Annotated in this window: 105 protein-coding genes and 28 pseudogenes (2 of these 133 running past the window's edge); 82 read left to right on the top strand and 51 right to left on the bottom strand. The window is 61.9% G+C overall.

Translation table 11 applies throughout. The features are described from left to right. The 4 genes and pseudogenes from L0A91_RS07170 to L0A91_RS07155 all read left to right on the top strand — a co-directional run. Positions 1-1354, top strand: partial view of an ABC transporter ATP-binding protein gene (locus L0A91_RS07170; RefSeq protein WP_235246394.1) — the 3' portion only. Its footprint begins 236 nt before the window's first position; 1354 of the gene's 1590 nt are visible here — the last part of the coding sequence; its start codon lies beyond the left edge, outside the window; it ends in the stop codon at positions 1352-1354. A gap of 56 nt (positions 1355-1410) precedes the next feature. Next, entirely contained in the window at positions 1411-2607 is a 1197-nt protein-coding gene (locus tag L0A91_RS07165) for an ABC transporter permease (protein ID WP_220123096.1), read from the top strand. Further along, positions 2604-3901 (top strand): annotated as a pseudogene (locus tag L0A91_RS07160) (ABC transporter permease). Before L0A91_RS07165 ends, L0A91_RS07160 begins: the two are co-directional and overlap by 4 nt. 72 nt (positions 3902-3973) lie before the next feature. Next, positions 3974-4366, top strand: a complete 393-nt coding sequence (locus L0A91_RS07155) for a cytidine deaminase (protein ID WP_235246393.1) — start codon at positions 3974-3976, stop codon at positions 4364-4366. Here the strand turns inward: L0A91_RS07155 and L0A91_RS07150 are convergent. Then, the gene (locus L0A91_RS07150) at positions 4363-4638 is read right to left on the bottom strand and encodes a hypothetical protein (RefSeq protein WP_235246392.1); all 276 of its coding nucleotides are present in this window, start codon (positions 4636-4638) and stop codon (positions 4363-4365) included. The two genes, L0A91_RS07155 and L0A91_RS07150, sit on opposite strands and share 4 nt — an antisense overlap. Next, on the bottom strand, positions 4635-5012 hold the full coding sequence (locus L0A91_RS07145) for a hypothetical protein (RefSeq protein WP_235246391.1): 378 nt from the start codon (positions 5010-5012) through the stop codon (positions 4635-4637). Before L0A91_RS07145 ends, L0A91_RS07150 begins: the two co-directional genes overlap by 4 nt. Before the next feature lie 37 nt (positions 5013-5049). Here L0A91_RS07145 and L0A91_RS07140 point away from each other — a divergent pair. Both L0A91_RS07140 and L0A91_RS07135 read left to right on the top strand, forming a co-directional pair. Then, a pseudogene (locus L0A91_RS07140) lies at positions 5050-6333 on the top strand (thymidine phosphorylase). A 29-nt stretch (positions 6334-6362) separates the two neighbouring features. Continuing rightward, positions 6363-6749 carry an SdpI family protein gene (locus L0A91_RS07135; protein WP_235246390.1) on the top strand — a complete coding sequence of 129 codons (387 nt, stop codon included), beginning with the start codon at positions 6363-6365 and terminating at the stop codon, positions 6747-6749. A 75-nt stretch (positions 6750-6824) separates the two neighbouring features. On the opposite strand, the gene deoC is transcribed toward L0A91_RS07135, so the two are convergent. Beyond that, on the bottom strand, positions 6825-7382 hold the full coding sequence (gene deoC / locus L0A91_RS07130; RefSeq protein WP_311198088.1) for a deoxyribose-phosphate aldolase: 558 nt from the start codon (positions 7380-7382) through the stop codon (positions 6825-6827). A gap of 285 nt (positions 7383-7667) precedes the next feature. On the opposite strand from deoC, the pseudogene L0A91_RS07125 reads away from it, so the two are divergent. Next, positions 7668-8796 (top strand): annotated as a pseudogene (locus tag L0A91_RS07125) (adenosine deaminase). Here the strand turns inward: L0A91_RS07125 and L0A91_RS07120 are convergent. Both L0A91_RS07120 and L0A91_RS07115 read right to left on the bottom strand, forming a co-directional pair. After that, a complete protein-coding gene (locus tag L0A91_RS07120; protein WP_235246388.1) occupies positions 8793-9029 on the bottom strand; it encodes a hypothetical protein in 237 nt (78 codons plus the stop codon). The pseudogene L0A91_RS07125 and the gene L0A91_RS07120 sit on opposite strands and share 4 nt — an antisense overlap. Then, positions 9020-9667, bottom strand: a complete 648-nt coding sequence (locus L0A91_RS07115; RefSeq protein ID WP_235246387.1) for an RDD family protein — start codon at positions 9665-9667, stop codon at positions 9020-9022. The genes L0A91_RS07120 and L0A91_RS07115 overlap by 10 nt, the downstream gene beginning before the upstream one ends. A 573-nt stretch (positions 9668-10240) precedes the next feature. Between L0A91_RS07115 and L0A91_RS07110 the strand changes: the two are divergent. Then, positions 10241-10758, top strand: a pseudogene (locus L0A91_RS07110) (stage II sporulation protein M). A gap of 79 nt (positions 10759-10837) precedes the next feature. Here the strand turns inward: L0A91_RS07110 and L0A91_RS07105 are convergent. From L0A91_RS07105 to L0A91_RS07080, 6 genes and pseudogenes are all read right to left on the bottom strand, one after another. Beyond that, complete coding sequence (locus L0A91_RS07105) at positions 10838-12100, bottom strand: DUF58 domain-containing protein (RefSeq protein ID WP_311198087.1); 1263 nt, start codon at positions 12098-12100, stop codon at positions 10838-10840. A 7-nt stretch (positions 12101-12107) separates the two neighbouring features. Then, a pseudogene (locus L0A91_RS07100) lies at positions 12108-13091 on the bottom strand (AAA family ATPase). Next, the gene (locus L0A91_RS07095; RefSeq protein WP_235246386.1) at positions 13088-14191 is read right to left on the bottom strand and encodes a DUF4350 domain-containing protein; all 1104 of its coding nucleotides are present in this window, start codon (positions 14189-14191) and stop codon (positions 13088-13090) included. Before L0A91_RS07095 ends, L0A91_RS07100 begins: the two are co-directional and overlap by 4 nt. A gap of 98 nt (positions 14192-14289) precedes the next feature. Continuing rightward, a complete protein-coding gene (locus tag L0A91_RS07090; RefSeq protein ID WP_235246385.1) occupies positions 14290-14697 on the bottom strand; it encodes a DUF4129 domain-containing protein in 408 nt (135 codons plus the stop codon). Between the two features lie 241 nt (positions 14698-14938). Beyond that, a complete protein-coding gene (locus tag L0A91_RS07085; protein WP_235246384.1) occupies positions 14939-15889 on the bottom strand; it encodes a glycerophosphoryl diester phosphodiesterase membrane domain-containing protein in 951 nt (316 codons plus the stop codon). A 197-nt stretch (positions 15890-16086) separates the two neighbouring features. Continuing rightward, positions 16087-16722, bottom strand: a complete 636-nt coding sequence (locus tag L0A91_RS07080) for a uridine kinase (protein WP_235246383.1) — start codon at positions 16720-16722, stop codon at positions 16087-16089. A 38-nt stretch (positions 16723-16760) separates the two neighbouring features. Between L0A91_RS07080 and L0A91_RS07075 the strand changes: the two genes are divergently transcribed. Together L0A91_RS07075 and L0A91_RS07070 are read left to right on the top strand one after the other, a co-directional pair. Next, positions 16761-17216: a hypothetical protein gene (locus L0A91_RS07075; RefSeq protein WP_235246381.1), complete on the top strand. Its 456-nt coding sequence runs from the start codon at positions 16761-16763 to the stop codon at positions 17214-17216. Then, positions 17213-17386 (top strand): hypothetical protein, encoded by a 174-nt coding sequence (locus L0A91_RS07070; RefSeq protein WP_235246380.1) that lies wholly within the window; start codon positions 17213-17215, stop codon positions 17384-17386. Before L0A91_RS07075 ends, L0A91_RS07070 begins: the two co-directional genes overlap by 4 nt. A 17-nt stretch (positions 17387-17403) precedes the next feature. On the opposite strand, the pseudogene L0A91_RS19760 reads toward L0A91_RS07070, so the two are convergent. Together L0A91_RS19760 and L0A91_RS07060 are read right to left on the bottom strand one after the other, a co-directional pair. Continuing rightward, a pseudogene (locus L0A91_RS19760) lies at positions 17404-19076 on the bottom strand (phospho-sugar mutase). A gap of 29 nt (positions 19077-19105) precedes the next feature. Next, positions 19106-19941 (bottom strand): annotated as a pseudogene (locus L0A91_RS07060) (purine-nucleoside phosphorylase). A gap of 106 nt (positions 19942-20047) precedes the next feature. On the opposite strand from L0A91_RS07060, the pseudogene L0A91_RS07055 reads away from it, so the two are divergent. Continuing rightward, a pseudogene (locus L0A91_RS07055) lies at positions 20048-21382 on the top strand (NAD(P)H-quinone dehydrogenase); the annotation flags it as partial. 74 nt (positions 21383-21456) lie between these two features. On the opposite strand, the pseudogene L0A91_RS07050 reads toward L0A91_RS07055, so the two are convergent. Continuing rightward, positions 21457-23229, bottom strand: a pseudogene (locus L0A91_RS07050) (biotin carboxylase N-terminal domain-containing protein). Positions 23230-23272: 43 nt separating this feature from the next. Continuing rightward, positions 23273-23614 (bottom strand): MerR family DNA-binding transcriptional regulator, encoded by a 342-nt coding sequence (locus L0A91_RS07045; RefSeq protein ID WP_235246378.1) that lies wholly within the window; start codon positions 23612-23614, stop codon positions 23273-23275. Positions 23615-23826: 212 nt separating this feature from the next. Here L0A91_RS07045 and L0A91_RS07040 point away from each other — a divergent pair. Then, positions 23827-24039 (top strand): annotated as a pseudogene (locus tag L0A91_RS07040) (transposase); the annotation flags it as partial. A gap of 41 nt (positions 24040-24080) precedes the next feature. After that, positions 24081-24308 (top strand): helix-turn-helix domain-containing protein, encoded by a 228-nt coding sequence (locus tag L0A91_RS19755; protein ID WP_397333862.1) that lies wholly within the window; start codon positions 24081-24083, stop codon positions 24306-24308. 314 nt (positions 24309-24622) lie between these two features. Here L0A91_RS19755 and L0A91_RS07030 read toward each other — a convergent pair whose 3' ends face one another. After that, on the bottom strand, positions 24623-25318 hold the full coding sequence (locus L0A91_RS07030; protein WP_235246375.1) for a hypothetical protein: 696 nt from the start codon (positions 25316-25318) through the stop codon (positions 24623-24625). 324 nt (positions 25319-25642) lie between these two features. On the opposite strand from L0A91_RS07030, the gene L0A91_RS07025 reads away from it, so the two are divergent. Together L0A91_RS07025 and L0A91_RS07020 are read left to right on the top strand one after the other, a co-directional pair. Continuing rightward, positions 25643-26824 carry an acyl-CoA dehydrogenase family protein gene (locus tag L0A91_RS07025; RefSeq protein WP_235246374.1) on the top strand — a complete coding sequence of 394 codons (1182 nt, stop codon included), beginning with the start codon at positions 25643-25645 and terminating at the stop codon, positions 26822-26824. Continuing rightward, positions 26821-28394 (top strand): annotated as a pseudogene (locus L0A91_RS07020) (acyl-CoA carboxylase subunit beta). Before L0A91_RS07025 ends, L0A91_RS07020 begins: the two are co-directional and overlap by 4 nt. Here L0A91_RS07020 and L0A91_RS07015 read toward each other — a convergent pair. The 3 genes and pseudogenes from L0A91_RS07015 to L0A91_RS07005 form a co-directional block, all read right to left on the bottom strand. Beyond that, the gene (locus tag L0A91_RS07015) at positions 28395-29051 is read right to left on the bottom strand and encodes a nucleoside triphosphate pyrophosphatase (RefSeq protein ID WP_235246373.1); all 657 of its coding nucleotides are present in this window, start codon (positions 29049-29051) and stop codon (positions 28395-28397) included. Then, complete coding sequence (locus L0A91_RS07010) at positions 29048-31093, bottom strand: Na+/H+ antiporter (RefSeq protein ID WP_235246372.1); 2046 nt, start codon at positions 31091-31093, stop codon at positions 29048-29050. Before L0A91_RS07010 ends, L0A91_RS07015 begins: the two co-directional genes overlap by 4 nt. Then, positions 30975-32514: pseudogene (locus L0A91_RS07005) on the bottom strand (DUF885 domain-containing protein). The gene L0A91_RS07010 and the pseudogene L0A91_RS07005 overlap by 119 nt, the downstream one beginning before the upstream one ends. A gap of 170 nt (positions 32515-32684) precedes the next feature. On the opposite strand from L0A91_RS07005, the gene L0A91_RS07000 reads away from it, so the two are divergent. After that, a complete protein-coding gene (locus L0A91_RS07000; protein WP_235246371.1) occupies positions 32685-33344 on the top strand; it encodes an MOSC domain-containing protein in 660 nt (219 codons plus the stop codon). Here L0A91_RS07000 and L0A91_RS06995 read toward each other — a convergent pair. Both L0A91_RS06995 and L0A91_RS06990 read right to left on the bottom strand, forming a co-directional pair. After that, positions 33341-33583: an acyl-CoA carboxylase subunit epsilon gene (locus tag L0A91_RS06995; protein ID WP_235246370.1), complete on the bottom strand. Its 243-nt coding sequence runs from the start codon at positions 33581-33583 to the stop codon at positions 33341-33343. The two genes, L0A91_RS07000 and L0A91_RS06995, sit on opposite strands and share 4 nt — an antisense overlap. Continuing rightward, positions 33580-35183 (bottom strand): annotated as a pseudogene (locus tag L0A91_RS06990) (acyl-CoA carboxylase subunit beta). The gene L0A91_RS06995 and the pseudogene L0A91_RS06990 overlap by 4 nt, the downstream one beginning before the upstream one ends. 90 nt (positions 35184-35273) lie before the next feature. On the opposite strand from L0A91_RS06990, the gene L0A91_RS06985 reads away from it, so the two are divergent. The 6 genes from L0A91_RS06985 to L0A91_RS06965 all read left to right on the top strand — a co-directional run bounded on the left by L0A91_RS06985 (position 35274) and on the right by L0A91_RS06965 (position 38567). Then, positions 35274-35897, top strand: a complete 624-nt coding sequence (locus tag L0A91_RS06985; protein ID WP_235246368.1) for a biotin--[acetyl-CoA-carboxylase] ligase — start codon at positions 35274-35276, stop codon at positions 35895-35897. Further along, positions 35842-35982 carry a hypothetical protein gene (locus L0A91_RS19750; protein ID WP_397333829.1) on the top strand — a complete coding sequence of 47 codons (141 nt, stop codon included), beginning with the start codon at positions 35842-35844 and terminating at the stop codon, positions 35980-35982. The genes L0A91_RS06985 and L0A91_RS19750 overlap by 56 nt, the downstream gene beginning before the upstream one ends. Positions 35983-35991: 9 nt before the next feature. Next, positions 35992-36834, top strand: coding sequence for an enoyl-CoA hydratase/isomerase family protein (locus L0A91_RS06980; RefSeq protein WP_235246366.1), 843 nt, complete (start codon positions 35992-35994; stop codon positions 36832-36834). Continuing rightward, the gene (locus tag L0A91_RS06975) at positions 36812-37498 is read left to right on the top strand and encodes a response regulator transcription factor (RefSeq protein WP_235246365.1); all 687 of its coding nucleotides are present in this window, start codon (positions 36812-36814) and stop codon (positions 37496-37498) included. Before L0A91_RS06980 ends, L0A91_RS06975 begins: the two co-directional genes overlap by 23 nt. Before the next feature lie 3 nt (positions 37499-37501). After that, positions 37502-37720 (top strand): hypothetical protein, encoded by a 219-nt coding sequence (locus tag L0A91_RS06970; protein ID WP_235246364.1) that lies wholly within the window; start codon positions 37502-37504, stop codon positions 37718-37720. A 259-nt stretch (positions 37721-37979) separates the two neighbouring features. Further along, on the top strand, positions 37980-38567 hold the full coding sequence (locus L0A91_RS06965) for a sensor histidine kinase KdpD (protein ID WP_235246363.1): 588 nt from the start codon (positions 37980-37982) through the stop codon (positions 38565-38567). Here L0A91_RS06965 and L0A91_RS06960 read toward each other — a convergent pair. Then, positions 38540-39052, bottom strand: coding sequence for a GtrA family protein (locus L0A91_RS06960; RefSeq protein ID WP_235246362.1), 513 nt, complete (start codon positions 39050-39052; stop codon positions 38540-38542). The genes L0A91_RS06965 and L0A91_RS06960 overlap by 28 nt on opposite strands. A 105-nt stretch (positions 39053-39157) precedes the next feature. On the opposite strand from L0A91_RS06960, the pseudogene L0A91_RS06955 reads away from it, so the two are divergent. From L0A91_RS06955 to L0A91_RS06945, 3 genes and pseudogenes are all read left to right on the top strand, one after another. Continuing rightward, positions 39158-40356, top strand: a pseudogene (locus L0A91_RS06955) (5-(carboxyamino)imidazole ribonucleotide synthase). Beyond that, a pseudogene (gene purE, locus L0A91_RS06950) lies at positions 40349-40864 on the top strand (5-(carboxyamino)imidazole ribonucleotide mutase); the annotation flags it as partial. The pseudogenes L0A91_RS06955 and purE, both read left to right, overlap by 8 nt. 141 nt (positions 40865-41005) lie before the next feature. Continuing rightward, entirely contained in the window at positions 41006-41401 is a 396-nt protein-coding gene (locus L0A91_RS06945; RefSeq protein WP_235246567.1) for a GNAT family N-acetyltransferase, read from the top strand. On the opposite strand, the gene L0A91_RS06940 is transcribed toward L0A91_RS06945, so the two are convergent. Further along, on the bottom strand, positions 41398-41832 hold the full coding sequence (locus L0A91_RS06940) for a CoA-binding protein (RefSeq protein WP_235246361.1): 435 nt from the start codon (positions 41830-41832) through the stop codon (positions 41398-41400). The two genes, L0A91_RS06945 and L0A91_RS06940, sit on opposite strands and share 4 nt — an antisense overlap. A 107-nt stretch (positions 41833-41939) precedes the next feature. Between L0A91_RS06940 and L0A91_RS06935 the strand changes: the two are divergent. Continuing rightward, positions 41940-43099, top strand: a pseudogene (locus L0A91_RS06935) (acyl-CoA dehydrogenase family protein). Here the strand turns inward: L0A91_RS06935 and L0A91_RS17365 are convergent. The 4 genes and pseudogenes from L0A91_RS17365 to L0A91_RS06915 form a co-directional block, all read right to left on the bottom strand. Then, on the bottom strand, positions 43089-43826 hold the full coding sequence (locus tag L0A91_RS17365) for a DMT family transporter (RefSeq protein WP_260115319.1): 738 nt from the start codon (positions 43824-43826) through the stop codon (positions 43089-43091). The pseudogene L0A91_RS06935 and the gene L0A91_RS17365 overlap by 11 nt on opposite strands. Further along, complete coding sequence (locus tag L0A91_RS19745; RefSeq protein WP_397333861.1) at positions 43724-43993, bottom strand: hypothetical protein; 270 nt, start codon at positions 43991-43993, stop codon at positions 43724-43726. The genes L0A91_RS17365 and L0A91_RS19745 overlap by 103 nt, the downstream gene beginning before the upstream one ends. A 23-nt stretch (positions 43994-44016) precedes the next feature. Then, the gene (locus L0A91_RS06920; RefSeq protein WP_235246360.1) at positions 44017-44607 is read right to left on the bottom strand and encodes a TetR/AcrR family transcriptional regulator; all 591 of its coding nucleotides are present in this window, start codon (positions 44605-44607) and stop codon (positions 44017-44019) included. 99 nt (positions 44608-44706) lie between these two features. Then, a pseudogene (locus tag L0A91_RS06915) lies at positions 44707-46828 on the bottom strand (heavy metal translocating P-type ATPase). A gap of 135 nt (positions 46829-46963) precedes the next feature. Between L0A91_RS06915 and L0A91_RS06910 the strand changes: the two are divergent. The 3 genes from L0A91_RS06910 (at position 46964) to L0A91_RS06900 (ending at position 48760) form a co-directional block, all read left to right on the top strand. Continuing rightward, on the top strand, positions 46964-47299 hold the full coding sequence (locus L0A91_RS06910) for a hypothetical protein (RefSeq protein ID WP_235246359.1): 336 nt from the start codon (positions 46964-46966) through the stop codon (positions 47297-47299). Positions 47300-47508: 209 nt separating this feature from the next. After that, entirely contained in the window at positions 47509-48096 is a 588-nt protein-coding gene (locus L0A91_RS06905) for a DUF305 domain-containing protein (RefSeq protein ID WP_235246357.1), read from the top strand. Positions 48097-48448: 352 nt separating this feature from the next. After that, positions 48449-48760, top strand: a complete 312-nt coding sequence (locus L0A91_RS06900; protein WP_235246356.1) for a hypothetical protein — start codon at positions 48449-48451, stop codon at positions 48758-48760. 75 nt (positions 48761-48835) lie between these two features. Here L0A91_RS06900 and L0A91_RS06895 read toward each other — a convergent pair whose 3' ends face one another. Next, entirely contained in the window at positions 48836-50116 is a 1281-nt protein-coding gene (locus L0A91_RS06895; RefSeq protein ID WP_235246355.1) for an LCP family protein, read from the bottom strand. Between the two features lie 76 nt (positions 50117-50192). On the opposite strand from L0A91_RS06895, the gene L0A91_RS06890 reads away from it, so the two are divergent. Beyond that, positions 50193-51137 (top strand): glycosyltransferase, encoded by a 945-nt coding sequence (locus tag L0A91_RS06890; protein ID WP_235246354.1) that lies wholly within the window; start codon positions 50193-50195, stop codon positions 51135-51137. 34 nt (positions 51138-51171) lie between these two features. Here L0A91_RS06890 and L0A91_RS06885 read toward each other — a convergent pair. The 3 genes and pseudogenes from L0A91_RS06885 to L0A91_RS06875 all read right to left on the bottom strand — a co-directional run bounded on the left by L0A91_RS06885 (position 51172) and on the right by L0A91_RS06875 (position 53355). Continuing rightward, positions 51172-51806, bottom strand: a pseudogene (locus L0A91_RS06885) (3-oxoacid CoA-transferase subunit B). Positions 51807-51809: 3 nt separating this feature from the next. Then, positions 51810-52601 carry a CoA transferase subunit A gene (locus L0A91_RS06880; RefSeq protein WP_235246353.1) on the bottom strand — a complete coding sequence of 264 codons (792 nt, stop codon included), beginning with the start codon at positions 52599-52601 and terminating at the stop codon, positions 51810-51812. Continuing rightward, positions 52573-53355, bottom strand: coding sequence for a TIGR03089 family protein (locus tag L0A91_RS06875; RefSeq protein ID WP_235246352.1), 783 nt, complete (start codon positions 53353-53355; stop codon positions 52573-52575). Before L0A91_RS06875 ends, L0A91_RS06880 begins: the two co-directional genes overlap by 29 nt. 251 nt (positions 53356-53606) lie before the next feature. On the opposite strand from L0A91_RS06875, the gene L0A91_RS06870 reads away from it, so the two are divergent. Continuing rightward, the gene (locus L0A91_RS06870; RefSeq protein WP_235246350.1) at positions 53607-53882 is read left to right on the top strand and encodes a hypothetical protein; all 276 of its coding nucleotides are present in this window, start codon (positions 53607-53609) and stop codon (positions 53880-53882) included. A gap of 29 nt (positions 53883-53911) precedes the next feature. Continuing rightward, positions 53912-54340: a DNA-3-methyladenine glycosylase gene (locus L0A91_RS06865; protein WP_235246349.1), complete on the top strand. Its 429-nt coding sequence runs from the start codon at positions 53912-53914 to the stop codon at positions 54338-54340. Here the strand turns inward: L0A91_RS06865 and L0A91_RS06860 are convergent. The 3 genes from L0A91_RS06860 to L0A91_RS18705 form a co-directional block, all read right to left on the bottom strand. Further along, positions 54318-55271 carry a coenzyme F420-0:L-glutamate ligase gene (locus L0A91_RS06860; protein WP_235246348.1) on the bottom strand — a complete coding sequence of 318 codons (954 nt, stop codon included), beginning with the start codon at positions 55269-55271 and terminating at the stop codon, positions 54318-54320. The genes L0A91_RS06865 and L0A91_RS06860 overlap by 23 nt on opposite strands. Positions 55272-55442: 171 nt before the next feature. Further along, positions 55443-56063 carry a 2-phospho-L-lactate transferase CofD family protein gene (locus tag L0A91_RS18710; protein WP_311198082.1) on the bottom strand — a complete coding sequence of 207 codons (621 nt, stop codon included), beginning with the start codon at positions 56061-56063 and terminating at the stop codon, positions 55443-55445. Next, the gene (locus L0A91_RS18705; RefSeq protein WP_311198081.1) at positions 56012-56365 is read right to left on the bottom strand and encodes a 2-phospho-L-lactate transferase CofD family protein; all 354 of its coding nucleotides are present in this window, start codon (positions 56363-56365) and stop codon (positions 56012-56014) included. Before L0A91_RS18705 ends, L0A91_RS18710 begins: the two co-directional genes overlap by 52 nt. Before the next feature lie 224 nt (positions 56366-56589). On the opposite strand from L0A91_RS18705, the gene L0A91_RS06850 reads away from it, so the two are divergent. From L0A91_RS06850 to L0A91_RS06815, 8 genes are all read left to right on the top strand, one after another. After that, complete coding sequence (locus tag L0A91_RS06850; protein ID WP_235246347.1) at positions 56590-56889, top strand: WhiB family transcriptional regulator; 300 nt, start codon at positions 56590-56592, stop codon at positions 56887-56889. 23 nt (positions 56890-56912) lie between these two features. After that, the gene (locus L0A91_RS06845; protein WP_235246346.1) at positions 56913-57935 is read left to right on the top strand and encodes a glycosyltransferase family 2 protein; all 1023 of its coding nucleotides are present in this window, start codon (positions 56913-56915) and stop codon (positions 57933-57935) included. Beyond that, entirely contained in the window at positions 57914-58942 is a 1029-nt protein-coding gene (locus L0A91_RS06840; protein WP_235246345.1) for a hypothetical protein, read from the top strand. Before L0A91_RS06845 ends, L0A91_RS06840 begins: the two co-directional genes overlap by 22 nt. Positions 58943-58974: 32 nt before the next feature. Continuing rightward, the gene (locus L0A91_RS06835; RefSeq protein WP_235246344.1) at positions 58975-59172 is read left to right on the top strand and encodes a hypothetical protein; all 198 of its coding nucleotides are present in this window, start codon (positions 58975-58977) and stop codon (positions 59170-59172) included. Between the two features lie 187 nt (positions 59173-59359). After that, positions 59360-60034, top strand: coding sequence for a hypothetical protein (locus L0A91_RS06830; RefSeq protein WP_235246342.1), 675 nt, complete (start codon positions 59360-59362; stop codon positions 60032-60034). After that, positions 60031-60570 carry a hypothetical protein gene (locus L0A91_RS06825; RefSeq protein WP_235246341.1) on the top strand — a complete coding sequence of 180 codons (540 nt, stop codon included), beginning with the start codon at positions 60031-60033 and terminating at the stop codon, positions 60568-60570. Before L0A91_RS06830 ends, L0A91_RS06825 begins: the two co-directional genes overlap by 4 nt. 64 nt (positions 60571-60634) lie before the next feature. After that, a complete protein-coding gene (locus L0A91_RS06820) occupies positions 60635-61180 on the top strand; it encodes a DUF5719 family protein (RefSeq protein WP_235246340.1) in 546 nt (181 codons plus the stop codon). Further along, positions 61168-61539: a cupredoxin domain-containing protein gene (locus L0A91_RS06815; protein ID WP_235246339.1), complete on the top strand. Its 372-nt coding sequence runs from the start codon at positions 61168-61170 to the stop codon at positions 61537-61539. The genes L0A91_RS06820 and L0A91_RS06815 overlap by 13 nt, the downstream gene beginning before the upstream one ends. A 16-nt stretch (positions 61540-61555) precedes the next feature. Here L0A91_RS06815 and L0A91_RS06810 read toward each other — a convergent pair whose 3' ends face one another. After that, complete coding sequence (locus L0A91_RS06810) at positions 61556-61876, bottom strand: metallopeptidase family protein (RefSeq protein ID WP_220122883.1); 321 nt, start codon at positions 61874-61876, stop codon at positions 61556-61558. 139 nt (positions 61877-62015) lie between these two features. On the opposite strand from L0A91_RS06810, the pseudogene L0A91_RS06805 reads away from it, so the two are divergent. The 21 genes and pseudogenes from L0A91_RS06805 (at position 62016) to secA (ending at position 82046) form a co-directional block, all read left to right on the top strand. Then, positions 62016-62368, top strand: a pseudogene (locus tag L0A91_RS06805) (DUF3499 domain-containing protein). A 10-nt stretch (positions 62369-62378) separates the two neighbouring features. Continuing rightward, entirely contained in the window at positions 62379-62984 is a 606-nt protein-coding gene (locus L0A91_RS19740; RefSeq protein ID WP_397333828.1) for a hypothetical protein, read from the top strand. Continuing rightward, on the top strand, positions 62896-63810 hold the full coding sequence (locus tag L0A91_RS19735; RefSeq protein WP_397333860.1) for a hypothetical protein: 915 nt from the start codon (positions 62896-62898) through the stop codon (positions 63808-63810). The genes L0A91_RS19740 and L0A91_RS19735 overlap by 89 nt, the downstream gene beginning before the upstream one ends. Beyond that, a complete protein-coding gene (locus tag L0A91_RS06795) occupies positions 63807-64013 on the top strand; it encodes a Trm112 family protein (RefSeq protein ID WP_235246338.1) in 207 nt (68 codons plus the stop codon). Before L0A91_RS19735 ends, L0A91_RS06795 begins: the two co-directional genes overlap by 4 nt. Before the next feature lie 9 nt (positions 64014-64022). After that, on the top strand, positions 64023-64334 hold the full coding sequence (locus tag L0A91_RS18700; RefSeq protein WP_311198080.1) for a hypothetical protein: 312 nt from the start codon (positions 64023-64025) through the stop codon (positions 64332-64334). Then, positions 64310-64792, top strand: a complete 483-nt coding sequence (locus L0A91_RS18695) for a hypothetical protein (RefSeq protein ID WP_311198079.1) — start codon at positions 64310-64312, stop codon at positions 64790-64792. Before L0A91_RS18700 ends, L0A91_RS18695 begins: the two co-directional genes overlap by 25 nt. A gap of 252 nt (positions 64793-65044) precedes the next feature. After that, positions 65045-65302, top strand: a complete 258-nt coding sequence (locus tag L0A91_RS18685; protein ID WP_311198077.1) for an SIS domain-containing protein — start codon at positions 65045-65047, stop codon at positions 65300-65302. A gap of 47 nt (positions 65303-65349) precedes the next feature. After that, entirely contained in the window at positions 65350-66738 is a 1389-nt protein-coding gene (mtr, locus tag L0A91_RS06785; RefSeq protein ID WP_311198076.1) for a mycothione reductase, read from the top strand. 43 nt (positions 66739-66781) lie between these two features. Further along, positions 66782-68237: pseudogene (gene ahcY, locus L0A91_RS06780) on the top strand (adenosylhomocysteinase). A 29-nt stretch (positions 68238-68266) separates the two neighbouring features. Next, on the top strand, positions 68267-68944 hold the full coding sequence (gene mtrA, locus L0A91_RS06775) for an MtrAB system response regulator MtrA (RefSeq protein ID WP_397333859.1): 678 nt from the start codon (positions 68267-68269) through the stop codon (positions 68942-68944). Next, a complete protein-coding gene (locus L0A91_RS06770) occupies positions 68934-69581 on the top strand; it encodes a hypothetical protein (protein ID WP_235246336.1) in 648 nt (215 codons plus the stop codon). Before mtrA ends, L0A91_RS06770 begins: the two co-directional genes overlap by 11 nt. Continuing rightward, on the top strand, positions 69533-70570 hold the full coding sequence (mtrB, locus tag L0A91_RS06765) for an MtrAB system histidine kinase MtrB (RefSeq protein WP_235246334.1): 1038 nt from the start codon (positions 69533-69535) through the stop codon (positions 70568-70570). Before L0A91_RS06770 ends, mtrB begins: the two co-directional genes overlap by 49 nt. A gap of 27 nt (positions 70571-70597) precedes the next feature. Next, a complete protein-coding gene (locus L0A91_RS06760) occupies positions 70598-72343 on the top strand; it encodes an LpqB family beta-propeller domain-containing protein (RefSeq protein ID WP_235246564.1) in 1746 nt (581 codons plus the stop codon). Positions 72344-72437: 94 nt separating this feature from the next. Further along, a complete protein-coding gene (locus L0A91_RS06755; protein WP_235246333.1) occupies positions 72438-72905 on the top strand; it encodes a ComF family protein in 468 nt (155 codons plus the stop codon). 11 nt (positions 72906-72916) lie between these two features. Then, positions 72917-73195, top strand: coding sequence for a ComF family protein (locus L0A91_RS06750; RefSeq protein WP_235246332.1), 279 nt, complete (start codon positions 72917-72919; stop codon positions 73193-73195). A 130-nt stretch (positions 73196-73325) separates the two neighbouring features. Then, positions 73326-74003: a ribosome hibernation-promoting factor, HPF/YfiA family gene (gene hpf, locus L0A91_RS06745; RefSeq protein ID WP_235246331.1), complete on the top strand. Its 678-nt coding sequence runs from the start codon at positions 73326-73328 to the stop codon at positions 74001-74003. Positions 74004-74243: 240 nt separating this feature from the next. Beyond that, positions 74244-74543, top strand: a complete 300-nt coding sequence (locus L0A91_RS06740) for a DNA glycosylase AlkZ-like family protein (RefSeq protein ID WP_235246330.1) — start codon at positions 74244-74246, stop codon at positions 74541-74543. Then, a complete protein-coding gene (locus tag L0A91_RS06735; protein WP_235246329.1) occupies positions 74500-75183 on the top strand; it encodes a DNA glycosylase AlkZ-like family protein in 684 nt (227 codons plus the stop codon). Before L0A91_RS06740 ends, L0A91_RS06735 begins: the two co-directional genes overlap by 44 nt. Positions 75184-75343: 160 nt before the next feature. Beyond that, positions 75344-75748 carry a hypothetical protein gene (locus L0A91_RS06730; protein WP_235246328.1) on the top strand — a complete coding sequence of 135 codons (405 nt, stop codon included), beginning with the start codon at positions 75344-75346 and terminating at the stop codon, positions 75746-75748. Then, the gene (locus L0A91_RS06725; RefSeq protein ID WP_235246327.1) at positions 75745-79170 is read left to right on the top strand and encodes an ExeM/NucH family extracellular endonuclease; all 3426 of its coding nucleotides are present in this window, start codon (positions 75745-75747) and stop codon (positions 79168-79170) included. The genes L0A91_RS06730 and L0A91_RS06725 overlap by 4 nt, the downstream gene beginning before the upstream one ends. Before the next feature lie 168 nt (positions 79171-79338). After that, positions 79339-82046, top strand: a pseudogene (secA, locus tag L0A91_RS06720) (preprotein translocase subunit SecA). A 66-nt stretch (positions 82047-82112) separates the two neighbouring features. On the opposite strand, the gene L0A91_RS19730 reads toward secA, so the two are convergent. Together L0A91_RS19730 and L0A91_RS06715 are read right to left on the bottom strand one after the other, a co-directional pair. Further along, complete coding sequence (locus L0A91_RS19730; protein ID WP_397333858.1) at positions 82113-82382, bottom strand: Rv3235 family protein; 270 nt, start codon at positions 82380-82382, stop codon at positions 82113-82115. Positions 82383-82642: 260 nt separating this feature from the next. Beyond that, complete coding sequence (locus L0A91_RS06715; RefSeq protein ID WP_235246326.1) at positions 82643-83365, bottom strand: LysM peptidoglycan-binding domain-containing protein; 723 nt, start codon at positions 83363-83365, stop codon at positions 82643-82645. 270 nt (positions 83366-83635) lie between these two features. Between L0A91_RS06715 and L0A91_RS06710 the strand changes: the two genes are divergently transcribed. Next, complete coding sequence (locus tag L0A91_RS06710; RefSeq protein ID WP_235246325.1) at positions 83636-84199, top strand: hypothetical protein; 564 nt, start codon at positions 83636-83638, stop codon at positions 84197-84199. Between the two features lie 32 nt (positions 84200-84231). Here the strand turns inward: L0A91_RS06710 and L0A91_RS06705 are convergent, their stop codons facing one another. Further along, positions 84232-84459, bottom strand: a complete 228-nt coding sequence (locus tag L0A91_RS06705) for a helix-turn-helix domain-containing protein (RefSeq protein WP_235246563.1) — start codon at positions 84457-84459, stop codon at positions 84232-84234. A gap of 199 nt (positions 84460-84658) precedes the next feature. Here L0A91_RS06705 and L0A91_RS06700 point away from each other — a divergent pair, with 199 nt between their 5' ends. The 5 genes from L0A91_RS06700 to pruA all read left to right on the top strand — a co-directional run bounded on the left by L0A91_RS06700 (position 84659) and on the right by pruA (position 88791). Next, positions 84659-85228, top strand: coding sequence for a flagellar biosynthesis protein FlgA (locus L0A91_RS06700; protein WP_235246324.1), 570 nt, complete (start codon positions 84659-84661; stop codon positions 85226-85228). A 109-nt stretch (positions 85229-85337) separates the two neighbouring features. After that, complete coding sequence (locus tag L0A91_RS06695) at positions 85338-85838, top strand: hypothetical protein (RefSeq protein ID WP_235246323.1); 501 nt, start codon at positions 85338-85340, stop codon at positions 85836-85838. Between the two features lie 198 nt (positions 85839-86036). After that, a complete protein-coding gene (locus tag L0A91_RS06690) occupies positions 86037-86600 on the top strand; it encodes a hypothetical protein (protein ID WP_235246322.1) in 564 nt (187 codons plus the stop codon). Positions 86601-86734: 134 nt separating this feature from the next. Then, positions 86735-87145: a hypothetical protein gene (locus L0A91_RS06685; RefSeq protein WP_235246321.1), complete on the top strand. Its 411-nt coding sequence runs from the start codon at positions 86735-86737 to the stop codon at positions 87143-87145. 17 nt (positions 87146-87162) lie between these two features. Beyond that, complete coding sequence (pruA, locus tag L0A91_RS06680; protein WP_235246562.1) at positions 87163-88791, top strand: L-glutamate gamma-semialdehyde dehydrogenase; 1629 nt, start codon at positions 87163-87165, stop codon at positions 88789-88791. An 84-nt stretch (positions 88792-88875) separates the two neighbouring features. On the opposite strand, the gene L0A91_RS06675 is transcribed toward pruA, so the two are convergent. Both L0A91_RS06675 and L0A91_RS06670 read right to left on the bottom strand, forming a co-directional pair. Beyond that, positions 88876-89376 (bottom strand): DUF2505 domain-containing protein, encoded by a 501-nt coding sequence (locus L0A91_RS06675; RefSeq protein WP_235246320.1) that lies wholly within the window; start codon positions 89374-89376, stop codon positions 88876-88878. Beyond that, entirely contained in the window at positions 89373-89840 is a 468-nt protein-coding gene (locus tag L0A91_RS06670; protein WP_235246319.1) for a hypothetical protein, read from the bottom strand. Before L0A91_RS06670 ends, L0A91_RS06675 begins: the two co-directional genes overlap by 4 nt. A 146-nt stretch (positions 89841-89986) precedes the next feature. Between L0A91_RS06670 and L0A91_RS06665 the strand changes: the two genes are divergently transcribed. From L0A91_RS06665 to L0A91_RS06645, 4 genes and pseudogenes are all read left to right on the top strand, one after another. After that, positions 89987-90733 (top strand): NAD-glutamate dehydrogenase domain-containing protein, encoded by a 747-nt coding sequence (locus tag L0A91_RS06665; protein ID WP_235246318.1) that lies wholly within the window; start codon positions 89987-89989, stop codon positions 90731-90733. 98 nt (positions 90734-90831) lie between these two features. Then, positions 90832-93241: pseudogene (locus tag L0A91_RS19725) on the top strand (NAD-glutamate dehydrogenase domain-containing protein). Next, positions 93190-94770, top strand: coding sequence for an NAD-glutamate dehydrogenase (locus L0A91_RS06650; protein WP_260115318.1), 1581 nt, complete (start codon positions 93190-93192; stop codon positions 94768-94770). The pseudogene L0A91_RS19725 and the gene L0A91_RS06650 overlap by 52 nt, the downstream one beginning before the upstream one ends. Before the next feature lie 17 nt (positions 94771-94787). Then, on the top strand, positions 94788-96266 hold the full coding sequence (locus tag L0A91_RS06645; protein ID WP_235246316.1) for a sensor histidine kinase: 1479 nt from the start codon (positions 94788-94790) through the stop codon (positions 96264-96266). A gap of 29 nt (positions 96267-96295) precedes the next feature. Here the strand turns inward: L0A91_RS06645 and L0A91_RS06640 are convergent, their stop codons facing one another. Continuing rightward, positions 96296-96544: a WhiB family transcriptional regulator gene (locus tag L0A91_RS06640; protein ID WP_220122857.1), complete on the bottom strand. Its 249-nt coding sequence runs from the start codon at positions 96542-96544 to the stop codon at positions 96296-96298. 455 nt (positions 96545-96999) lie between these two features. Between L0A91_RS06640 and L0A91_RS06635 the strand changes: the two are divergent. After that, positions 97000-98183: pseudogene (locus tag L0A91_RS06635) on the top strand (amidohydrolase). Between the two features lie 9 nt (positions 98184-98192). Here L0A91_RS06635 and ppdK read toward each other — a convergent pair. The 4 genes and pseudogenes from ppdK to L0A91_RS06620 form a co-directional block, all read right to left on the bottom strand. Next, positions 98193-100853, bottom strand: a pseudogene (gene ppdK / locus L0A91_RS19720) (pyruvate, phosphate dikinase). A gap of 49 nt (positions 100854-100902) precedes the next feature. Continuing rightward, positions 100903-101097, bottom strand: coding sequence for a kinase/pyrophosphorylase (locus tag L0A91_RS17355; protein ID WP_260115317.1), 195 nt, complete (start codon positions 101095-101097; stop codon positions 100903-100905). Beyond that, on the bottom strand, positions 101042-101482 hold the full coding sequence (locus L0A91_RS06625) for a kinase/pyrophosphorylase (RefSeq protein ID WP_260115316.1): 441 nt from the start codon (positions 101480-101482) through the stop codon (positions 101042-101044). Before L0A91_RS06625 ends, L0A91_RS17355 begins: the two co-directional genes overlap by 56 nt. A 258-nt stretch (positions 101483-101740) precedes the next feature. Next, positions 101741-102073 carry a DUF4282 domain-containing protein gene (locus tag L0A91_RS06620; RefSeq protein ID WP_235246314.1) on the bottom strand — a complete coding sequence of 111 codons (333 nt, stop codon included), beginning with the start codon at positions 102071-102073 and terminating at the stop codon, positions 101741-101743. 47 nt (positions 102074-102120) lie between these two features. Between L0A91_RS06620 and miaA the strand changes: the two are divergent. Beyond that, a pseudogene (gene miaA / locus L0A91_RS06615) lies at positions 102121-103109 on the top strand (tRNA (adenosine(37)-N6)-dimethylallyltransferase MiaA). On the opposite strand, the gene L0A91_RS06610 reads toward miaA, so the two are convergent. Both L0A91_RS06610 and L0A91_RS06605 read right to left on the bottom strand, forming a co-directional pair. Beyond that, positions 103077-103541, bottom strand: coding sequence for a helix-turn-helix domain-containing protein (locus L0A91_RS06610; RefSeq protein WP_235246313.1), 465 nt, complete (start codon positions 103539-103541; stop codon positions 103077-103079). The pseudogene miaA and the gene L0A91_RS06610 overlap by 33 nt on opposite strands. Beyond that, positions 103499-104566 (bottom strand): PucR family transcriptional regulator ligand-binding domain-containing protein, encoded by a 1068-nt coding sequence (locus tag L0A91_RS06605; RefSeq protein ID WP_235246312.1) that lies wholly within the window; start codon positions 104564-104566, stop codon positions 103499-103501. Before L0A91_RS06605 ends, L0A91_RS06610 begins: the two co-directional genes overlap by 43 nt. A 138-nt stretch (positions 104567-104704) precedes the next feature. Between L0A91_RS06605 and gabT the strand changes: the two are divergent. Together gabT and L0A91_RS06595 are read left to right on the top strand one after the other, a co-directional pair. Next, positions 104705-106047, top strand: a pseudogene (gene gabT / locus L0A91_RS06600) (4-aminobutyrate--2-oxoglutarate transaminase). 64 nt (positions 106048-106111) lie between these two features. Continuing rightward, positions 106112-107575, top strand: coding sequence for an NAD-dependent succinate-semialdehyde dehydrogenase (locus tag L0A91_RS06595; protein WP_397333857.1), 1464 nt, complete (start codon positions 106112-106114; stop codon positions 107573-107575). Here L0A91_RS06595 and L0A91_RS19715 read toward each other — a convergent pair. Together L0A91_RS19715 and L0A91_RS19710 are read right to left on the bottom strand one after the other, a co-directional pair. Next, positions 107541-107951, bottom strand: coding sequence for a methyltransferase (locus L0A91_RS19715; protein WP_397333825.1), 411 nt, complete (start codon positions 107949-107951; stop codon positions 107541-107543). The genes L0A91_RS06595 and L0A91_RS19715 overlap by 35 nt on opposite strands. Further along, positions 107920-108192, bottom strand: a complete 273-nt coding sequence (locus tag L0A91_RS19710) for a hypothetical protein (protein WP_397333824.1) — start codon at positions 108190-108192, stop codon at positions 107920-107922. Before L0A91_RS19710 ends, L0A91_RS19715 begins: the two co-directional genes overlap by 32 nt. Positions 108193-108307: 115 nt before the next feature. Between L0A91_RS19710 and hflX the strand changes: the two genes are divergently transcribed. The 6 genes from hflX to L0A91_RS06565 all read left to right on the top strand — a co-directional run bounded on the left by hflX (position 108308) and on the right by L0A91_RS06565 (position 112975). Next, complete coding sequence (gene hflX, locus L0A91_RS06585) at positions 108308-109792, top strand: GTPase HflX (protein WP_235246311.1); 1485 nt, start codon at positions 108308-108310, stop codon at positions 109790-109792. Positions 109793-110180: 388 nt separating this feature from the next. Continuing rightward, entirely contained in the window at positions 110181-110684 is a 504-nt protein-coding gene (locus L0A91_RS06580; RefSeq protein WP_235246310.1) for a hypothetical protein, read from the top strand. A gap of 20 nt (positions 110685-110704) precedes the next feature. Further along, entirely contained in the window at positions 110705-111238 is a 534-nt protein-coding gene (locus L0A91_RS19705) for a hypothetical protein (protein WP_397333823.1), read from the top strand. Next, the gene (locus tag L0A91_RS06575; RefSeq protein ID WP_397333856.1) at positions 111130-112266 is read left to right on the top strand and encodes an MGH1-like glycoside hydrolase domain-containing protein; all 1137 of its coding nucleotides are present in this window, start codon (positions 111130-111132) and stop codon (positions 112264-112266) included. The genes L0A91_RS19705 and L0A91_RS06575 overlap by 109 nt, the downstream gene beginning before the upstream one ends. Continuing rightward, entirely contained in the window at positions 112260-112511 is a 252-nt protein-coding gene (locus L0A91_RS06570; protein ID WP_235246307.1) for a hypothetical protein, read from the top strand. The genes L0A91_RS06575 and L0A91_RS06570 overlap by 7 nt, the downstream gene beginning before the upstream one ends. Positions 112512-112672: 161 nt before the next feature. Then, positions 112673-112975 carry a hypothetical protein gene (locus L0A91_RS06565; RefSeq protein WP_235246306.1) on the top strand — a complete coding sequence of 101 codons (303 nt, stop codon included), beginning with the start codon at positions 112673-112675 and terminating at the stop codon, positions 112973-112975. Positions 112976-113040: 65 nt separating this feature from the next. On the opposite strand, the pseudogene argG reads toward L0A91_RS06565, so the two are convergent. Together argG and L0A91_RS06555 are read right to left on the bottom strand one after the other, a co-directional pair. Continuing rightward, positions 113041-114485 (bottom strand): annotated as a pseudogene (gene argG, locus L0A91_RS06560) (argininosuccinate synthase). 42 nt (positions 114486-114527) lie between these two features. Continuing rightward, positions 114528-114872: a hypothetical protein gene (locus tag L0A91_RS06555; protein WP_235246305.1), complete on the bottom strand. Its 345-nt coding sequence runs from the start codon at positions 114870-114872 to the stop codon at positions 114528-114530. Positions 114873-115080: 208 nt separating this feature from the next. On the opposite strand from L0A91_RS06555, the pseudogene L0A91_RS06545 reads away from it, so the two are divergent. After that, positions 115081-115343, top strand: a pseudogene (locus tag L0A91_RS06545) (ATP-dependent DNA helicase); it runs 1918 nt beyond the window's last position.

Below are 115343 nucleotides of genomic sequence, written 5' to 3'. Positions count from 1 at the left end.
CGGCATGGTCCACCAACACTTCATGTTGGTGCCCGTCTTTACCGTTGCTGAGTCGGTGGCCCTGGGCTACGAGCCAGCAGGCCCGGCAGGCGTGCTTGAGATGGCCAAGGCCCGTCAGCACGTGCTGGAGATTAGCGAGCGCTTTGGCTTTGAGATCGACCCCGACGCCAAGATTGAAGACCTCCCCGTGGGTGTTCAGCAGCGGGTCGAGATCATCAAGGCGCTTTCTCGTGACGCGAAGGTCTTGATTCTGGATGAGCCCACTGCGGTGCTTACCCCTCAGGAGACCGACGAGCTGATCAACATCATGGGTGAGCTCAAGGAGAGCGGCACCTCGATCGTCTTCATCACCCACAAACTGCGCGAAGTGCGCGCGATCGCTGACCGGATCACCGTGATTCGTCGCGGCAAGGTGGTCGGGGAAGCCAGCCCAACCTCGACCGAGACTGAGTTGGCCAGCCTGATGGTTGGCCGCTCGGTGAGCTTGGCCGTGGACAAGGAGCCGGCTGAGCCTGGTGATGTTGCCTTCGAGCTCGACAAACTGACCGTGCTTGGCCCGACCGGCACGCCGGTTGTCGACAAGGTCAAACTCAAAGTTGCTGCCGGCGAGATCGTCTGTCTGGCCGGAGTGCAGGGCAATGGGCAGTCTGAGTTGGCTGAAGCCATCCTTGGACTGGCCGACACCGACGGCGGTGCGATCCGTCTGGATGGCGAAGACCTCGCAGGCAAGAGTGTGCGTGATCGGCTGCTGGCTGGCATTGGTTTTGTGCCCGAAGACCGCTCCACCGACGGTGCGATTGCGGACTTCTCGATTGCTGAAAACCTGGTGCTCGACCTTTACAACACCGACGAGTTTTCTCGCGGTGTGAGTTTGAGCCCGAGCAAGGTCGCTGCTAACGCGGATGTCCGCACCGAAGAGTTCGACGTTCGGTTCACCGACATCCACGACAAGATCTCCACCCTTTCCGGTGGAAACGCGCAGAAGGTCGTGCTGGCTCGCGAAATGTCGCGGCCGCTGCGACTCTTTGTGGCTTCACAGCCGACCCGTGGACTTGATGTCGGCTCGATTGAGTTTGTGCACAAGCGCATCGTGGCTGAGCGGGACAAGGGCACGCCCGTGATCATTGTGTCGACCGAGTTGGACGAGGTTGTCTCCCTCGCTGACCGGATCGCCGTGATGTACCGCGGAAAGATTGTCGGCATCGTCGATGTCGCCAAGGCCGGCCCCGAAGGCGTGAACCGTGATGTTCTCGGCCTGATGATGGCAGGCGTTTCGTTGGCTGACGCTGAAGCGCAGATCGCCAAGGATGCCAGCGCAACTACCCCTAAGAATGACGAAGAGGTGCCCTCGTGAGTGACACGACGAACCCGCCGGTCAAGACCGAGGAAGAGCCTCCCGCAGGCGACTCGATGATGCAGCGAATTGTCGCTGGCAACGCACTCATCTCCGTGCTTGCTGTGGTGATTGCTCTGGTTATCGGTGGCTTCTTGATCGCCTTTGCCAATGAAGATGTTCGCGAAGCAGCGACCTACTTCTTCTCACGTCCGATGGACACCATCTCGGCTGCGTGGACGGCCGTGAGTGATGCCTACATCGCACTGTTCCGCGGCTCAATCTTCAACTGGGAAGCCACCACATTTGCTGGTGCGATCAAGCCGCTGACTGAGTCGATTGTCTTTGCCGTGCCGCTGATCCTTGCTGGTCTCGGTATTGCCGTTGGCTTCCGCGCTGGACTGTTCAACATTGGTGCGCAGGGCCAGATCATTGTCGGTGCGATCTTCGCTTCCTACATTGGTTTCGCTTGGGACCTCCCGGTCGGCCTGCACCTGTTGCTGGCGATGATCGGTGGTGCCGTTGGTGGCGCAGTCTGGGGAGCTATCCCCGGTGTGCTGAAGGCCAAATCTGGTGCTAACGAAGTCATCGTTACGATCATGTTGAACTACGTGGCGGTCTATCTGATTAGCTACACGCTGAAGCAGCCAGTGTTTAACCCGGGACGTTCTGGGCAAAAGAGCCCTGCGGTCGCAGAGTCGGCGAGCTATCCTCCGCTGATTCCAGACTGGTTGGTGCCCGGCAACTCCTTCCGCCTGCACTGGGGTGTCATTGTCGCCATTCTGGCCACGATGGCCGTCTGGTGGCTGATGGAGCGATCTACGATCGGGTTTGAGTTGCGCGCCGCTGGTGCCAACCCCAACGCCGCTCGCACTGCCGGTATGTCGGTGGGCCGGATCACCGTGATCACCATGGTGATCGCTGGTGGCCTTGCTGGCTTGGCTTCAACCGCTCAAGTGCTCGGAACAGAAGGGGCGCTGACCGCTGGTGTAGCGGCCTCATATGGGTTTGATGCCATCACAGTGGCCCTATTGGGACGATCTAAACCTTGGGGTGTGTTCTTTGCTGGACTGCTCTTTGGTGCGCTGAAGGCTGGTGGCTTCTTGATGCAGTCGCTGACGCAGACCCCCATCGACATCGTCTTGGTGGTTCAGTCAGTGATCGTGTTGCTGATCGCCGCACCGCCGTTGGTTCGCGCCATCTTTAGACTCCCTGACCCTGACCGCCCACGACGCAGTGCGCGGACCGCAAAGAAGCAGGAGGTTGCAGCATGAGTACCTCGACTGTGACTGAGCCGGTGCCGGACACCGAAGTTGACGAGGCCGTTGTTGGCAAGATCAACTACCGAGCGCCCATCGTTAATGCTTTGGCCGCCCTGATCACCCTGCTGGTTTTTGGCATGGGGCCAACCGCGGACGCTGACACGGCGTTCCAGGTCAGCTCGGGATCAACGATGTTCTCGATCCCGAACATCTCGCTTCCATCCTTGATCACGATCCTGGTGTTGGGCTTTGTCCAACTGGGAGCAGCCGCATACGCCCTGATGTTGGTGCGTGCTCGCCGCACGGTGCCGGTGTGGCTGCACATCATCGTTGGCCTTGCCTTCGTCATCTCCTTCCTGGTGTATGCCGGTGCTGGCCGCTCCTCGGTCATCCCGGTCACCACGTTGCTGGCTGGTGCTTTGGCATTGTCTGTCCCGCTGATCTTTGGCGCGATGTCCGGTGTCGTGTGTGAGCGCTCTGGTGTCATCAACATCGCCATTGAGGGCCAGTTGCTGATCGGTGCATTCGCCGCAGCAGCTATCGCTTCACGATTCGCCTCCAGCTATGCCGGGCTCGTCGCGGCTCCCATTGCGGGCGCCATGGTGGGTGCACTGCTGGCCTGGTTTGCGGTGAGATTCCAGGTCAACCAGATCATCGTGGGTGTTGTGCTTAACACCCTGGTGATCGGTCTGACTGGCTTCCTGTTCTCGACTGTGATGTCGGACGACGCTGCGTTGTGGAACGCTCGTCAGCCGCTGTCGACGATCAAGATCCCGTTGCTGTCCGAGATCCCGATCATCGGGCCGGTGCTGTTCCAGCAGACGATCCTCGTCTACCTGATGTACGTCATCGTCATCGTGCTGCAGTTCATGCTGTTCCGCAGCCGCTGGGGCTTGCGCACCCGGGCCGTGGGTGAATACCCCAAGGCCGCCGACACGGTGGGCATCAAGGTCAACACGCGGCGCGTCTGGAACGTCATCATGGCTGGTGCCATCGCTGGCTTGGGCGGTGCCTTCTTCTCGATCGGTTCCGGTCTGGCCTTTGGTCGCGAGATGTCTGCCGGACAGGGCTATATCGCTCTGGCCGCGATGATCTTGGGCAAGTGGAACCCCAGTTGGCCGTGGTGGCTGCCTTGCTGTTCGGCTTCTCCCGCAACTTGGGCAACGTGTTGAGCTCGATTGGCAGCTCGGTGCCCTCGGAGTTGCTGTTGATGCTTCCGTACATCATCACGATCCTGGCTGTCGCCGGTTTTGTGGGCAAGGTGCGCGGTCCGGCAGCGGCTGGAACTCCCTACACCAAGAGCTAACCGATAACGCTACGGTGGCGGTGCGGGCGACTCTGCGCTTGCGCCGCCACCGCTGTCACTACAGGAGGATTCATGGCAGAACAGATCGAGTGGGAGCCGCTGCAGGCTCGCGCTGTTGAATTGATGAACCGGGCCTATGCGCCTTATTCAAACTTCCCGGTGGGCGCCGCAGGTTTGGCTGATGATGGCCGCATCGTGTCCGGCTGCAACGTCGAGAATGCGGGCTATGGCGTTGCGCTGTGCGCCGAGTGCGGGATGATCTCTGACCTGGTCGGCTCCGGCGGCGGCAAGCTCGTTGCCGTGGTGTGTGTCGACCGCACGGGCGAAGCCATCATGCCGTGCGGCCGCTGCCGTCAGATCATCTCTGAGCATGGCGGAGATGAGTGCCGTTTGCTCACCCCAGAAGGTGATCTCAGTATGGGCGAAGTCTTGCCGCAGGCCTTTGGACCAGCCAACCTGGCTTAGCCGCTGGTGCCGAGGAGGACTTCGGGCGGTAAGCCGTGCGCCAGCATACGAGCGCCATGCTCGTCGTCGGCGGCCAAAAAGAGCACGGTGCCGCCGATGCCCCGGACGGTGCGGTGCACTGATGCTGCAGTGCCAGCGTCAATCGCTAGTCGGCCCTCCTCGGGGCTGATGAACGCGGGCTCCTCAGGCGACGTGCCGTCGTCGTTCTTCATGCCGACCCGGCCGGCATCCAAGACGTTATGCGACATTGCGCGAGCCAGCTCATCCATCACGGACCGATCCTCCGGCTTGCCCTTTTCGGGGTGCCGAAGGTGATGTCTTGGCCCTCTTGCGTGTAGCCCTGCACGGTGAAGCCAGCCTGCTTGTCGCGGGTCATGCTCGTGTAGGCAATCCCCTGTGAGCCATCCTCCAAGTTCACCTGGGCGGCCAGCGCGAGCACATCGGGGGCTAACCCAACAGCCAAGGTATGCGCCGCAGACAGCGTGATCGCGAGTCGAGGAGTCATCACCACGGCCAAGACTCGGTCGTCGCGCAGCGCAACCAGAGTGGGGAACATCGTGTGTTCGCCATCACTGCGAGTCGCGGCCGAACGCTTAAGGTCATTGACGGGTGGCACGATAAGGGCCATAGCCTGGGCAAGATTCACCCCCGCAGGATGTCATACAGACAAGGAAGTGACGAGGATGTCGCAGCAATTCGACGCAGTCGACGTGATTGGGACCAAGCGAGACCGTGGTGCCCTGAGCACGGCACAGATCCGCTGGGTGATCGAGGCATTCACCGATGGGCGAGTTGCCGAGGAGCAAATGTCGGCCCTGCTGATGGCTATCTTGCTGAACGGGATGGAGCGCCGCGAAATCGCCGACTGGACAAAGGCAATGATCGACAGTGGCGAACGCCTGGACTTCTCGTCCCTGGATCGCCCCACGGCAGATAAGCACTCCACCGGCGGTGTTGGCGACAAGATCACCCTGCCGTTGGCTCCCTTGGTGGCAGCCTGCGGCGTGGCGGTGCCGCAACTCTCTGGGCGCGGTCTTGGCCACACCGGCGGGACGCTGGACAAGCTGGAGTCGATCCCCGGCTGGCAGGCCGAGTTGAGCAATGAAGCGATGATGCAGCAACTCAATGAGGTCGGAGCAGTCGTTTGTGCTGCCGGCGCGGGCCTCGCGGTGGCGGACAAGAAGCTCTACCATTGCGTGATGTGACCGGAACGGTGCAGGCCATCCCGCTGATCGCGTCGTCGATCATGAGCAAAAAGATCGCAGCCAACCCTGGCTCGCTGGTGCTCGACGTCAAGGTTGGCTCTGGTGCCTTCATGAAGGATCTGGACCAGGCTCGCGAACTTGCGCAGACGATGGTGGCCCTTGGCAACGATGCTGGTGTGAAGACCACGGCGCTGCTGACCAACATGGACACCCGCTGGGCCGGACCGCAGGTAACGCCCTTGAGATCCAAGAGAGCGTCGATGTGCTGGCCGGGGAGGCCCTAGCGACGTTGTTGAACTGACCTTGGCCTTGGCCCGCGAAATGCTGGCTGGCGCTGGCCGCGACGACATTGACCCCGCAGATGTGTTGGCTGATGGTCGCGCGATGGACTCCTGGAAGGCCATGATCCGGGCTCAGGGTGGGGACCCTGACGCTAAATTGCCGGTGGCCGCTCACACACGTGATCAAGGCGCCCAGCGGCGGCACCTTGAGCAGCCTGGATGCCCTCGCCGTTGGTGTTGCTGCCTGGCGTCTTGGTGCGGGGCGAGCGCGCAAGGAAGACCCTGTGCAGGCTGGTGCCGGTGTCGTCATGCACGCCAAGCCCGGCGATGAGGTGAAGGCTGGAGAGCCACTGTTGACGCTGCATTCAGATGACGAAGAGCGCTTGCGCGGGCCACCGACATTTTGGACGGCGCATGGGCGATCGCAGACTCGGGAGAATCTGTGCCAAAGCCGGAGCTTATTCACGACCGGGTGTCCTAAGGTTGGGATAAACCTAGTCAGGGGGAGTCATGGACACGGGCGGCATAGTGATCGCAGCTGTCGGGCTGGTGATTGCGGGTGGATTGAGCTTCCTGATCACCAGTCAGGCTGGCAAGGGCAACATCGCGGTGAACTCGGCGATTGGCATCAAGACGAAGATCACCCAGTCATCGCAAGAAGCGTGGGAGGTAGCCCATCGGGCAGCGCTGCCGTGGGTCAAGGCCGCCGCCATCGTATGTGCGTCGGCTGCGCTCTTTAGCGTGTGGGTCGCGGCGCGACCTGAGTCGCTCGATGTCAGTGAAGGTGGCGTGTTTGCCGTCCTGATGATCGGCTATGCAGGTTTGCTCGTCCTTATGGGGCTCGGCGTTCGGGCAGCTCATCAAGCTGTGCGATCCGAGATCGATCCAACGCTCTGATCTCAGGCTTTGCTGGCCCATCAACAGAGGTCACAACCCACGTGGGCTGTGACCTCTTTGGTGCGTATGCGGGGATTAGTAGCCGGTGCCGTCTGCGCCAGCAACGTCCTGGCCCGGCTCGGGGACAACCAGTGTGCCAGCGTCATTGCGCTCGTTGGCACCCTTGAGCAGAGCCACGGTGCTGGAGGTGCCCAATCGGGTGACGCCTTCGGCGACCATTGCCAGCGCGGTCTCGATGTCGCGCACGCCACCGGAAGCCTTCACGGCGACCCGCGCGCCAGAGTTGGCGCGCATCAGACGCACGTCGGGCAGGGTGGCTCCACCGCCGGCAAAACCAGTGCTGGTCTTCACGAAGTCAGCGCCTGCTGCCTCGCTCAACTGGCAAGCGGCGACCTTCTCTTCGTCAGTCAGCAGAGCGGTCTCCATGATGACCTTGACCAAGTAGCCAGCCTCGTGGCCAGCCTCAACGACAGCCGCGATGTCGGCCTGGACCTCTTCGTGCTGACCGCCCTTGAGCCGGCCGATGTTGAGGACCATGTCGAGCTCGGTCGCACCGTCAGCAATAGCCTGCTTTGTTTCGGCGACCTTGGTCTCGGTCGAGGTGGTGCCGTGGGGAAGCCGATCACGGTGCATACCCGCGTCTGGCTGTCAGCCGTTGCCTTGGCAGCAAGGGCAACATCGCTGGGGCGAACACAAACCGACCAGATGTTGGACTTGGCCAACTCAGCGGTGGCTTCTTCAACCTCTTGCGGCGTCAACTCAGGCTTGAGCAGGGCGTGATCGATGAGATCAGCAATCTGCTGAACGGTCAGTGTGGTCCCAGGGTCATTTCACCATGCCCCCACCTTAGACTCAGGCACAAGCCGGATGGGAGAGTGTCGCTCCACCTATCCCTGCATCGACAAAAGGCGGTTCTTCATGACTGATATTTCTGTTCTTCCTAAGGTCTCCCTGCATGACCACCTCGATGGTGGATTGCGGCCAGAGACCATCATCGAGTTAGCGGCCGCCTGCGGCTACGAGGGCTGCCGACCACGGACGCTCAGGCGCTGCGCGAGTGGTTCCTCGAGAGCGCAGGCTCAGGCTCCCTTGTGCGCTATCTCGAAACCTTTGAGCACACGATCGCCGTGATGCAGACCAAAGAGGGCCTGTCTCGGGTCGCTCGCGAGTTTGTCCTCGATCAGGTCGCAGATGGCGTTGTGTATGCCGAGTCGCGTTATGCCCCCGAGCAGCACCTGTCGGCTGGCTTGACCTTGACGAGGTCGTCGAAGCCGTCAACGACGGATTCGCGCAGGGCATGGCGCAAGCCAAGGAGAGCGGTCACCCCATCGTGGTCCGTTCACTGCTCACTGGTATGCGGCACGCCGAGCGCTCGCTCGAAATCGCTGAGTTGACGGTCAAGCACCGCGACGAAGCGATAGCTGGCTATGACATTGCGGGCGCCGAAGATGGCTTTGCCCCGACGCTGCACCTGCCGGCCTTTGAGCACCTGCGCAAAAACAACATGCACTTCACCATCCATGCTGGTGAAGCCTTTGGCCTGCCGAGCATCTGGGAAGCCGTGCAACTCTGCGGTGCCGAGCGGATTGGTCACGGAGTCCGACTAATTGACGACCTGAGCGTCGACGGAAATGCCATTGATGTGAGCGCCAAGCCAGTCGCGCAGTGGAGCCAAGCAGAGTGTGACGCGGTTGGGGCGGGCTCGCTCGCCTCGTACATCCGTGATCGTCGTATCGCTCTAGAAATGTGCCCGAGCAGCAACCTGCAGACTGCCGCTGGTGGCGCAACGACCATCGCATCCCACCCGATCACGCTGTTCCACCGGCTGGGCTTCCGCGTCACCCTGAACCCGGATAACCGACTGGTGAGTGGCACGACGATGAGCCGCGAGATGCAACTGCTGGCCGACGAAGCAGGCTGGGGTCTGGATGACTTCGAGCGTGTCACCGTCAACGCGATGCGCTCAGCGTTCCTGCCGTATGCGCAGCGCAAGGCCATCTTGGACGAGCAGATCGTGCCTGGCTACGCCGCAGCCCGCAACGGCTAATTGCGGCAGCATGGTCCACCAGGGCTGTTGCCGGAGGGACGCCAGAGCTGAGGTGGTTTCGGCTGCAGCGGGTCGGCGCCGAGCACCCGTGCTCTCAGGGCATCGTCGCGTTGCAGCCGGACCTCGTCGCGGCGTCGACGCTCGGCCTGCACTGCCCAGAGGAATTCAGGTGCTGGAGTCCCAGCCGGTGGTGGTGGCGCGACGAACTCAAGCACGTCGTGGGCTAGCGACATGGCCAGTTGATCGCGCTGGCCGGGGCTGATGGATGCCGAGCCTGCCAACAAGGTGCGAACAGCGACTGCCAGGCTGATCGGCAAGGCAGCAACGTCCGCGCTCTGGGCCCACGCCTGAAGGTGTGGCGGCGTTTGGACGGGCGTTGGATCGCTGTCCTTTGCCGGACGCGCACGACATAGGTGCCAGCCGCCAGGTCGCCAAAGCGCTTGCCTTTGCGGTTGGTCGCTGAGGCGATGACGGCGGGAACCCCCAGGGTGAAGTACATCTCGAAGGGCGCAGCGAGCGCCCGAGTCAACGCGTGGCGCATGCTGATGGGGCCAGCATCGTCTCGAACAACCCGCAGCCCTGTGGCCCACTTGCCGAGGGAGCGGCCCTTGGTGAGCGTTTCGAGAACAGTAGGCAAAACCACGACCGTCGTGATGTACAAGATGAGGTTCAAGGCGCTTTGAGCGGCCGGGTCGAAATCGCCACCGATTTGAGCCCAAAGAAATAGCCCGGCGACAGTCGCGCAAAAGATGACGAACGCATCAATCAATGCACCCCCGATGCGAGCGGGGAGGGGCGCCGCGGGGATGTCCAACTCAACGGCCTCAGACGTGACATACCCGCGATCGGCCATGATGGATTCCCTGGGCATGCGCTCAGACTATCTCTTGGAGGCATCGCGGTGAGGGGCTGGATACTCGCCTGTGGATGCCTTATCGCCCGCCGCCTTCACTGGCTACACTTCAGGACGTGGACCTGGATGCTCTCATCACCCGACGCCGTGCTGGCTGGGCGCGTTTGCGTGAACTTTCCCGCGTGCGCAGATTGACCGGTCCACAAACGGATGAGTTGCTCGCCGAGTATGCGCAGACTTCAACGGACCTGTCGCAGGTGCGGTCCTCAAGCCCCGATGCCGCGATGGTGTCTCGGCTCTCGGTCCTCATTTCGAACGCGCGGCTGTCGATGGTCGCACCGAGCGGCAAAGGCATCGCCGCCGCTGGCGAGTTCTTTGCCGCGAGTTTTCCGGCGGCGCTCTATCGGATGCGCCGCTGGTGGATCACCGTGGCCTTGGTCAATTTCGCGATTGCCGTTGCGTTGGGCGCCTGGCTCGTTTACAACCCGGTGATTGAAAACACCTTGATCAGCACCGCCCAAGTGCAGCAACTCGTCAACGCAGATTTTGAGAGTTACTACTCCGAGAATCCGCCTGTGAGTTTTGGCCTTGGTGTTTATCAACAACGCGTGGGTCGCGGCCCAATGCATCATTTTTGGTGTCTTCGGATTCCCCGTCATCTGGGTGCTGTGGCAAAACGTGGCCAACGTAGCCATCGTTGGCTCGTTGATGCATGCCAACGACCGAGGTGCTCTCTTTGGGGACTGATCGCGCCGCACGGATTGCTGGAGCTCACCGCCATCTTTGTCGCTGGAGGTGTCGGGCTGCGGCTGTTTTGGTCGTGGGTAGAGCCTGGGCCGCGCACCCGACTGGCCTCGTTTGCTGCCGAAGGTCGCACTGCCGTGGGCATCGTCTTGGGCCTGATCCCGGTCTTCTTTATCGCCGGCGTCATTGAGGCATTCGTAACTCCGTCGCCGCTGCCCACCTGGGCTCGGGTTTCCATCGGCGTCCTGGCGTTGGGCCTTTTCTTGACGTATGTCTTCACGCTGGGCCGCAAGGCGCACCTTGCCGGCGTCACCGGAGACCTAGACCGGGCATCGCTGGGCGATGAGTTGGCCGTCGTCGACTAATGCGTCTAGAGCAGTCCGCGAGCCTTGAGCGATAGGTGGTGGTCGGCCAACCGTGGTGGCAGCGTCTCAGGGTCCCCGCTCACCGTGTCGCAGCCCAATCGAGTAAGGGCGTCGGAGGTTCGCTGAGCCAGCGTTTGCGAGCGGGCGGCACTGGCTGCTCGATACGTCGCGTCAACATCGCTAAGGTCAGATAGCGCGTCCTCAACAGCGGGATCGGCCAAGGAAGCAATGACCACTCGGTGCCGAGCCGTGAGGCTAGGCAAAACCGGAAAAGCCCGGCCTCGATGGCAGAGGGCTCAAGTGCGGTGAGCAGCACAACAAGCGAGCGACGGCCCGCCGATTTATGGACCTTGGCGGACAACAGCTCCCAATTGGCTTCTAACAGGCTGGACTCGACAGGAGCCATCATGGTCACGACGGAGTTGAGGAATTGGGTCCGATCCGTCCCAGGGCTCACGCTGCCGCGCATCGCTCGGTCGCCAGCCAGCACCGTGACGCGGTCACCGGCTCGGCTAGCGAGAGCAGCAAGGAGCAGGGCGGCATCCATGCTGGCATCGAGACGAGGCTCGTCACCGACTCGAGCAGCGCTGGTGCGAGAGGTATCCAGCACGATGATGACGTGGCGATCACGCTCTGGTTGCCACGTTCGGACGACGACATTGCGGCGTCGAGCAGTGGCGCGCCAATCGATGCTGCGCACATCGTCGCCGTCGACATAGTCGCGCAGCGAGTCAAACTCGGTGCCTTGACCGCGCGTCCGCACCGCTGAGCGGCCATCGATTTGTCGCAAGTGCGCCAGCCGGGACGGCAGATGCTTGCGTGAATTGAACGGAGGGAGAGCCCGGATGACTCCAGGCACGAGGATGGCACTTTGCCGGGCACCCAGCCCCAGTGGGCCTAGAGTCCGAAGGGTCACTCGGTCGGTGAGACGGTCCCCGCGCCGCGTAGGAATGGCGACGGTATCGAACTTTCGTCGCTGTCCAGCGGGGATGTCCAGGGTATGCCGGTTGTCGACGAGCCCGGTTGAGGGCACCCAGGCGTCACGCAGCACGCCCCGCACCCTACGGTTCTTGGGGTTCGTCACGAACAGCACGGTTGAGGTCTCTTGACCAGTGCGCACCTGGGTCACGGGCACGCCGTTGGCAGTCAGCGCGTTTGGCGCCGTCGCGGGTCCAACTCGTTGCACCTGCAGAGATGTCGGGGCAGGCGCCAACAACACATCGAGGGCCACCACCACGGCGACAAATAGCGTCCACCACAAGACCACGATCATCTCGCTAAAAATGACGATCGGAACGATGCCAACTAGGAGCAGCCCAGCGGCTGGCCACCTCAAACTCATCGCTGGCCTATCTCGGCACTGCGACGGAGTTCAGCGCGCTGCCCAGAACGGAATGGACCGATACGCCCTCCAACTCGGCCTCTGGGCGCAGCGAAAGCCGGTGGGCCCAGCAGGCTGGGGCTAGCGCCTTGATGTCGTCTGGGGTGACGAAGTTGCGCCCATTGAGCCAAGCCCAGGCCTTTGCGGCACCAAGCAGGGCAGTGGTGCCACGGGGGCTAACCCCAAGTTGCAAAGACGGTGAATTGCGCGTGGCCTGAGCCAAGTCGACCACATACGTCATGATCGCCGTGGAGACCTCAACCTTTTGAATCTGGCGGCGTCCGATCTCAATATCGGCGGGTGAGGCTACGGCTCGCACGCCAGCGCCGGCCAAGTCACGGGGGTTAAAGCCCGCGGCGTGACGCTGCAGCACCTTCACCTCATCGTCACGACTGGGCAGCGGCAAGATGACCTTTAGCAAAAACCGGTCTAGCTGAGCTTCCGGTAGCGGGTAGGTGCCTTCATACTCGACGGGGTTTGGGTGGCCGCAACCATGAAGGAGACGGCAGATCACGTGACTTGCCGTCCACGGTGACGTGTCGCTCTTCCATCGCTTCAAGCAGGGCGCTTTGAGTCTTGGGGGAGTGCGGTTGATCTCGTCGGCCAGCATCAGGTTAGTGAAGATAGGGCCGGGGCGAAAGGTGAATTCGTTGCTGTCTGATTTGTAGATCAGTGAACCGGTGATGTCGCCGGGCATCAGGTCGGGCGTGAACTGCACTCGCGTCGTTTTGACATCGAGCGCGGCGGCGAGGGATCGCACCAAGAGCGTCTTGGCCACTCCGGGCACACCTTCAAGAAGCACATGCCCACCCGTCAGCAACGCGACAATCAAGCCCGTGACTGCTGCATCCTGCCCCACGACGGATTTCGCGACTTCGGTACGCACTTGATTCAGCGCAGTTCTGGCCCGATCAGCGTCATAGGGCTCAGGGGATTGCTGTTGTTCGGTCATCGGGGAGTTCCTTCCTCGAGTGCGTGCAGGTCTCGGGCTGCTTGAACGAAGGATTTATCATCCGAGACGGGTTTGCCCACCAGCAGTGAAGCCACGTGTGCTTCGTTAGCGCCGGTGTAAGACGATATTTCGGCAACGATGGATTCAGGCGGCGCGCCACGTCCGAGGCCAAGCAACTTGGCCCACCGTGCCAAGGCTGCTAACTGAAGCGCGCGATAGGCGTGTGCGTTGGCGTCGCCTCGCTCATAGAGCCGCGCACGAGCGTCGACCAATTCCATGGACTTAATCGTCACCGGCAGCGGTTCTGTCACGATCGGGCCGAGCCGTCGTCCGCGGATGAACATCGCGGCCAGCGCGGTCACGCCAAGCATCGCTGCGGTGGGTGCTAGCCACACCGGCAGGACATCGCCAAGTGTTTGAGGATTGCCCAGAGCGAGATCCGCACTGGTGGGGATGTACCAATACAGCGTGTCGGTCCGGCCCAGTAGTCGCAGGGCAAGGGCCGCGTTGGCATCTTGGGTGACGGAGGCATTGGTAAATGCGTTCGCAACACCGCCAACCCACAACTCGGGGGATGTGTCACTGGCGGGGAACGAAACTAGAGATCCGCCCTGAGCCCCACCAGCCTCGAACCCCGCGCTGGGGGGCAGGCACGTTGTCGCCTCGGGCACCCGAGTGGTCAGGATGAGAGTATCGCCAGCTTCGCTGATGGTGTCGCCGTCACGAAAGATCGGGGAGTTGCACACCGGCTCTCGGGGTGCTGTGCTGCCGGAGCTGATCCGCAGCGGTAGGTCAAGGACGGAGCCGATGTTCGATGCGGGGCTCAAGACGACCATCTTGTCGGCTGCCGCGGTTTGCTGGAGCAGGTCCTTACCGGACTCAGGGCTCAAATTGGTGGTCCCGACGACCAAAACGGTTGCACCGTCAACGCTGCTTGGGAACTCATTGAGGCCGCGAACGACCTCGACAGAAACACCCTGATCTTCCAGCACTTCGTGCAGAGCCTGCCAGCCATTTGGCCCGGAGTTTTCGGGGTCGTAGGGAGTCTCGGTGCTGACGTTGAGCAAGCTAAGGACGATCAGGGCCAGTGCAGCAAGCACGGCGACGGCATGGTACGCGGCGCGGATTCGTCGGGGTTTGGGCGCGGGTGAAGGAGTCGGCGCGCTTGGGGTCGGCGGCTGTGGCTGCGCGGTGAGGGTCATGGGATCGCCTGCAACTGCGGGCGCGCTGTTTGTAGGGCCGCATCCAGATCCAACACCTGTTGAGCATCGTCAGCAGTCGGGATCACTTCGCCGTATCGGGTGAGGTCAAAAGTACGCCCGGCCAGTTCCACGCCTTGACTGTGTTGTGGGTAGGGACTCTGGAGTGACCGGACCACTTCTGCGGCGGTCAGGGCCACCGCATGTTCTAAGAGAGTGTCTTCGTCGGCTTGGGCGGTCAGCGCCCGGAAGCCATCCAGCAAAGCGGCTGAATAGTCGCCGTTGGCAATGGCCTGAGCTGCCCGTTTGCGGTATTCAGTTGGCCGCAAAGGCTCGTTGCCCAAGACGCTCTTAGACGCATCGTCGGATGCGGCAGCGTAGGAGGCTCGACGGCGAAGGCCCCACACGATGGCGACGATGACGGCGACAACAATGAGGGCGCCGGCGATCGCAAAAAGTTGGCCGAGAAGTCGCCACCGAGGTTGAAGTCAAGGGCCTCGGAGAGCCACGCCTGGGCCCGCTCAAGGAGAGTCGGCTCGAGTCGGTAGTTGGCGCCTAACTCGTCGACGAATAACTGTCTTGCGTCGTCGCGATCGGGGTCAAGGAGCGCGCCAGCCCAATCCACTTAGGCTCCCCGACCTACTGTGTTCATCGGGTAGGACCAGACTCAGCGCTTTGGTTTGCTGCGCGCTGCATCTGAACGTGCAAGCCCTCTCGGCGGATCCGCTGATCGATGTAAAGCAAGGCAGTCACCGACGACTGAAATGGTGCGGTCACGACATAGGCAATCAAATTGGCCAGTCCCAGGGTGATCGTGATGCCAGCGAGCGCCGCTGACTCGGAAGCCATTTGGCTGAAGAGGAGGGCGGCCACGATGGACATCGGAATGGCCACGATGTAAGACACCACTATGACGATGATTCCGGTCAAAAAGGTGATGCCGAAGATGCGCCAGAACTGTGAGGCAGTTGACGTCAAACGCCATGAGCGTCGAATGGCGGTGATCGGCCCAGCCTTCTCTAACACCACCACGGGCGTTGCCAGAGACACCTTCACCGACAGGTAGAACAGCGCGAGAAATCCGACGATGGCTAGCAGGCCGGCCAGGATGAGGAACAACACGCCGCCCCCGCTTTCGCCCAGCGCGAGTCCGACGATGAAGGAGATTATGGCAGGTAGGAGTGCTGCCGTTCCGATGAACACAGTGAGCAATGAGACGCCGATGAGAGGCCAAATGCGGCCCTTGACTCGATCCCATGACTGACTGAACGTGACTTTTTCGCCGATAGCGGCGGCACTCACTACGTAGCTCATGAGGCCAGCCAGCACCAAGATACCCAAAATGTTAAACGGGGCACTGATCAAACTAGAGACGTCGAGCACGCCCTGGGCTCCGATGTCTGGGACTAGAACGACCAGTGCGCTGGCGCCGACGCCGAGCAGAGTAGCGATCGTCATCACCACGAGGGCCATGCCCCATGTTGCTCGTGGGTTGCGCCGCAGGGTCTGGAATGTGCCGTCGTAGATGTCTGACAAAGTCAGCGGACGCAAGGGAACGACTCCAGGCTTGTACATCCGGGAGACCTGCTCAGGCGTCATCCCGCGCCATTGGCCCTGTCCTTGTTGCTGACCTCCGGGTGGCGGTCCGTTTGTGGTGCCCTGGGGCGGAGGCATTGACGGCGATTCGGGGCCAGGGCTCGGCGGTTGAGCAGGACCTGGACCGCCGGGCGTCTGCCAGGACCAGGAGTTGTTCGCGTCTTGTCTCGATCCGGGTTTCATCCCGTCGTTTGGCGTCGTCATTCTGTGCCCTCCCCTTGCAGCGCGGCCAAAGCACGCGCGTCCCGCATTGCTTGCTTGCTGTCCATTTGAACGGCCCCGAGAGCCTCTTGGTCGGCAACAATAGCCGGTTGTGCTCGGCGCAGGCGGTGACCGCGACGCCACAGTGTGGATATCGGCTTGCGATGCTCGCGGGTGTCGCGCGAGAAGCGACGCCAGAAGGTCACCCACGGGCCCGAGCAGACACACCAGGCACCGGCCAACAAGCCAGCTTTTTCCAGGTCGGCGATGATGTGAGCAGCAAAAATGCCTTCAGCGACAATGATCGAGTGGGCGCCTGCATCAAGTCTTTGACTATCCACAGCTTTGGAGACCGAGATGTCATAGACCGGGATATCGACGCTTTGACCGGAGCACAGGCGATCCAACGCTGCAACGGCCGCGTCTTGGTTCCACGCCCGCACGTCGTCCCAGTCAGGGAGACCGAGGGTGGACATTGGCAGGCTATGGTCACCGACATCCCGATAGAAGTCATCGAGCTCAACCACGGGCCACCCGTGCTCTTCTTGCAGCAGCTTTGCTAGCCGCGACTTCCCGGCGCCACTGGGGCCGGCGAGTACAAGGACACGCTTGGGGGAGGGCGTTGGGGAACTCACGGAAATGAAGTCTAGCCGCCAGCCTCGGCAGGTGGCTGGTGGCTGCAACCTACGATGGAGGAGTGAGCACTCCAGAGCCGACCCGCACCCATACTTTCCGCACGTTGCCGGCCCGAATTGTCGGAGCAGTGATCGTTGCGGGTGCACTGGTGGCGGTGGTGGTTTCCCTGGTGGACTCCCGGACGCGGGGCCTTGACTTGGTCTATCCGCTGCTCATCGCTGGCATTTTGGCTGGGATTATGTGGATGGTGCTGCTTCGCCCCAGTGTCGAGTTGTGGTCTGACCGGGTCGTGTTGCGCAATGTCTTTCGCAACACGACCGTCCCGTTTGCTCACGTTGAGTCCTTCAGCCATGAGTGGGCCTTCGAGGTGACCGACACCACCGGTCACCGCCACAACTCCTGGGCGATCCCGCGAGAGCGGCAACTCACCCTCGGCGAGCCCGCGAGGACTTTGCGGACACGACGGTGCGAGGCCGCAGCAAGCCGGGCATGACCGCAACGTTCGTTGTCGACAAGGCCGAAAAGGCGCGGTCGGCCTGGAGCATCGCTGACAATCAGCAAACCCCAGACCCACCAGCCGTTACCGAGCAATGGGCCTGGACCACGTTGGTGCCGGTGGCGCTTCTCGTGATCGCGCTCGCAGTGGTCTTGATCTTGAACTGACCTAGACCCTGACTGACCTAGACGGTCGTCAACTCCTGCATGGCAGCCTTGATCTTTTCGACTCGCTGAGCCGCATCGGACCGAGCTTCGCTCAACTGATGGGCCCCACTGACCGGCTCAATGACCTCGATGTAGACCTTCAACTTTGGCTCAGTGCCCGAAGGCCGAACGATGACGCGCGTCTCGTCGGCCAGGGTCAACCGCAGCCCGGGGTGGGGGCAATGCCATCGCTACCTTCGGATAAGTCATCTGCCTGGGCGACGCTTACTCCGGCGACTTCGGTGGGAGTCTGGCTGATCAGTCGGTCCATCACGGCGGAGATCAGACTGAGATCGGTCACTCGCACCGAGAACGCCTCCGTGGCGTACACGCCATGCTCAAGGGCGATCTGATCCAACACATCGAGCAGCGTCTTGTCCTTGACTCGAATTTCGGCGACTAGTTCAGCGATAAGGAGCGCTGCCGTGATGCCGTCCTTGTCGGGCACGTTGGCAGGGTCAACGCAGTAGCCCAGTGCCTCTTCGTACCCATAAGCCAGGCCAGGAACTCGGCCGATCCACTTAAAGCCGGTCAAGGTCTGTTCGCTAGGGGATCCCCGCGGCTTTCGCCATAGCGCCGAGCAATCGCGACGACACGATGGAACGGGCGAACACGTTGCGGTCATCCGTGATCCGACCTGACTGCAGCACGTGATGGCCCAGCAGGACGCCCACTTCGTCGCCACGCAGCATGCGCCAACCGTGAGGACTGTCCACAGCAACGGCGCAGCGATCAGCGTCCGGGTCGTTAGCCAGCACGGCATCTGGATGGGTCTGGTCCGCCAAGGCCAGGGCCGCGTCGATAGCGCCGGGCTCTTCAGGGTTGGGGAAGTCAACCGTAGGGAAGGCCGGGTCAGGCTTTTCTTGCTCCTCGACCGGCACCGGCGCTAAGAAGCCTGCTTGCTCAAAAGCTCGACGCAACACCTCTGAGCCAACCCCATGCAGCGCTGTGTGCACGAGTGAAACCTCACGGCTTGAGTCGGGCTGCAGCACCTTCACCGCAACATCGACGTATGCCTGGGTGATCTCGTCACCGGCAACGCTCCAGCCAGTCTCTGGGCGCTCAACGGAGGCCACTGAGTCAATGGCCGCAATGTGTCCGGCAATACCAGTGTCTGCAGGCGGCACGATCTGCGAGCCGTCGCCGAGGTAGACCTTGTAGCCGTTATCCCGTGGCGGGTTGTGACTTGCCGTCACCATCACACCGGCGTCAGCCCCCAGGTGTTGAATCGCGAACGCCAGGACGGGCGTAGGCAGTGGCTCGGGGAGCAGCACCGCGCGGCCGCCTGCTCCGGTGACGACCGCAGCAGTGTCGGCGGCGAAGACGTCCGAGTTGTAGCGGGCATCGAAGCCGATCACCACGGTGGGAGCCTCGGTGACCGTCTCCTTGAGATAGCCCATCAAACCGGCAGCGGCGCGAATTACGACTGCACGATTCATTCGGGCTGGGCCAGCGCCCACCCGCCCCGCAGGCCAGCGGTGCCGAACTCTAGGAACCCGGAGAACCTGTCGGCGAGGTCAGCGGTGTCGCCAGACTCGCGTGCCTCCGCAATGACCTGTTCCAGCTCAGCACGAGTTTGTGGGTCGGGGTCATCCATCAGCCAGTGTTCGGCTTGCGCGGTCAGGGCGCTCAGATCTTGGTTATGCGACATGGCAGAGTTCCTTTGCGATCGAGCGAGGATCAGAGACGGGCAACGATGGCGGCAAGCAACTCGCCGGAACGTTGTGCGGCCTCTTGGCCAGCCTCGATGACTTCCTGGTGGGACAGCGCGCTTCGCTGATACCAGCGGCGGCATTCGTCACCAGCGAGAGCCCCAGCACCTTCATCCCGGCTTGGCGCGCCGCAATGGCCTCCAGGCCAGTCGACATACCGACGAGGTCAGCGCCGAGCACCTTGGCCATCTGCACTTCGGCCGGGGTCTCATAGTGCGGCCCGCGGAATTGTGCGTAGACGCCCTCATCAAGGTTGGGGTTGATCTCTTGCGCGATGGCTCGCAGGTCAGCGGAGTACAGATCCGTCAGGTCGACGAAGTTGGCACCCTCGATGGGGGAGTTAGCGGTGAGATTCAGGTGGTCTTTGATCAGCACCGCAGTGCCGGGAGGCCACTCGGGGTTGAGTCCGCCACAACCGTTGGTCAACACGATGGTCGAGCAGCCAGCGGCTGCAGCAGTGCGCACAGCGTGCACGACGGCGCGCACGCCCTTGCCTTCATAGAAGTGGGTGCGAGTGCCAAAGACCAGCGCCCGGCGGTCGGTGTCGGCGATGCGCACTGAACGCATCATCCCCTTGTGGCCAGCAACCGCAGCGTCGCTGAAGCCAGGCACCTCCGTGTTGGGCACTTCTGCCAGCGTTTCGCCGAGCAAATCGGCGGCCGGTCCCCAACCACTGCCAAGCACCAAGGCGACGTCATGTCGCGGTGCTCCAGTCCGGTCAGCAATCACGTCGGCTGCAGCGGCAGCGACGTCAAAGGGGTCGACATTGGGGTCACTGAGGTCAAGGTTGGCTTCGTTGCGCACGCCTTTGACCCTAATGGATGTCGGGTCTTAATGGTTTGATGGGTGCGTGACTGGCAACCAAACTTCTGTCGTAATCATTGGCGGCGGCCCCGGCGGGTACGAAGCAGCGCTCGCAGCCGCACAAGCGGGTGCCGACGTCACCGTCGTCGAAGCCCAAGGTTTGGGTGGTGCGGCAGTCCTGACGGACTGTGTGCCCAGGCAAATCGTTGATCTCGACCTCCGACTTTATGAACCGCTTTTCGGCGGCTTCGCGCCTGGGTGTCGGCTTCGATGGGGCGCCAGGGGACCAGGGCGTCACTGCCCACTTGCGGGAGGTCAACGACCGCATTGTCGCCCTGGCTGAAGCCCAAGTGCTGACATCGGCACCCGGCTCGAAGGGTCAGGAGTGCGAGTCGTACAGGGCAAGGGCCAGATCGTTGGCCCGGGCAAGGTTGAGTATGCGGCGGGTGAGGATGCGTTGGACGCAGACGTCATCTTGGTGGCCACCGGGGCTCGGCCTCGAGTTCTCGACTCTGCGCAGCCCGATGGCGAGCGGATTCTGACCTGGCAGCAGATCTACGGTCTCAATGAGTTGCCCGAGCACCTGATCGTCATCGGCTCTGGTGTGACCGGTGCTGAGTTGGCGCATGCCTATCTCGGGCTGGGCTGCGACGTCACCTTGATTTCATCCCGAGACCGCGTCTTGCCTGGGGAAGACGCCGATGCGGCTGAGGTGCTAGAGGGTGTATTCCGTCGCCGTGGCATGAACGTGCTGGACCGCTCGCGGGCCAAAGCGGTTGAGCGCACCGGCGAAGCCGTCAAGGTCACGCTGGAGGATGGCCGTGAAGTCACCGGCTCCCACGCGTTGCTTGCCGTTGGCTCGCTGCCCAACACCGAAGAGATGGGCCTGGCCGAGGCTGGTGTCGTCTTGACCGAGTCGGGACACATCGTGGTCGACCGCGTTTCGCGCACCAGCATGTCCAGCATTTATGCCGCCGGTGACTGCACCGGGGTGTTCCCGCTGGCATCGGTGGCCGCTATGCAAGGGCGGATTGCGATGGCGCATGCCCTAGGGGACGCAGTGGCCCCGCTTGCCCTAGGTCGGGTCAGTTCGAATATTTTCACCGACCCAGAGATTGCCACAGTCGGGATTTCGGCGGCCGATGTCGAGTCCGGCAAAGTGGATGCCCGTGCGGTGATGTTGCCGTTGGCAGGCAACCCGCGAGCCAAGATACAGAATCTCTCGGATGGCTTCGTCAAGCTGTTTGCCCGCCGGGGTGGTGACACCATCTTGGGCGGCGTCGTCGTGGCTCCGCGAGCCAGTGAGTTGATCTTCCCGATCGCGTTGGCGGTGGCCAACCAACTGAGCGTGGACCAGTTCTCGTCAACCTTTACGGTCTATCCGTCGCTGTCTGGCTCGATTGCCGAAGCCGCGCGGCAGTTGCACTCAGTCGAAAACTAGGTTCGAGGCTCGCCCGAGCATGTCAAAGGCCGTCGAACCCAATCGGGTTAGTCGGCCTTTGACGTTGCTCAGTTTTAGTCCTTCAACTCACAGATGACTGCTCCGTTGGTCAGCGTGTCGCCGACCGCGGACTTCAGGCCAGTGACGGTGCCGCCCTTGTGTGCCTTGATGGGCTGCTCCATCTTCATCGCTTCAATGACGACAATGACGTCACCCTCGGCAACCTCGGTGCCCTCTTCGGCCGTCAGTTTCACGACGGTTCCCTGCATTGGCGCAGTCACGGCGTCACCGGAGGCTGCTGCCGCGCCGCCGCCACTGCGGCTGCGCTTGGGGCCTTCTTACGGCCGCCGCCACTGCCGGAGCCGCCACCCAGTGACAGGTCACCGGGCAATGAGACCGACAAACGCTTGCCGCCGACCTCGACGACAACTTCCTGGCGGGCTTCCGCGTCGCCGGATGCTTCGGCCGTAGGGCCGGAGTAGGGCTCAATCGAGTTATCAAACTCGGTCTCAATCCAACGGGTGTGCACCGAGAACGGCTCGTCGCCCTCGGGGGCGAACGCTGGGTCAGAGACCACTACGCGGTGGAAGGTCAGCGCGGTGGGCATGCCCTCCACGACCATTTCGGCCAGGGCGCGCCGCGAGCGCTCTAGGGCCTCCTGGCGGGTGCGGCCAGTGACGATCAACTTGGCGAGCATGGAGTCGAAAGCGCCCGAGATGACGTCGCCAGCCTCGACACCGGAGTCAATGCGCACACCGGGGCCGCTGGGAGTCTTATAGGTCAGGACGCTGCCGGGAGCCGGCAGGAAGTCGCGACCGGGGTCTTCGCCGTTGATCCGGAACTCGAAACTGTGGCCGCGTGCCACTGGCTCGTCATAGCCCAGAGCCTCGCCATCGGCGATGCGGAACTGCTCGCGCACCAGGTCAATGCCAGTCACCTCTTCGGTGACCGGGTGCTCAACCTGCAGGCGGGTGTTGACCTCAAGGAAGGAAATAACGCCGTCCTGGCCAACGAGGTACTCGCAGGTGCCAGCGCCGACATACTTGGCTTCCTTAGGGGATTGCCTTCGATGCCCGGATGAGCTCTGCGTTTTGCTTCTTGTCCAGATAAGGCGCGGGTGCCTCTTCGACAAGCTTTTGGTGGCGACGCTGCAAGGAACAATCGCGAGTCGACACCACGACCACGTTGCCGTGCTGGTCAGCCAAGCATTGCGTCTCGACGTGCCGGGGGCGATCGAGGTAGCGCTCCACGAAGCATTCGCCGCGGCCGAAGGCAGCGACGGCTTCGCGGACTGCTGAGTCGAACATGTCGGGGATTTCTTCGATGGTGCGGGCGACCTTCAAGCCGCGGCCGCCACCACCGTAGGCAGCCTTGATGGCGACCGGGAGGCCGTGCTTCTTGGCGAAGGCCACGATCTCCTTGCTGTCCTCAACTGGATCCTTGGTGCCCGGCACGAGAGGAGCCTTGGCCTTGGTGGCGATGTGCCGCGCCTTGACCTTGTCGCCGAGGTTGTCGATGGCGTCAGGGGAGGGGCCAATCCAGGTCAAGCCTGCGTCAATCACGGCCTGAGCGAACGAGGCATTTTCCGACAGGAAGCCATATCCCGGGTGGACCGCGTCGGCTCCACTGGAAGCAGCGATCTCGAGAATCTTCTCTTGCACGAGGTAGGAGTCGCCCGGCGTTGAGCCGCCCAGGCTGTAGGCCTCGTCGGCCACCTTGACGTGCAGGGCGTCGCGATCGGGCTCGGCGTAGACAGCCACGGAGCCGAGACCGGCATCCGTGCAAGCCCGAGCAATACGAACGGCGATTTCGCCTCGGTTGGCAATAAGAACCTTGCTAATCGGCATAGCGGTCACCCTAGTCCCTGTCTGGGGGTCGTCGTGGCAGATTTCAAGACAATTTATCCAGGTCGCTGTGACAGCGAGTTTCCAGTTCGTCCAACTCGCCCAGCGATTGATCGATGTCAGCGCGGCGGCGCTGCAGGTCGGCGCGCCGATCCTGAATCTGGTCCAGGAGGTAGCGCAACTGGCCAGCCTCGCCCGGCTGGTCGTCATACATGTCGATGATGGTGCCGATTTCTTCCAACGGGAAGCCGAGGCGGCGCCCGCGCAGAATCAACGCCAGTCGGATGTGGTCCCTCTTGTCATAGAGGCGGCGAGAGCCGTTTGGTCCCACGCGTTCGGGAGACAGCAACCCCATTTGCTCGTAGTGGCGCAGCGCGCGATGGGTCACCGAGAATTCATTGGCAATCTCGGCAATGGTCCACGTGGTGGATGAGAGGGCATAGGGCCAAATCTTCCAAGGTCTTTACGTGGGCGTCAAGTGGGAAGGGCTTTGCCTTACCCATGGCGAACGCGCGATTCGTCGCACGGGGCGGGGAGGTCGTTGGCCGAAGGTCAGGCACGTTTGATCGCCGACCAACAGCGCCACCTTCCCCGAAAGTGCTCGGGGTGGACGAGCACTGTGGCGTCACATCCGGCGCAGCGACAAATACGTGACTGTCATCATTGACCTCACGCCGGTGCGTGATGGCACCGGCCTAGCCCGGTTGTTAGAAATGCTCGAAGGTCGATCCAAGAAGGTGTTCAAGGACTGGGTCGCCGGGCGTGAGCATTCCTGGCGCGGACCAGGTGCAGGTTGTCGCGATGGATGCATTCGCTGCCTCAAGCGAACCATCGCTCGCTAGGCGCACCACCTACTGACTAATCCACCCGAGCCGATCAGTACCAGCCAGCCCTGGCCGATCCGAAAAGCCGCAGGACTCACTATCGAAGCCGCCGCAGCCGAGCTTCACTGCTCCATGGCCACCCTGTCGCACACCGAAGGCGGCCACTCCGCCAATCGCGACAAGATCACCGAATACCTCGACTTCCTCACCAGACACCAAACCACCCTTGCGCAATATAGAAGCATCGCCGAATTATGAAGAGTCGGCATGGTGTGCTCAATGCCTCGGGTCACCGGCCGCTGACCGGTGGAAAGCTGAAGGGTGACGTTTCCGGGCTTGGACCCCAACTGCACCGGCGACGATTATAAGTGCGGGAATGCTTGCCGTGAGGGCTCTGTCTGGCATTCCTACGGCCCCCAGAATCATGAGACTAATGACTACTGCGAGAGCGCCTGTAAAGATGCAGATGAGAATCCGACTTCTACTCGGGTTAGTACCCCAGCCGATTTTGGAGCCAAATATGATGAAAGCACAAAATGCCGTTGCCCCGGCCGCCCATAAAGCAACTTCAGTCATCGGTAGCATCCAGTAACTGTTCTGCTCCAGATGTACAGCCGTAGATTGGGGTACGCGGTCGAGCACCTTCCATATGAGATGACGTATGTGGTAGCAATTGCAATGAGAGTGCTGGCAGCCGCACAGGCCGGAGGGCTGGCCGAACAGATCGCTGCTCCCAGAACCACGCTCCCGCCAGCAAGCAGTGCCGATTGGTCGACGCGATTGAAGCTGATGTAGGGATTGCGGATGCCTCCTCCGGCCCAAAGGTCGGCTCCGGGTTTGCCTGAAACCTGCGACGATTGCAGGTCGGTCCCTCCAGGCAGCGGCTCTGAAATGTCTTGAAGGATGAGTTCTCCGAAGCCTTCGACCTTGTAGGACACTAGGCCGTCTCCCACGGCGACAGCACCATCATCCTTCAGGGCGGGGTCAAGCTCTTGATAGTCGTCCAGAGAGATATTCGGGATATCGCCTTCTGGAGCCTTGAGTTCTTGCGCTGAGATCCCGGGTGTCGGCTCCTCATGAGCTTGAACATGTGGCGCCGCGGCGAAAGACAGAATCATTGCAATGAAAATTCCTGTGGCCTGTTTGAATCTCATTCCACTTTCTCGTTGCTGTAACTCGGATGGCACTTGGCTTGGCATTGAGGGTGCAAGGGTTTGGGCCGATTGTGCGGCGGAACATCCTTTGGTCTCCAATGCTGCTTTCAGCACACCATAATTGGGCTCACGAAGCAATCATTCATTCGGAGGGATCGTCATTAATAGCCAGTGCGGGGTTTGAGATTTGTCTCCCGTATACGTTCAGCAAGTGCCGAATCAGACCCATGACCTCGATCTTTTGTTGGCCGGAAGGTTTTGTGGCTCATCGTGCGCATGGAGGTAAAATTTTCGTGAAGTCCTATGGTGCCTCGATGCGACCGCGTGTGGAGTCACCATCGATCGAGAATGATGCACACTCAGCGGACACTTGCCAGCGGCCCCGACGTGACTTAACGTTTACGTCAACGTCAAATATCGTCAGAGAGGCCGAACTTGATGTTTGAGCTCAGCAAGGACCACGAAGAGTTTCGCGCGCTAGTGCGCGATTTCGCCACTGAAAAGATCGAGCCGCACGTGGCCGACTGGGACCGCGACTCACACTTTCCTACCGAGATCGTCCCCGCCATGGGTGAGTTGGGACTGTTCGGGCTGACCGCCCCCGAGGAGTATGGCGGTGCTGGGCTCGAAGAGGGGGCGTTCACCTATCTGTGCCTGGCCATCGAAGAACTTGGCCGGGTGGATCAGTCGATGGGGATCACCTTGTCCGCCGGGGTTGGCTTGGGGATTAACCCGATCATGTCCTATGGCAGCGACGAGCAAAAGCAGCAATACCTGCCTGATCTCATAGCCGGCAAAAAGTTGGCGGGCTTCGGCCTGACCGAGCCAGACGCTGGCTCGGACGCAGGAGCGACCAAGACCAAGGCCACGCTGGCCGATGGGCAATGGACCATCAACGGCGCTAAAGCCTTCATCACGAACTCCGGCACCGACATCACCTCGCTGGTGACTGTCACCGTCAAGACTGGCGAAAAGCCCGATGGCCGGGCCGAGATCAGCGCAATCATCGTGCCGTCCGGGACGCCTGGATTCACTGTTGAGCCCGCATACCGCAAGTTGGGGTGGCACATCAGCGACACCCACGGTCTGAGTCTGGCTGACGTCAAGGTCCCCGAGGCCAACCTCCTGGGTGAGCAGGGTGCTGGCTTTAAGCAGTTCCTCAAGACCCTTGACGACGGCCGGATCGCCATCTCGGCGCTTGCCTTGGGTGCCGCCCAGCGGATGCTTGAAGAGTGTGTTGCCTACAGCAAGACTCGGTTGGCGTTCGGCAAGCCAATTGCCGTCAATCAAGGCGTCTCCTTCCAGATCTCCGACCTGGCCGTGATGGTCGAGTCGGCTCGACTGCTGACTTATCGGGCTGCCTGGCTTAAGGATGAACAGGAGGCAGGCCGCCGCGGTGTTGCCGAGGTCAAGCAGGCTGCCAGCATCGCCAAACTGCAATCCAGCGAAGCCGCGGTCACCGCGACCCGGATCGCCACCCAGATCTTTGGCGGCAACGGCTTCATGGAGGAATACCCGGTCGCCAGGTTCTATCGTGATGCGAAGATCTTGGAAATTGGCGAAGGCACCTCCGAGGTGCAGCGCATGGTCATCGCTCGTGGTCTTGGCCTTCCGGCCTGAGGGAGTTCGTATGGAGCACACCCAACCCGCATCCCGATGCTCGGGTCGCTGACCTGCGCGAGCGCGTGCGTCAGGCCAACCAGACCAGCGCTGCGCCAAGCGAGAAAGGTGCCGCCAAGCTCGCATCGCAAAACAAGATGCCGGTGCGGGACCGGGTCCACGCGCTTTTTGACGAAGGCACTTTTGTCGAAGACGGGCGGCTAGCCAACGCCACCTCAGAAGGCTTGCCCGCTGATGGCGTCGTCACCGGACGGGGAGAGGTGGATGGTCGACCAGCAATTGTGGTGGCTAATGACCCCACCGTGAAGGCTGGCTCGTGGGGCGCTCGCACCGTTGAAAAGATCGTCCGCGCCACCGAGTCGGCCCTGCGCGAAGAGTTGCCGATTTTTTGGTTTGTCGACTCTGCTGGTGCGCGCATCACCGACCAAGTCGAGCTGTTTCCAGGGCGCCGGGGTGCTGGCCGCATCTTCCACAACCAAGTGGCCTTATCCGGTCGAGTCCCACAGATTTGCTGCCTCTTTGGCCCCTCAGCGGCTGGTGGCGCCTATATCCCCAGCTTCACCGATCTGCTGATCATGGTCGAGGGCAACGCCTCGATGTATCTGGGCAGCCCACGGATGGCCGAGATGGTGGTCGGCGAGAAGGTCTCCCTGGAGGAGATGGGCGGCGCTCGCATGCACTGCACGGTCTCAGGTGTCGGCGACCTGCTCGTCAGCGATGACGCCGAGGCCATTGACGTTGCCAAACTGGCGTTCTCCTACCTGCCAGACAACTGGCGCACAGCAACGCCAGAGTATGACGCGGAGCAGCCCTCGTCAGTCCTGGACTCGGCGACGGTCCCCGAGGCTGAGTCCGTGCCCTTCGACGTTCACGATGTCATCGACGGTTTGGTTGACGACGACTCATTCTTTGAGGTCAAGCCGCTGTTTGCGCCCGAGCTGGTGGTTGGTTTTGGCCGGGTGGCCGGCAAGACCGTCGGCATCGTCGCGAACAACTCAGCCGTCAAGGGCGGGGTGCTTTTCACCGACTCAGCCGACAAAGCAGCCCGCTTCATCTGGATGTGTGACGCCTACGGCATACCGCTGGTTTATCTGGCTGATGTGCCGGGGTTCATGATCGGCTCGGAAGTCGAGCGCCAGGGCATCATTCGGCATGGTGCCAAGATGGTCTCCGCGGTCTCCGAGGCGACCGTGCCGCAGATCTGTGTTGTCGTCCGTAAGGCCTACGGTGCTGGTTTGTACGCGATGGGTGGGCCTGGGTTCGGTCCTGATGCCACGTTGGCCTTCCCACGGCCCGCATCGCGGTGATGGGGCCAGAGGCAGCCGTCAACGCGGTCTATGCCAACAAGATCGCGAGCATCGAGGACCTCGATGAACGCGGAGCCTTCGTCGCGGCAGCACGTGCTGAATATTTGGCCGATGTTGACCTGGAGCGACTTGCCTCAGACTTGGTGATCGACGAGATCGTTGAGCCCGAGGATCTGCGCTCCGCCATCGCGACCAGACTCAAATACGCTGCCCGCCGCGATCGGCACTTCTCGTCTCGACACCGAGCGATCCCGCCGGTCTAGCTAGTCGGCTGTCCTGAGTTGGTGCCAAGCGATCCCCAGGTCGCTGAGCATCGAGCGCAGCAGCGGCAAGCTCAGCCCAACCACATTGTGGAAGTCGCCTTCGATGCCCGTGACAAACGGGCCGCCGAGGCCATCGACAGTGAATCCGCCAGCAACCAACAGCGGCTCGCCGGTCGCCACATAGGCGTCGATCTCGGCGTCGCTGATGTCGGCAAAGTACACGGTTGTCGAGGCAGAGGCGCCACGACCGACCGGCTCCGTGGCGCTATCGCGCAGATCAACGAGCCAGTGTCCGCTGTGCAAGACTCCTGAGCGCCCACGCATCGAGCGCCAGCGATCGCGCGCCGTCGCCGCGTCCTCGGGTTTGCCCCAGACTTTGCCGTCTAACTCCAGCATCGAGTCGCAGCCCAACAAGAGGTCAGCCAAGTAGCGCTGGCCAAAGCCCATGGACTTCCACTGGTCGGCCACGGACTCAGCTTTGGCTCGAGCCAGGAGCAACGGCGTCTGCTCCGCAGTCAGCGGCCCCGCCTGGGCAATCACCTCGTTCTCGTCTACCCCTGAGACCAAAACCTGTGGCTCCACGCCAGCCGCACGCAAGGTCGCCAAGCGGGCAGGAGACTGCGAGGCCAAAATCAGTCGAATATCAGGATTGCTCATCCGTTCACCTCATCGATATAGCACCAACGCCAACTCTCACCGGGCTCCAAGCTACGCATTACTGGGTGACCGGAGTTGCGGAAGTGTGCGGTCGCATGCCGGCCAGGGGAAGAATCGCAGCAGGCGACAAAGCCGCACTCTTCGCACATCCGAAGGGCCACCGGGTGCTCGTCATGCGCGTCGCATTCTTCGCAGTGCAGTTTTTCAGGCACCGGTGACTGGCACGGGATCGTCAGGTGATCACAGGTGTTGACCAGTGTGGAAGGTGCGGCGATTTCGGCCGCCACAATCGTGTCATCGCGCCGACTGTTGGTGTCCAAAATGGATTCTTCGACGTCGAGTTGGTTGAGCAACTCAGCCAAAATCTCGTGTTCGGCGTCCCCCGAGTCGCGCAGGGTCACCAATTCTGCGCGCTCTGCCTCCAGCATCTCTTGGCGGATCCGGCGATAGGCCTCGCTGGGCGTCTCGATACTCTGCAGCGACTGAGGGCTCACGCGTTCCCACACTCGGTTGATCCGCTCATCCGAGCGGGAGCGCAGGCGATCCAGGACGGCGGACGGAGCGTCATCATGCTCGTTAAGTGCGCTCAGGCCGGCTTGGACGGCCCGCTGGGTCACGACGGCTTCTTGCAGCGCATCTTCGCGCGCGTCTGGCCCCTTGACCTTCAGTGCTCGAGCCAGGATCGGCAAGGTATAGCCCTGAATAAAGAGGGTGCCGACGGCGACAACGGTGGCGATAAAGATCAGCACCTCACGGTGCTCTGCGTTGACGGGCAGCAAGAATGCAGCGGCCAGGGTGACCACACCACGCATACCCGCCCAACTGGTCAGCAGCGCGTGACGCCACGGCATCCGCATAGATTTTCCGCGCAAGAACAGATAGCGCTGCGGGAAGATCCACAGCGGGCGCAGCAAGATCACGGTCAGCAGCACGGCCACGGCGGTGACCAGAATGCGGGTCACACCAATGGGGTCGTCCAGGCCGTCGGCGATGATCTGGTTGAGTTGCAGCCCGATCATCAAGAAGACGGCGTTCTCGAGGATGAACTGCACCGAGGTCCAGTTGATCCGTTCGGTGAGCCGCGAAGACGCGCTCTGTGTTTCAAGCGCCTTGTGGCCCAAGATCAAACCGGCCACGACCACCGCCAGAACGCCGGAGGCCTCAAGAAGCTCCGCGGCGATATAGGCCAGGAAAGGCACCGAGAACGAGATCGCCGTGTCGAACTCTGGTGCCACCCGCTGCCGGTGCAACTTGGTGACGAAGAAGGCGACGAGCACACCAACGAGCAGGCCACCTATGACCGCCCAGACAAAGTCGCTGACAACTGAGCCAAAGCTGACTTCCTCGATGGCTTCTTCGGCTGCGTGGCCAAAACTCAACCCGGCAATCGCCAGCCCGGTCCGCAGCGAAACAAGGGCCGTTGCGTCGTTCAGCAGCGACTCACCTTCAAGGATGGTGACGATCCGGCGTGGCATCCCGACCTTGCGAGCCACAGCAGTGGCTGCCACTGCATCCGGTGGAGCCACAATGGCACCGAGTGCGAAGGCCAAGCCGAATGGCACAGAGGGAATCAGCCAGGTGGTGACCAGAGCGACGCCCAGGGCGGTGAAGAGAATCAGGCCCACAGAGAGAGACAGGATCGCAGCCCGGTTGCGATTGAAGTCCACCAACGACGTGCGGATCGCAGCCGCATACAACAAAGGCGGCAGCAGACCGAAGAGCACCGTGTCAGCGGACAGGTTCACCTCGGGGATGAATGGCAAGTACGAACCGACGATCCCGACCAGCAGCAGGAGGGGGGTGCCTGCCAGCCGACGCGCTCGGCGAAGCCAGCGACCAGCGCCGCAATAACGGCGATGAGCACCAGCGATAAAGCGATCGTCACAGTGTGTTTCTCTTCTCTTTAACGCCAGACAGGGTGGCTCAGATCTGTCCCAACACCGCTGCACGCAGGGTGTCGAGGCCAAGACCACCCAAGTCGAGGGCAGAACGGTGGAAGGCTTTAAGGTCAAAGGAGTCGCCCTGCTTGGCGCGCAGCTCATCGCGCAATTCCAGCCACAAGCGTTCCCCGATTTTGTATGAGGGAGCCTGGCCTGGATAGCCCATGTATCGGTCTAACTCGAAGCGGGCCTGCTTTTCTTCCATGTTGGTGTAGGTGTCGAGGATCTGCCACGCCTTGTCGTAGGTGAAGTCGCCGCCGCCGACCTCGTCCGGCGCCTCAAAACCACAGTGCACGCCGATGTCGATGACAACTCGCACAGCACGCAGGGCCTGGGCATCAAGCAAACCCATCCGGTCGCCTGGGTCATCGAGGTAGCCCAAGTCAGCCATCAGCCACTCGGAGTAAAGCGCCCAACCTTCGCCGTGGCCAGACACCCAGGCGCCGCTACGACGCCAGCGGTTCAACAACTCTGTCCGGTATGCGGTCTGCCCGAACTGTAGGTGATGTCCGGGGACGCCCTCGTGATAGACCGTCGTCAGCTCGGCCCAGGTGTGGAAAGTAGTGACTCCTTGGGGACCGACCACCACATACTTCCGGGACGGCTGAAGTCTTCCGAGGGTGGCGTGTAGATGATGCCGGTCTGGCTCGGCGCGATCCGGCACTCAATCGTGCGCACAGGCTCGGGGATGTCGAAGTGGCTGCCGTTCAACTCAGCAATCGCTTCGTCAGCCTTGACCTGCATCCACTGTTGCAACTCCTCGGTGCTGTGCAACTGATAGCGCTCGTCAGAGTTGAGGGCCGCGATTGCTTCCTTGACGCTGGCGCCAGGCTTGATCTGCTCAGCGGTCTCGCGCATCATCGCGTCGATCCTGGCAAGCTCTTCCTTGCCCCAGGCGTAGGTCTCGGCGAGGTCGATGGTTGAGCCCAGGAACAGGCGCGACTCGACCTGGTAGCGGTCGACTCCTACCGCGTCGGCTTCTGGGGCGATCGGCAAAAACTCAGAGGTGAGCGTTTCGGCGAACTCACCGAAGGCAGCCTTGGCCACCTCGACTGCCGTAGCCAGGTTGGCTTGAACCGAGGCATCCTGCTCCGATGCTCCGTCGATGAGGACCTTGAAGGGCTGTCTTCGCTGGCCTGGTCGACGCATTGAGCGGCTACGCCACGCACCTGGCGCTTGGCCGCGAACACCCCGTGGCCAGCGCTAAAGCGCAGTGACTCGACGTGCTGATCCAACGCCGCAGGCACCGCTTGGAGCCGAGCGATGATGCTGGCCCATTGCTCGGGTGTGTCGGTGGCCATCAAGTCGAAAACGTCTCGGACTTCTTGAGCCGTTGAGTCAAGCACGTTGAGGGCGACGGGGTCTTGGCCGGCCAGGACCCGGTCGACTGAATCGATCGTGACGCCAAGACGCTCGCGCATCGCTGCCACCGTGACCCGGTCGACTTCATCAACAGGGCTGGCGTCCGCAAGGCGGTCCAAAGTCGTGGCCGCCAAGTCACGTTTAGCCTGCACGCCAGCCATTGAGTAGTCGTCCAGCAGGTGATCGGCGCCGTCAACGCCTAAATAGGTGGACGTCACCGGGCTAGCGGCAACTTGGGCCTCTAGGTAGTCCTCAGCGATGCGGTCAATGGCGGTGAATTCTCGTTGGCTGCTCACCGTCCGAACTTACTTCATCTACCTATACTCCAGGTATGAATCTGGGCACCGTTCTCTCGACCAATATCGGCGCCGCCGTGTCGACCATGCACTCCAGCGAGCCCGTCACGGGTCACGACAAGCAGCCCGTCGAGAAGTTGCAGGTTGCCGATCCGGGAGGGCAAACCGAGGGCTCGGGTAGCGGAGTGGCTGGAGATTTCATCGGGGACCTGAAGCACCACGGGGGCAGCACGCAGGCCGTGTACGCGGTGAGCCAGAGCGAGCTAGATTTTTGGTCGGCGCAGTTGGGCCGTGAGTTGCTCCCGGGGATGTTCGCGGAGAACCTGACGGTTGCTGGTTTCGATGTCGATGAGGCACCGATCGGTCAGCAGTGGCAGGTAGGCGAAGACGTCACCCTCGAAGTGGCCTCAGTGCGCATTCCGTGCCGCACGTTCGCCGGCCACTTGGGGGAGAAGCAGTGGGTGAAGCGATTCAGCCAACATGGCCGTCCGGGCGCCTACCTTGCTGTGGTGCAGCCGGGCACCATTCGACCGGGCGACACCATAGTGGCTGTTCGAACCCCGGAGCATGGCCTCACGGTGCGTGACATGTTCGCAGCGCTGATGGGTGACAAAGACCGTGCCCGCGCGCTGCTGGACTCTGGCTCGCTGTTGGAGTTTGAGCAGGCCAGAGTCCAGCGAAAAGCGGGTCTTTAGCGCGGCATTGCCGATCCCTGCCAGGCAAACGGCCCGGGAGACAGTCGTGGCCGAGCGGCCCGAGCGCGGCTGTTCCACAGTGACCGGGGTCGCCGAGTCGATGCCTGACTATCATCCGACCCACCAGATGCAGACAGCAGCACCATCATCGCGGCAATCTCTTCTGGGGTCGCGCCGCCGGAGATCGTGATGCCAGACAGCTTGGCCTCTTGGGGCTGATCGTTGGTCGACTCGCTCATAGCGGGATGTTCCCATGCTTCTTGGGCGGACGGTTGGCTCGCTTGGTCCGCAACGTCCGCAACGCCTTAATGATGTGGCTGCGCGACATCGACGGCGCAATCACTGCGTCGACGTAGCCACGCTCAGCGGCGATGTACGGGTTGGCCAGGGTGTCCTCATACTCGCGGATGCGCTTGGCGCGCTCCGCCTCGACGTCGCCACCTTCGGCCGCAACCTGGCTCAACTGCTTGCGATACAAGATGTTGGCGGCGCCCTGGGCACCCATCACCGCGATCTGCGCGGTGGGCCACGCCAAGTTCACATCAGCGCCAGGGTGCTTGGAGCCCATCACGTCATACGCGCCGCCGTAAGCCTTGCGAGTGATCAGCGTGACCAGCGGCACGGTGGCCTCGGCATAGGCATACAGCAATTTCGCCCCGCGGCGAATGATGCCACCCCACTCCTGGTCGGTGCCGGGCAGGAAGCCGGGCACGTCGACCAGAGTGATGATCGGGACGTTGAACGCGTCGCAGGTGCGCACAAACCGAGCAGCTTTTCGGACGCTTCGATGTCGAGCGTTCCGGCCAATTGCATTGGTTGGTTGGCGACAATGCCGACCGAGCGGCCTTCAACACGGGCAAAGCCGACCACGATGTTGGGTGCAAACAACTCCTGCGCCTCGAGGAAGTCGCCGTCGTCCACGATGTGCTCGATGACCGTCTTCATGTCATAGGGCACGTTGGGGGAGTCAGGGATCAGCGTGTCGAGCTCTTCGTCCTCGGCATTGATCTCGAGGTCGACCTCAAACTCAAACTCGGGAGCCTCTTCAAGGTTGTTTTGCGGCAGGTGGCTCAGGAGTTCCTTGACATAGTTAATGGCATCTTGCTCGTCGTCGGCGGCGTAGTGAGCCACACCTGAAGTCGCATTGTGCGTCTGCGCGCCACCGAGGCTCTCCATCGACACATCTTCACCGGTGACGGTCTTAATCACGTCTGGGCCGGTGATGAACATGTGCGAGGTTTCCTTGACCATCACGATGAAGTCAGTGATGGCCGGCGAGTACACAGCGCCGCCAGCGCATGGGCCCATGATGAGTGAAATCTGGGGGACCACACCGGAGGCGTGCACATTGCGCTGGAAGATCTCGGCGTACATGCCCAAGGCAACGACACCCTCTTGGATGCGTGCGCCGCCGGAGTCATTGATGCCGACGACGGGGCAACCGACCTTGATGGCCAAGTCGAGCACCTTGACGATCTTTTCGCCGAAGACCTCACCCAGCGATCCGCCAAAGACAGTGAAGTCTTGGGCGTACACGGCGATAGGGCGACCATCGACCGTGCCATAACCAGTGACGACACCGTCACCGTAGGGGCGGTTCTCTTGCTGACCGAACGCAGTTGAGCGGTGGCGGGCCAACTCATCCAACTCGGTGAATGAGCCTTCGTCCAGCAATTGTTCAATCCGCTCGCGGGCTGTCTGCTTTCCCTTGGCGTGCTGCTTTTCCACGGCTCGAGCGGACCCCGCGTGGACCGCTTCTTCGCTGCGTTGGCGATAGTCCGCCAGGCGTCCGGCGGTGGTGCGCAGGTCCGGCTGCGTTTCTGGGCTGGTGTCACTCATGCGCAACAACTTAGTCTCATCTGCGTGATGGCACACAGGTGGGCACGCCCGGTTTGGCATTCCAGTCTGGAATCAACTAACACCGAACTCTTGAGTAACCCGGTCGCCGGGGCGGTCGTGGTCACTGACCACCAACGCGGCGGTTATGGCCGGCATGGCCGAGATTGGGAAATGTCTCCTGGTCAGACGCTTGCCGTCAGCTGTGCGACGCCCGCTCCAGCGTCACACCTATGGGGTTGGGTGCCGTTGGTGACGGGTATGGCGGTGGTCCGGTCATTGCGTGAGTCGAATTACCCGATTGTTGCCACATTGAAGTGGCCGAATGACGTTTTGGTGCCTGATGGGGCCGGAGCAAACCCGCGAAACACGGGCAAGATTGCCGGCATCCTTGCCCAGGTTGTCCCCGAAACCGCCGACCGTGGACCGCTGGTGGTGATCGGCACCGGGCTCAATATCAACCAGAGCTTTGCGGAATTGCCGGTGGAGACGTCGACCTCGTGGCGTGTTGCTCGAGGTGGGGAAAAACTCCCGGCAACCCTCGCGCAGGACTGGCTGACCGCATACTTGCAGGAGCTTGATCGGGGCTTAACACAACCAGAGCACGACCCAGCAGGTGTTGCCCTGGACTACGCGTCGATGTGCCACATTGGGTCAGGATGTGCGTGTGCACCTGCCTGGAGGGGACGAGGCGATCGGGACGGCTATCGATATTGACGCCAGCGGGGCCTTGGTCATTGAGGGCCGTGAAGGGCGGTCGGTGCACCACGCCGGAGATGTCGTCCATTTGCGCCCGCGCTAGCCTGCGGTCATGAGTGAATACTCGCTGCTTCAGATCATCCGGCATGGCGACGACGGCACCATTGCCGAGTTGGCCCTCGACCGCCCAGACGCCCTCAACGCCATCTCGACTGAGTTTGCGCAACAGATCACGGCGGCGACTGCCGAGTTAAGCGCCGACCCCAGCGTTGCTGTCGTGGTGCTGACCAGCACGGCGGCGCGAGCATTCTGCGTGGGTGCCGACCTGAAGGAGCGCAACTCTTTCACCGATGAGCAAATGCTGCAGCAACGCACCATCACGACCGGTGCCTACGGCGGAGTTCTCAATTTGCCGGTGCCAGCGATTGCGGCCGTTGAGGGTTTCGCTCTCGGCGGTGGGTTCGAGTTGGCGTTGTCGTGTGACCTCATTGTCGCCAGCGACACGGCGGTGGTCGGACTTCCTGAAGTTTCTGTTGGCGTGATCCCCGGCGGTGGGGGAACCCAGTTGCTGAGCCGGCGGGTGGGCAGCGCCAAAGCGGCCCGCGCCATCTTTACTGCCGGGCGGTATGACGCTGCCTCTGCGCTGCTGCACGGCTTTGTCGACGAGGTCGCACCTGCCGGAGACGCCCGTGAGCAGGCACTGGGCCTTGCTGCAGCCATCGCTAAGAACTCGCCGGTTGGCTTGCGCAATGCGAAGGCTGCACTGCGCCAGGGGTATGACCTACCGCTGGCTCAGGGCCTCGAAATTGAGGGGCAAGGGTGGCAGCGCACGGTGCTTTCGGCTGATCGCGCCGAAGGAATTACAGCTTTTGTTGAGAAGCGCCCGCCGCGCTGGCCGGGACTAAAGCCTGCAGGTACGTATGATGACGAACATGATTCGGGTACTGCTGGCTGAGGACGACGAGACGATCTCCGAACCACCAGCCCGCGCACTGCGTCGCGAGGGCTATTTGGTGGATGTCGCGCCGGATGGACGGGCTGCACTCAAGAGCGCCGAAAAGGAAACACCAGACCTGTTGGTGCTGGACCTTGGCTTGCCTTATGTCGACGGGCTCGATGTATGTCGCCGGTTGCGCCAAGAGGGTTTGGTCGCACCCGTTTTGATCCTGACTGCTCGTGGCGATGAGGTCGACACAGTGGTCGGCCTGGATGCTGGGGCCGATGACTATGTGACCAAGCCGTTCCGACTTGCCGAGTTGCTGGCCCGTGTCCGGGCATTGCTGCGCCGCGGCTCTGACCCCAACGAGGTGGGCGACCGGCCCGTAGCGATTGATGTCAACGCACGGCGGGCCTTCTTCCACGGTCAAGAACTCTCGCTGACGGCCAAAGAGTTTGACCTTCTGCGGGTGCTGATGCGCGAAGAAGGACGAGTCGTCTCACGGGACACGTTGATGCAAGAGGTCTGGGATAGCTGGTTTGGCTCCACCAAGACCCTTGACATGCACATCTCCGTCTTGCGTCGGAAACTGGGGGATGACGCAGGCAACCCGAGCTACTTGGTGACGGTGCGCGGTGTTGGCTTCCGATTCCAGAACGAGCCAGAGTCCGCAGCAGGCTGATCGATGCCGCAAATACTGCGCCGTCTGGGCATCCAAGTGGCGTGGATCAGCGCGGGTTCTGCCCTGCTGGTGATGGGTGCGGCATTCTATTTTCTGCTCAATGAAGCCCGAGCGCGCAACGAGGCTGGCGCTCCTCCGGTGCCTACCTGGTGGGTGTTCACTGCCCTGGGGGTTGCCCTGGTCGTGACTGTCGCGGTGACGGCTTTGCCTCTCTCGCGGTGACGAACCGCACTGCACGATTGGTGACGACGGCGATGGAGCGGCTCTCGCAACAAGCCGATGATTTTGGCTCGTCAGGCTTCCTTGAAGACGAGAGCGAGTTGGAGAGCGCGCTGCGACCGATGGCTTTTGACCGATCCACGGGGGTGCAAGAGGTTGACTCGATTGGGCGCATTCTGGAGCGTAACCAGTTAAGCCTGTCGCGGGCGCTCTCGGCTGAGCGGTCTTTCGCGGCAGATGCCTCGCACCAGTTGCGGACTCCTTGGCGGCCCTCTTACTTCGCCTGGAAGAGATCGGGCATACCGACGATCTCGGTGAGGCCAAAGTTGAGGCGCGGATCGCCATCAGCCAAACCGAGCGTCTCGCTAACGTGGTGGATGACCTACTGCACCGCACGAGAGCCGGTCACGCCGATGGGGGTCGTTCGGTCTCGCTCGACACAGTGCTATCGGTTCTGGAACAGGAGTGGACGCCGTCATTCCAGGCTGAAGGTCGTTCGATCGAGGTCAGCACCGAGCGAGCCATGATTGTCCGAGCTAGCGCCTCCGCGATGAGCCAGGTGTTGAACACGTTGGTGGAAAACTCGCTGCAGCACGGTGGTGGCACGGTTTATGTCACAGCCCAGCGCAGTGGTCCCTCGGCCCTCATTCAAGTGAGTGACGATGGCGACGGCATCAGCACTGAGTTGGCGCGCTCAGTGTTTGATCGTGCGGTGACGACGGGCCAAGGCACCGGGCTGGGCCTAGCGGTGGCCCGAGAACGAGCAGAAGCTTTTGGTGGCCGCCTCGAATTGGACGACCCAGCGTTAGCGCGCTTCTCATTTTATGTGTCGATGGCGCCTTCGCGCTGAGTTGGGTCATCCATCTTGGTGAAGACGAACGTTCGGTAGGCCCAAAACCGGAAAATCGTGCCAAGCACAAGACCCACGCCATTGCCGCTGATGTTGTCGGCCAGTTGGCTGTGCAGGTCGAGGACATAGCGCGAAAAGCCAAGGCAGACCAGCGCGATCGCCAGGCCGATGATGTTGAAAAAGATGAAGAGCACGAGTTCGTGGAAGGCTCCATCGCGTCGTTTATGCCTGAAAGTCCAATAGCGGTTGCCGAGCCAGGCAAAGATGGTGGCGATGCCGGTGGAGAGGATCTTGGCTCGCAGGGGGATATCCGACATGGGGCCCTGTGCTTCCACCCATGGCAGCCCAAAAACGAAGATGTTGTAGAGCGTCGTGTCGAGGATGAATGCGAGCAGCCCCACGACACCAAACTTGGCGATCTCGTGCATGAAGCGGTCAAACCATGCTTTGACTCGCATCACGAAGGGGCGGGAGGCGGACGACACCGGGCGATCATACGTGGGCACCCAGTAGGCTGGGTGATCGTGAGTTCTGCGACGCCTTCAGCAGCCAAGTCCGAGTCCACTTCTGCCCCCGCGCCGACGCCTGACCTGGGCAGCGCACCACGTCGTCCCGAGGGTGGCTTCCCGGTGGTCGGCATCATTGGTGGCGGCCAATAGCCCGTATGTGTCAGCAACCGGCCGTGGGTCTCTCACTGACTTTGTCGGTGCTGGCAGAAATGCCCACGGCTGCTGCTGCGCTCGTCGTGCCGCACAGCCCGGTGGGGGATCACACCGACATCGAGACGGTGCGGACCTTTGCCGCCCAGTGCGATGTTGTGACTTTTGACCATGAGCATGTGCCGGCTGATGTCTTGGCCGCGCTCCAGGCCGATGGCGTCCCGTTGCATCCCAGCCCCGATGCTCTGCTGTTTGCGCAGGACAAGATCGCCATGCGCCGCAAACTGAGCGAGATGGAGATCCCGATCCCGCTGTGGGGTGTCGCGACGAACGCTGCCGATGTCGATGAGTTTGCGACCCGAAGCGGTTGGCCGATGGTGGCCAAGACTCCGCGTGGTGGCTATGACGGCAAGGGCGTCAAGGTCATTTCTTCGGCGGATGAGATTGCTGAGTGGCTCGAGCAGGTTGGCCAGCCTGGACCGCTCAAAGAAGGTGTTTTGCTCGAAGAGGCCGTGCAGTTCACCCGCGAGTTGGCCGCGGTGGTGTCGCGCAGCCCTAGCGGGCAGGCGGCGGCCTGGCCGATCGTGGAGACCGTGCAGACCAATGGGATCTGCACCGAGGTGTTGGCTCCAGCCCCGCAGATGACCGATGACTTGGCGACGGCCGCCACCGAGGCCGCCCTGCGGATTGCTGGCGACCTGGGCGTGACTGGTGTGATGGCGGTGGAGTTGTTTGAGCTCACCGACGCGGCCACCGGCAAGACTTCGTTTGTCGTCAACGAACTCGCGATGCGCCCACACAACAGTGGCCACTGGAGCATGGATGGCGCCGTGACGGGGCAGTTTGAGCAGCACCTTCGCGCCGTGCTCGACCTGCCGCTAGGCGAGACTCGTGCCCGTGAACCCTGGACGGTGATGGGCAACGTGCTCGGCGGTGATTACCCCGAGCTGTACCCGACCTACAAGCACTTGTTGGCCCGCGACCCGGGTCTGCACATTCACCTTTACGGCAAGGGCGTGCGACCGGGGCGCAAGATCGGCCATGTGAATGTCAGCGGCACCGATCTCGCGGAGCTTCGCGGTCGGGCCCAGCACGCCAAGGACTACCTGCAGGGAGTTGTTGATGAGTGAAAACCCAGTTGTTGGCCTGGTGATGGGCAGCGATAGTGACTGGCCAGTGATGTCGGCGGCCGCCCAGGTGCTGGATGAACTCGGCATTAGCTATCAGGCGGACGTCGTCTCGGCTCACCGAATGCCCACCGAAATGATCGAGTATGGGTCGGGGGCTGCTGATCGAGGCCTGCGAGTGATCATCGCCGGAGCCGGCGGTGCAGCCCATCTGCCTGGCATGTTGGCGTCGGTGACGGTGCTGCCGGTGATTGGCGTGCCCGTGCCGTTGAAGTATCTCGATGGCATGGACTCGTTGCTGTCGATCGTGCAGATGCCAGCCGGGATTCCGGTGGCCACTGTCTCGGTGGCTGGCGCTCGCAATGCTGGTTTGCTGGCTGCTCGCACCTTGGCCTCAGGCGTCGATCCTGACGCACTTGCTTTGCGCGAGAAGTTGGCGGCGTTTGCCAGGGACCTGCGCGACCAGGCCCACGCCAAAGGTGAAGCGCTTCGAGCCAAGGTCGCTGAAGAAACAACTGAGTCCGTGAGTCGCGCTGATTCTCTGCCCAGTGAACGTCTTGGTTTGACCTTGCGTGCGTTGGGCACAGCTGATCAGGCGCTGCTGCATGAGGCCACCTGGCTGAACATCAATTGGTCAGGGCAGCGAATCTCGATGGATCAGGTGTTTTCTGAGCCGTCGTTTGCCCGCTACACGCACCTGGTGACACAGCGCGGTGACTTTGGCCTTGTCGCTGAATCAGCGCACGGCTGGGCTGGCGTGGCGTGGCTGCTCTTCCTGCCAGCCAGCGATCCCGGCTTTGGCTTCGTTGCCCCAGGTGTGGGGGAGGTCAGCGTCAGCGTGCAAGCCGACTATCGGGGAGCCGGTCTGGGGCGTGAACTCCTCACCAAAGTGCTGGCGCTCGCCAAGAGCCGGGAGCATGAACGTGTCAGTTTGAGCGTTGAGTCAGACAACCCAGCCAGGCGGTTGTATGAATCCATCGGCTTTGCGGATGCCGGAGCGTCTGCGCTGGCCGGCACCATGGTGAAGCGCCTAGAACGCGGAGGTTAGCGACGTCCAGCGACTCGTGGCCACTCGATCTTGGGGCAGGTGTCCATCACAACGGCCAAACCTGCCTGCCGGGCGCGCTCAGCGGCGTCCTCATCGACAACGCCGAGTTGCAGCCAGAGCGCCTTGATGCCCAGGCGCTCGTGCTGTTCGATGGCATCGTCCACAAGCGTGCCGACCTTGCTGGAGTTTACGAAGAAGTCGACGACATCCACCGTGGTTCCATCCGGGATATCCGCGAGAGTGCGATAGCCCTCATGCCCGTGGACCGCCTCGGCTCGGGGATGGATCGGGATGATCTCGTGGCCCAAGGTGTCCTTCAAGAAGGCTGAAACCTCATAGGCGGCACGGTGGCGGGAGGTTGAGAGACCCACAACTGCCCACGTTGCCTCAGTGGTCAGCAAGTCCTCGATGATCTTGATGTCGTTGGCCATACCTCCAGTGTGCGCCATGCCGTGTTTGGGACCTGATCGGGCACCCAAGGAAGCAGCCAACTAAGATCAGCAGAAGTAGAGAAAGCCAACGTTCAAAGGTGAGCAAAGTGAGCAATTTCGACATTTATCAACTCTCAGAGGACCACGAGGCGTTGCGCGAGGCCGTGCGAGAGGTCAGCACCGACAAGATTGCGCCGCATGCCGCACGCGTTGACGAAGAGGCAGTCTTCCCGCAAGAGGCCTATGAGGCACTGCGAGCCACGGATTTCCACGCTCCGCACGTAGCCGAAGAATATGACGGCGTTGGTGCCGACGCTCTCGCAACCGTCATCGTGATCGAAGAAGTTGCTCGCGCTTGCGCATCGTCGTCGCTGATCCCGGCCGTCAACAAGCTTGGCAGTATGCCGGTGATCCTGGCTGGCTCTGAAGACATCAAGAAGCGTTATTTGCCTAAGTTGGCCAGCGGTGAATCGATGTTCTCCTACGGCCTATCCGAGGCTGGCGCGGGCAGCGACACGGCCGGCATGAAGTGCAAGGCGATTGAACAAGCCGATGGCTCGTTCGTGCTGAACGGTCAGAAGTCGTGGATCACCAACGCCGGTGTTTCGGACTTCTACACCGTGATGGCTGTGACTGACCCCGATGGCGCTCGCGGCCGCAACGTCAGCGCATTCGTGGTCGAGAGCAGCGATGAGGGCTTCAGCGTGGGCCCTAGGAACGCAAGCTCGGCATCAAAGGCTCGCCAACTGCGGAGTTGCTCTTCGACAACTGCACCATCCCCGGCGACCGAATGATCGGCAGTCAGGGCGAGGGCCTGAAGATCGCGCTACGGACTCTCGACCACACCCGGATCACCATCGGTGCCCAAGCCGTCGGCATTGCGCAAGGCGCACTCGACTTCGCGTTGGACTACGTCAAGGAGCGCAAGCAATTTGGCAAGGCTATCGCGGACTTCCAGGGCATCCAGTTCATGCTGGCTGATATGGCGATGAAGCTAGAGGCGGCCCGGCAAATGGTTTACGTTGCTGCAGCCAAGTCCGAACGCAATGACGCAGACCTGACCTTCTTCGGTGCCGCAGCCAAGTGCTTTGCCGCCGATGCCGCGATGGAGATCACGACCGACGCGGTCCAGTTGCTCGGTGGTTACGGCTACACCCGTGACTTCCCGGTGGAGCGGATGATGCGCGATGCCAAGATCACTCAGATCTACGAAGGCACCAACCAAATCCAGCGCGTCGTGATGGCCCGCCAGCTACTCAAGGGCTAAACAACGGGTAGGGGGTGGTCTGCCCGCGTGCGGCAGTCGGCTCAGGCGGTTGGCTGGCTCCACGCCCCTGCACGACCAGTCCGAGCAGCAGTAGCGCGACCCCGGTGGCGCTGATCAGGCTGAGCTGTTCGTGCAGCACGACGACACCCAGCGTTGTCGCGACGACCGGCTCCGCGAGCATCAACGTCGTGACGGGTGCGGCAGGCAACACCGCAAGGCCACGAACGAAGAGCAGGTAGGCGACTGTCGTGGCGATCAGCCCCAGGTAGAGCGCCAGGGCAGGGCCGCTGGGCTGGCCTAACCACCCCAGCGGCCCCGTGAACAAAACAGGGATGAGGACGATCCCGCCGAGCCCGAAGGCTGCCGCAATGACGGTTGACGGATGATCACCAGCAGTGATCTGCTGTTTGGCGAGAACGGTGTATCCGGCATACGCCATCGCTGCGACCAGGGCTAAGCCAATGCCGAGAGCGTCGACCCGTTGAGCTCCGCTTCCGCCCCCAACGAGCAGGACTAGGCCAACGAGGGCGAGCGCGGTGGCCACGACCCATGCCGGGCTGGGTCGTTCGCGCAACAGGACCAAGCCCAGCCCACCGGCCAAAACGGGTCCGCTACCAATAGCGATCAGTGTGCCGACCGCGACACCGCTCTGTTCGACGGCGGCAAAGAACGCGAGTTGGTATGCGGCGGTGCACAGCCCCGCAACGAGGCCACCAGGGTCCTCCACAAGTTGAGTGCCTCCCTGCGCCGTCCGCCGACGAGGGGGAGTAGCACGAGCAGGGCTATCCCACCGATCACTAGCCGGGCCGCGCCGACGCTCAAGGGTGATGAGTCGGTCGGTCCAAGAGCCTGTGCCGTTCCCGTGGTGCCGAAGAGGATGGCTGCCGCGAGCACTGCCCATACTGCGCGTGACGCGGTCACAGCCCACCAGCCAGGGTTGCGGCCATTTGGCGGGCGCTGTGCAGCCGAGCCGGTGTCCCGTCTAGACCGGCGCGCGCGACGGCGCCTTCCAGGATGAAGCTCAACTGCTCAGCCATCTGCTGCGCAGCGCTGTTATCTAAGGCCGTTGCCAGATGGCTCGCCAGAAGGGCTTCGACATCACGCTTGTGTTGCCGCACGATGGCCCGCCCAGGATCGTCTGCGGGCAACTCGGCTGCGGCGTTGAGCAGGGCGCACCCCCGAAAGCCGTCCGAGTATGCCTGGCTCGCGTGATCAATGTAGGCATCAAAAACAGCGAGCACGCCCTCGCGCGCATTTGGCTCATGCGGCAGCCTCGCCTTGTACAACGCGATCCATTCCTGGTGGCGCCGTTGCAGGTAAACCTCCACCAACGCGGCCTTCGACCCAAAGTTGTTGTAAAGGCTCATTTTGGCGACCCCGGCCGCGGAGGTGATCGAGTCGATGCCGGTGGCGCTGACGCCGTCTGCATAAAACTTCTCCGCGGCCGCCTCCAGCAGGCGCTCGCGGACGGGCAAGCGAGGCGAGGAGGTCTGATCGGTGAGCGCCATAGATGCAATCTAGATTAGATAGACCGATCTACCTAATCTTCAGATAGGAGAATCCCTGGCCCACCGCCCGTTTGGCGATGGGCCAGGGATCCGACCCTCTCAGTCTCTGTCCGATCTCAGATCAACACGGCGCAGAAGTTGAGCATTGACCGCCACCACGACTGTTGACGCGGACATCAGCAGTGCGCCGACGGACATGGGCAAGACAAACCCGATGGGTGCCAGCACTCCCGCGGCCAACGGCACCGCGATGATGTTGTAGCCGGCCGCCCACCAGAGGTTCTGGCGCATCTTGCGATAGGTCGCCTTCGACAGGTCAATCACTGACAAAACTGAGCGCGGATCGTCGCTGGCCAACACCACGCCGGCTGAAGCAATGGCCACGTCGGTGCCAGCGCCAATGGCGATGCCGACATCGGCTTGAGCCAAAGCGGGTGCATCATTCACACCGTCGCCAACCATGGCGACCTTGCGGCCTTCGTCCTGCAACTCGGTGACCTTGCTGGCCTTGTCCTCTGGCCTCACTCCGGCGAAGACTCGATCGATCCCAAGCTCGCGTGCGACTGCCTGTGCCACTGCTTCGGAGTCACCGGTGATCATGACCACCTGCACGTCTCGCTCGTGCAACTCATCGATGGCAACGCGTGACTCGGGTCGGACGTCGTCTGCGAGTTTCAAGGCACCGGCCACGGAGCCATCCACGAGTATGTGCAAGACCGTGGCCCCATCCTTGCCCCAGGCCTCGGTGACGTCGCGGGTGTCTAGAGATTCCTGCTGCAGCAAACTCGGGCCACCGACATGGACCTGCTTGCCCTCAACCTTTGCCGAGACGCCAACGGCTGGGTTGGCGGAGAAACCCGAGGCGCTGGGCACGTTGAGCGATCGATCTTTGCGGCAGCCAGAATCGCTCTGGCCAGCGGATGCTCGCTGTCGCCCTCAGCAGCTGCAGCCAGGGAAATCAGTTCATCGTCCGTCCAATCCTGGGCGGCGTCGATCGCTGTGACGGCGGGCTTGCCCTGAGTCAGGGTGCCGGTCTTGTCGAACAGCACCGTGTCGACTGTGCGCATGGTCTCAAGGGCCAGGCGGTCTTTGACGAGCACGCCCCGCGGGCTGCTCGCTCGGTGGCGATCGACACAACCAGCGGAATTGCTAGCCCAAGCGCGTGGGGGCAGGCGATGACGAGCACCGAGATGGCCCGCACTACTGCCGCGTCAGGTTGGCCCATCACAGCCCAAACCACCGCGGTGATCGCGGCCGCGCCCAGCGCGTACCAGAACAACCAGCCAGCGGCCGTGTCGGCAAGGCGCTGTGCGCGAGATGACGAAGACTGAGCATCCGAAACGAGGCGGCTGATGCCTGCCAGCGCAGTCTGCTCGCCGGTCGCTGTCACCTCAACCCGCAAACCGGAGTCGGTTGCGACAGTGCCCGCCACGACCTGATCACCCTCGCCGCGCCGCACGCTGGCTGACTCGCCAGAGATCATAGATTCGTCCAGGTGAGCGCTCCCGCTGACGACCCGGCCATCGGCTGGAACCGAGCCGCCAGGGCGCACGACCACGACGTCACCGGTGGCCAAATCGGAAGGTAAAACCGTGACGATCTTATCGCCTTCAACGCGCTCTGCTTCATCCGGCAACAGCGCTGCGAGTGAGTCAAGCGCGGAGGAGGTCTGGGCCAACGAGCGCATCTCAACCCAGTGGCCTAGCAGCATGATGACCACCAGGAGGGCCAACTCCCACCAGAAGTCGAGTTGGGAGTCGAGCAACCCCAGCGTGGAGCCAAGCGAGGCGAAATAGGCAACCGTGATGGCAAGCCCAATCAGCAGCATCATCCCGGGCTTGCGCCCGCGGATTTCGCTGACCGCGCCTTCGAGGAAGGGACGACCGCCCCAAAGGTAGATGACGGTGCCAAGCACGGGCGGGATCCAGGTGACAACCTGTGCCGTGGGTAGGTCGTAGCCAACCAGCATCGCGAAGGCCTCGCTCAGGCCCACCACCGGGATGGCCAGCACAAGGTTGGCCCAAAAGAGGCGTCGGAATTGCGCCACATGGTCGCCGTGACCCCCGCCGTGACCCCCGCCATGGGAGCCGTGTCCGCTGCTATGACCCGAGAGCTTTCGGTCCGAAGCGTTGTGTTGATGAGTGTCGTGCTCAGCGACATCCGCTTTGTGCTTTTGCTCAGGCTGATCGTGTGTGCTGTTTTCGTGCGAATGGTTGCTCATTCGGCTCTACCCTTCTGTCGCAATGCTTACCCCTAGGGGTATGGTTGTTCACAACGGTATACCCCCTAGCCGTATTCCGTAGAACGAGCAAATGACCGCACACGGCCCACGTATACCGACCGCGAAGGAGGCTGGATGTTCACTGTGTTGTCGCCCAAACCGACATCTCGGCTCGCCTGGTCTCGGGTGTTGTGCCTGGCTGCGTTGGTCGTGTCCATCCTGTTGATGCACGGCATCACCTCAAGCCACGACGTGCATACCCAATCTCCTGTTCACCCGGTGCCAGGGCACACCATCACGATCTCTACAACAATCGACGTGCCGCTGGCAGGGCTGGAGTCGGCGGGCCCAACAGCAGCGCAAGCGTCACTTGCGAGCGGACCCGGCGCAGATCCCAGCGAGCACGACCCTGGGTTGGGCGCGGACTTTGCTCAGGCATGTTTGGCGATTCTCGCTTTGCCTGCCTGCTAGCTCACTTGCTCCTTGGGGCAGGCCAACCTGGGGCCGATTTGCCCCCAGTCGCTGGTCAATTGAGAGCCGACCAACACCCTTGTCGACCCTCAAAAGGCAACCAGATCTCCATGTCTTGTGCGTGATGCGGACTTAGACATTCCCTGCCTGCCAGAGCTCAACGGTTCTGTCGGCGACGGTCTATTTCCCCCTCAACGCAGGAGCAATTCATGAAGATCAACCGCAATTTCCCGCTGCCCGCACTCGTCCTGGCCGGAGCGCTCGCTCTGTCGGCCTGTGGTGGTGGCGATTCAGAATCGATGACCAACGACACGTCCAGTGAGCAAACGTCGCAAGAGGCTGCCACAACTTTCAACGATGCTGACGTCGAGTTCGCCTCGCAGATGATCCCGCACCACAAGCAGGCCGTGATGATGTCGGAGTTAGCCTTCGATCGGGGTGGTCCCGAGGTCGTGGAACTCGCTGAGCAAATTCGGGACGCCCAGAGCCCCGAGATCGAAACCATGACTCAGTGGCTCAGTGACTGGGGCGTTGATGAGCCCATGAGCATGAACATGGATGACATGGGCTCGGGCGGCATGATGGGCCCCGACGACATGCAATCGCTCATGGGTGCGCAGGGTCAGGAATTCGACACCGCATGGCTAGAGATGATGATCGTGCACCATGAAGGCGCGATCACCATGTCGCAGGCCGAGCAGGAAAATGGTGCGAGCCAGGAGGCTATCGACTTGGCCGGCGAGATCATTGAGGCGCAGCAGGCCGAGATCACGCAGATGGAAGGGATGCTGGAATGAGGCCCAGGGCGTGGTTCTCGCTGAGTGCGGCTTGGTGCTGCTTGCTGGCTACTCGTCATCCGCAAGCGAGGACTCATCCGGCGCCAGCGAAACCATTGTGACGCTCGACCAGACACATGTGCACTCAGTAGATCGGCCGGAGCCAGGTGGGCCCATCTTGGTGGGCCCCCATGACGGGCTCTGGGTCTAAAGGACGTTGAGCTCACGCAGTCTGGGCCGGTGATGGACTTGATGGGCTTCTCTGCCGTTGATGAAACCACCGTGCGGGCCTCAGGGCACCCAGGAGAAAATTCGGATTTCCCGGAACCGATGGGATTGATCGAGTACACCGGAGGGTCTGATCGACCTGACATTGAACCCGGTATCTCCCACCCTTCTGGCGACTGCGCAGGCCGGGGTCATCGCCACCGCTGATCAAGGTGAATCGTGGACGACTTTGTCTGCGGCACCCAAGTTGGTGCTGATCGATTGGGCCGACGACACGAAAGTCGTCGGCATCGCCGAAGGTGGGGCCATCCACGTGTCACGAGATCGTGGCGCTACCTGGGATGAAGAAAGCGACGTCACTGGACCAGTTCAAGCCATGGCGGCCGGCCTCACGCCCCAAGGCCAGGTTGAAGTGATCCTGGTCGGAGAGACCGACATCGTCATTCAGGAGTTGTGAGACTGGCGCTCCAGACGAAGAAGCGCCCTGACCCAAGCCGCAGTATGCGGTGGGGCAGGGCGCCTTTTCGGTTGCTTACGGCTCGATGGTCAACGGCGAGTCGGTGCGCAGAGCGTTGAACAACTCAGCTGCACCAGCCTCATCCCACAACACCGACGAACCGGCGGCCGTCGAGTAGTTGGCATCAGCAATCGGCACCGTGACGGACATGCCATCGCCGTTGGAGATGGAACGCATACCCTGCATGGCGCCGTACATATCCAGCATCGAGGTGTCGTCACCTATGGTCAACGAGCTGCCGGTGGCGGTGCCTGCGTCGTGCAGGTTCCACGGCACGAAGAGGGTGCCTGGCCCAGTCATCTTGTTGACCAAGCTGGACAGGAACTCGCGCTGGCGCTCGACTCGGCCGAGGTCACCACGAGGATCGGCATAGCGCATCCGGACGTAGTTGAGGGCGTCCTTGCCTTCCAACTCCTGGCAGCCAGCGGGCAGATCCAAGTCGCTTCGTTCTTCAACGATCGGCTCATCCAGGCACATTTCGACGCCGCCAACAGCCGCGACAACATCGACGAATCCATCGAAGCCAACCTCGAGATATCCATCGATCGGGAGGCCAGTGGCTTGTTCGACCGTGGCGACCATCAACGGAGCGCCGCCATCGGCATACGCCGCGTTGATCTTGCTGAAACCAAAGCCGGGGATCTCGACATAAGAGTCGCGGGGGAGCGACACCAGCATTGGCTCGCCACCACCGTCAGGCAGGTGCAGCAGCATGATCGTGTCGGCTCGTGCGCCCTCAACGGCACCGGTCTTGAGCTCTGCCCGTTCCTCATCGGTGAGGTCATCTCGGCTGTCTGTGCCGATCATCAAGATGTTCTTGCCCGAGGCATCCCCGGGGCTGGGAGTGTCAGGAGTGGCGTCGACGCGACCGATAGCTCCCCAACTAGCACCGATCGCCCAAATCATCGCGACGACATAGGCGAGAACCAAGATGCCGAACACCACGAGGAACCGACGAAGTTTGTAGCGAGGCCGACGTGGTGGCGGACCCGGGGGCCTTGGCCTCGAGGGCGGTCGTGGACCCGCTCCACCGGGGCCTTGCCCACCCGCACGCTGACCTGCTGGTCGACGCTGCTCGTTGGACCGGTAGGCAGCACGCTCACCTTGGACTTGGCGGTCGGTTGGCAGATCCCGAGGGGCTTCGCGGCGACCACGAGGCTCAACCCAACCGCCCTCGTCCCACTGGTCAGCGGGAGGCGTGCGGCGCTTCGCCGGCATTTCCCAATCATCAATCGGCTCACCCCTGCGGGAGCGCGGGATGGGCCTGGTCCAGTCGTCTTCAGGGTTGTGCGGCACGGCATCCACATTAGGCCCGGAGCCTGATAAGCGTGTGCCGCCATGCCGAAGTGGGCCGAGGCGGTAGCCTGCCCACGTGCCTGAAACAGCAGAAAGTAGCCCTGAGTTTCCTCCTGTGTCGGTGATTATGACCGTGCGCAACGAGATGGAGCACTTGGGTGGCTGCCTGCAATCCGTGCTTGATCAGGAATACGCCGGTGACGTCGAAGTGGTCATCGCAGTTGGCCCCAGCAGCGACGGCACCGAGGATTTTGCCGCCGGTCTCCCGGGCCAGGACCAGCGGATCACGGTGGTGCCCAACCCGTCGGGACGCACCCCGGATGGCCTCAATATCGCTCTCGCGCACGCGAAGCACGGACTGATCGCTCGGATTGACGGGCACAATCTGATCGAGGGCACCGACTACCTGAGCACGGCCGTGCGGGTCTTGCGAGAGACGGATGCCGTCAATGTTGGCGGCGTCGCTCGGCCGGAAGGTTCGACCGCGACACAAAAAGCGATCGGCATAGCCATGTCGTCGCCACTGGGTATGGGTGGGGCAAGCTTCCGCGTCGGCGGCGACGCTGGACCAGCGGAGACCGTGTTTCCCGGCCTCTTTCAGCGGGACTGGATCGATCGCGTCGGTGGCTGGGACCCGACGCTAGATCGAGCGCAGGACTGGGAGTTGAATCAACGCCTACGCAACGCCGGTGGGGTGGTGTGGTTCACCCCAGAGCTACGCACTATTTACCGCCCCCGAGGCAGTATGCGGGCGCTGGCCCGGCAGTTCCACAGCACGGGCCAGTGGCGTCGGCGATTGGCCGAAGAAGACACCAGTGCCCTCAACGTGCGCTACCTGGCGCCGCCAGCAGCCGTGCTCGCGATTGCGGCTGGCACGGCTGGTGCGCTCTGGTGGCGGCCCGCAGCCCTAGTGCCAGCGATCTATGGCGCTGCGGTCACTGTTGGCGGTATCGCTATCAGCGAGGGGAGTCGCTGCCGGTGCGCCTTCGCGTGCCGGCGGCTTTGGCGACCATGCACATGAGTTGGGGCACCGGTTTCTTGCGCGGACTCAAACGCTAGACGTTGATGCGAAGCGGCGGCTCGGTCTTGGCGATAACCTCATCGACGGAAACGCCAGGGGCGACCTCTTGCAGCACCAGTCCGTCATCAGTCACATCAATGACGGCGAGATCGGTGATGATCCGCTGAACGACGCGCAACCCGGTGATGGGCAGTGAGCACTCGTTGACGATCTTGAACGACCCGTCCTTGGCCGTGTGCTCCATCAGGACGATGACTTTTTGGCGCCGTGCACGAGGTCCATCGCGCCGCCCATGCCCTTGACCATCTTGCCGGGGATCATCCAGTTGGCGATGTCTCCGGCCGTGGAGACCTGCATCGCGCCCAGGATCGCGGCGTCCACTTTGCCGCCGCGAATCATCCCAAAACTCATGGCGGAGTCGAAAAACGAGGCGCCTGCACGCACCGTGACCGTTTCCTTGCCAGCATTGATCAGATCGGCATGCTCTTGGCCCTCAACGGGATACCGGCCAACTCCCAAAATGCCGTTCTCGGATTGCAGCACGAGTTCGACGTCGTCAGCGACATAGTTCGGCACCAAAGTAGGAAGGCCGATCCCCAGATTGACGTAGTCGCCATCGGATAGTTCGCTGGCTGCCCGGGCCGCCATCTCTTCACGATTCAGAGCCATGGTTCAGCCTTCCTGGGTGGATTCATCCGCGGGTGTGACCGTGCGTTTCTCGATCCGTTTTTCCTTCGCTTGCTGCGCGGTGAGCTCCAAGACGCGTTGCACGTAGATGCCAGGAAGGTGGATGTCATCGGGTGCCAACTCACCTGGCTCGACCAACTCCTCGACCTCGGCGACGCTGACCTTGCCAGACATGGCACACAGCGGGTTGAAGTTGCGAGCGCTGGCGCGGAAGACCAAGTTGCCGTGGCGGTCGCCCTTCCAGGCGCGAATCAAACCGAAGTCGGCGGTGATGGATTCCTCAAGCACGTAGGGCCTGGTCTGCCCCGAGACGGTGAAGTCGCGAGTTTCCTTGGATGGTGAAGCGAGCGCGACATTGCCCTCGCTGTCATAGCGCCACGGCATCCCGCCCTCGGAGACTTGGCTGCCGACCCCGGTCGCGGTGAAGAACGCGGGGATGCCCGAACCGCCAGCGCGTAACTTTTCGGCCAACGTGCCCTGCGGGGTCAACTCAACCTCAAGCTCCCCGGCTAGATACTGACGGGCGAACTCTTTGTTTTCCCCCACGTACGAAGCAATGATCCGGCGGATCCTGCCCTCGTTAAGCAGCAATCCCAGCCCCCAGTCGTCGACCCCGCAGTTATTGGAGACCACTTCCAGGTCGGTGCTGCCTTTGGCGAGCACTTCGGCGATCAGCACCGACGGGATGCCCGACAGGCCAAACCCGCCCACGGCCAGAGTCATGCCGTCGACGATTCCCTCGACGGCTTCAGCAGCAGTATCGACAACTTTGTCCATGCGGGCACCATATCCCTCCTAGGTGACCAGGCTGCTCGCGATTACGCGTGAGCCGTGACCCCTTCGGTCTGCATGCGTTCGTCGTCGACCGACGGGTTGCCGCCCCGGACCATGACGACGGAGCCGCCAGCGCCCCATACCTGCAGCAGTTGGTTGAGGAACTCGTGGGGGTCGGTCGTGGTGACCAACGTGCGGGCGGCCCCGCCCACCGGGTCGTCGGGATCAGGTCGGCGTAGGTGGTGTTGTCGTCGCGGGCGTCCAACGCATTGGTGTCTTCTTCTGGCTCATCCCAGGCGGTGAAGTCGTCGCCATAGGAGGAGATTTCGTGCGCTTCGTCCATGACGCCTGAGCGCAGATTGCCGTCGAACTTGCGAGCCAACGCAGCCAGCGACACGGCGATGACCTCGTCTGCATCTTGGGCCGACTCAGAGTCGGGGTCCGTGGTGATCAGCACGTCAGCGCCTTCATGGCCATCGAGGGAGACGGTGGCTCCAACGGCCCACGTGGCGAAGGCCCAGTAGGCCAACCGCCAATGCGGAGCCGGCAGTTGCAACCAGACAACGGATCCGGGGGAGACGTCAAAACCTTCCTGGAGGGCGTTGGCTGCCTTGCAGACCCAAGTGTTGAAGACCTTGCGGGACAACTCGATGCGTTCACCTGCCGTAGGCCCATCGGTGTCGTCGTAGTAGGTCAAGGCGGGTTGGGTGGCATCCTCGCTCAGGAGGCGAGCCACAACGTCAGCAGGTGTTAACACGCAGCACAATCTACGGCACTGGGGCAGGCTTACGCTGGGGCAATGTCAGAAGTGGTCGTCAATCAGCGTCGTTGGGTGGCCGGTCGACCCGTTGACGTGGTAGCTACCTGGGGTCCGCTGCACCGAGGTGGCGGCGATCCAACCTGGCGTATGTGCGCAGGCACCTTGTGGCGGGGCGTGCGCACTCCCGGTGGCCCAGTCACCCTGGCAGTGAGCGTCAATCGAAACCAGGAAGCCGTGTCAGCGCGAGCGTGGGGACCAGCATTGGGGTGGAGTGGACCCTCGATGCACTACCGGACATGTTGGGCGCGCGCGACCACCTGGAGGACTTCGACGCCTCCCATCCCCTGTTGCGTCAGGCCCTCAAGGCACACCCAGGGTGGCGTGTTTCGCGCACTGGGCTCGTGATGGAGTCACTCGTGCCAGCGATTATCGAGCAGAAGGTCACCGGTCAAGAGGCCTTCGCCGGATTCCGCCAACTGGTGCTTCTTGGGGCACCGTGGCGCCCGGGCCAGGAGCGGACATAGGCCTGCGGGTGCAACCGGATGTCGCAGCTATGCGCGCGATCCCCTCGTGGGAGTGGCTGCAGTTGGGGATTAGCCCCACCCGAGCGGACACCATCGCTGGAGTCTTGAGCAGGGCTGCTCGATTGGCCGAAACTGCAGATCTTGCGTTGCCGCAAGCGCGCCGCCGGCTGATGGCTGTGCCGGGCATCGGGGTGTGGACTGCGGCTGAAACTGCCCAGCGGGCCTTAGGCGATGCCGATGCCGTGAGCTTTGGCGATTATCACGTAGCCAAGAACATCGGGTGGGCTTTGACTGGCCGCGAGGTTGATGACCAAGGACTAGTTGAGGTGCTCGCCCCATACGCACCACACCGTTATCGCGTGCAGCGGTTGCTGGCGCTCGCGGGCCTGCAACGCCCGCGTCATGGAGCACGGATGAGCCCGCGCGGACACATTCCTATTCGACGCTCCAGGAGATAAGCCGCTCGGAGGCGAGTGCTACTTCGAGGCGAGCGGATAGACGGCCCCGCTGGAAGTCATCCGCTCCGCTCACGGTGCACACCTGCCTTAAATGGTCGCTGGCGACCTGCTCGGCGGTTATCGACGACGGACAGCCCAGGAGAGCAAGTTTGATAGCTCTCGCGACACGAACTTCGGCGTCCTCCGGGGCGGCAGTGGGCACGCCTACCTCGTGTGCTGCCCCGCTGCCGGGATGGGCTCCGAGAGCACTGCGCACCGCTTCAACACTGCCGAGGGCAAACCAATCACCGGGCCCCGTGCGGACCAAGTGGCTAGCTCCCGCGACGCCTGGGCTGGCAACAGTGCCGTCGGGCAGGCCGCGGAGCACGGCTGCTGGCGTGGCCCACGTCTTGCCCTTGACCAGATCGGCTGCTGCTGCGATTTGATCAGCAACCGCTCGGGCGGTGACGGCGAGCGCTCGGCCATCGACGTCCACCTCGCCAGACAGGTCATCGAGAGTGTTGAGCGCACACGATCCGATGGCTATGTCGGTCTGGCCAACGCGCCACGGTCGCCCAGCGGTGTCCGTGACGACAATGCCGATCCGGGGCAACGGCTGGGGCGAGTATGCGCTGAGCAGTTCTGCATAGATGGTGCGGGCGGCTAGGTCGGGGTCGGTCGGCAGCATCAAGATGATGTTGTCTCGGCCGGTGTTGGATGCATCAACGCCAGCCGCTGCCATGACCGGTCCCGCGGCAGACTCAACGATCTGCGCCATTCCGGTGGCGGTTCGACGCTCAGCAACGACTCGGACAGTGGCCTCACCGATCGCCTGATCACGCTCGCTAGCCGGAGCGGTCAGCCCGCTGTTCTTAGAGATCACCTTGCTGGAGATGACGAGGACATCGCCGTCAACAAGCCCGACTTCGTTGCGCTCGAGAGCCAGGCGCAACTCGCCCCCAGGTGGTGCCGGGTAGTGAGTTCCGGCATACCGGGCAAGGGGTAGATCGTGACAATCCCCGGGGCGGCGGGTTCGCTCACGGAGCGGTCCGCGCCTGCATCAGGTCAAGACCCAACTCAACCGCGCCACCAGCAATGACACTCGCCGCGCCGGTGTCACTCATCAGCAGGGCTGAGATCGGTGAGTGATCCGATGTGGGCCTGAGGGAATGGCAATGTCTGAGTCCACATCGTCAACCAGCCAGCCATTGAGGAAGTCGACATAGAGACCAGCGACCCCGGCGGCGCTGACTGGCACACCCAACGGACGCAGACAAGCGTCGGCATGGCCGCGCACCGGAGCACCGCCAATGATTGGGCTGACACCTACGACAGGAGCCCGGGTGCCACGCAAAGCGTCACGGACGCCGGGGATGCCCAGAATGATGCCGATCGAGACGACCGGGTTGCTGGGCGGCAAGATCACGAGATCCGCGTTGCGAATTGCTTCCAACACGCCGGGAGCGGGGATAGCCTGGCCCATGCCAGCGACCGTGAACCGCTTGGCCTCGGTTTTGGCCTGCATCCGAACCCACCACTCCTGGAAGTGCACGGCCCGCTCCGCCGTGGGGTCATCACTATCGGGGTCCGCGATCACCACGTGTGTTTCGATCGGAGTGTTGGTCGCAGGCAGCAAGGTCACGCCTTGCTCTGGTAGTCCCCAGCGACGGGCCAGTTTGGCGGTTACATCGGTCAGGGTTTGCCCCTGACCAAGCCACAGACTGCGTGCAATGTGGGTGCCCATATCTCGATCGCCCAGACCGAACCACTGTGGCTCGACGGCCAAGGCTTTGAGTTCGGCTTGACGGCAAAACTCTCATCCTCGCGCCCCCACCCCTGCGACTCATTGACCCCACCGCCCAGGGTGTAGAGAACAGAGTCAAGATCTGGGCAAACACGCAGGCCAAACAGAGTGATGTCGTCTCCGGTGTTACCAATAACCGTCAGCTCGTGTGGCTCATCTGAGTCCCGAGAATCCAGGTGCTTGACTAGGCCCCGAAGGAACCGGGCACCACCAACGCCGCCGCTTAAAGCCGTGATTCGCATGAGCCCATTGTCACCTGTTTGCGGCGCGCTTTAGCCACCGCCAAATCGTCCTACGGCGCCAGTGGGTTGACCCCTACCACGTCCTACCCCTGAGTAGCCAAGATGCGCGGATAGCAGATTTACTGTTGACTAACGGGGATGACACGCGTGTAATTCAAGTGTTGCAATTATGCCCTGGTCAGTGAAGACGTGCGTTGCGGTGCGAGCTAGGTTGAGGAGGAGCCATGCACGAACTAGATATTTTGACATTGCTCAACACGGAAGATGAGTCCGTTGAGGAGCCCTCGTGGCAAGAACGAGCGTTGTGCGCTCAGACTGACCCCGAGGCATTTTTCCCCGAAAAGGGTGGGTCAACTCGGGAAGCCAAGAAGGTATGCGTGGGCTGCGAGGTCCGTTCTGAGTGCCTTGAATACGCACTAGAGAACGACGAGCGGTTCGGTATTTGGGGTGGGCTGTCAGAGCGCGAGCGTCGCAAACCTAAAGAAGCGCGCGGTCTGAGTTTTCGATTTCTTCCACGTTCGTGAGCCCTGCTTCGTCTCGAGCGACCGTGGCATCGGTCAACGTCCTCCTGCTGACCCATGCTGGCGGTCCCGAAATCGACGAAATTTTGGACACTTTGGTCCCCGACACGGACCGATTGGACCGCGTCATTGTGACCGGACTGAGTGCCGAGTCGCCGGAGGTTGAGCGAGCAACCCAGCACCCGGTTTTCGATCACGAAGTCGATCTCGTGTTGGTGCCGGAGGCGGGGGACAGCGTTGCTGCGGCCATCAATTCGGCTCGTGCCAAGATCGAGCCAGACGTGGATCGCTGGGTGTGGATCCTGCATGACGACTCCTTGCCAACGCCGGGGGCTCTGCGCGCTCTGACCGAAGCCGCACGACGCTCGTCCAAGGTTGGTGTCGTCGGTCCTAAGTTGGTCCGGGACACTGACGAGCGAGTGCTCGTCGGAGTGGGCCACCACCTGACCCAGACCGGCCGGGAAGTTGAAGCCGATGCTCCCGACATGGTCGATCAGGGGCAATGGGACTCACGCAATGATGTTCTGGGTGTGCCGATTCCAGGCATGCTGATTCGATCTGATGTGCTCGAAGATATTGGCGGGCTGGACCCGGCCTTTTCCTTCGGCACCGAGGGCGTCGACGTGTCATGGCGTTCGCACCTGCGCGGCCACCGGGTGGTTGTCGCGCCCGGCGCTGTGGTTGTTCAAGGCTTGGTTGGTTTGGGCCGTGAGCACCCGCGCTGGCACCGACGGCATCTGCGGCAGGTCGCTTTGGCCCGGACGGCTTGGTGGCGCTCGATCTGGTTCACCTTGCGAATGATCGTGACCGGGTTGCTTGCCGCCCTGGGGTTCTTGCTGGTCCGTCGAGGCGGGGCCGCCGCAGGTGAGTTTGCTGATGTACGTGCTGCGCTCAACCCTGGCCCTCGATGGGGCGCTCGTTGGCGCTTCCGTGGCAAGCGAGTGGTGAGTGACCGCGACCTCAAAGCCTTTTCGCCAGCACCGCCGCGGGGTGGCGCTCCGCCGTCGACACGGCACAAGAGGCGATCTTGCCTGACGAAGAACGCGTAGCCGAGGCACCGGCACAGCGCGGCCCCGTTGAGACCGGGCCGGTTGCTGACGAAGCCGTCGGCATTGACGACAGCGTCGAAGGCAAACGGCATTGGTGGAGTGGCTGGCTAGTCACCGCCATCATCGTCAGCGCAATCGCGGGCCTCCTCAGTTGGCGCGACCTTCTCGGCGGATTGAGCGGATCGGGGGTCTCCGGCGCTGAACTGCTGCCGGTCGCCGGTGGGTTTGATCAGGGCTGGCAGGCGTGGTCACGTGGCTGGACCGGTCAAGGGTTGGGCACTAGCGGACCAGAAGCCCTCTGGGTGCTGCCGATGAGTGCAGTGGCTTGGGTGATCACAGCCCTGCCCATCGGTGTTTCCTCGTCGCAATCACTGGCTGTGGCTACAACGTGGGTGCTCTTCGCGTCGATCCCGCTATCAGTCCTCAGCGCCTACTGGGCAGCACGAGTGACGACGTCACGGCGCGGAGTCCGGGCGCTTATGGGGCTGGCCTGGGCCAGTTTGAGTCCGCTCGCCGTGGGCATCGGGCAGGGACGCCTGGGGCCTGTCGTGGTTCACGTGCTCGCTCCGCTGATGGTGGCGGGAATCATTGTGGCGATCAGCCGGTCTAGTGGTCCTCGTGGCACGTCTGCCGCCTTTGGCGCTGCTTTGTCGATCTCCATTGCCGTCTGGTTTGTGCCCGGCGTGCTGGCCTTCGCGGTCTTGGCCTCGGTGGCACTGCTGGTGGGGGCGCCTGGCCGAGCAAAATTGCGATCCTTGGTCGTGCTGCTGGTGCCTATAGCGCTGGCTGGCCCGGCCGTTCTAGCTGCATGGGGAAATCCGGGTTTGCTGGCTGGGGGTGCGGGAGCCACGTCGGTTGATATGGCTCCGGCTGGCTGGGAGATGGCACTGATGCATCCCGGCGGACCGGTGTCTTTCATCATGTGGTGGACCGTGCCTGCCTGGCTGCTCGCGGTCGTGGGCGTCGTCATGGTGGGCCGCCATCAACGACGTGCCGCCCTACTTTAACGGCCGCCGCCCTTGGTTTACTCACCGCGGTCTTGGTGACTCGAGTGGGGCTGACGCTGGCGCCTGCTGGCTATAGCGATGCGGGCGAGGTCGTCACTGCCTGGCCCGGCACCATCTTGAGCTTGGCCGGAGCGTGTATCGGCCCAGCAGCTGCAGCAGGGGCAGATGCCGTGCTGGAGCGACGAGGCTCAGCGGTCGATGCTCCAACGCTGTTCAGCGCCCGCTCCTAGGGCTCGGTGCTGCTCGGTGTCGCAGGTATTGCTATCGGTGCCCTTTGCTCTGGCGCGCAGTGACTCCACCTTCCAGCTTGGAGTTGGCTGAGCCGGCTGTGTCGCCGATTGTTGCTGAGCAGATCAACAGCAGCGACGCGGCTCGGTATTTGCAACTAACCCCTCCGGTCCCCAAGACGCGTACGTCGTGGGATACGGGTTGCAGGGGCAAGAAACAGGTCCGTGGCTGCGTGACCGAGTAGGTGAAAGCCTCGAAGCTCAGGCTGTCAATGACGCGAACTTGCAAAGCCGGGTCGGTGACCTGGTGGACGCCCAGGCAGACGCCATTGCTAGCGGCACGCTCTCTAATGGGGCCTTAGCAGACCTCGCCGTCGGCTTCATTAGCGTCAAGGCAGAGCAGGACCATCCCCTCGTCGTCCAGTTGGACCAGATCGAAGGCTTGACCAGAATTACGGCGCCTCCCGGTGAAGTGCTGTGGCGGGTGGTAGCCAACGCAGACATTCCAGCGGCCGCTCGGGCACGGGTCTTTGACGCCTCTGGCGCCGAATTGGCGCCTTTGGCCATCACCGGTGGACACTCTGAGGTCGCGCAGACTGACCTGCCAACTTCAGCCGCCACGGTGGTGGTTTCGGAAGGCAACGGTTGGCAGTCTGCTGCAACGGTGACCGCCGATGGCGTGTCTCTGTCGCCGGACGCGGCCACCTGGCCGCTGACCTATGAGGTGCCGCAAGGCGCGGAAAAGGTCGCCATTTCGCTGCCAGTGCTTCATGAATGGTGGTGGATCGGGACCGGGGTGGCCGCTGTCTTCGTCTTGTTCTTCGCGCTTCCGCTGGGGTCGGCCCGCAACGGGAGGAAGTCATGACGCGCTCAAAAGGTTGGATGCCCGCTGCCGCTGCGTGCCTAGCCCTGGCTGCTGTCGTTGCTGCAAGTAGCCAGATTCCGCAGGACCTGTCCTGGGGCGTCCAAGCGGCTGACCCTGCAACCACGACTGAACAGACTTCAGTCTCAGTCCAGCCGGTCGGTGCAGCCCAACTCATTTGTCCAGGGCCCCAGCAGCAGGGCTTAGAAAATGCCGTTGTGCCCGAGCAAGAACAGACCGTGCGCGTAGAAGCGATCCACCCACCGGCCGAGGCAATCCCCGGCATCGTGCTGGAGCAGGCGCAGGGCGCTTCGGAGGTTGCGATTCAAGATGTGCCTGAGTCTGCCGAGACGGTGACCGGAACGGACGCCGCGGATCGAATTGAACTGTTGATCGACGGCCCGCAAGGCGCGCTCGTGAAGGCCACCGGGGCACTTTCCCCGGGCATTTCTACGTGGCAATCACACTGGCCTTTACCGAGGGGCGCCGTGGACTCGAAGTCATGCAATGCGGCGAAGCGGCGACTGAACACTGGCTGATCGGTGGGGGCGGTGAACCAGCCCGGTTGGAGCGCCTGGTTTTGGTCAACCCTCCGCTGACCCAGTGACCGTGGACATTTCCGTCTATGGCGTCGATGGCCTGGCTTCGAGCACCAGCAGCCAAGGTGTGGTCGTTCCGGGCAATGATCGGGCCATCGTGCTGTTGGACGCTATCGCTCCTGGCCAATCGAGTCCGGTAGTTCGCGTGCAAGCAACGTCGGGTGAGATTGCGGCCTACTTGGGGGACCGATGGATGGACGGCACGACCGGTGCCGGTCTGGAAACCCTCGGATCGGCCCCAGAGCCTGCGCTGGAGCAACTTATCCCCGGTGTCGTGATTCGCGAGGACGCGGCTGGGGCATCCCTGCGGGTGGCAGTTCCGGGCGCGGACAGCGGCATCGTGACCGTGAGCGCCTTCAGTGCTGACGGCCAAGTCGAGTTGCAACAAGACGTGACAGTCGTCGAGGGCGAGCACGTTGAGGATATTTCGCTCGCTGATCTGCCGAGTGGGACATACTCCTCCAGGTCACCAGCGATGTGCCGGCCGTGGCAGCAGCGCAAGTGCGGACTGCGCCAGGTGAAGACGACGAGACCGGGTTGGCCTGGCTGAGCGCAGCGCCCGAGTTTGATGGCGCGCTGGGCGTTCCGGTGCGCGCGTTGGCCGATGGCAATTCGGCGTGGACGTTGCACATGGCGACCACCGATGCCGACGATGGCTCAATCTCATTAGCGCGGGTGGCCCAGGACGGCGTTGTGTCGGTGGAAGAGATCACCGTCCCGGCAGGCCAACCGGTATCTGTCGAAATCTCAGCTGATGACCAGTCCTGGCTGTTCGGCGCCAACGGCGGAGTGCGATCCATGCTCAGCGTGCGAGCTAGCGACGACACGGGCGACCTGATCGCCGCGTCACCGTTGCGTGGCAGCACTCTGACTCGTGGGTTAACGCAGGTCCGGCCTGACCTGCCGTGATCTGACCTAACGTGCTTTACAGCAGGTCTTCTGGGTCGATGCCAGCCATCTGAGCAATCTGCTCGGCGACCACGTGCAAGACGACGGCCTCGGTCTCGGGCCAGGAACGGGCTGCTGCTTCCACCGGTCGGCGATAGATCACGAGCCGAGCCTGGTTATGCCCCTGAGCTGGAAAGAGCCGCCCCAACGGCACCGAGTCTTCCCATGGCGCCGGGTCTGATGGGGGAACATCTTCAACGGCGATCTCGGGCAGGACGACATCTTTGGGAGCCCGGTGGGCTACCCGATGAATCGCGTCGAGGACGGTTTCGTCGAAACGTCGCGAGCGAGAAACCATGGAGGGCACAGGAGGCCAGGCCAGAGGCCCCCTCATGCCCCTGCCGCGACGGTCTCGCTGGTGCCCTTGCATAGACCAAACCCTACGCTGCGGCGTGGTGGGTCGGCGATGCGGTCCAAGGGATCTAGAGTGGGGGATCGTGACGATCTCCCGCCAGTGTTCCCGGACCGCCTGCGGGCACCCGGCTGTCGCCACGCTGACCTACGTGTATGCCGAGCAAACTGCTGTCCTGGGTCCGTTGGCCACCTATGCCGAGCCCCACTCATACGACCTCTGCACTATCCACGCGGGGCGCCCTACAGCCCCCGTGGCTGGGACATCGTCCGGATTGAAGCACCAGAGGGCGCTGCACCACCGGCAGATGACCTGGTCGCCTTAGCTGAGGCTGTCCGAGAGCGGCGCGACCGGCCAGCGGCTGTTCAGGAGTCTGAGCCGATGCCGCCAACCGATGGGCCCCGCCGAGGGCACCTACGCATCCTGCGCGACAACTAGACTCCGGGGTATGTCGACTCCGCAGCTGGCTGATTTCATCAAGGCTTACGACGTCCGTGGGCTGTATCCCGAGCAACTCAACGAAACCGTTAGTGCAGCCCTGGGGGCCGCTTTCGCTCAAGTTGTGGTTTTGCCTGAAGGCGCTAAGTCCATGGTGGTCGGCCATGACATGCGCGAGTCGTCGCCATTGCTCAGTGAGGCTTTCGCCGCGGGTGCCGCGGACCAGGGCGTCGACGTCACGATGATTGGCCTGACATCGACCGATGGCCTGTACTTCGCTAGCGGGTCGATGGATTTGGCAGGAGCGATGTTCACCGCCAGCCACAACCCCGCCGCCTACAACGGCATCAAACTGTGCAGGCCGGAGCCCGACCGGTGTCCCTCGACACTGGCCTGGCCGAAGTGCGCGACCTGGCCCAATGGCTGCTTGAGCGTGGCTCAATGCACTCCTGCCAACCAGCGGCGACAAGGGGACGCTCCGGCATACCGACGTCATGGGCGACTACGCTGCTCACCTGCACTCGCTTGTGGACCTGCGCGGCGGCCGACCGTTGCGTGTCGTCGTCGACGCCGGCAATGGCATGGCAGGTCACACCGTGCCGCACGTGCTGGGTGAAGACTTGCCGGTCGAAGTGATCCCGCTGTATTTCGAGTTGGATGGCACTTTTCCCAACCACGAGGCAAACCCGCTGGACCCAGCCAACGTCGTCGACCTGCAAAAGGCTGTGCTCGAGCACTCCGCCGACGCGGGCCTAGCCTTTGATGGTGACGCCGACCGATGCTTCGTGATTGACGAGCGCGGCGAAGTCGTCAGCGCCAGCACCATCACTGCCCTGGTGGCCGACCGCGAGATCGCGCGCGCCGTCGCTGCGGGCACTCCGGCCAGCGAGGTTGCTGTGGTGCACAACCTGATTTCTTCGCGCTCAGTGCCCGAAACCATTCTTGCTGCTGGTGCTCGACCCGTGCGAACGCGCGTTGGCCACTCCTACATCAAGGCCGAGATGGCGCAGCACAATGCCATTTTTGGTGGCGAGCACTCCGGGCACTATTACTTCCGAGACTTCTGGTTCGCCGACACCGGCATGCTGGCCGGTATGCACGTGCTGGCTGCCCTAGCAGCCTCGTCTGAGCCGCTGTCCGCCCTGCTCGCTCAGTACGACAAGTACGAAGCCTCAGGAGAGATCAACTCTGGCGTCGCCGATGTCAGCGAGACGTTAGCGCGGGTTACCGACTGGGCTGCCGAAGCGGGCCTTGAAGTGGAAAACTCCGACGGCTTGATTGTTGATTCGGCACCCGGCGCGACCGTGTGGTGGGCATCGGCGCGACCAAGCAACACCGAGCCATTCGTCCGGCTGAATGTTGAGGCTGCGGACACGGCAACGATGGAGCAGGTCCGGGACGAGATTCTGCAGGTTATTCGAATGGGTACGGTGTCCTCGTGACTTCTCAAATTGATCCTTGGGTCCGCGACATCCTTCGGTGCCCCGTGGGGCAGCACAAACTTCTTGACGACACCAACGACGCCGGTGAGCCAATCTTGGTCTGCGAGCAAGATTGCCCCACCGAAGGCCAACGACGGTCTTATCCGGTGCGCGACGGCATCCCGGTGATGTTGGCCGACGAAAGCACCATTTCAGCTCGCTAGGAGAGTGTTGTGGCCCCATTTATTGACGACGCGTTGCTGGATGACCCAGAGGAGTTAGCGCGCAAAGACTCCCAAGCAACGCTGCGTGCGCTGGCAACGGCTGGTGCCCAAGCCCGTGAAGCGCTAGTGCTGGCGCATGAGGCTGGCGTTGAACGCCTCACCAGTGACGATCGCCCACGCTCAGTGCTGGTGGCTGCGTTGGGCGGGTCTGCCTTGGTCGCTGATGTGCTGGAGTTGCTGGCTGAGCCGTCGTCACCGGTGCCGGTGCACATTCGTCGTAATGTGCCGTTGCCCGGTTGGGTTGGCCCCTGGATCTCGTGATCGCGGTGTCGCTGTCTGGCCGGGCTCCTGGCCCGCTGGCCGTCGCGCATGAGGCGGCTCGCCGGGGCGCTAGGTTGTTCACCGTCGGTGCAGCAGACTCGCCGTTGGCCGAGGTCACCGCCAGGGCTCGCGGTATTCACGTCCCCGTCGGGCGCGGCCGGACCAACAGCCGCACCTCGCTGTGGAGTTTGTTGGTCCCCGTGCTGGTGGGCGCCGACATGATGGGACTGCTCGACTGCAGCGCCGAAACGATTGGCGAGGTGGCTGATCGGCTGGACGAACGGGCAGAGATGTTCCGCCCCACGTCAGAGACCTTTATGAATCCGGCCAAGTTGTTGGCTGTCCAACTCGCTGAGACGGTCCCGGTGGTTTTGGGGATGGGCCGATGGGGGAGTAGCGGCCTCTCGGGCGAGTTCGATGCTGGCCCGGACTGCCCGCATACCTGCGAACTTTGGTGAATTGCCCGATGCCGCCAGCCAGATCGTGGCATGCTTTGACGGCCCGTATACCGCCATCGGCGGGCGTCGCCCCGGCACATACGACGACTCGCGGATCCGTCTTGCCGATATCGACACCAGCAGCTGGGAGCCGCACCACTTCGCCGAGCCAGAAGGCGACCTTGCCGAGCGGCAGAACGGCCCGCGTGGCGCGCCCGACCCATTCGCTGATCCTTATCTGGATGGGCCAGGCACGCCACCCTTGGTCTGCTCATGCTGCGCGATGCGCCAGCCGAGCAGCCGTCGCGCGAATCTGAGGAACGCGAGGCCCTGACGGACGCGGTCCTGGAGACGGCCCGCAGGGCCGGGGTGAAAGTTGTGCACAGTCAACCCCAGCCTGGCGCGGCCATCGTTCGGTTGGCCGACCATGTCGCCACCGTTGACTTCATGTCGACCTACCTGGCGCTGGGCTTAGGGCTAGACCCATCGGTGTCGACCCACGTAGCCGAGCTGCGAGACCGAACTCGCTGACGGGGCGCCCGGGCGCTTCTGAGCACGTGCGGGTACTCTTGACACACGTGACTACTTCGCACTACGACCTGATCATCATCGGCAGTGGCTCCGGCAACTCGCTGGTCACCCCCGACTTCGAAGGCAAGAAGGTCGCCATCGTTGAAAAGGGCGTCTTTGGCGGCACCTGCCTCAATGTTGGATGCATCCCCACCAAGATGTATGTCTACGCCGCTGAGGTCGCTACCTCGATCCGCAACGCTGGCAAATACGGCATCGATGCCACGCTGGACAAGGTTCGCTGGAGCGATATCCGCGATCGCATCTTCGGCCGCATCGACCCCATTTCTGAGGGTGGCAAGGACTACCGCCAAAACGGCCCCGGCACCACCGCATACCTCGGGCATGCCACCTTCGTGGACGAGCGCACCCTTGAGGTCACTGGCCTGCCAGATGGTGAGAGCGCCACGATCAGTGGCGACCAGGTCGTCATCGCCACCGGTGCCTACGCAGTCGTTCCCGACGCCATCACTGCCTCCGGTGTCGACTACGAAACATCCGACACGGTGATGCGGATGGAGACACTGCCTGAGTCAATGATCATCTTGGGCGGCGGCTACATCGCTTCCGAGTTTGCCCACGTGTTTTCAGCGCTTGGTGTGAAAGTCACCGTTGTCAACCGCGGCGAGCGACTCTTGCGCCAGTTGGACGAAGAGGTCAGCGAGGCCTTCACCGAGATCGCGATGGATGCCTGGGACGTGCGACTCAGCTCAGTCTGCACCGGTGCCGAAATGACCGACAACGGAGTGGCCGTGCAACTCAACGGGGGAGACTCCATCGAGGCTGACGTGCTGCTCGTGGCCACGGGCCGTGCTCCCAACACCGAAAAGTTGGGCCTCGACGCAGCTGGCATCAAGACGCACAATGACGGCCGAGTCCAGCTTGACCAGTTTGGCCGGACCAACGTGGCTGGGGTCTGGGCGCTCGGCGATGCTTCTTCGGAGTATCAGTTGAAGCACGTTGCCAACAACGAGGCGCGTGCGGTGGCTCATAACCTGATCCACCCCGATGACCTGAAGAAGTTTGATCACTTCGCCGTGCCTGCTGCCGTCTTCACGCACCCACAGATCGCGGCCGTCGGTTTAACCGAGGCACAAGCCCGCCGGACCTCACCTGACGTGACCGTCAAGGTGCAAAAGTTTGGTGACACCGCTTACGGCTGGGCGATGGAAGACACCACCAGCTTTATGAAGTTAATCGCCGACAAAAAGACCCGCAGGTTGCTGGGCGCTCACCTCATGGGCCCGCACTCCTCAACGCTGATTCAGCCGCTGTTGCAGGCCATGAGCTTCGACCAGCCTGTTGACGAGTTGGCTCGTGGCCAATACTGGATTCACCCCGCACTCAGCGAAGTAGTGGAGAATGCCCTGTTGGGGCTGGAGTTCGACGCTCACTAATCGCTTACCCTGACCCGCACGATGACTCAAGCAAGGATTCTTCATGTCGTTTGACTACAAGGTTGCAGACCTCTCCTTGGCTCCGGCCGGGCGCCACCAGATTCGCCTCGCCGAGCACGAAATGCCTGGTCTGATGCAGTTGCGCGAGCAATACGGCGACTCCAAGCCACTGGCCGGTGCGCGCATCGCTGGCTCGTTGCACATGACCGTGCAGACTGCTGTGCTTATTGAGACGCTGACGGCGCTGGGCGCTGAGGTGCGTTGGGCTTCGTGCAACATCTTCTCCACCCAGGATGAGGCGGCCGCAGCCATGGTGGTCGGCCCCAACGGGACGCCGGATGACTTGCAGGGTGTCCCAGTCTTCGCCTGGAAGGGCGAGACCTTGCAGGAGTACTGGTGGTGCACTACGCAGATCCTCACCTGGCCTGAAGCACAGGGTCCGGCCAACATGATCTTGGATGACGGGGGCGACGCGACCCTCCTGGTCCACAAGGGCAAGGAATGGGAAGCCGCTGGTGTCGTTCCCTCAGCTGCTGAAGACGACGCCGAAGAATACAAGGTCATCTTGGCGACGGTCCGCGACACGCTAGCCACCGACCCACAGAAGTGGACTCAGGCTGCCGATGCGCTTCTGGGCGTCACCGAAGAGACCACCACTGGTGTGCACCGCCTCTACCAGTTGCACGAGCAGGGTCAGTTGCTGTTCCCCGCGATCAACGTCAACGACAGCGTCACCAAGTCGAAGTTCGACAACAAGTATGGCACCCGCCACAGCCTGATTGACGGCATCAACCGTGCCACCGACACCCTCATCGGCGGCAAGACCGTCGTCATCTGCGGGTATGGCGATGTCGGCAAGGGTGCGCCGAAGCGATGGCCGGCCAGGGCGCCCGCGTGGTGGTCACTGAGGTCGACCCCATTTGTGCGCTTCAGGCTGCAATGGAGGGCTTCCAGGTGGTGCAGTTGGAAGACATGCTCGACACCGCAGATTTCTTTGTCACTACGACCGGTTGCATGAACGTCATCACGGCCGAGCACATGACCGACATGAAGGACAAGGCGATCGTCGGCAACATCGGCCACTTCGACAACGAGATCGACATGGCCGGCCTGGCTATGGTCCCCGGCGTCGAGCGCGTTGAGATTGAGCCGCAGGTGCACGAGTGGGTGCTGCCCGCCGACGACAGCGGCCGCAGCGAGCGTTCCATCATCGTGTTGTCCGAAGGACGACTGCTGAACTGGGTAATGCCACCGGCCACCCCAGCTTCGTGATGTCCAACTCATTTGCCAACCAGACGTTGGCGCAGATTGAGTTGTTCACCAAGCCGGAGGACTACCCACTGGGTGTCCACGTGCTGCCAAAGCACCTGGACGAAGAGGTTGCTCGGATGCACCTCGCCGCGCTGGGAGCCAACCTAACGGAGCTCACCAAGGAGCAGGCGGAGTATCTTGGTCTTGACATTGCCGGACCTTACAAGCCGGAGCATTACCGTTACTGATTCTTTCGGCTCAGACTTTGAGTGAAATGGTGAACCCGCGCGTTCTCGTGGTCGATGATGACCAGGCGCTGGCAGAGATGCTTGGCATCGTGCTGCGCAAAGAGGAACTCGACGTAGCCCATTGCGCTGATGGTGGGCGCGCCCTGACCATGTTTCGCGAATACCAACCCGACTTGGTGCTGCTTGACGTGATGCTGCCAACAACCAGCGGCGTTGAGGTATGCCGGGCGTTGCGGGCGGAGTCGCTCGTCCCGATTGTCATGCTGACGGCGCGAACGGACACCCAGGATGTGGTCGCTGGTCTCGAAGCCGGGGCCGACGATTACATCATGAAGCCGTTTAAGCCGCAGGAATTGATGGCTCGTGTCCGCGCTCGCCTTCGTCGGTTGGAAAACCGTAAGGACGAAGACTTGCGCATTGGCGACCTCGTCATTGACGTGGTTGGTCACTCGGTGGCTCGTGACGGTGAGCCAGTTTCGCTGACTCCACTGGAGTTTGATTTGTTGGTCGCGTTGGCCAGCAAGCCAGCTCAAGTTTTTGACCGCGAGTCGCTGTTGGAGCAGGTATGGGGCTATCGCCACGCGGGGGACACCCGCTTGGTGAATGTCCACGTGCAGCGTCTGCGGTCAAAGATCGAGAAGGACCCTGAAAACCCGCAGATCGTCTTAACGGTCCGAGGGGTCGGGTACAAGGCCGGTGGCAGTTAAGGACGGCCGGTTTGGTCGCGCCCTCGCTGGCGTTAGGCGGTGGTGGCGCTCCTCATTGCGTGTGCGCGTGATCACCTCGACGCTTGTCGTGGGTGTGTTTTTGGCGTCGGCCATCGGTGCCGTGCTCTATCAGCGCATCGCCGAGGGCTTGGTTGTTCAAGCAGTCAACAACGCTCAAGCAGATGCCGCCTCTCGAGTGCAGCGGGCCCAAGACCTGTTTAACTCCACTGACCGGTTGGACAACCTCAGTCTGTCTTCGGCAGCCGTCGAGAACATCACCGACGTTGCCCCCGGTGGGGCTGGCGATGGTCGATCGGTCGTGCTCGCTCGCGCCATTGACAGTGATCGCGACACCTTGATCGCCCCCGTGGTGGGTGGTGACATCACCGCTCCTGCGGTGCCGATCGAACTGCGTGAAGCACTGGCTGCTGGTCAAGACGCTCAGCAGGTCTATGTCCACCCCATTGCCTCTCGTTCTGAGCCGAACGTTGAAGTGCCCAGCGTCATGGTCGCCTCGAGAGTGTCCATCCCCCGAGCCGGGCCATACGACATGATCTTGATTTATCCAATGGAGCGCGAGCAGGCCATTTGGACCTGGTCAGCCGGTGGTTCCTGGTTGGCGGATTCTTGCTGTTGATGCTCATTGGCTCAGTGGCGTGGCTGGCAACCCGATTGGTCACTGAGCCGGTGGGCCAAGCGGCAGCAGTGAGCACCGACCTGGCGCGCGGCGATCTGGATCAACGTCTGCCGGTGCGTGGCACCGACGAGTTAGCCCAATTGGGCCTGGCCTTCAACACGATGGCGGACAACCTGCAGCAGCAGATTGTCCAACTTGAGCACCTCTCGTCCCTGCAGCAGCGGTTCGTCTCTGATGTTTCCCACGAGCTGCGGACACCGCTGACCACTATCCGGATGGCGGGGGAGATGCTGCACCTTTCGCGAGGTGACTTCTCAGCACCGGTGGCTCGCTCGGCTGAGCTGCTCTACGGCGAGTTAGATCGCTTTGAGGCGCTCCTGACGGAGTTGTTAGAGATCAGCCGCTATGACTCCGGCACCAGCACGCTAGTTGCCGAAGAAGCCGATGCTGTTGCTCTCGTCCACGAGGTTGTCGATGCAGTCGAGTTGTTGACTCGGCAATCGGGCAGCGAAGTGCGGATCTCATCCACCCAGAGCCACATCTCGGTTGAGGTGGATGACCGCCGGATCGCGCGCATTCTGCGCAACCTCATCGTCAATGCGCTTGAGCACGGTGAAGGCAGGCCCGTCGATGTCAGGCTGTGCGCGACGGATGAGTTGGTGGTCATCTCGGTGCGCGACCGCGGTGTTGGGCTGAACCCATCCGAGGCAGAGCACGTGTTTGAGCGCTTTTGGCGCGCCGACCCGGCTCGTGCTCGGACCACTGGTGGCACGGGGCTTGGCTTGTCCATCGCACGTGAAGATGCGCGTCTGCATGGTGGCTACTTGCAGGTGAGTGGCCTGAAGGATCAGGGCGCTTGCTTCCGGCTTATTCTGCCGCGCTCGCAAGACATCGTGATTGATGATGAGCCGGCTGCAGTGCCAGTGGATGAGACGCAAGATTTGATCCCGCCTCAGTTGGCGACCACCGCCGCCGAGGGAGTGTTGTAAGTGCGCAGATTTAGCCCTTTGGCGGCCGTGGTCGCACTCGTGCTGCTGTTGTCGGCGTGTGCCGGTTTGCCGATGTATGACGCGCCTCAACCCGGTGAGCCTGTGTTGGGCGCGCCGGACCAAGACATTCAGTCTCAGCCCGACTTGCCGCGCGAAGGTGCGCCGGCCGATGAGATTTGGCGTGGCTTCCTGTTGGCCAACGGCAGTTCCACTGATGGGTATGAGGTGGCTCGCGAGTATCTCAGCGATGACTTGGCAGTCTCGTGGATGCCCACCAGCAACGTGGTGATCCGCAGTGGGGATGCGCAAGTGGCAGAGATCGACAACATTGACTCCGGCACCATCGAGGCGACCATCACGGTGGATTCGGTGCTGGGCGGAGATGGCAATTTCATCGAGTTCGATAGCGAGGAAACTCAGACAGAGTCTTTCACGCTGAATCAGATCGCCGGCGAGTGGCGGATCACCGAGTTGCCTGACGGATTTGGCTTGTGGCTCTCCGAGACAGAGTTTGACCGGCAATTCCGCAAGGCTGAAATCAGCTATGTCTCAGCAACCGAGGACATCTTTGTTTCGGACTCCCGTTGGTTCCCGCGGGCCGATGGCTTTAGCACCGCACTGGCGCGGGCCCTGCTTGAGCCGACCCCTGCATACCTCGATGGCGCGGTGCGCACCGGAGTAGTGGAGGGCATGGACCTTGCCGCCGGTGGTGTCCCGATCGATGTGGCGACCAGCACGGCAACCGTGAACCTGCGTGGCCCCGGCCTAGCCGACGACGAAGACCGAGTGCGGATGCTCTGGGCCCAGTTCACCCAAACCTTGACTCAGGTTGGGGGCGTGGACCAGGTAGTGCTGCAACTTAACGGGCAGCCCCTTGAGCTTCCAGGTGGGCAAGAAGCTCTTGATTCAGCGGCGACGCTCGGCTTCGAGACACTAGACCCGCTGGACGAATACGGACTGGTGCGCAACGAGACGTCGCTGGTGTTGGTTAATCCTGACGACCACGCTTTGGCTGAGATGGATCCTGAGGTGGAAGGCATCGAGATCCCGGCTTCTGTCTCACAGAAGTGGGAGGCGCTGGCTGTTGACGAATCCTTGAGCGCCCTGGCCGGCGTGGACGAAGACCGAGAAACCCTGTGGGTACGTGGCGATAATGGTGCCCAACAATTCGGCAACCTGGGCACCTCGCTGACCGATCCACAGTTGGTGGGAGACGGCACAGTATGGGTTGGGGCTGCCCGAGGCTCGACTCCTGCGGTGTGGGTGCTGGATGCTGACGCTGGTCAGGATCAGGAGCCAACTCGCCTTGAAGCTGAGTGGTTGACTCCAGACCTTGAGTTGCACCAGTTGAGTGTTTCGCCGGACGGGAGCCGAGTGGCGGTCTTGAACCACCCCACCGATGGCGGAGCAGACGAAATCGGCATCGCCGGCATCGTGCGCAACGCCGATGGCGAACCGATTGGCCTGGCTCCGCTGCGCCGAGAGTTCGCCGTCTTTGAGACGGTGGAAAACGCCTCCTGGGCCACCGATGAGTCTCTCGTGGTGTTGGGCAAGCGGGCTGAAGACACCGATGTGCGGCCGTTTGTTGCGCCCTTGAACGATCGTCTCGAGCCGCTGGGTGAGGCGCCGTCCGCGCAGAGCGTCCAAGGTTTCCTGACCGAGGCTGGATTGCAAGCCTTTGTGGTGACAACTGAAGGCACCGTGCTCACGCGTGAGGGCGCTGGTTGGCAGAGCTATCGCGAAGGCGATGACTTGGTCGTTCCAGGCAAGTAGCGCGGCTGTGCACACGGCAGGCCACCGTGGGTGCTCGCCCACAGAGCCTCATGCGGTGTCTCGCCGCGCCGGGGTTTGAGCGCATGCTCGACACATGTCATATCGCCAGGTGTTGTTGGACTGCGTCGCAGGTGCATTCGATCTGGTGTTGCCTACTCACTGCGCGGGATGTGGCGCCGCAGGCGTGCGACTATGCGCCGTCTGTGGCCTTGCCTTGCAGTCGGTCGTTGCGACCCGCGCGCGGCCAGACCCAGCGCCGGACGGGTTCCCCGCAACCTTCACCGCAGGGCAATATGAGGGCGTGCTGCGCGAGGTGATTGTGGGGTGGAAGGACGGTGGCCGTCCCGATCTGGGCCAAGACCTTGCATTTGCGCTGCGCGTGGCGCTGGCCGCCGCGATCTCTGCCCTAGAGCCTCGGGAATCTTCCACTATTTGCTTAGTGCCAGCACCCTCTAGCCCCGCCTCCGTCCGAGCCCGAGGTTATCGCCCAGTAGCCGATTTATGCAGGTCTGTGATGCGCCAGGTGCCCGCCAAGATTGCCCCCGAGTGGTCGACGCGATAGGTCTGCAACGTGTGGTTGTCGACCAATCGGGTTTGTCGCATGGCCAGCGGGCGGCGAACCTCGCCGGGGCCATGAAAGTGGTGCCCAAGATGGTCGACAGGCTTGCGCAATCTGATGTCATTCTCATCGACGATGTCGTCACGACTGGATCGACATTGACGCAAATGGCGCTAACGCTGCAGGCCAGCGGGGTGTCCCGGGTTTCTGCGGCGACCCTGGCGGCGACTATGCGCAGGCATCCGCCACGCCGCCAAAAAGTTGCACTATCGGAAGCCGGGGAAGCAGATTAGGGTGAGCAAATGGGAACGAACCCAGCACCGAAGCCGCGCCAGGCGGACGAGCGTGCCAGGGGTGGGGCCAGACGAGATGAGGGCATCAAACAGCCCAGTTAGTGCATTTCAACCCTCTCTAGGAGGACCCATGGACATTACTGTTACCGGCCGCAAGATGAACGTCACCGACCGATTCCGGCGGCACCTGGAAGACAAACTCGACAAGATTCCCCAGCTGGCACCCAACGTGTCCCGGGTGGAAGTCACGTTGACCCACGAGGCAAACCCGCGCCTGGCCAAGACCAGTGAGCGTGTGGAGATCACCTGCTTTGTGAAGCGGACAGTAGTGCGTGCAGAGGCGGCGGCCGACGACGAATACGGCGCCCTAGACCTCGCGATGGGCAAGCTGACCGAACGCTTGCGCCGCGCCCACGACAAGCGCCAAATTAGCCACACCGGTAAGAAGCGACCCAGCTCCGTTGCCGAAGCCACCTTCGGGCTACCTATCGATGACCTTCCGGCACCAGCGCCCGAGCCAGAGTCGGAGCCTGATCCGGCTGAAGCCGTTGACGAGGCCCTTGGCACAGAGGGCAACAGCCCCATTGAGTTGCGCGAAAAGGTGCACACGGCAGTCCCGATGACCGTCGGCCACGCGCTGAGCCAGATGGAGTTGGTGGGACACGACTTCTTTTTGTTCCATGACGCTGACTCTGGAGTGCCCAGCGTGGTCTACCGCCGACGTGGTTGGTCCTACGGGGTGCTCCGATTGACAGGTGAAGACGGTTCACCGATTCCCGTCGACGCTGCGGCAGCGACCGCAAGTTAGTCCGTTCTTATCCCTTCTAGCGGGTCTTCGCCTCTTTGGCGAAGGCCCGCTTTAGTGTCTGGGGATGGCTACGGTTTCTCGCGCACGAGCGGTTCGCATTGCTTTAGCGGCTCAGGGCTTCACCAACGAGCGCCCTGAATCGGTGTCCAGACGTCATCTGTCTCGGGTGAATGATCGACTGGGCGTCATTCAGATAGACAGCGTGAACGTAGTTAGTCGCAGCCACTACCTGCCCTAGCAGTGTTAGACCAGTTTCGGGATGGAACGGCACAAGCGCCTGGCCTCAGCCGTCAGCCGCGCCCACTGGTGGAGCAATGGGCGCACGAGGCGAGTTTTGTGCCGCCGCAGACTTGGCTCCACTTCACTTTTGGGATGGCAGCGCCGCGGCATCAAGTGTGGGCAGATGACTTTTCGGTCAAGTACCCCGGTTTACTGGATTCCGTTCGTGACGCGATCGAGCAACTGGGGCCGATGACGGCACGCGACCTCGCCTCAGTTGCTCGATCGCGATCATTGGGGATGGAACTGGTCGGCGGCTAAGGAAGCCTACGAGATTCTGTTTCGCACCGGAGCCGTAACATCGGCCGGGCGCACGCCGCAGTTTGAGCGCCTCTATTCGTCGTTGAGCCGTGTCTTGCCAGCGGATGTGGTGGCTCAGATGCAGTCGCCGCCCACCGATCGTGAATGCTTTGACTATCTGCTCCGAGTGTCGATCAAAGCCCTTGGCATCGCCACCGCCGATGATCTGCTGGACTACTTCAGGCTACGTGGACCGGTGGCGAGGGGCGTCCTGGACGAGTTGGTGCTCGCCGGTGTGATGGATGAGGTTGAGGTGAAGGGCCCAGGCCCGCGCTACCTGCTTGATCCGCAGGCCAAACGCCCACGCAAGCTTGAAGCGCGGGCCCTGCTGAGCCCGTTTGACTCCCTCGTCTGGCACCGACCGAGGGCAGAGCAACTCTTTGACTTCCGCTATCGACTGGAGATCTACACGCCGGCGGCCAAACGTGTCTATGGCTATTACGTATTGCCGTTCTTGCTGCGGGAAAGAATCGTCGGCCGAGTTGACCTCAAGGCCGATCGACCTGCCGGAGTCCTACAAGTCAAGGCGGTGCACTGGGAGCCAGAGGCGCCGGGAGATGCGATGGCTGAACTCAACGAAGAGTTGGAATTGATGGCCTAATGGATGGGTCTGAAACGCGTCGGTAACGCATGAGGTCAGCCGCGACACGTTAAAGCCATTCTTCTGAAAGCCTTTTCATCTGCCGATGATCAACCTAAGGTCGCTGTAGGCCGGCTTGCGCTGGGCCTTTGCGTCCCCACTGATCAAAGGAGATCAATCGATGTTTGGGCCCAAAACAAGACGGCAATGGGCCGTCGCGGGGGTGGCGGCTTTGTCCACCACCACCGTTTTAGCTGGCAGCACCATGCCAGCGCTCGCAGCCCCTATTGCAGTGCCTGCCCAGGTGGCGGACGGCGCGGAAGTCTTCATCAGCGAATATGTCGAAGGCAGCAGTTTCAACAAGGGCCTTGAGTTCTTCAACCCTACCGATGCTGACATTGACTTGGCAGCGGAAAACTACACTGTCCAGGTCTTCAGCAACGGCAACTTGACCGCCAGTGCAACGGTCAACCTGACAGGAACAATCCCTGCAAAGGCACGTTCGTCGTCGCCAACAGCCAGGCAGAGTTTGCGAGCGACCAGACTGGCAACATCAGCTTCAACGGTGACGATGCGGTCACTTTGAACCGCGACGGGGTCGTTATTGACTCACTCGGCAAAATTGGCGAAGACCCCGGCTCCGAGTGGGGCTCCAGTGACATTGGCACTGCGGACGACACCATCCGTCGGATGGAGTCGATTTGCGCCGGTGACACCGACACGACTGATGACTTCGACCCCAGCGTTGAATGGGTCGGTGCTGGCATCGATGCCTTTGATGGCCTGGGAGCCCACACCGCGACCTGTGCACCTCCCGCACCCCGGACCCCGGTCATCAACGAGTTCTCGGCGGACACCGCCCCCGGAGCGGACGTTGAATACCTTGAGGTCTTCGCTAACCCAGACACCGACTACTCCAACCTGACGATTCTGCAGGTGGAGGGCGACGAAACTTCCTCCAACCAAGGCAAGGTCGTTGGAAGTTACCCCGTAGGCACGACCAACGGCGAGGGCTACTTCCTCAATGAGCTCGCCAGCAACACCCTCCAGAACGGCACGTTGTCGCTCCTCCTGGTCAATGACTACGACAGCACCGACATCCTGGACGCAGACAAGGACGGCGTCATTGATGACGGCGTGACCCTGGACATCCTCGACTCGATCGGCGCCAACGACGGAGACATGGGTGACCTCACGTACGGCGGGGTTGAACTGCTCCCGGCTGATGGCGAGTTCCCCTATGGCGGTGCATCACGCATACCCAACGGTGGTGACACTGACGCCGCATCTGACTGGATGCGCAACGACTTCAACAAGGCTGGCCTGCCAGATGGTTCGCCCAGCACCCTTGATGAGGGCGAAGCGCTGAACACGCCTGGACTAGAGAACACTGATGTGGCTCCGGTTATCCCGCCGCCACCGCTGAGCTGTGAGTCTGAGACCGTGGCAATTGGCTCGGTCCAGGGTGATGGCTACACCTCTCCCGTCGAAGGCGAAACCGTCTTCGTTGCAGGTGTTGTCACTGGCGACTTCCAGACCGGCGGCTTTGACGGCTTCTACGTGCAGGACGAGGGCGACGACAACGACGCCACCAGCGATGCAATTTTCGTTGACACCATCGGCACTGAGGTTGCCCCCGGTGACCAGGTGATTGTCACTGGCACCGCAGCTGAGGTCTTCGGTATGACGATCATCAGCGACGCGACTGCAGCGATCTGTGTCGATGGCACCGTCAGTGTTGAAGCCACGGAGATGAACCTCCCGGTCACCGAGGACTTCAACGAGCAGCACGAAGGCATGCTGATGACGCTGCCGCAGTCGCTATCGATCTTGGAGTACTTCAACTATGGCCGCTTTGGTCAGATCCAGGTTGGCGTTGACCGTCAGTTCCAGCCGACCGCTATCGCAGCCCCAGGTTCATCCGAGGCCGTCGCTATCGCTGATGCGAACGCTGCCGAGCGGATCATGATTGACGATGGTCGTAGTTCGCAGAACCCGGACCCGGCCATTCACCCCAACGGTGAAGAGTTCACGCTGGACAACATTTTCCGTGGCGGAGACCTCGTCACCAACGCGACTGGCATCTTGGACTACCGCTTCTCGGCGTGGGCCATCCAGCCGACAGAGGCTGCTGACTATGAGGCAGTCAACGCGCGTCCAGCCGTTCCTGAGGTCGGGGGCAGCACGACTGTCGCTAGCTTTAACGTGCTGAACTACTTCACCACCTTCGGTGAGCGCGGTGCAGACAACCAAGGAGAGTTTGATCGTCAAGAGGCCAAGATCGTCGCCGCATTGGCGGACCTGGACGCTGATGTTGTGGGCTTGATCGAGATCGAGAACAACAGCACTGCCGTGGAGACACTGACGGCGGCCTTGAACGATGAGGTCGGTGCTGACACCTACTCGGTGATCGAAACCGGTCAGGTTGGCACCGACGCCATCACCACGGCATTGATCTACAAGTCGAGCGAAGTGACCCCGGTAGGCAATTTCGCCACTTTGACCGGTGCTGACGATGCTCGGTTCTTGGACTCCAAGAACCGCCCAGCGTTGGCTCAGACCTTTGAAGACAACGTCAACGGCGGCCAGGTCACCGTAGTGGTTAACCACCTGAAGTCCAAGGGCAGCTCGTGCGATGACGTGGGCGACCCAGAGGACCCCAACGGTCAGGGCAACTGCAACGGTGTTCGCACCGACGCAGCCATGGCTTTGGCTGACTGGGCCGCTGGCGACCCGACGGGCACTGGGAGTGAGAACACCTTGATCATTGGTGACCTCAACTCCTACGACAAGGAAGACCCGATTGCTGCGTTGCAGGCTGCCGGTTACGCGGACCTGGAGCTGCAGTTTGAGGGCGAAGAGGCCTACACCTACGTGTTCGATGGCCAGTTGGGTTACCTCGACTACGCCATGAGCTCCGAAGCGCTGACCCCGTTGGTCACCGGTTCGGCCGCTTGGAACATCAACGCTGATGAGGTGAGCTTGCTCGACTACGACACGTCATTCAAGCTTGATGCCCAAGATGCCATCTTTGCGCCGGACCCGTTCCGGTCAAGTGACCACGACCCTGTCCTGATTGGGATGGATCTGGTCAATGATGGTGGAGAGCCCGGTGAGCTGACGGACCGCATCTCTGGCGATGACCGCTACGCGACGGCAGCCGAGGCTGCCGCTCGATTTGGCACGGTCGACACGGTGTATGTGGCCAGTGGGGTCACCTATCCCGATGCGCTCGCGGCGACCCCGGCCGCCATCTCGGCTGACGTTCCAATCCTGTTGACCAAGCCAGGTTCGCTTCCGCTGGTGACTGCAACGGCTATCAACGAGCTCGGCGCCACTGAAGTCATCATTGTGGGTGGCACCGGTGCCGTGAACGGAGACGTAGAGACGGCGATTGCAGATGCAACGGGAGCTAACGTTTCGCGTATTGCTGGCGATAACCGATACGACACGGCAGCCGAGGTTGCTGAATCCTGGATCGCCGACGATGTGGACACCGTCTACCTCGCCCTGGGGTCGGAGTTTGCGGACGCCCTCGCGGTTGGTCCGTTGGCTGGAGTCAACGATGACCCGATCCTGTTGACTCGTGAGGGTTCTGTCCCAGACGAGACAATGGCCATGTTGGAGCAGATTGACCCCGAAGAGGTCATCCTGCTGGGCGGAGAGGCGCGCATTTCCGACAACGTGTTGCTGGAACTCGATGCAATCTGGAACGTGGATCGGATGGCTGGCCTGGATCGATACGAAACGGCAGCCATTGTCGGTGCCAAGATGCCTGCTTCCGACATCGTCTACGTTGCTTCCGGGTTGACCTTCGCTGACGCTCTCAGTGGTGGTGCGCTGGCCGGTCACGATGGAGCGCCATTGGTGCTTTCTCGTGCGATGACAGTGCCAGACCCGACGGCAGACTTCTTGGTCGACGGTGATTTCAACCAGGCGATTTTGCTGGGTGGCACGAGCACGTTGACCACAGAGCTTGCAGACGCGTTGGAGGCACTCCTGCGATAGTGCTGTAGGCATGATCGGCGAGGCGGGTTTGGCTCTTCCAGACCCGCCTCGCAGTGCGTTCACAGGTATTTCTCAGGCCCCATCCGCACGTTTTGACGCTTCCGGGCTTAGCCTAGGGACGTGCCGAAACTGTTTGAGAAGATTCTCCGCGCTGGCGAAGGCCGCACCATGCGTCGTTTGGAGTCCATCGCGGCCCAGTGAACGCCCTCGAGTCTGACTTCGAGGGCCTCACTGACGAGGAGCTGCGTCAAGAAACCGACAAGTTCAAAGAGCGGCTGGCGGGCGGCGAGACCACCAACGACATTCTCCCCGAGGCTTTCGCCGCGGTTCGAGAGGCCAGTCGACGCACTTTGGGCAAGCGGCCCTACGACGTGCAGATCATGGGTGGGGCTGCGCTGCATTTGGGCAACGTCGCTGAGATGCGCACCGGTGAAGGTAAGACCCTGGTGGCCACGCTGCCCTCATACCTCAATGCCTTGACCGGCGAAGGGGTGCATGTGGTCACGGTGAACGACTACCTGGCCGAGTATCAGGCGGAGTTGATGGGTCGTGTGCACCGCGCACTAGGCCTAGAGACCGGCTGCATCTTGAGCTCGATGACTCCGGCGCAGCGGCGTGCCGAGTACGCCAAGGACATCACCTACGGCACCAACAATGAGTTTGGCTTCGACTACCTGCGAGACAACATGGCCTCCAAAATGGAAGACCTGGTCCAGCGCGGTCATCACTTCGCCATCGTCGATGAGGTCGACTCGATCTTGATCGATGAGGCTCGCACGCCATTGATCATTTCCGGCCCCGCCGACGCGGCGACTCGTTGGTACACCGAGTTCGCCAAGATCGCCCGGATGCTGGAGCGCGGCCACGCCGCCGATGGGGATAAGGCCGAATCCGGCGACTATGAGGTCGACGAAAAGAAAAAGACGGTTGGCGTCTTGGAGTCAGGCATCGAAAAGGTCGAGGACTACCTCGGCATCGACAACCTGTATGAGAGCGCCAACACGCCCCTGATCGGTTATCTGAACAACTCAATCAAGGCCAAGGAACTCTTCAAGGCAAACCAGGACTATGTCAACGTCGACGGTGAGATCCGCATCGTCGATGAGCACACTGGCCGCATGTTGGCTGGGCGTCGCTATAACGAAGGCATGCACCAAGCCATCGAGGCCAAAGAAGGGGTGGAGATCAAGAATGAAAACCAAACCCTGGCCACGGTCACCCTGCAGAACTACTTCCGTATGTACGACACGCTTTCGGGCATGACCGGAACGGCCCAGACTGAGGCCGCCGAGTTGAGCCAGATCTACAAGGTGGGTGTTGTCACGATCCCCACCAACCGGCCGATGATCCGGATGGACAAGGCTGACCTCGTCTATCGCACCGAAGAGGGCAAATTCAAGGCTGTCGTTGAGGACCTGGTCTCTCGACACGAAGAAGGTCAGCCGGTCTTGGTCGGCACGACGAGTGTTGAAAAGTCTGAATACCTCTCTGAGTTGTTGCGCAAGCGTGGAGTGCCGCACGAGGTGCTGAATGCTAAGCACCACGAACGTGAGGCCTCCATCGTTGCCGAGGCTGGTCGCAAAGGTGCTGTCACTGTTGCCACCAACATGGCTGGGCGAGGCACCGACATCATGCTGGGTGGCAACCCAGAGTTCATGGCAGTTGCCGACTTGCGGCGCCGCGGGCTAGACCCGCACGAAACCCCAGAGCAGTATGAAGAGGCTTGGGACAGTGCCCTGGAGCGTGCCGAGCGCGCAGTGAAGGCCAGCGCCGACGAAGTCACGGAGTTGGGTGGCCTGTATGTCTTGGGCACCGAGCGTCACGAGTCTCGCCGCATCGACAACCAGTTGCGTGGTCGTGCTGGCCGTCAGGGAGACCCTGGCGAAACTCGCTTCTATCTATCGCTGCAAGACAAGTTGATGCGCCTGTTCAACTCCGGCATGGTCGATCGCGTCATGCAGACGGCCGGCATGGAAGATGACGTGCCGATCGAGTCCAAGATGGTTAGCCGGACGATTGCCTCGGCGCAGACACAGGTTGAGGCTCAGCACTATGAAGCACGTAAGAACGTCTTGAAGTACGACGATGTGTTGAACCGTCAGCGTGAAGTGATCTATGACGAGCGTCGCTCGGTCTTGGAGGGTGAAGACCTCGAAGACCAAGTGCGGATGTTTATCAACGATGTCGTCAAGGACTATGTGTCTATTTCAGCTGGTCAGGGCGTCGCAGAAGCCTGGGATCTGGATGAGCTCTGGAGGGAGCTAGGCCAGGTCTATCCCATCGGGATGACCGCCGACGAGGTGGTGGCGTTAGCGGGCTCCAAATCTGGCGTAACCGCTGAGCTGCTCCGGGAGCAGTTGGCTTCTGATGCCCACCACGCCTACGACGCCCGCGAGGCAGAGTTCACCGAGGAAGTCATGCGCACAGTGGAGCGCAAGGTCTTGATGCAGGTTTTGGACCGCAAGTGGCGCGAGCACCTGTATGAGATGGACTACCTCAAGGAGGGCATCGGCCTGCGAGCTATGGCTCAGCGTGAGCCGTTGGTCGAATACCAGCGTGAGGGCTACCAGTTGTTCCAGGCCATGATGGAAGCGATCAAGGAAGAGACAGTCCGTTTTATCTTCCACGCTGAGATCAAGGCCAATGAGACTGCAGCCGATGGTGGCCTCAAGCTTGACGCGACGAGCGCTGCCGCTGCGGCTGGCCGGGGAGCCGCCCTATCCGGCTCGGCGCGATCGCGAGCCCTGACCTACTCCGCGCCGAGTGAGTCGGGTGATGGCAGTGTCACCGAACGCCGGATCTCCGAAGATGGTGTGACTCAAACTCGTGCTGCGGCGAACGACTCGGGCAACCGGGCTGAACGGCGCTCCAAGTAAAGCTTGAGGGCTCCCATCGCGGGAGTCCAGGACTGGCAAGTTGTAGATCAGCGTGCTGCAGGTGGCTTAGCCCACCTGCAGCACGCTGATTTTCCAGCGACCATCCACCCCGGTCATTCGCATTGCCACCGCCCTGATGCGGTTTTGGAAGACAACGACGGCGGCGACTTCGGCCACTCCGTCGATCGGCTCGCACACGTGAACCGAGCGCACAGTGCTTGGGCGTTGTTGACGTTGTCTGCGCCTCCGCGCCAGGAGGCCACGTCGGGAAATACGCTCGTGTACCTCCGGTGTCAGCCACCGTGCCAACTGGCTAGCAGGCCGAAGTCCGTCCATGACTTCGAGCGCCGCCCGAATCATATTTTGGGACCACGCCTGGGGCTCGGGGAGATGTGAAGCCCTTGTCGGTTGCGGACCAAAGTGAGGGTCGCCGCCGATCACTGGGTGCGCGAGGCTGAGGTGGCCCTGTACGTAGCCAAGATTGCCGTGCTCAGGACGTCGCGGCAGCCAGTCGTTTGGTTCGGGTGCGGCTATTGGCGCGTCGACATCGGGGATGCTTCGCACGGTAATGCGGCTCGCGCTCAAGACTGAATTGCTCATGGATGATCCTTCATGGCTGCGGAGTTGGAGCGAGGGCTGCTTGACCAGGTGAGTTGCGAGGGCTGCGTTGAGGCAGTCGATGTCGGGGGACGCAAGACCTGGCCTGGGTAGATCATGTGCGGGTCAGGCCCAATGACCGATCGATTTGCTTCGTGCCACGCCGGCCAGGCCAGCGCGACTTCTTGCGCGGTTGCCATCGGTCCGAGGTTTTGCTCTGCCAGCGACCACAAAGTGTCACCTCTGCGGACCACTACCTCATCGTCGACTGCGCAACCTTGATCGATCAGTCGAACCGATGACGCCATCGGGGCAGGAGTCCAGGTGGGAGCAGGGACCAGTTGGGGCATGGATCCGATAGGCGGGGGCGTAAGGGTGGTGTCGGTTGATGGCAGATTCGATGCGCTGGCGACCGTGATCATGACTGGCGAAGGTTCATGGGCAGCGTGCGCCGAGCTGGTCCCGGCTAGCAACAAAAGCAGGCTCGCGGCGAGCCCCTGAGCAAGCTGACGGGTCAAGCCGGCTGCTGCTTGGGGCGCTGTTTCGAGGTGGGTGACAGGGGCCAGGCTAGCCCGGACCTCTTTAATGGCCACGGCAAGCAAGACAGCGAGATAGGCGCTGGCAAGCGCTGCAACGCCGGTGAGGGTCGCGACGCCGACATCAATAGCGGTCGCTACCTCGGCCACTTCCGAGCCCCACCTCTGCGCATCTGTGATGGCCACCCAGAGCAAGCCACCTGCACTGAGAGCGCTTAGTAGTGCAAGGCTTCCGCAGATGGCCTGTGCCCAAAATTCGCTTCGTCGCCCTGAGCGAGGTCGTGCCCCAGGATGTGGTTGCTGATCGTCCCACGCAATTGCCATGCTTCCCCCTAATTCGTTCATTTGCGTTCATTTAAGTCTATTTGAGGCTTTTGGCAAGGCTTCGGACAGAAAAATTGCCAGATTTCTTGTGGGAACCTGCTGAGAGCCCGACTCGCCTGTCAGACTGCAGCGATGCGATGGACGCGTCTTTTTGATGACTTGGAAGCCCGGATTCTGCGCGAGGAAATCGCTGAGAGATCTGCAGAGGTTGCGGAGCACACCCGATCTGTCCGCGGACAGGTGGGGCTGATGGACCGCCTCGTGGCGGGCCGAGATCAGGCAGTATCTCTTCGGCTCAACGGGGGGTCTGCTGTCGACGGTCGAATGATTGATGTTGGCGCGGACTGGGTCTTGCTCGCGAACTCCAGGGCTGGGGGAGACCCCGAGCGAAACGTTCTCGTCGCCACATCGAGCGTGCTGAGTGTCAAAGGGCTGACTGTCAAGGTGGATGCTCGTGAGGGCGCCGCCTCGCGCCGTTTTGATATTCGACGAGCTTTACGAGAGATCAGCCGCGATCGATCAACTGTTCAGGTCATCGATATCGCTGGACATCCCGCAACGGGCACGATTGACCGAGTGGGCCAAGATCACTTCGACATCGCTGACCATGCCGCTGATGTAGCCCGAAGAGCCACTGCGGTGCGTGCGGAGTTCAGTATCCCGTTCGCGGCCTTGGCGATGGTTCGCCAACTGTGAGAGTTCTCGCTGGCTGAGACCCAGGGCATCGCTTACTTGTCGTTGAGGGTTTCCGAAGCCGGCAGGGTCGCGCGGGTCTGGGCATACATGCGCTGGATGTAGTTCTCCAGCTCTGAGCGCTCAATGCGCCACGCTCCACGACCACCCACTTTGATGGCAGGAAGATCGCCGGTGCGGACCAGGGCTTTCGTTTGGGCCATTGAGACGTTGAGTGTCTCCGCGACGTCAGTCAACGTAAGGAAACGAGGCTCGGTCACGATCTCTCCTTGAGTTAGTGCGTCGCCGCTCGCTGGTGACTGTCGGATTCAGTTTAGGCGGTGCTGTGAGCGGCTACCGGCACTTGTGGACGGTTGACGGCGATACACCGTGAGACTCCATAATAGGAGAAGCTGAACGTGGGAAGTTCGGCACTCATGGATTTGAACAGGGGGCTTGATGAAACTCGAACCGGGACGCCCGATGGCTCGACGGCTTCAGCGACCGGGGTGGCGTGATGCCCGATTGATCATTGGGGTCCTGCTGGTTGTTGTTTCAGTGGTGGGTGGTGCGCGGCTGATTGCTGCCCTCGATGATGGTACGGCTGTGTATGTCGCGGCAGAGCCTCTGGTGCCAGGGCAGGAGGTGACAGCTGCCGACCTCGATGTCGTCGATATCCGGTTCGCGCAAGATGCAGATTTGTATCTCTCGGCAGCGGGTGAGATTGAGCCGGGCACATATGCCCTCCGTGGCGTCCCCACCGGAGAGTTGATTCCTGCGGCGGCCTTGGGCGGGGCGAGTCAGGTTGAGAGCAAAGCGGTCACGGTGTCCATCGATCCGGCTACGGCTAGTTCAATTCATGTTGGCTCAGTGGTGGATCTGTGGGTCAGCCGTCGTGACCCGCAGGCGTTGGGAGCAGTGTATGTGGAGCCAGAGTTGCTGCTCAGCGGTGCTGTTGTTTCGACCACCCTACGCAGAGCACCGCGATTGGCGCTGGAGTTGGTGATGCTCCCGTGCAGATCGTCGTTCCCGCCGATCGTGTTGGTGAGGTGATCGCCAGCGTGGATCAAGAGGCGAGACTGACTTTGGTGCCCGCGCCGGCGGGGGCCGCAGAGTGAGTAAGCCCGCGCTGACGGCCGTAACGCATCAGTGGGAATCTGCGGTGGCTAGCCTTCTGGGTCAAAGCTCGCACGCCTACGTAGCGAAGAGGTGTGCTGACCTTGCCGAGCTCCTGGGGTGTGTGGCGGCAGGTCAAGGCGAGATTGCCGCGGTCTCCTCCGACTTGAGGGGCGTGGATGCTTCGGTCATAGCGGAGTTGATGCGCCAGGGTGTGCACATTCTGGGGGTTTATCGCCCCGGTGACGACGAGGGCCGCTTGCAGTTAGCGCGTTGGGGGGTACATGCGGTGATCCCTGGCGACGCCAGCCTGGAGGCACTAGATGAAGCGCTTAGTTTGCTTCTGACAACCACGAGGGCAGGTGGCGGAGCGACTGCAGATGAGCCTCTCTTAGTCCCTGTTGAGTGGCTGGATGCGGATGAGCAGGACGCGGGCGAACCGAAGGAGGCAGAGGTCCGTGGCCTCGAGGGGCCGGGCAGCGAACAAGGCAAGGTGCTCGTCGTTTGGGGGCCAACGGGGCGCCGGGGCGCACTAGCGTTGCGCTGAATCTGGCTGCTGAGCTTAATGCGGAGCATGGGGGAGCCATGCTCATCGACGCTGATACATACGGTGCTTCGCTGGCCCAGATGCTCGGCCTTTGGACGAAGCCCTGGTCTCGCGGCTGCCGTCCGGGCAGCAGATCAGGGTGTTCTGGATCGGGACTCGCTGGCCCGCATCGCTGCCCCCATAGAGTCTGGTTTGGTTGTGCTGACTGGCTTGCCACGGGCAGATCGCTGGCCCGAGATTCGTCCGCACGCTCTCCTCGACGTGATTCAGAAGTCTCGTGATTGCGTCTCCTGGGTCGTGATTGACGTCGCGCCATACCTGGAAGAAGATGAAGAGTTGTCCTTTGACACAGCCGCACCGAGGCGTAACCAGGCCACTCTTGCGGCCCTTGAGGCTGCAGATGAGGTGGTGGTGGTTGGAGCCGCTGATCCCGTTGGGCTACAGCGCCTCGTGCGTGGGCTGGACGGAATCAAGGAGCACACACACAAATCGCCTCTTGTCGTGGTGAACCGGGTCCGTGCTTCAGCCGTTGGTCGAGACCCTGAGCGAAAAATCCGTGAGATCCTCCAACGCTTTGCCGGGGTCGAGACCGTGTCGTTCATTCCAGATGACCCGCGGGCCTACGACGGTGCCCTGCTGAACGGCGAAGTCTTACTGGATAGCGCACCCAAGAGCCAGGCCCGTGAGGCGCTCAGCCTTTTGGCGAATGACGTTGCAGGCGTCCCACCGCCTCAGGTGCGTAATCGTCGTGCGAAGGGGTGACTTCGCCTGGAGGGGCTTGACATGTCACCATGACCACATGATCCGCGCGCGCGTTTTCGGCCATGGAGGCCAATACTGAGATGACAACGACAACTCGAACTTACGTTGCCATCACTCTGGACCAAGCCCGGTTCTTGCCAGAAACGCGCCTGCTACGGGCACCCTTGCGAGGGTTCGCTCCGAGCCCGGACCTGAGTGGTCCCGACTTAGAAGAGGCTGAATTTCAGGCAGCCCAACTCGCCGCCAAAGACGCCATCGCGCGCCAGGTGCCGGTGTTGGTCGCTGCGCTCGAAATTTCCGCCTCCATCGCCAAGTCGGTGCACGGCTCGGCTGAGGCTCAGGAGGCTAGGGAATTGACCGGTGTCGGTGCCGTGTTGATTGAAGAGGATGTGGCTTTCTCCCGAGTTGCCGCCCTCCATCTCGCCGACGACACCCTCGAGGGTGAAACGTTAGACGCCACCGCGCCAGGTCCCCTCGAACTTTCTTGGTATGACACGACTGAAATTCACCACGTGGCGCAGTTGCTCACTGACGCCAACAACTGAGGGAGTTTTTACTCATGATGGATGCCATAACGAACGTTCCTGCGCCGGTTAACGAGCCGATCCAGCAGTATGCTCCCGGCACGCCCGAGCGGGCTGAGTTGGAGACTGCGCTGGCCCAGGTTGCCGCCAACCCCGTGGACTTGCCGCACATCATTGGTGGCCAACCCGTTGTTGGTAAGGGCAAGGAAATCAAGGTGCGCCAGCCGCACGCGCACGCGGAAATCCTCGGCACCCTGCACGACGCCACCGAGGCCGAAGCCACCGCCGCTATCGATGCAGCGATGAAGGCTGCGCCGTCTTGGCGCGAACTGTCGTTCGACGAGCGTGCTTCGATCTTCCTCAAGGCCGCTGAGTTAATCTCCGGACCGTGGCGTGCGCGGATCAACGCCGCCACCATGCTGGGCCAGTCCAAGACGGCTATCCAGGCTGAGATTGACTCCGCCTGTGAGCTCATCGACTTCTGGCGTTTCAATGTCCACTTCGCCCGTCAGTTGCTTGCCGAGCAGCCCCCGGCCAACTCTGCTGGCGTCTGGAACCGGATGGAGCAGCGCCCCCTTGAAGGCTTCGTGTACGCCGTCACGCCGTTCAACTTCACAGCGATCGCTGGCAACCTGCCCACCGCTCCAGCCCTCATGGGCAACACGGTTGTCTGGAAGCCTGCGTCGAGCCAGCAGCGTGCTGCCAGCATGATTATGGAGATCTTGCACGAAGCAGGTCTGCCCGACGGCGTGATCAACATGGTAACCGGGCGTGGCATCGAGGTCAGCAACGTGGCCTTGGTCCACCCCGATTTGGCAGGTATCCACTTCACCGGATCCACCAATGTCTTCCGTATGTTCTGGCAGAAGATCGGTGAGAACATCGAAAACTACAAGTCCTACCCGCGCATCGTCGGTGAGGCCGGCGGCAAGGACTTCGTGTTGGCTCACCCCAGCGCCGACCCTGACTTACTGATGACTGCGCTCATTCGTGGCTCATTCGAATATCAAGGCCAGAAGTGCTCGGCCGCATCTCGTGCATATGTGCCGCAGTCGATCTGGGAGCAGATCAAGGAGCCGCTGGCAGCAACCACAAACGCCATCGAGATGGGCGATGTCCGCGACCTGAGCAACTTCATGGGAGCAGTCATTGATGACCGCGCCTTTGCCAAGCACCAGGAAGCGCTCGACATGGCGGTCGACGATGACGCTGCCGAGATCATCGCCGGAGGCACCTACGACGACTCGGTCGGTTACTTCGTCCGCCCGACCATCGTCGCGGTCACCGATCCTGAGCACGAGATGCTCACCACCGAATACTTTGGTCCGATCCTGACGGTCTACGTCTACCCGGATGCTCAGTACGATGCCACGCTGGATCAGATGGAGTCGGTGGCCAAGTATGCGTTGACCGGTTCGATCATTGCGCGCGACCGCGCCGTCATTGCCGATGCCACCGAGCGTCTGCGCTTTGCTGCTGGCAACTTCTACATCAATGACAAGCCCACTGGTGCCGTCGTTGGTCAGCAGCCATTCGGCGGCGCACGCGCGTCAGGCACCAACGACAAGGCTGGCTCCGCAGCCAACCTGATGCGCTGGATCAGCCCGCGCACCATCAAAGAGACGTTCGTCGCGCCGAAAGACCACCGCTACCCGCACCAAGGCTAAGCAGTCATAGCTAGCGGCTCAGCTCGCACAAGGCCCGGCTCACAGTTTGCGGACTGGGAGCTGGGCCTTGTGCTGTTTCATGCGTTATTCGGGGTGTTCGGCCAACCACTCACGGCCCAAAGCATCCTCTAACTCAACGCCGTTCTCGATCAGCGGCTGAATAGCCTTCTCAATGCGCGAGCTAAGCAGTGGCAGATGGGCCTTCAACTCGCCGTCGAGAACATGGGCAGTGCCAGCCTCCATTTGGGTGAGATGCACCCCGCCCACCATGGTCACTGGGGTGCCCTCAACTTCAAAGGTGTAGGCACCCTCGCGGAAGTCGTCGCGTTCATTCAGGCCCCAACGGATGGTCTCCACGAGGTCGACGGTCTTTCCCACGAATCCGCGGAACGCGTCTGGAAAGTTCTGCGTCGACATCCGACGGCGACTGATGCCGATATGCGCCTCGGGAGTCTCATCAAGAACAAAGTGGTGCTCTAGGCTGCCACTGCGCTCAGCGCGTTGGCGTTGATATTCCGGGTCGTTCAACATGGCGTACACGCGCGCCAAACTGCCGGGGTGCTCGATGCGGTGCGTAATCCTCATGCGTCCAACCTATCGCCGGGTTGCAGTTTCGCGAGCCAAGCACGCAACTGCCGATGAAACTGGGCTCGAGTGCGCGCCCGACTCTGAGGATCTGCGGGCTCGGCACAACGCTGAAGATCTATGACGAGACCCTCCAGGACAGTGCAAACCGTGCAGCTCAGGGAAGCGCTGGTGGTCGGCGGACTCAACCTCTTGATCGCCGTTGCAATCTGGGCCAGGTGCGCACCGGCAGCACTGCACGACACTGGGTCTAGGGCCAGAGTTGGCCCAGGCACGTCAACAACAGGTGTCGTCCTTAACGGCGCTTCGGTGCCATCGGCAAGATCCACTAGCGCATGCCCCAGAGCGTCAATCACAGCATCAAAGGTCGCTTGAATGCGAGGCTCACCTAGATCAGCATGCACATCCTGCACCTGATCCACCAGCAGCAAGAGCGCACTGCTCGTGGGTCGGTGGTGTGTCATAGTTCAACTTTAAAGCGCGGGGGTGACAAACCCAGATCGCCGCACACATGGTGCTCGGTGGTCCCGACTGCCGACACGGGTTAGGCTCTGCCACAGAGGCACGATGACGTGTCTCTGTGAGGTCGCCGACCAGGAGTGATTCTGTGATGCCCGTTGACAATGAGACGCCTACTGGCGTTGCGCTCAGGACTCGATTCTTTGAGCATGTCGCCCCCGCCGACCTTGAAGGACGCAGTGATTCTGCGTTATCGGCGATTGCTCAAGGGGCTCTTTCCTTTTCGGTCCAACGACCGCTCGGCGAGCCAGCCGCACGCGTCTTTAACCCCAGCGTTGAGTCAGACGGCTGGACCAGTAGGCACACCGTCGTTCAAGCGTGTGCCGACGACATGCCTTTCCTCGTGGACTCAGTCCTCGGTGAGTTGCGTCAGCGTGACCTTCGCGTTCATTTGCTCGTCCACCCTCAGGTCGTGGTGCGACGATCAGAATCTGGCGTCGAAGTTGTCGACACGGATAGCAACGGGGCACCGAAGGACTGCGAAGTCGAATCGTGGATGTACCTGGAAATCGATCGGATTCCACAGGACGACAAGCGTGCAGATCTAGAAGGCGCACTAAAATCGGTGCTCGTGGATGTCGCGCATGCGTGCGCTGACTGGCGCCAGATGCGTAAGACCTGTCTCGAAATTGTCGAAGAGATCAAAACCGCTCCGCCAGCCAGCGTTGACCCGGCCACGATTGAGCCCACGATCGAGTTCCTGACCTGGCTCGAGGACAACCACTTCACGTTCTTGGGCTACGGCGAGTACGAGCTCACCGAGCACGAGGAGAGCCCGCGCTGCGAGCCATCCCCGAGACCGGTCTTGGCATCTTGCGGACGCAGGAGGCCACCGTAAAGGCTCTCGCGCCGCAAGCTCAGGCCAGAGCCACCGAGCCACGGCTCCTGACGTTGACCAAGGCCAACCGTCGATCAACCGTGCACCGTCCGGTCTACATGGACTACATCGGCTTGCGCCGCTTCGACGAAGCGGGAAATGTCGTTGCCGAGCGTCGATTCGTGGGCCTTTTCACTGCGGGCGCGTATGCAGAGTCGGTGACCCGACTGCCGATCATCGGCAAAAAGGTCCAAGCGATCCTGGACAACAGTGGGTATGCGCCGGACAGCCACACAGGTAAGGATCTCCTGGGCGTCTTGGAGGCATACCCGCGTGACGAGCTTTTCCAGGACACAGTTGAGCGACTAGGCGAGGTAGCACTCGAGGTCGTCCACCTCTCGGAGCGTCGGCGCTCGCGGTTGTTCGTGCGCAATGACGAGTTTGGCCGTTTCGTTTCAGCCCTTCTCTATGTGCCTCGCGATCGATTCAACACCTCGGTGCGTCTGCGCCTGCAGGCCCTGCTCGCCAAGGCCTACGATAGTGATGCGGTTGATTACGGCACTCGGGTGGGTGAAGCCGCGTTGGCCCAAATCCACTTCGTCGTCCGGATGAAGCCCGGCGTGACCATTCCAGATGTTGATGTTGAAGAACTTGAACGTGACCTGATGGATGCGACGCGCACGTGGGCCGAACGCCTCACTGAAGAGGTCGGTGAAAATGTCGATGACGACTCCACTGCAGGCGACGTGTTGGCCAAGTACGGCTCGGCCTTCCCCGAAGCCTATAAAGAAGACTTCGGTGCCGCAGACGCCTACCGCGATGTCGTGCGCCTGGCCGAGTTCGATACTGACGAAGACGTCGACGATCTCAGCCCACGGCTCTATCACGAGAAGGATGAGCCCAGCCGCGAACGCCGCTTCAAGGTGTACCGCCGGCACGAACTGTCGCTGTCCAATGTGCTGCCAGTCTTTAGCCACTTTGGCTTAGAAGTCACTGACGAACGGCCCTACGAGGTCGATGGCCCCACCGGCAAGTCCTACATCTATGACTTCGGTCTGCGGGCCAGCAGCGAGGACGTGTGGGGTGAAGCTAGGGGAGACCGCGCCGCCGGGTTTGAGGCTGGTTTTGCTGCTATCTGGGGCGGAAGGGCGGAAAGTGATTCGCTCAACTCCCTCGTGCTCTCGGCGGGTTTGCCGTGGCGCGATGTCGTGATTCTGCGGACCCTGGTGCGCTACCTGCGCCAGGTCACCAGCTTTAGCCTGAACTACATCGAAGAAGCCCTGGTCAGCAATCCAGTGCTAGCAGAAATGCTGATCGAGTTGTTCGCTGCTCGGTTCGACCCCGACGGTGCAGACGGCGAGGATCGAGACAAGGCCGCGCAAGATGTGCAGGACCGTATCGAAACTGCGCTCGATGACGTCGCCAGCCTGGATCACGACCGTATTGTGCGCGCCGTCGTCTCCATCATCACCGCGGTCGTGCGGACCAACTTCTATCAGGTGGCTAGTGATGGCGGCCCCAAGGCTGCTGTCAGCCTGAAGTTGTTGCCACGCGAAATTTCTTTCCTGCCTGAACCCCGGCCAGCCTTCGAGATGTGGGTCTATGCACCCCAGTTGAGGGCGTGCACCTGCGCTTCGGCATGGTGGCTCGAGGAGGCCTGCGCTGGAGCGACCGCCGCGAGGACTTCCGCACTGAGGTGCTGGGACTGGTCAAGGCTCAGTTGGTCAAGAACGCGGTCATCGTGCCGACCGGCTCCAAGGGCGGGTTCGTGGCTAAGCAACTGCCCGACCCTTCGGATCGTGACGCGTGGATGGCCGAGGGGATTAGTTCCTACCAGACCTTCATCGGCTCACTCCTGGATATCACTGACAACCGAGTCGGCGGCGACATTGTGCCGCCGGAGCGGGTCGTGCGGCACGACGCTGATGACCCTACCTTGTCGTTGCAGCGGACAAGGGAACGGCCAAGTTCTCCGACATTGCCAACGGCATCTCACGGCACTACGGCTTCTGGCTCGACGACGCCTTCGCTAGCGGTGGCTCGGCCGGCTATGACCACAAGGGCATGGGCATCACCGCACGCGGCGCATGGGAGTCGGTGAAGCGTCACTTCCGCGAGATGGGCATCGACACCCAGTCTGAGGACTTCACTGTCGTTGGTGTGGGCGACATGAGCGGCGACGTCTTCGGCAACGGAATGTTGCTCTCTGAGCACATCCGCCTGCTGGCCGCCTTCGACCACCGCCACATCTTCTTGGATCCGAACCCGGATGCCGCAACGTCCTTCGCTGAGCGCCAGCGCTTGTTTGATCTGCCCCGATCCAGTTGGGAAGACTACGACGAGTCGCTGATCAGTGAGGGTGGCGGTGTCTATCCAAAGTCGGCCAAGTCGATTCCCATCTCCGCACAGGTGCGCGAAGCGCTTGGCTTGGCTGATGATGTGGAGGCTTTGGCCCTGGCCAGCTGCTCAAGGCAATCTTGCTTTCACCGGCAGATCTGCTCTGGAACGGCGGCATCGGCACCTATGTGAAGTCTTCCGATGAGAGCCATGCTGACATCGGCGACCGGGCCAATGACGCGATCCGAGTCAACGGCGAAGAGTTGCGTGTTCAGGTGGTCGGCGAAGGTGGAAACCTAGGTATGAGCCAACTGGGCCGCATCGAAGCCGCGCAGACTGGTGTTCGAATCAACACGGACGCGATCGACAACTCTGCGGGCGTGGACACCTCTGACCACGAGGTCAACATCAAGATCGCCTTGACCGGGCTGGTGCAGGACGGTTCTATGTCGATGGAAGATCGCGACGAACTTCTTGCGTCGATGACTGACGATGTGGCTCGTCGGGTTTTGCGGCACAACTATGACCAGAACGTCTTGATCGGAAATGCGCGCGATCAAGGCGGTCGGATGATGAGCGTCCACCGCCGGCTGATCGGATTCTTGTCTGACAAGGTGGGCCTCGATCCTGCGTTGGAGTTCTTGCCCACCATCGAAGCGATGCGTGAGCGCGAAACCGTTGGGGAGGGGTTGACCTCTCCGGAGTTCGCCGTGATTCTGGCCTACTCCAAGTTGGCGCTGAAGGATGAGTTGCTGGAGTCAGAGATCCCGGATGACCCATCCATGATCGACACTTTGGTCAATTACTTCCCTGAACCACTGCGCGACAAGATCAGCGATAGTTTGGCTGAGCACCCCCTGCGCCGGCAGATCATCGTCAATGAGATCGCCAACTCCATCGTGAACCGCGGCGGCGTCACCTTCGCTTTCCGCGCCAACGAAGAAACGGGTGCCACGACAGCGCAGATCGCGCGTGCGTATGTGGTGTGCCGTGAGATTTTCGACATGGACAGCTACAACACGCAGGTCGAGGCGCTCGATAATGAAGCACCCACCGATCTGCAGACGCAGATGTACCTCGAGTTCCGTCGGTTGATGGACCGCAGCGTTCGTTGGTTCCTCAACAACCGCTCCTTGAGCACCGGGATGGCAGCGGAGATTGAGCATTTTGCTGAGCCAGTGCAACGTCTGATGCCGTTGCTGGGTGAGATGTTGAAGGGACAGGAGCACGAGCGCTACGTGGAGCGGGCGAAGTCGGTGTCGGATCGCGGCATCGAACAAGATCTTGCGCTGCGCTACTCGGGCTTGCTGGACGCATACTCACTGCTTGATGTTGTTGAGTTGGCGGCCGAAGGCTACGACGTTCGTGAAGCGGCTGAGGTGTACTTCGCATTCTCAGAAGAGTTTGGGATCGATGCCTTGCTGACGTTGGTCTCTGAGTTGCCGCGTGGCGACCGGTGGTCTGCGCTGGCCCGTGGAGCAGTGCGCGATGACCTCTATGGCGTCCTACGGGCTCTGACTCGTGCTGTGCTGCAAGGCACTGAACCTGGCAACACAGCCGATGAGCGCGTGGCCGCGTGGGTCGAGGCCCAGCGTGAGCCGCTTAGCCGTGTCAGCCAGGTCCTGACCACGGTCCGCGGACTGGAAGAGCCCGACTTGGCTCCTATCTCAGTTGCCTTGCGCACCTTGCGTGGCCTGGTGCGTCAGGGCAGCGCAGGGTAGGGCGTTAGTCTGCTGCGGTGAGCACGCTGCGCGATGTGATGTCCCAGAACCCTGCAACAACTGATGGAGATATCGATTGGCTGCAACGACTGCTGGGAGACTGGCAGATCGTTGCAGACCTTTCGTTTGCTGACCTGACACTGTGGGTGCCTGGCGGCGGCGACGAGTGGGTGCTTACCTCCCATGCACGCCCTAGTACCGGCCCAAATTTCTACCCAGACGATGTCGTCGGGCAGCGGGCCAAGGATGACCGTCGACTGGTCCTGGAGCAGGTCACCAGTGCCGCTCGATCGACGACGCCCAAGGGCGTCGGCTCGATTCGAGAGCAGTATGTCCCGGTGCGTCGCGGCGATCGGGTGCTGGCCGTCTTGGTGCGTCACACCGATCTACAAAACATGCGTCAGCAGGGCGGCTTAGAGGTCAACTATCTGCGGACCGCTCAATCGCTGTTGACGATGGTGGCGCAGGGCAATTTTCCAACTGACCACACGCCGACCGGCGTTGGCCGGGGCACGCCGCGGGTGGGTGACGGCGTGATCAGGCTGACAGCCGACGGGGCAATTGACTATGCAAGCCCCAACGCTGTCTCAGCCTTGCGGCGTTTGGGACACACAGACCAGGTCAGCCAGGCCGACCTGTCTGAGATTGTCACGGCCCAACTGCCCTCGGGCATCCAGATCGATGAGGCGATGCCGCTGGTGCTCACCGGTCGCGCGCCTTGGGGCACCGAGATCGAAACCCGTGGGCTCAACTTGACCTTGCGTTGCGTGCCGCTCATCGAGGGCCAACGCCGGGTCGGTGCCCTGTTGCTGATCCGCGACGTCAGTGAAATGCGCCGACGCGAGCGCGAATTGCTGACGAAGGACGCCACGATTCGCGAGATTCACCACCGGGTTAAGAACAACCTGCAAACGGTGGCTGCCCTGTTGCGTTTGCAGTCTCGCCGCCTTGACGACGTCAAAGCGAAGGCCGCACTGAGCGAGGCTGGCCGTCGACTGGCCACTGTCGCGTTGGTGCACGACACGCTGAGCCACGGGTTTGATGAGAATGTCGACTTTGATGAGGTGTCCCGCAAAGTGATGCGCTCAGTGGTGGAAGTCGCTGCCCCTGGTGTTTCGGTGCAGTTCCGCAGCGTGGGTGCCTTTGGCCAACTCTTGGCCGAGGACGCCACCCCGTTGGCGATGATTTTGGCCGAGTTGGTGCACAACGCGGCAGAGCACGGATTTTCGCAGGAGAAGGATGCATTGCCGGAGGCGCCACTGATCACCGTGGAGGCGCTTCGGGGTAGCGATGAGCAGGGCGAGTTGCTGACGGTGTCGGTGATCGACAACGGTCAGGGTCTGCCCGACGGTACGGACAGCCCGCCCTCGTCCGGCTTGGGCATGCAGATTGTGGGTGCCTTGTTGGCGGATCTGGATGGCTCACTGGCCTGGGATACGGCGAAGCCGCACGGAACTGTTGCTCAGTTCATCGTGCGGCTTCGAAGCTCTAGCTAGGGCGACTCTGCGCCCAGCCAAGGTCGGACCTAGCTGGCCCTACGTGCTCGCGCCTTGCGGCGCTTGAGTGCGCGACGCTCATCTTCCGACAAGCCACCCCACACTCCGGCATCCTGGCCAGTCTCCAACGCCCACTTCAAGCAGGTGTCAGTGACTGGGCAACGACGGCAGACGACCTTGGCATCTTCGATCTGCTGCAGGGCAGGTCCAGTGTTCCCGATAGGGAAAAACAGTTCTGGATCCTCTTCCAGACAAGCAGCGCGACTGCGCCAATCCATCTCTGTACTCCTTGCGTTCGTCATGAGGCTGGGGGCCACCTCACGAGTTGATTGTGTTGAGGCGCTTGGCGTGGTGAACCAGAAGTTCACTATTGGTGCCGTCGGGTATAACGTCAATGCTTAACGTTTTGTTTCTCGCCGACCACGAGCCCAAGCGCCCGCGTCACTCCGTTGTAATCGCGCGGCAGTCAGTGATAACGACGAAGTCAATCAGGACCTCGTGCTGGCCGTTCTGTAATCCTCACAGGAGCAGTGCGTTGGCACAAGGGTTTCGATGGGATTTCATTGATGCTTCATTGAGGTTTCGCTCACATCTGCCAGATATTCCGCAAAATATGCGTTGAAATGGGCTATTTCTGTGAAATCGGGGGTTTGGGAGGTTCCGTGCAGACGACGTGGTTAGGGTGAAGTTGCCGCTCGGTTGGGCGGTTTTTGCCTAGCAGGAGGACGAAAGTATGACGTTCGCAATCGTTAATGCTCACGTGGTTCCGATCGAGGGGGAGCCCTTCGAGGGCACCGTCGTCATCGAGGACGGCAGGATCTCAGCGTTGGGTCCCGACGTTGAGGTCCCACAGGGGGCAGACACGGTCGACGCGCAGGGCCAATGGGTTCTGCCAGGCTTCATCGATGCCCATGTGCACCTCGGTGTCTGGGAAGAGGGAGAAGGTTGGGCAGGGCAGGACACTAACGAGACCACAAATCCCGTCACCGCAGCCGTGCGTGCCATTGACGCGATCAACCCGCGTGAGCAGGGCTTTAACGATGCGCTCGCGGGCGGCATCACCTCGGTCAATGTCAACCCCGGATCGGCCAACCCGATTGGTGGTTTGGCCGTGGCGCTCAAGACCAGCGGTCGAGTCGTTGATGACATGGTGCTGCGCTCGCCCTCGGGGCTGAAGTCGGCGCTGGGGAGAACCCGAAGCGCGTCTACGGCGAGCAGAAGCGGACGCCTAACACTCGTCTGGGTGTCGCCCTGACGTTGCGAGAGGCGTTCACCAAGGCTCGCAACTACCTGGCTAAGAAGGAGGCCGACCCAGAAGGCTACGAGGTTGACCTGGTCAACGAAGCGCTGGGCTCGGTCCTCAATCGCGAAATCCCTTGGCGCCAGCACTGCCACCGCGCTGATGACATCGCCACTGCGATGCGCATCGCGCAGGAGTTTGGCTATCAACTGGTGCTGGATCACGGCACCGAGAGCTATCTTGTCGCCGACAAGGTCGCGGCTGCCGGCATACCGGTGCTGTACGGCCCAATGATCGTTTCGCGCTCCAAGGTTGAGGTGCGGGATCGATCGCCCAAGGCGCCCGGCATTCTGGAGGCTGCCGGTGTTGAGGTCTCGATCATCACCGATCACCCAGTGGTGCCGATCGAGTTCTTGGTCACCCAGGCAGCGCTGGCGATGAAGGAAGGGATGACCCGACAGGGTGCCCTACGAGCCATCACGATGAACCCGGCCAAGGTGCTCGGTGTTGATGAGCGGATTGGCTCGCTGGCTCCGGGTAAGGACGCCGATGTCGTGCTGTGGTCGGGAGACCCCTTCGACTTTGCCTCTCGGGCTACCCGGGTGTGGGTGAATGGCGAAGAGGTCTACGCCTATGACTCAGCGCTTGGCGAAGGGTCTTCGCCCAGCGCTGAGTGATGCTTGTGCTTAGCTGTTCTGGTTGGCCGCCTGTTGCTTCAGCAAGGCCTGTGCCGCAGCGAACCGAGCAATCGGCACCCGGAACGGCGAGCAAGAGACGTAGTTCAACCCGAGTTCGTTGAACAACTCGATTGAGGCCGGGTCACCACCGTGCTCTCCGCAGACACCGAGTTTGATGTCTGCTTTGGTGGCTCGGCCTCCGTCGACGCCCAACCGGACAAGCCCACCGACTCCGCCGGTGTCAATCGTGGCGAACGGGTTGGCCCGCACGATGTCGTCGTCGGCATAGCTCGACAAGAAACTGCCCTCGGCATCGTCTCGTGAGATGCCGATGCCGGTCTGGGTGAGGTCGTTGGTGCCAAAAGAGAAGAAGTCCGCGTGCTCGGCGATCTCGGAGGACATGATGGCTGCTCGCGGCAACTCGATCATCGTGCCGATCATGTATTCGAAGCGTTCGCCTGCTGCCGCAAACTCTTCTTCAAGGGTTTGGGTGATGATCGCCCGCATCCGGCGCAGCTCTTCAGCGAAAGCCACCAACGGCACCATGATCTCGACGATCGGCTCGCCGCCATGCTTGGTCACAGCCAGGGCAGCGCGGGCGATAGCGCGCACCTGCATGACCGGAATCTCGGGATAGAGCAAAGCAAGGCGCACACCGCGGGTGCCCAACATGGGGTTCATCTCGGTCAGCGCGCTCACCTGACGCAGCAGTTTGCGCTCCTCGGCGATCTCCTTCTCGTCGCCATCGGTGAGCTCAAGGCGCTGCACCTTCAACGCTTGGTCCACTAAGTTGGGCAAGAACTCGTGCAAGGGCGGGTCCAGCAACCGAATAGTGACCGGAAGGCCACTCATCGCGGTAAACATCTCCTCGAAGTCCGACTGCTGCATCGGCAGCAACTGCTCCAGTGCTCGTGCCCGAGAGTCATCGTCGCCAGCCAAAATCATCTCGCGTACTACCGGGAGGCGATCGGCCTGCATGAACATGTGCTCGGTGCGGCACAGGCCGATGCCGGACGCCCCAAACTCACGTGCCCTTGCCGCGTCTTCGCCGGTGTCGGCATTCGCTCGGACCTGCAGCGAGCGGATCTCGTCGGCCCAACCGACAACGGTGGCGAAGTCTTCGTTCATTTGCGCCGGGACGAGGGGAGTTCCCCGGCGTAGACCTCGCCGGTGCTGCCATCGATGGTGATCGTGTCGCCGACGGTCAACACCGTGTCGCCGATGGTTAGTTGGCCGGCCTTGGGATCGATCTTGATGGCTGAGGCTCCGGCAACACAGGGCTTACCCATGCCGCGTGCCACTACTGCCGCGTGCGACGTCATGCCGCCGTGAGCAGTCAAGACGCCCTCAGCCTTGATCACTCCCGCGATGTCATCGGGAGTCGTTTCCCAGCGGACCAAGACCACCGGCTCACCGGCCTTGCCGCGTCGCAGGGCATCTTCGGCATCAAAACTGACCTTGCCAACTGCCGCACCCGGGCTGGCGTTGAGGCCCTTGGTGATCGGCTTCTGGCCGTGGCTGGCATCAATCGCTGGGTGCAGGAGTTGGTCGAGTTGCGCTGGCTCAATCCGCGAGATGGCGTCTTCACGAGTGATGACGCCTTCCTCGACCATGTCTTTCACGACGCGCAAGGCGGCTGCGGCAGTGCGCTTGCCGTTGCGGGTCTGCAGCAAATAGAGGGTGCCCTCTTCGACCGTGAACTCAATGTCCTGCATGTCGCCATAGTGCTGCTCCAGGTTGTTCATGGTTTCCAGCAGCGCCGCATATGCCTGCGGTAGTTCTTTTCCATCTCGCCCAGTGGGCGTGGGGTGCGAATGCCAGCCACCACGTCCTCGCCCTGAGCATTGATCAGGAACTCGCCATACAGCTCTTTGGCTCCAGTGGAGGGGTTGCGGGTGAAGCAGACGCCGGTGGCCGAGGTGTCGCCGCGGTTGCCAAAGACCATTTGCATGATGTTGACGGCCGTCCCGAGATCATCGGGTATGCCGTGGGCGCGGCGGTAGACACCGGCGCGGGGGTTTTGCCACGACTGGAAGACAGCGCCAATGGCGCGCTCTAGTTGCTCGCGTGGGTCGAGGGGAAAGTCCTGGCCTAGGTGCTCGCGCGAGACGTCTTTGAAGTCTTCGACGAGTTCCTTGAGGTCATCCACGGTGAGGTCGGTGTCTTGGGTCACTCCGCGCGAGGCCTTCTTGCCGGAGAGGATGTCCTCGTAGGCGTAGGCCGGCACGCCCTCAACCACCTCGCCATACATTTGAATGAAGCGGCGGTAGGAGTCCCAGGCAAACCGGGGGTTGTCGGACTCAGCGCCGAGTGCCTCCACTGTGGCGTCGGTGACGCCGAGGTTCAGGATGGTGTCCATCATGCCGGGCATCGAGACGACTGCGCCCGAACGCACCGAAACCAAGAGTGGCTTGTCGGCACCACCCAAGGTGCGACCAGTGCGCTCTTCAAGCGAGTGAGAGCGTCCAGAGTCTGGGACCACAACTGCTCAGGCCACTGCCCAGAAGCCTTCATCGTGTCAATACACGCGGTCGTGGTGACCGTGAAGCCATCGGGCACAGGCACCCCGAGTCGCATCATTTCGGCAACCCCGGCCCCCTTTCCGCCCAGAAGGGGCTTCATGGAAGCATCCCCGTCTGCGAGGTCGTAGAGATACTGGGCAGAAGGCATTACGTGTGCCGACATTGCGACTCCTAGCTCCGTTGCTGGTCCTCTGAGGCTAACGCCCCCCAGCCGAACGGGCTCTGCGCGTCTCCATGATTTCGATCACACGACCTGCGGCCTCTTCCAAAGCAAGGGCCGTGGTGTTGATGACCGGGCAGCCCAATCTGCGTTGCAGCGCAGCAACTTCGTCGATCTCATCCAAGATCTTGGTCAGGTTGGTGTAGTCCGTATTGCCCTTGCCCGGCCCCATCGCATTGACCCGGCGGGTGCGGATTTTTGCAGCCGCTCAGGGTCGACGGTGAGGCCGACGATCCGGGTGCGGTCGACTTTCCACAGTTGCTCCGGGGGTTGATGCCCGGGATGATCGGGATGTTGGCTGTTCTATAGCCCAAATAGCCCAGATACATCGACAGCGGAGTTTTGCCGGAGCGGGAGACTCCGACAAGGACGATGTCCGCCTCCGTCAGTGGGTTGGCGAAGTGGCCATCGTCGTTGGCAATCGCAAACTCCATCGCCGCGATGCGACCGAAGTAGTCCTCGCCGACCCCAACCGGAACCACGATGCCCGAGGGCGACTCGCCGGTGGCTTCGCGCATGGCATCAACGCTGGCTTCCAGCAGGTCGGCGTGGGCCACCCTAATTCATCGCACCCGGAGGCCACCAGCGCTCGCAATTGAGTGTTGATGATGGTGGAAAAGACCACCGTTTTGACCTCAGTGGGATCCAGCGCAGCCAAAACGGCGGCCACCCCCGCTTGAGAAGCCAAACGGGGTGGCGCACGATGCGTACCTGCCATTGCGGGTACTGGGTAGCACTCGCCCGGGCAACCCGAGCAGCGGTGTCGCCGGTTGAATCGGCCAGGACATGCAACTCGAGCTTCGGGCGAGACATGACTACCGCCGACCTGGTCCGAAGCTGTCGTGGATGTCATCTGACATCCGCACGATGGCCAAATAGAACTCAAGGGTCATGCGCACGAAGACCAGCCATAGCAACATGCCCAGCGGGCCGAAGATCAGTGTGAAGAAGCCAGCGAGCAGGTCAATGCGGAAGGCAGCAACCAAGATAAAGAGGAAGTAGAAGGCGCCGACGAACATCGTGAGGATGTAAACGACCGGCACGACCTTGGGCGTAACAAAGGTGCGGAAACGCCAGTCAAAGAGAGCCGTCATGAACCCTTGGGCTTGGTTGGCTGCTTCGGAAGAGTTGAACGAGTTGTCGGACATGGTGCCTTTCAAGACTGTTATGGAAGTAAATCTGGGAGAATGCGCCAGTGCATGAAACCTCCCCTCACCTCAGTGTCTCACCGAAGTCTTATCCAACTCCACCGGTGATCGCACTGGTCGGGGCAACCGCGACGGGCAAGAGCGATCTAGCGCTGCGGATTGCTGCGGCTGTGCCTGGGTCGTCGCAAATCATCAACGCTGACGCCTCCCAGTTGTATGCGGGGATGAACATTGGGACGGCGAAGTTGCCGCCCGAGCAGCGCGAGGGCGTGCCACACCACCAACTCGACGTGTTGGGTTTGCTCGACACCTCGACCATTGCGGACTATCAATCCGCTGCCCGCAAGGATTTGGCCGCGATTCGGGCGGCGGGTGAGTGGCCGATCGTGGTGGGGGGCTCTGGGCTCTATGTCCGGGCGCTGTTGGACCGGCTCGAGATCCCACCTACGGATGCAGACACCCGGGCCAAGTGGGAAGCCGAGCTTGAAGCGCGTGGGCCAGCTGCATTGTTTGCGCAGTTGCAGCACGCTGACCCCACTGCGGCAGGCGCGATGGACCCCCGCAACGGACGGCGCATTGTGCGGGCACTGGAAGTCATCGAAATCACCGGAAGACCCTTTAGCGCCACCATGCCCCAGCGCGAGTTCATGGAGCCCACTTTGTTGATTGGACTTTCGGCTCCGCGTCCGGTGCTGCACGCGCGGATTCGGGCACGCGTTGAGCAGATGTGGGAACAGGGGCTGCTCGCCGAGGTCGCCCGATTGAGCAGCAGGGCCTGCGGGAGGGCAAGACCTCATCTCGCGCATTGGGCTATGCCCAAGCCTTGGCTCAACTGGATGGGGAGATGACACAGGAAGAGGCCCAAGAGGCCACCGTGTTTGCCACTCAGCGGTTTGCTCGTCGCCAAGACGCGTGGTTTGGCGCCGATCCTCGGATCCAGTGGCTGCCCCACGATGCCGACGACCTCTTTGAGCAAGCGATGGTGCTGGTGGCACAACTCGCTTCAGAGGTTGGCGTCGAGGGCCTGCAGCGCTAGCCAGACATCAGTCCTGGCGTTCATGCCTGAGAGGTCACGGTCGAGCATCGTCTCGATGGTGTTGATTCGGCGCCGCAACGTGTGACGGTGAATCCCCAACTCTCGAGAGGCGACGTCCCACGATCCGGTGGCCTCCAGCCATACTCGCAAAGAAGGCAGCAGTTCTTCACTGCCCTCGACCAGGAGCGGAGCCAAGATGGCCCGGGCCCGAGCCCTGGCGTGTGGCACTTCCTGAATCCACTCCAACCCCTGACTTGAGGAGCGTGCCCACTCACGCACCGGCTCATCGTCGCTGGTGATGCGTTGTGCGGCCTGGCCCTGGCTGAGTGCTATCGGAAGTTGGGCATACGTCGTGGGCGCAGAGAGTCCGATCCGCCCACCGCGTGCCGCTAGTGCTGCAGACTCCTGCAGCACGGGTGCGGTTGCGGACACGACCGCCACCTGGTGACCGTCGTGCTCGGCGACAAAGCCTGAGTCCCAAGGGTGGGCATTCCACGGGCGGGTGCCACTAAACACGGCCACCACGACGGGTGCTTCGGGCAACTCCTCGCCGACCGTCGACAGAACTTGATGGCCGATGCTGGTTTCACCCTGCAGCAGCAACTCCAAGACTGTGGAGCGCAGCAAAGCGTGATCACGATGCCGCGTGCTCTTTGCTTCAGCAGCAACGCGAGCAGCGCAACGGCGCTCGTGGCCACCGCGTGATCGCTCGGCGAGACCGGCCGCTGGGTCAGCACGACCAGGATGCCGCGCAAACCCTCGCCGGGTCCGACCGTCTGGAGCGAGGCATACACCTCGTCAGTGCCAAACGAACTGGTGGCGCGTTGGCCGCGACTGCCGAGGCGATGGGCCTCACCGCGCACCCGCTCTGCGATCTCTGGGACTACCGCAGTGCCGGCGCTCGCGGTGACGGTGCCCAGCACGTCGGTGAGCAATACGTCGCCGTTGAGCCGTTTGGCCAACTCGCGCAGCAGGCTCCGGACACCATCGGGACGAAGCGCCGCAGACGACAGACCATTGAGCGCACTGAGTGTTTGGGCGTCTCGGGCTTGGGCCAACTGGGCTTGCTTGCGGGCCACAAAACGACTGACCGCGATGAAGGGCGTCGCAAACGGCACTTCAAAGAGCCGCAGTTGGTGTCGGTGACAGGCCGCGATGAGGGCTGGTGGAGTCTCATCGCTAAACACCTTCACGCCAAAGCCCAACGCCACCACGCCGACTCGGGCCAGACGCTCGACATAGACGTCGTACTCTTGCGCCGTCCTGATCTTGCGAGGGCGGGTAATCAGCAGCACTTGGTTGCGGGCAACGAATGGTGTGGGGTCGGCCAGGTCGGAGTGGTGCACCCAGTCGACAGGGGCTTGGTCGCCGTCGATTGCTGAATGCGCCGAAACCAGCGGGACCAGGCGCAACTCAGAGGCATGCAACAGATCGCGCAAAGTGACCGAAACCGACATGCATTGAGCCTAGTGCCAAAGTGGCACACTCGCTCTCCGGCATGCACCAAACAGGCATATCGCAGAGGACTTTACGGAGCCTACGATCTGCAGTATGGGCATCTGCGCCCGGTACTGTTTTTGTTGAAGGAGTCGCACGTGAGTGTCGTCGAGTTGGCCGTTGACCAGTTGCCGCAGGAGCGCAAGTTGGTGACGGATCTGCCAGGACCCAAATCTGTTGAATTGATGGCTCGCAAGGAAGCGGCCGTCTCGACTGCGGTGGGTAACTTGATGCCTGTCTTTGCGCAAAAGATCAATGGCGGCGTTGTGCTCGACATTGATGGCAACTCGCTGATCGACTTGGGCTCCGGCATCGCGGTCACGACGGTCGGCAGCAGTGCACCTCGCGTGGTCGAAGCCGTCCAGCAGCAGGTGGCAGAGTTCACCCACACCTGTTTTATGGTCACCCCCTATGAGCCCTACGTTGCAGTCGCCGAGGCACTGAACCGGCTCACCCCCGGCACGTTCGACAAGCGCACCGCGCTCTTCAACTCGGGTGCCGAAGCAGTCGAGAATGCGGTCAAGATCGCTCGTGCGGCCACCGGCAAGACTGCCGTTGTTGCCTTTGACCACGGCTATCACGGTCGCACCAACCTGACGATGGGCCTGACCAGCAAGAACGTTCCTTACAAGGATGGCTTTGGCCCGTTCGCGCCGGAAATCTACCGCGCCCCGATGTCCTACCCGCTACGTGATGGCCTGAGTGGCGCAGAAGCAGCGGCCCGCACCATCACGACCGTCGAAAGCCAGATAGGCGCCAACAACCTGGCCGCCATGATCATTGAGCCCATCCAGGGCGAAGGTGGCTTCATTGAGCCAGCGCCCGGCTTCTTGCCTGCCCTCTTGGCCTGGTGCCGCGAGAACGACGTCATCTTTATCGCTGACGAAATCCAGACCGGTTTTGCCCGCACCGGCGCCATGTTCGCCTGCGAAAACGAAGGCATTGAGCCTGACCTGATCGTCACCGCCAAGGGCATCGCTGGTGGCCTGCCACTGGCAGCAGTCACCGGCCGGGCTGACGTGATGAACTCGCCCAAGGCCGGTGGGCTTGGTGGCACCTACGGTGGCAACCCGATCGCCTGCGCAGCCGCATTGGCCACGATCGAAACCTATGAGCAAGACAACCTGGTCGAGCGGGCCCGCGAGGTTGAGACCGTGGCCAAGGGCCGTCTGCAGCAGTGGGCAGACACCGACCCGCGCGTCGGCCAAATCCGTGGCCGCGGTGCCATGATCGCCGTCGAGTTGGTTGACCCCGCGACTGGCAAGCCCGATGCCAACCGACTTCGAGCATCGCGTCATACTGCCGCGCTCGTGGCGTCATCGTGCTCAGTTGTGGCACCTTCGGCAACGTCCTGCGCTTCCTGCCGCCGCTGTCGATCCCCAACGAACTTCTGCTCGAAGGCTTGGACGAGGTTGAGGCTGGCGCTCGCGCCAACGCCTGATACCTGTCGTTCAGACCACCGAATCAACGCTCACAGTCAAGGACTTCACGTGACAACTGAGAACATCTCGCAAGCAAACGAAGCGCTCTTCGCTGGCTTGCACACCGACGGCTACATCAACGGAGCTTGGGTGCAGGCACCCGAGGACAAGCGTTTTGAGGTGCTGAACCCGGCTACGGGTGAGGTGCTGACGACCGTGGCCAACCTTGGCTCGGACGACGCTATGGCAGCGATGGATGCTGCCGATGCCGCCCAAGCCGCCTGGGGCAAGAGCGCTCCACGCGAGCGGGCTGACCTGCTGCGGGCCGCCTTTGACGGCTTGATCGCTCGGCGCGAAGAGTTTGCTCGCTTGATCAGCCTCGAAATGGGTAAGCCGCTGGCCGAAGCTCGTGGCGAGGTCACCTACGCCGCCGAGTTCCTGCGCTGGTTTAGCGAAGAGGCCACCCGCATCAGTGGTCGCTACGGAAGCAATGCTGAGGGCACTGGGCGCGTCATCGTCAGCCAGCGCCCGGTCGGGCCGTGCTTGCTGATCACCCCGTGGAACTTCCCGTTGGCAATGGCAACTCGCAAGATTGGCCCGGCGTTGGCTGCGGGTTGCACCAGCATCATCAAGCCAGCTGCTCAGACTCCACTAACGACGCTGGCCTTCACTTCTATGCTCGACGAAATCGGCGTGCCTGCCGGTGTAGTCAACGTGGTGCCAACGACCTCTGCTTCGTCCATCAGCGAGCCACTGCTGGCAGACCCGCGACTGCGCAAGATGAGCTTCACTGGCTCCACCGCCGTGGGCCGGTCGCTGCTGAAGTTGGCAGCCGACCAGGTGCTGCGGACATCGATGGAGTTGGGCGGCAACGCGCCGTTCCTGGTCTTCGAAGACGCTGACCTCGATGCCGCCGTCCAGGGTGCACTGCTGGCCAAGTTCCGCAACATTGGTCAGGCCTGCACTGCAGCCAACCGCTTCTTGGTCCACTCCAGCGTGGCCGAGGACTTCAGCGCTCGGATGACGAAGGCTGTCGAAGGGATGAAGATCGGCTCTGGCCTCGAAGACGGCGTCACCATTGGCCCGTTGGTCGATGAAGCTGCTGTGTCGAAGGTGAGCGAACTCGTCGAAGACGCTCTCGCAGGCGGTGCGACCCTGCATACCGGAGGGGCAGCGATCGATGGGCCCGGGCATTTCTTCCAGCCCACTGTCTTGAGCTCAGTGACCCCCGCAGCCAAGATGTGGACCTCGGAAATCTTCGGACCAGTGCTGGCCATCACGACCTTCGACACTGAGGAAGAAGCCGTCGCCGCAGCAAATGACACCGAATACGGCCTGATTGCCTATGCCTACACCAAGGACCTCAAGCGTTCTCAGCGCCTGATCGAAGACATTGAGTCCGGCATGTTGGGCCTCAACATGGGTGTCGTCTCCAACGCTGCCGCACCGTTTGGTGGCGTGAAGCAGTCTGGTCTGGGCCGCGAAGGTGGCCCCGAGGGCATTAGCGAATACCTCACGACTCGGTATGCGCTGACTCCGGCTCCCTAAGAAGTTGCTGCAGGGTTCCGCACCACCAAAATGCGGAAACTCTTTCGCTAGCCGTCCGCTCCACGACCATGTCGGGGAACCGGGCGGCTAGCCATTTCTGCAAGGAATCCGAGCCGAGGTTCTTGCTGACCACCATCTCGGCCCGGCCGCCAGGGGCAATGCGGGGCACCCAGGTTTCTAGCAGGTCGTGCAGGGCGGCTTTGCCAATCCGAATCGGTGGGTTGGACCAGATCACATCAAAAGTCGTGTCGCTGGGCACCGCATCGGGGGTGAGCGCCTGAACCTGGGCGTGCCCGAGCCGCTGGGCATTGCGCTGCAATAAGTCCACGGCGCGTTCGTTGACGTCAACCCCATAAACAGCGGCTTCCGGGCGCATCGCGGCCATTGTGAGCGCGATCGGCCCCACCCACTGCCAAGGTCCAGGAACGTGCCGGTCTGTGGCAGTTCTTCCACGTTGTCCAACAAGATGGCGGTGCCCTTGTCGATGTGATCGGGGAGAAGACCCCACCCGCGCTCCAAACGGTGACCTGCTCGCCAGCCAGCGTGACCGAGCGTTCGCGCAGTTGTGCATCTGAGGCTGGTGAGGCGGTGAAGTAGTGATCGTGGTCGTCGGACATATCGCGGAGTCTAAGTCAGCGACGCACAGTGGGATAAAAAACAGTGTCTTTTGCGTTGACTAAGATAGAGAAACATTGTGCGCCCTTGAAAGGCGCTGGTCAGCCAAAGGAGACTATGACCAATCACGAAGAGCCACGCCGCACCTCGGTCCTCGATGAGCGCGCCTCGGCGCTGAATAAGACCTCCGGTCCACAGGATGCGGAGATCAACTACGACGGCGATCAGTTTGATCGCGAAGATCGTGCTGCCCTGCGCCGCGTCGCTGGGTTGTCCACCGAGCTCGACGACGTCACCGAAGTTGAATATAGGCAGCTGCGCCTGGAGCGCGTTGTTCTGGCTGGCGTATGGACAGAAGGCACAGCCCAAGACGCCGAAAACTCGATGCGTGAGTTGGCGGCCCTGGCTGAAACAGCCGGTTCGACGGTGCTTGAAGGTGTTTTGCAGCGTCGGGTGAAGCCAGACCCCGCGACATACCTGGGCTCAGGCAAGGCACGCGAGTTGCACGAGATTGTCGAAGCCGAAGGCGCTGACACGGTGGTCTGCGACGACGAGTTGGCGCCGAGCCAGCGACGTGCCCTCGAGGACGTCGTCAAGGTCAAGGTCATTGACCGCACCGCGCTGATCCTGGACATCTTTGCCCAGCACGCCAAGTCCCGTGAGGGTCGTGCCCAGGTCGAGTTGGCCCAGTTGCAGTATTTGCTGCCACGACTGCGTGGTTGGGGTGACTCGATGTCTCGGCAGGCTGGTGGACAGGTTGCCGGCGGTGCTGGGATCGGTTCGCGTGGACCTGGTGAGACCAAGATTGAGTTGGACCGTCGCCGGATTAACACCCGGATCGCCAAGTTGCGCCGCGATATCAAGGCGATGAAGACGACACGCGACACCAAACGGTCCTCTCGCAAGGACCACCACGTGTCCAGTGTGGCGATCGTCGGCTACACCAACGCTGGTAAATCGTCGTTGCTGAACAGGTTGACCGGTGCAGGCGTCTTGGTGCAAAACCAGTTGTTTGCCACCTTGGACCCCACGGTTCGTCGCACCGAAACCTCCGATGGTCGACCCTTCACCTTCGCTGACACTGTCGGGTTTGTCCGTGCTTTGCCACACCAGTTGGTGGAAGCATTCCGGTCAACGCTAGAAGAGGCTGCTGACTCGGATGTGCTGCTGCACGTCGTCGATGGCGCGCACCCTGACCCTGATGGTCAGATTCGAGCGGTTCACGAAGTGCTGGCAGACGTTGATGCCGATCAGATCATTGAGATCATCGCGATCAACAAGGCAGACGTCGCGGAGCAAGATGTGCTCGATGGGTTGCTGCGGCGCTATCCCAACGCAATCGCTGTGTCGGCACGCACCGGCGCCGGTATGCCGGAGTTGCTGCAGGCGATCGAAGATGCGCTGCCTCGGCCAGACATTTTGGTTGACGTGCTGCTGCCGTATGACCGGGGAGACCTGGTCAGCAGGCTGCACGCCGAAGGCGAAGTGCTGATGGAAGAGTTCACCGGAGCTGGCACGCACATGGAGGCCAAGGTGGACCCTGACCTGCATGGGGCGCTGACTGGATTCGCGATGAGCGCCGCCACACCCAGCGACAGCTAACACTCACCGCTTGCGCCGGGGCCGTTGATTCGGCCCCGGCGTTTTGTGTCAAAGTTGGGCCGTGACTGCTGAACAAGAACGCCTGGATCTTTCCGCTGACCCCCAATCGCCCTGGCGCACCTGGGGCCGTATGTTTCGGCCCGCCAGTGGGGAACGGTGCGCGAAGACTATTCAGCCGGTGGGGACGCCTGGGACTTTTTCCTTTCGACCACGCACACCGTCGTGCCTATCGTTGGGGCGAAGACGGCCTGGCCGGACTGTGTGATCTGGACGGTTTCCTCAATGTGGGCGTCGCGTTCTGGAACGGCGCCGACGACCGGCTCAAGGAGCGCCTCTTTGGCCTGTCTGGCCCACAGGGCAATCACGGTGAAGACGTCAAAGAGTATTGGTGGCCAATCGAGGGCACGCCGACACACCCTACGCCAAGTGGCTCTATCGCTACCCGCAGGCGGCGTTCCCGTATGCAGACTTGGTCGCTGGCAATGCAGCACGCGGACTGCACGACGACGAGTTCGAACTCACCGACACCGGAGTGCTCGAGGAAGATCGGTTCTTTGACATCGAGGTGACGCACGCTAAGGCTTCACCGAGCGACATCTGCATTGACATCACCGCGACCAACCACGGGCCCGAAGCAGCACCGTTGCACCTGGTGCCGCAGATCTGGTTCCGCAACACCTGGGCCTGGGGCCGCGATGAGCGTCGGCCGCACCTGGGGCTAGGCGATGCTGGCGAGGCACAGGCCGTGATCGTTGCTGAGCACCACGAGTTGGGCACGATGCATCTCATCGCGCACGACCACCCGCAGGCCGGTGCGCCCAAAGTCATCTTCTGCGACAACGACTCAAACGCGACCGGACTGTGGGGCCCGGTGCGGCGGAAGGCCAGCTGAGTGCATACCCGAAGGACGTTGTGAATGACGTTGTCGTGCATGGACGCGAGGGCGGCAATCCCGACAACGAAGGCACCAAGGCCGGTTTGCAGTGGGTGTTTGACGCTGTCGCGCCCGGTGAAAGCGTCACCGTGAAGTTGCGGTTGATCGACTCCGCGGGTGCCCCGGCCAGCCCGCAAGACCACGAGAGCGTTATCGCCGACCGGGCTCGTGACACCGAAGAGTTTTATGCCCAGGTCATCCCGGAGGGGACCAGCGATGAGGACGCCCACATCGCTCGCCGCGCGTTTGCTGGCCTGCAATGGGGCAAGCAGTTGTACCTCTACAACGTGAGCCAGTGGCTTGAAGGGGACCCGGCTAGCCCGCCCCGCCGCGCGAGCGAGCCCAGCGACCCGGTGGCCGCAACACCGACTGGTCCCACGTTGATATGTCCGAAGTTATCTCGATGCCCGATGAGTGGGAGTATCCGTGGTTTGCCACCTGGGACCTGGGCTTCCACTGCGTCGCGTTGGCGCACGTCGATCCAGCCTGGGCCAAGTGGCAGTTGCTGCTGATGACTCGCGAGTGGTCGATGCACCCTAATGGGCAACTGCCGGCGTATGAGTGGAACTTCTCTGATGTGAACCCGCCCGTGCACCCGTGGGCGGCCTGGCAGATTTATGCCCTCGACGGGGGAGCGGACCGTGAGTTCCTGCAGCGCATCGTGCTGAAGATGCTGTTGAACTTCCCGTGGTGGGTGAACCGCAAGGACGCCAACGGCTCGCACGTCTTTGAGGGCGGCTTCTTGGGCTTGGACAACGTTGGTCTCTTTGACCGCAGCGAACCACTGCCGGATGGGCAGCGGCTTGAGCAGGCGGACGCGACGGCTTGGATGGGCATGTTCGCCCTCAAGGTGCTGCGGATGTCGGCGGAGTTGGCGCGCGAAGACTCATCCTGGGATGAAGTGGCCACCAAGTTCCTGACGCACTTCTTGGCGATCTCTGAAGCGATGGAGGACTTCGGCACCGGCGATACCTCGCTCTGGGGCACCGAAGATGGCTTCTTCCACGATGTGCTGGTCAAGGCCGACGGCAGCGCAGAACGACTCCCGGTGCGCTCGATGGTCGGCCTGCTGCCGATGATGGGTGTGGCTATGCTGCCCGACTGGATCGCTAGCGACCTGCCTGAGTTCACCGACTTTGTGCAGGGCTGGATCACTCGTCGGCCCGAGTTGGCCAATAGCTTGCTGCACATCGACCACCAGGGCCAGAGCCTGCGGACCTTGTCGATGATTAGTCATGACCAGTGGGACGCACTGCTGGCGGCTCTGCTTGATGAGCAGGAGTTCTTGTCACCGCACGGCATCCGGTCGCTGTCGGCCATCCACCGTGAAGGTGTCAGCGCAGAGATTGAAGGCAAGGTGTTGGGCTTGAAGTATCAGCCTGCCGAGTCGCGGTCCTACCTGTTTGGTGGCAACTCCAACTGGCGTGGACCGATCTGGATGCCAGTGAATGCGCTGGTCACGGATGCCATGCGCATTTATGGCCGGGGCGCAGGGTGGCCAAGCAGGTCGCTGTCCCGACCGGGTCAGACGACATGCTGAGCTTGTGTGACGCGGCCACCGCGATCGAGCAGCGATTGGTTGGCCTGTTCCGTCCAGGCGCCGATGGTCGACGTCCAAGCACGCCGATCCACCACCCGAGCGGCCCGCTGTGGGATGTGCATCCGACGTTTAGTGAGTACTTCAATGGTGACAACGGCACTGGTTTGGGAGCCTCGCACCAGACTGGCTGGACCGCGCTGGTGGCGCACTTCATTTGTGCACCCGATGGGGTTTTTCAGCCCTAGACGGGGTGACGTTCCGTTTGTAGCCTGGGGTTATGCGTAGTGATCATCTCGCGGCCATCACCGGTTACGGTTGCGCAGGTCTCAGTGGCGTGTCTGTGCTGTGCCTAACAGTCGGCCCCGAAGCATGGGCCCCAGCCGCAGACATAGCAGGTGTGGTCACCATGGTCATTTCTAGTGGCTGTCTGTTTGTTGCAGGGCGTCTCGTGCCGACCCGTGTTGACGTCTTCGACGAAGCCGAAAAGACTGCGTACAAGAAGGCCACGTTCTGGCCTCAGATCGCGGCGGCTGTCGCTGCTGTGACGGCGCTGGTCATCTGGTTTTTACCGCTGGCTGTTGGCTACTTTGTCGCTGCAGTGGTGCTGGCAGCCGCGGCGTGGGTTTGGGTGACTGCCCGGACCGTCAGGCACAGCGGTTCCCACGAGGTGACCATCTGGGGGACCCCGGTGGAAAAGGTCACGGCGTGACGACTGCTAGAAGCGTGAGGCCCGGTAGCGAATCATTCGCTACCGGGCCTCATCTGGCGTTTGGCTTAGTCCGTGCCCCACTCCATGGCTGCACGATCCAATGCCTCGTCGCTCAGGCCATCGCGAGCCGCGGTGTTGGTGGCGATCCGCTCGGCGCCACCCATCTCGAGGGCGCCCAGGAGGTGGCCGTGCTCGACGAGCAACTGGCCTTCATCCATCGGCTGGTTGGCATACTGCTCTAGCTTGTCGCGCGAGTCGGCGATGTCCAGGTTGCGCATCGTCAACTGGCCGATGCGGTCGACGGGGCCAAAGGCCGCGTTTTCGGTGCGCTCCATCGAGAGCTTGTCCGGTGGTAAGAGAAGTTCTCACCGGCCGTCGCCAGGACCGTGTAGTCCTCGCCGCGACGCAGTCGCAAGGTGACCTCGCCGGAGACGAGGAAGCGATCCAGCGCTGAATCGACTCACGAATCATCAGCGCCTGCGGGTCCAGCCAGCGGCCTTCGTACATCAGGCGACCGAGGCGACGGCCCTGCGAGGTGGTACTGCTCGATGGTGTCTTCGTTGTGCACCGCGTTAACGAGACGCTCATAGGCGATCCAGAGCAACGCCATACCGGGTGCTTCGTAGATGCCGCGTGACTTGGCCTCAATGATGCGGTTTTCGATCTGGTCGGACATGCCCAGCCCGTGGCGGCCACCGATGGTGTTGGCCTCGTGCACCAAGGCGACAGCGTCGTCGAACTGAACGCCGTTGATGGCAACCGGGCGACCCGACTCAAAGCGAACAGTGACGTCTTCGGTGTCGATCTGGACCTCGGGGTCCCAGAACTTCACACCCATGATGGGCTCAACGGTCTCCAGCGAAACGTCGAGGTGCTCCAGGGTCTTTGCCTCGTGGGTGGCGCCCCAAATGTTGGCGTCCGTGGAGTATGCCTTTTCCTGGCTGTCGCGGTAAGGCAGGTCGCGTTCGGTGAGCCATTCGCTCATCTCGGCGCGGCCGCCCAACTCCTGCACGAAGTCGGCGTCCAGCCACGGCTTGTAGATGCGCAACTGTGGGTTGGCGATCAAGCCGTAACGGTAGAAGCGCTCAATGTCGTTGCCCTTGAAGGTCGAGCCATCGCCCCAGATGTCGACGCCGTCCTGGTGCATGGCGCGGACCAGCAGCGTGCCGGTCACCGCGCGACCCAGGGGAGTGGTGTTGAAGTAGGTGCGGCCACCCGAGCGAATGTGGAAGGCGCCGCAGGCAATGGCGGCTAGGCCCTCTTCGACGAGGGAAGACTTGCAGTCGACCATCCGCGACAACTCGGCGCCATAAGCTTCGGCGCGGCCGGGAACACCGTCAATGTCTGGCTCGTCGTACTGGCCGATGTCAGCGGTGTAGGTGCACGGGGTCGCGCCCTTTTCGCGCATCCACGCCACCGCTACCGAGGTGTCGAGGCCACCAGAGAACGCAATGCCGACGCGCTCGCCGGCTGGAAGAGAAGTACTTTGGACATGGTGATAAGTATGCAAGATGTTGTATGAATATGCGAAATCGTGCTTGGCCAAGCTGAACTACTCAGTCAGTTTGCGGCAGTAGCCATACATCCACCGTATAGGGGAGTAGTCGCAATCGATCTCTTGCTCAGGCCCCACAACGACGAAGCGGTAGTCACCGTCCTCTTCTTGTCGCGCCTCACTGGAGTGGAAGCAGGAGTGATAGGCGCCGACGAGTAGATCGTTCTCGTCCATCACTATGTCGCCCAAGGAGTCGGTTTCGCCAGCTCCCATCAGATCGCGGAAGGTTGCTAGTTCGGATCTGGTCGTCACCACATGGGAATCACCGTGACTCAGGAATCCAGCCTCCCAAGCTTCCATCTCATCTTCGACGTCAATGGTCGTCCACACCAGAGTGCCCACGGGGTCTCCGACCGGCGTGGCGCTGCTGGCGCTGCACGCAACGAGGCCCGCTACCCCCAACGCAGCAACCGAGATCAATCGTAGGAATCTCATATGGCCTAGACGCGGTCCGCTGGCTCGAGGTTCCGTTTGAGCATGCTCGGGCAGACGTGCCCTGCGGCTTCCACAGGGTTCCCTGCCAAAGCCGGTGAGCGCATACCCTGGCTGAGTGCCAACTTCACCGAAACCAGATGACCTGCTCACCGCTGCGGTGGGCTCGGTGAAGGGTTCGCAGCGGCCAGGTCAGGTGCAAATGGCCAAGGCTGTCCAGGACGCGATTGAGCACGACGAGCACTTGCTGGTCCAGGCCGGGACCGGCACCGGAAAGTCGTTGGCCTATTTGGTGCCAGCCATCGCGCACGCCATGGCTACGGGGAAGCCGGTAGTCATCGCGACGGCAACGCTGGCGCTACAGGCGCAGATTATTGACCG

The organism is Ornithinimicrobium sp. INDO-MA30-4 (genome assembly GCF_021535045.1).
Lineage (GTDB): Bacteria > Actinomycetota > Actinomycetes > Actinomycetales > Dermatophilaceae > Ornithinicoccus.
The sequence above is the reverse complement of the archived record's forward strand: the minus strand, read 5'-3'. Positions and strand labels throughout refer to the sequence as shown.

Bases quoted from the DNA above. Each gene is read 5' to 3' on its own strand.
- deoC (WP_311198088.1), bottom strand. From the start codon at position 7,382: ATGCACCGTGATCGGCTTCCCCACGGCACCACCTCGACCGAGACCAAG.
- L0A91_RS06565 (WP_235246306.1), top strand. From the start codon at position 112,673: ATGGTCATTTCTAGTGGCTGTCTGTTTGTTGCAGGGCGTCTCGTGCCG.
- L0A91_RS06640 (WP_220122857.1), bottom strand. From the start codon at position 96,544: ATGGATTGGCGCAGTCGCGCTGCTTGTCTGGAAGAGGATCCAGAACTG.
- L0A91_RS07015 (WP_235246373.1), bottom strand. From the start codon at position 29,051: ATGAGCAATCCTGATATTCGACTGATTTTGGCCTCGCAGTCTCCTGCC.
- L0A91_RS06910 (WP_235246359.1), top strand. From the start codon at position 46,964: ATGTTCACTGTGTTGTCGCCCAAACCGACATCTCGGCTCGCCTGGTCT.
- L0A91_RS06810 (WP_220122883.1), bottom strand. From the start codon at position 61,876: ATGGTTTCTCGCTCGCGACGTTTCGACGAAACCGTCCTCGACGCGATT.
- L0A91_RS06980 (WP_235246366.1), top strand. From the start codon at position 35,992: ATGAGTGAATACTCGCTGCTTCAGATCATCCGGCATGGCGACGACGGC.
- L0A91_RS07120 (WP_235246388.1), bottom strand. From the start codon at position 9,029: ATGTCGCTAGCCCACGACGTGCTTGAGTTCGTCGCGCCACCACCACCG.
- L0A91_RS06575 (WP_397333856.1), top strand. From the start codon at position 111,130: ATGCCCGATGAGTGGGAGTATCCGTGGTTTGCCACCTGGGACCTGGGC.
- L0A91_RS06665 (WP_235246318.1), top strand. From the start codon at position 89,987: ATGCCCGTTGACAATGAGACGCCTACTGGCGTTGCGCTCAGGACTCGA.
- L0A91_RS19730 (WP_397333858.1), bottom strand. From the start codon at position 82,382: ATGGACGGACTTCGGCCTGCTAGCCAGTTGGCACGGTGGCTGACACCG.
- L0A91_RS07070 (WP_235246380.1), top strand. From the start codon at position 17,213: ATGACCGCAACGTTCGTTGTCGACAAGGCCGAAAAGGCGCGGTCGGCC.
- L0A91_RS06970 (WP_235246364.1), top strand. From the start codon at position 37,502: ATGCCGCAAATACTGCGCCGTCTGGGCATCCAAGTGGCGTGGATCAGC.
- L0A91_RS18685 (WP_311198077.1), top strand. From the start codon at position 65,045: ATGCTGCGCGATGCGCCAGCCGAGCAGCCGTCGCGCGAATCTGAGGAA.
- L0A91_RS07010 (WP_235246372.1), bottom strand. From the start codon at position 31,093: ATGAGCTGCGCGCCAAGCAGGGCGACTCCTTTGACCTTAAAGCCTTCC.
- L0A91_RS19715 (WP_397333825.1), bottom strand. From the start codon at position 107,951: ATGCGCCCGGAAGCCGCTGTTTATGGGGTTGACGTCAACGAACGCGCC.
- L0A91_RS07025 (WP_235246374.1), top strand. From the start codon at position 25,643: ATGTTTGAGCTCAGCAAGGACCACGAAGAGTTTCGCGCGCTAGTGCGC.
- L0A91_RS06710 (WP_235246325.1), top strand. From the start codon at position 83,636: ATGCGATGGACGCGTCTTTTTGATGACTTGGAAGCCCGGATTCTGCGC.
- L0A91_RS07115 (WP_235246387.1), bottom strand. From the start codon at position 9,667: ATGCCCAGGGAATCCATCATGGCCGATCGCGGGTATGTCACGTCTGAG.
- L0A91_RS06700 (WP_235246324.1), top strand. From the start codon at position 84,659: ATGGCTCGACGGCTTCAGCGACCGGGGTGGCGTGATGCCCGATTGATC.
- L0A91_RS06920 (WP_235246360.1), bottom strand. From the start codon at position 44,607: ATGGCGCTCACCGATCAGACCTCCTCGCCTCGCTTGCCCGTCCGCGAG.
- L0A91_RS07165 (WP_220123096.1), top strand. From the start codon at position 1,411: ATGATGCAGCGAATTGTCGCTGGCAACGCACTCATCTCCGTGCTTGCT.
- L0A91_RS07135 (WP_235246390.1), top strand. From the start codon at position 6,363: ATGGACACGGGCGGCATAGTGATCGCAGCTGTCGGGCTGGTGATTGCG.
- L0A91_RS07155 (WP_235246393.1), top strand. From the start codon at position 3,974: ATGGCAGAACAGATCGAGTGGGAGCCGCTGCAGGCTCGCGCTGTTGAA.
- L0A91_RS06620 (WP_235246314.1), bottom strand. From the start codon at position 102,073: ATGTCCGACAACTCGTTCAACTCTTCCGAAGCAGCCAACCAAGCCCAA.
- hpf (WP_235246331.1), top strand. From the start codon at position 73,326: ATGGACATTACTGTTACCGGCCGCAAGATGAACGTCACCGACCGATTC.
- L0A91_RS06825 (WP_235246341.1), top strand. From the start codon at position 60,031: ATGACGCGCTCAAAAGGTTGGATGCCCGCTGCCGCTGCGTGCCTAGCC.
- L0A91_RS06605 (WP_235246312.1), bottom strand. From the start codon at position 104,566: ATGTCGGTTTCGGTCACTTTGCGCGATCTGTTGCATGCCTCTGAGTTG.
- L0A91_RS19710 (WP_397333824.1), bottom strand. From the start codon at position 108,192: ATGTCCGACGACCACGATCACTACTTCACCGCCTCACCAGCCTCAGAT.
- L0A91_RS18710 (WP_311198082.1), bottom strand. From the start codon at position 56,063: ATGGGCACCCACATTGCACGCAGTCTGTGGCTTGGTCAGGGGCAAACC.
- L0A91_RS06945 (WP_235246567.1), top strand. From the start codon at position 41,006: ATGGATCAGGTGTTTTCTGAGCCGTCGTTTGCCCGCTACACGCACCTG.
- L0A91_RS06755 (WP_235246333.1), top strand. From the start codon at position 72,438: ATGTCATATCGCCAGGTGTTGTTGGACTGCGTCGCAGGTGCATTCGAT.
- L0A91_RS18705 (WP_311198081.1), bottom strand. From the start codon at position 56,365: ATGCGAATCACGGCTTTAAGCGGCGGCGTTGGTGGTGCCCGGTTCCTT.
- L0A91_RS06865 (WP_235246349.1), top strand. From the start codon at position 53,912: ATGCGCGCGATCCCCTCGTGGGAGTGGCTGCAGTTGGGGATTAGCCCC.
- L0A91_RS06940 (WP_235246361.1), bottom strand. From the start codon at position 41,832: ATGGCCAACGACATCAAGATCATCGAGGACTTGCTGACCACTGAGGCA.
- L0A91_RS06975 (WP_235246365.1), top strand. From the start codon at position 36,812: ATGATTCGGGTACTGCTGGCTGAGGACGACGAGACGATCTCCGAACCA.
- L0A91_RS07085 (WP_235246384.1), bottom strand. From the start codon at position 15,889: ATGACGCCTGAGCAGGTCTCCCGGATGTACAAGCCTGGAGTCGTTCCC.
- L0A91_RS17355 (WP_260115317.1), bottom strand. From the start codon at position 101,097: ATGGGGCCGGGCAAGGGCAATACGGACTACACCAACCTGACCAAGATC.
- hflX (WP_235246311.1), top strand. From the start codon at position 108,308: ATGACCAATCACGAAGAGCCACGCCGCACCTCGGTCCTCGATGAGCGC.
- L0A91_RS06880 (WP_235246353.1), bottom strand. From the start codon at position 52,601: ATGGACAAAGTTGTCGATACTGCTGCTGAAGCCGTCGAGGGAATCGTC.
- L0A91_RS06995 (WP_235246370.1), bottom strand. From the start codon at position 33,583: ATGAGCGAGTCGACCAACGATCAGCCCCAAGAGGCCAAGCTGTCTGGC.
- L0A91_RS19740 (WP_397333828.1), top strand. From the start codon at position 62,379: ATGTCGACTCCGCAGCTGGCTGATTTCATCAAGGCTTACGACGTCCGT.
- L0A91_RS06570 (WP_235246307.1), top strand. From the start codon at position 112,260: ATGCTGAGCTTGTGTGACGCGGCCACCGCGATCGAGCAGCGATTGGTT.
- L0A91_RS06670 (WP_235246319.1), bottom strand. From the start codon at position 89,840: ATGACACACCACCGACCCACGAGCAGTGCGCTCTTGCTGCTGGTGGAT.
- L0A91_RS06905 (WP_235246357.1), top strand. From the start codon at position 47,509: ATGAAGATCAACCGCAATTTCCCGCTGCCCGCACTCGTCCTGGCCGGA.
- L0A91_RS06675 (WP_235246320.1), bottom strand. From the start codon at position 89,376: ATGAGGATTACGCACCGCATCGAGCACCCCGGCAGTTTGGCGCGCGTG.
- L0A91_RS06850 (WP_235246347.1), top strand. From the start codon at position 56,590: ATGCACGAACTAGATATTTTGACATTGCTCAACACGGAAGATGAGTCC.
- pruA (WP_235246562.1), top strand. From the start codon at position 87,163: ATGGATGCCATAACGAACGTTCCTGCGCCGGTTAACGAGCCGATCCAG.
- L0A91_RS07000 (WP_235246371.1), top strand. From the start codon at position 32,685: ATGAATCTGGGCACCGTTCTCTCGACCAATATCGGCGCCGCCGTGTCG.
- L0A91_RS06730 (WP_235246328.1), top strand. From the start codon at position 75,344: ATGTTTGGGCCCAAAACAAGACGGCAATGGGCCGTCGCGGGGGTGGCG.
- L0A91_RS07105 (WP_311198087.1), bottom strand. From the start codon at position 12,100: ATGAGTTTGAGGTGGCCAGCCGCTGGGCTGCTCCTAGTTGGCATCGTT.